The organism is Clostridium tertium, from assembly GCF_017873245.1.
In the GTDB taxonomy this organism is placed as follows: domain Bacteria; phylum Bacillota; class Clostridia; order Clostridiales; family Clostridiaceae; genus Clostridium; species Clostridium tertium.
This window is the reverse complement of record NZ_JAGGJY010000001.1, coordinates 173,014-288,356: the sequence shown is the minus strand read 5'-3', so window position 1 is coordinate 288,356 and position 115,343 is coordinate 173,014. Positions and strand designations below refer to the sequence as shown.

The following is a 115,343-nucleotide window of genomic DNA, read 5'->3' as shown; positions in this document are numbered from 1 at the left end:
TGTACATTTCTTTTAATTCACTCATTAGTGGGTATCTTGGGTTAGCACCTGTACATTGATCATCAAATGCTTGCTCAACCATTTCATCTAAAGTTTCATAGAACTTAGTTTCAGATACTCCTGCTTCCTTTATAGTTTTTGGCATATTAACTTTAGCTTGTAATTTTTCTATAGCATTTATTAATAATTCAACTTTTTCTGCTTCGCTATTTCCACCTAATCCAAGATGATCTGCTATTCTAGCATATCTCCATGCTGCATTTGGATACTTATATTGAGCAAAAGCTGCTTGTTTAGTCGGAGCATCAGTAGCATTGAATCTTATAACTTCATTCATTAATAATGAGTTAGCCATACCATGTGGTAAGTGATGGAATGCACCTAATTTATGAGCCATTGAGTGTGTAATTCCTAGGAATGCATTTGAAAATGCCATTCCAGCCATACATGAAGCATGTGCCATTTTTTCTCTTGCTTTAACGTTAGTTGTTCCTTCATTATAAGCATCTGGTAAATATTTAAATACTAATCTTATTGCTTCTAAAGCTAGACCATTAGTATATTCTGAAGCCATTATTGATACATATGCTTCTATTGAATGAACTAATACGTCTATACCAGCACAAGCTGTTAATCCTTTAGGTGAAGTCATCATAAGTTCAGCATCAACTATTGCCATATCTGGAGTTAGTTCATAATCTGCAAGTGGATATTTAACTCCTGTATTTTCATCAGTAATAACAGCAAATGGCGTAACTTCTGAACCTGTTCCTGCTGAAGTAGCTATTGATACCATCATAGCCTTTTCACCCATAGTTGGGAATTTATAAACTCTCTTTCTTATATCCATAAATCTCATTGCTAAGTCTTCAAATCTAACTTCTGGATGTTCATACATTACCCACATAATCTTAGCGGCATCCATTGCTGATCCACCACCAAGTGCAATTATAACGTCTGGATTAAAATCTAGCATTTCTTTAGCACCAGCTTTTGCACATCTAAGCGTTGGATCTGGTTCAACATCTGAGAATATTTTAAATTGTATTCCATTTCTTTCTAAAACATCAGTAACTTTATTTGTATATCCCATTTCAAATAATACCTTATCAGTTACTATAAGAGCCTTCTTCTTACCCATGTCTCTTAACTCTTCTAAAGCTACTGGTAAACAACCATATTTGAAGTAAACTTTTTCTGGAACTCTAAACCAAAGCATATTTTCTCTCCTTTCAGCTATGCTCTTAACGTTAATTAAGTGCTTTGGACCAACGTTTTCTGAAACTGAGTTTCCTCCCCATGATCCACATCCAAGAGTTAATGATGGAGCTAGTTTAAAGTTAAATATGTCTCCAATAGCACCTTGAGATGCTGGCATATTTATTAATGTTCTAGCTGTTTTCATCTTTTCTCCAAATTGTAATATTCTGTCTCTTGACTTAAGTTGATCAGTGTAAAGTATTGAAGTATGACCCATACCACCTAATTCTATTAATCTATTAGCTTTTTCTAAAGCTTCTTCGTATGATTTTACTCTATACATTGCTAAAATTGGTGATAATTTTTCATGTGAGAATGGTTCTTCTAATTCTACAGATTCAACTTCTCCAACTAAAACTTTAGCTGTTGTTGGAACATTTACTCCTGCCATTTCAGCAATTTTATATGCAGATTGACCAACTATATTTGCATTTAATCCGCCTTTTTCATTTAATATAATTTTTCTAACTTTATCTACTTCTTCTCCCTTAAGAATATAAGCACCTCTATCGCTTAATTCATTCTTAACTTCATCATAAACTTTATCTAAAACAACTAAAGATTGTTCTGATGCACAAATAACTCCGTTATCAAATGTCTTTGAAAGCAATATTGAGTTTACAGCCATCTTTATATGAGCTGTTTCATCTATTATTGCTGGAGTATTACCTGCTCCAACACCTAAAGCTGGTCTTCCTGATGAATAAGCAGCTTTTACCATTGCTGGTCCACCTGTTGCAAGAATTATATCAGATTCTCTCATAACATTTTGTGATAATTCTACTGATGGCTCATCTATCCATCCTATGATTCCTTCTGGAGCACCAGCTTTAACTGCTGCTTCTAATACTATTCTAGCTGCTTCAATTGTAGCTTTTTTAGCTCTTGGGTGTGGTGATATAATTATTGCATTTCTAGTTTTTAATGCTATTAAAGTTTTAAATATAGCTGTTGAAGTTGGATTTGTTGTTGGAACTATAGCTGATATAACTCCTATAGGTTCTGCAACCTTTGTTATACCAAAAGTTTTATCTTCTTCTAAAACTCCACAAGTTTTCATATCTTTATATTGATTATATATATATTCAGCTGCGAAATGATTCTTAATAACTTTATCTTCTACTATTCCCATTCCAGTTTCAGCAACTGCCATCTTTGCTAATTTAATTCTGTTATCATTTGCTGCCATAGCTGCTTGTCTAAAAATCTCATCTACTTGCTCTTGAGTATAAGTAGCAAATACCCTTTGCGCCTCTCTTAATTCTTTAATTCTTTGAGTTAATTCTTTTGCATTTGTTACAGCCATTTTTTTATTCCTCCTAAATATCTATAAGATAATTTTTACATTTAAAATTATTTTCTTTTTTAGTATTTTGTTTTTTCTTAACTTGATTACAATATTATTCTATTTCATTGTTATATTTTTGTCAATATATTTTGTTAAAAATTTATCATTTTTTTATTCTTTATATTTTTGTATTATTTTAATACAATTTATTTAATTTGTTTTTTCCTTTTTGCTACCTGTTTTGTATTTAATTCTAATATTTTTTCTTTTATTCGACTTACCCTCCTTAATATTATCTGATTATCTATTAAATTCTGAAAATAATATAATTCAAAATGATTTTTTAGAAAAACAACTTAAAATTCATTTTATAACTCTCTGTGTTTAATTGTTATATTTATAACAATTAATGATTAATTATAACAACTTTTAAAACTAGTATTTTTGAAATAAAAAAATATTAGCTTTATTATAAAAACTAAAGCTAATATTAATTTTCCAAAAAAAACTTTAAATATTCATATTCAATAAGCTTTTTTTGTTATATATACTTACTATATTACTATTTTAATAAATAAGCATTATTATTATTTTCTTACTTAAATTTTTATAAATTGTTTTATAAAAATAAAGGTAATATATTTATGAATATATTACCTTTATTTTTAATAATTATTCAGGAATGGCTCTATGACCTATTCCAATCACTACTTCGTCTAAATGTAAAAGTCCAACACTTAGAAAAATACATACCGTTAAGTGCTCTCCACTTCTTGCAATCCCTACTTTTCCACCAACATTTTGCCCACTTGCTCTATTCCAAACCTGCATCAATGCATCTCTAGTTGCTCCTATTACTCCACCTTCATGTAAATGCTCTTCTCTTATTACTCCATTTCTCTTAGAAGCTACTAATGCTCTTTCTAATATTTTAGATGTTGAATCATTTATATTCCCACCTATATTTACAGCAGTTACTAACACACCTTTTTTCTTAAATTCAACCTTGAGTTCTTCCTCTTCCTCTCTAGATGAAATTGCCATCCTAGTTGCATACTTAGCAACTTCCAAACTAGTGTTTCCCATAATATCCTCCCATACTTCTTAATATACTAATAATATCATAAATTTTAAATTCATTATAGTAAATTTAATAAGATTACTTTATTATAGCATATGGGACTTTTTTATTTTATAGAATCATACTTAGCTTTAAAATATTCATTTAATTTATCTAAAGATCCTATTAATATGTCCTTTTCTTCTTCTGAAAGATCATCCATCATACTTCTTACCATTTCATTATGAAATCTTTCATGTAATCTATGTGCAATCTTCCCCTTCTTAGTTAATTCAACTAAAACTACTCTTCTATCTTCTTCTATTCTCTTTCTATCTACATATCCCTTTTTAATTAATCTATTTATTGATGTAGTTAACGTTCCAACAGTTATACCTAAGTCCTGTGCTACTTCACTCATCATTCTTTGTTCTTTTCTTCCTATTTTTTCTATAGTATGCATTTCTCTAACAGATAAGTCTGAAAAATACCCACTTTTCAATGTTTTTTCTTCAATTTGCAATATTTCATTAAATATTTTTACAAGTAATTCATTAACTATACTTTCACTTCTTTGCATAATAACTTTATCCCATCCTTTTTCTATAGTTCCTAATTTAAATAATAATCTAATAATCATCAAATTTCAATTGTATAATTAATATTTTTCCATAAAGTATTTTGATTATCAAAATTATTTTTATTAGCTTAACATTTTTATATAAATTATATTTTCATTTTTTCTTAATCCCTCTATTAATTTATCTAATTTAACATACCCAGGCTTTATAACTGTATATATAGCATGAACTTCTTCTTGCTCATATTGAGTTTTTTCTTTTTCTAAAATGTATTCAATTATTTTCACCTTTAAATTTTCATTTTCAAACCATTTTTGTATTTCTATATTTAAATTTTCTTTTTTACGATATTTAATTTCAACCTTTTTAATTATATTTTTTGATATAAATTTATTTTCTATTCTTTTTAAAAAAACTAATGTTATTACTATTATAATAGCTCCAAATATACTTATATAATATTCTCCCATTCCTATAGATAATCCTAAGCAAGCAACCACCCACAAAGTTGCAGCTGTTGTTAGTCCTTTAATATTTCCTTTAGTGTGAATTATAGCTCCTGCCCCTATAAATCCTACTCCAGTAATTACTTGGGCTCCCAATCTTCCATAATCAATTTTTATAACTTCACTTAACTCTTTATTTACTTCAATCATAGCAATGGCTTTATTTCCAATATCAATTTGTAATAAAGATATTATTGTTGCTCCTAAGCAAACTAATATATGTGTTCTAAAACCTGCTGCCCTATGTTGCCTTTCCCTTTCATATCCAATTATACCTCCAACTATAACAGCAAGAACTAATCTAATTACTATTTCTCGAATGTTTAGTATCATCTTATCCTCCTTTAAAATTACTATATTGAAATAAAGGATTTATTCTTTATATTATGATTAAAAGTAAGATATATTGATTATATTTATAACAAACATATATTATTTTCTATAGTTATAATAAAAAACACTAGCACTTTAATATTATGCTAGCGTTTAGTTCTATATCTTAAACCTATCTATAGATTTTAAAACTTCAATACTTCTATATGCTAAATCCTGAGAATCTTCAGCTACATTTTCACTAAATTTATTTAAATCATTTGATGATGCTGTTATTTCTTCAGATGCACTTGATATGTCTTTTGATGCTTTTGCTACATTTATAATTTTTTCTAATATATTCTTCTTCTTTTCGTCTATTTCAGTAAATGAAGTGTTTATATTACTTATTCTAGGTGTTATGCTCTTCACTTCTTTTGCTATATCATTAAAGGAACTAATTGCATTGTTTATAGTACTTCTTTGTAATTGTAGCTTTTTATTAATTTCTACAGTATCTTCTGCTATTCTCTTTGTATTCTTAAATACATTATTTAATATATTATGAATATTATTTGATGCATTATTTGAATTTTCTGCAAGCTTCCTTATTTCATCAGCTACTACAGCAAACCCTTTTCCAGCTTGTCCAACTCTTGCAGCTTCAATAGCTGCATTTAAAGCTAATAAGTTTGTTTGCTCTGAAATATCATTTATTAAAATTAGTATTTCTTTTACTGTACTTATATCATTAAGCATGTTATCCATATTATCACTAAACTTACTAAATCTATTATCAAAATCTTCAGCTGAAGCTATTAAAGTATTCATCTCGCTACTATTCTTTACTGATTTCATTTCAATATCTTTTGCCATATCATCTATCTTTATAATATTCTTAGAAATTTCATCTACTTCTTCACTAAAGACATTTATTACATCTATTGTATTTTCTAATTCATCTTTTTGATTACCACTAAAGGCTGCAACTTCAAAAATAGAAGTAGATATATCACTTGCTAGTTTATTTAACTCTTTAGAAACAACAGCAAGAGAAGTTGATTTCTCAGTGACATCTTTTGAAGATATTTTTATTTTAGATATAATATCCTTTACTGAAATTCTAGTAGTTTCTATAGACTTACATATATCCCCTATTTCATCTTTCCTATTCAAATGATTTTCCTCAAAACTAACTGTTAAATCTCCATCAGAAATATGTATCATATTAGTTTTTATGTTTTCTAAGACTTTTGTTATTCCCCTAGTAGCAATATATATTAATAAAATACTTAAAATTAATATTGAAGAAACTATTAAAAATGTAGTATTTTTAAATTCCTTTAATGATTTAAGCAAGTCATTGCTATCTACAGTTATTCCTATAGACCACCCAGTACTTGCTATAGGTGAATAAGCAATATAAGATTTATTACCGTTTAGATTATACTCTGAAGAACCACTTTTTCCAGAAATCATGTCTTTTTGTACATTTATAACATCCTTATAGTTCTCATTACTTCCATACTGATTAATTAAATTGCTTTTTTCCATAACAAAATAAAAATCATCATGAGCTATAACTGTTCCTTCAGAATTTAAAATAAAAGCTGATCCAGTATCTAAAAATTCAATCTCATTTGATAACTTACTAAAATCTTCTGCTGATTTTAATCCTATTATAGCTCCAATTATTTTATTATCCATCTTTAGTGGTACAGTATATGCAGTAACCCTACTTTTATCAATGGTTGATATAAATGGATCTGATATAACCTCACTACCCTTTATTGTCTTCTCAAAATAATCCTTATCTTTTATTTGCTCCATTCCATCATTATAATAAACGACTCCATCTACCCCACATATTCCTATATTGTCAAAGTTCCCCTTTTCAAGCTCTTTTTTCAATATATCTCTTTTTTCTTTAATTGATATTTCATCACTTGAAAGTCTTTTATCCATAGCTATTTCTTCTAAGTTTTTAATACTTCCTAAAAACTTATCATTAATTCTCATGGATGCTTGTTTTGATATTTCTTCCATTATAGTCAAACTATTTTTTATTAATGTACTTTTTGCTGTATAATATGATATAGTTGAATTGCTAATAGTTCCTATAGCTATTACTGGTATAAAAAATAGTAGCATCTTTACTAATAGCTTTTTAAAATTCATTATAATCCCACCCTATACTTTTTCATTCGGTAACGTTTCCAAATCTTCTTATTATAAATTTATTTATTTGATATAAGATAAGTAAACATTTACTTTTATATTTCAATTATATATCCTAAATTTATACAGACACAATTGTATACTTGCATAAGCATTTTGTAATATTTTGGTTTTTTATACAATTATTAAATTAATAAAGGGCTAGAAATTAGCCCCTTTTAAATTATTGCCATTGATAACAAAGTAATTGCTATCCCTATTATAATTGTTAAATAATAAAAGTTATATATATCTTCATTACTGTATATCTTAAGCTTTTCTACTTTTCCTTTTGGATATATTACTTGAATTTCATCGCCTCTTTCCAAATCAAACTTTTCATATAAATATGGAATAGCAACTTTTACTTTCTTATTATTATCCTCAATTTCTAAAATAGGATAGACATTTGCATTATAAACTGTATGATATTCAGCTCCCGGCATTAAATAAGTGTAGCTTTCAAAGCCTATTACTTTAGCTTTTTTTATTATAGCTTTTTTCTTTAGTTCTATGCTTCTTATTAAGTTAAAAGAAGTGTAAATAGTTAATATAATACCAATAATCGTAAATAAAACTCCCATTTTAAAATCCCCCCAACCAAATTTTATTTTCTTCATTAATATAGTATGCTATATCTCTTTAAAAGATATATAATATACCATTTTTCATACTTTTCCAGTTTTTTCTTTGTTTATATGCTATTTTCTTTCATAAGTTTTAATATTAATAATAATTTATTAGTTTTTTTAGGTATTTTATGAGATTTTTTAAATTTAACTTTTGTTTGTAATAGACATTTATTTCGTTTACTATTTTGCTATAATGAGCTATTATTTAATTATAGCTATTAATAGGGGGTCTATTAAATATATGAATTATACCAAAGTTAAATTTGAAATATATGTTCCTTTAGAATATGTAGACAAATTAAGAGAGGCAATAAATAGAACTGGTGCTTTAACTATAGGTAATTATGATAATTGTATGTCTATAAGCGAAGTTAATGGTTACTTTAGGCCTTTAAAAGGAGCGATTCCTCACCTTGGGAAAGAAGGTAACTTATCTATTGAAAAAGAGGCTAAAATGGAGTTTAGATGCGATAAAGATTTAGCCTTTGAAGTTATTAACGTTATAAAAAACCTTCATCCATATGAAGAACCTGTTTATAACATATTTCCTGTAATAAATTAATTTATAAAAATAATTATGGCGACTTTATTTTAAAGTCGCCATTACCGTTTTAATAACTATGTAATAAAACTTATATTTATAGTAGCATTTTAATGACCATAGAATAATTTATTATTAACATTAATATTTGAGGTATAAAATAATGAAAATCATTATAATAGGTGGTGGTTTTGCTGGTTGCCAAGCCGCCATACAAGCAAGAAAAATGGGTGCAGAAGTTCATATAATTGAAAGAACTGATATGCTTTTAGGTGTTGGTAATGTAGGCGGCATAATGAGAAATAATGGTAGATTTACAGCTGCAGAAGAACTATTATTTTTAGGTGCTAATGAACTAATAGACATTATGGATTCTCTTGCTCTTCATCAAAATATAGAGTTTTCTGGTCATAAACATGCTAATTTAACTGACATAGCTAAAGCAGAGCCAGAAATAAGAAGATACATTTTATCTTTGGGAATTAATATTCATTTTAAGAGTAGAGCAATTAACGTTTCTTTAGAAAACAATTCTATAACTAGAATCAAATTAGCTGATGGATCTTTTATAGATGGTGATGTATTTATTGAAACAACAGGTTCTACTGGATCTATGACAAATTGTAATAGATACGGTAATGGTTGCTCTATGTGTATACTTAGATGCCCATCTTTTGGTAGCAGAGAAAGTTTAAGTGCCAAAGCCGGAATAAAGGATATTATAGGAGAAAGATCAAATGGAACCCCTGGCGCAATGAGTGGATCCTGTGAACTTCCCCGTGAATCATTCTCTGAAGATATTATAGAAAAACTTGATAAATATGGAGTTGTTACTTTACCAGTTCCTAAAGAAGATGTAAATTTAGATAAGCTAAGCCAAAAGGTCTGTCAACAATATGCTTTGAAAGAATTTGCTGAAAATGTTATTTTATTAGATACTGGACATATTAAACTTATGACTTCTTATTATCCTTTAGATAAACTTAGAAAAATACCTGGACTTGAAAATGCAAGATATATCGATCCATTATCTGGTGGTAATTCAAACTCAATTAGATATTTAGCTTCAAGTCCTAGAGATAATTCTATGAAAATACTTGGATTAAATAATATGTTCTGCGCTGGTGAAAAATCTGGATTTTTTGTAGGCCATACAGAAGTTATGGCTACAGGTGCACTAGCAGGATATAATGCTGTTAAATATGCATTAAATGAGCCATTATTAATTCTACCTAGAAATTTAGCAATAGGAGATATAATTGCTTTTGCAAACGATGCTTTAGATATGGAAAATGGTAAAAGCTTAAGACATACATTTTCTGGTGGAAAATACTTTGAAAGAATGAAGAAACTTAATTTATATACAACAGATAAAAATCTTATTTATGAAAGAGTTAAATCTTTATCATTATTAAATATATTTAATAAGTAATATAAGTAAGAGATATAAGTTTTAATTTATAAATAAAACATAAATAAATTTAAATAAGTATATTTTTATAACAAATTTAATATTGATTCATGTTCATTGTTTTAATATTAGCTTAATAATATAAAAAGAGTGGCTTCTTAACGAATCCACTCTTCATAACATATATTTTTTTATTAATCTTAATTTAAGAATATGTTTTTTATAGCACCTGTTGGGCATTTTTTAGTACACAATTGACAATTTACGCACTTATCATAATCAACCTTTGCTAAATTATTAGTTACATGAACAGCATCCTTAGGACAGTTTCTTTCACATAATTTACAGCCTATACATGCAGCTGAACAATTTTCTTTAACATGTCTTCCTATTTCTATATTGTTACATTCTACTCTTACTTTCTTTGAAACAGGAACTGATTCAATAAGTCCTTTAGGACATATATTTATACAAGCTCCACAGTTTGTACATTTATCCACATTAACTTTAGCAATTCCATTTACTATATCTAATGCTCCAAATTCACAAACGCTAACGCAACTTCCAAGCCCTAAACAGCCATATGAACATGATTTTGATCCACCATCAATCATTAATGATGCTGTAAGGCAATCACTTACACCTTCTAACTCATATTTTGACTTAGCTGAATCACAATTTCCATTACATTTTACAAAGGCAGTCATCTTTTCATTTGCATCTACCTTAATTCCTAATATACTACCGATATCTTCTGCTGTTTTTGCTCCACCTACAGAGCATAAATTTGGTTTTGCTCCAGCTGTCACAACAGCTTCTGCATAAGCATCACATCCAGCAAAACCGCATCCCCCACAGTTTGCTCCTGGTAAACACTCTCTTAACATAGGTATCTTAGGATCAACTTTAACTTCAAAAGCCTTTGATGCAAAGCCTAAAAGTACTCCAAAAATTAATCCTAGAATTCCTAAGCTTAACGCTGCAAATAAAATATTCATTTTAAATCTCCTCCTAGTGAATTAATCCTTGGAATCCTAAAAAGGCAATTGACATTAATGCTGCTGTGAATAATGTTATTGGCAACCCTCTTAGAACAACTGGTATATTTTCATTATTATCTATTCTCTCTCTTATGAAAGCTAATAGTACTATTGATAGCATATATCCTGATGCCGCACCTAATCCATTTACTATAGCTTCTATAAAGTTATATCCTTCTTGAATATTTAATGTAGCCATACCTAAAACTGCACAGTTTGTTGTTATAAGCGGTAAATATATCCCTAATGCTTTATGAAGAGCTGGAGATAATTTTTTCATTGCCATTTCAACAAATTGAACTAAAGCTGCAATTACTAATACATTAGCTATTGTTTTTAAATATTCTAATTCTAACGGAACTAATATTCCATTATATACAAGCCATGACATTATTGAAGCTAACGTCATAACAAATGTTACTGCAAGTCCCATACCTACTGCAGCATCTTTTTTCTTTGAAACTCCAAGGAATGAACATATCCCTAGGAATTTTGAAAGTACAAAGTTATTTACAAGCATTGCTGCTATGAAAATCATAAATAATTCCATTTGTTACACCCCTCTTAGTTTTTCTTATTTTCTTTTATTTCTATTCCACTATTACTGCTACCACAGCTTCCTGTTCCACATCCTGAACAACTTCCACAACTATGTTCTAACGTTTTAACTGCTTCACCAGTTTTTGATGCTTTTCTTATGTTATAAGCATTTAAGGCTACCATAAGTCCACCTAAAGTAAAGAATGCACCAGGTGCTAATATCATTATAGAAGCTGGTTTAATGCTTTCAGGTATTATTTGTATCCCTAAAATTTGCCCTGCTCCTAATATTTCTCTAAATGTTCCTATTAAGAATAGTGCAATAGTAAATCCAAGTCCCATTCCAATTGCATCAAATATAGATGGTAAAATTGGATTTTTTGAAGCATAAGCTTCTGCTCTACCTAATATTATACAGTTAACAACTATTAATGGTATAAAGATTCCTAAAGATGAATATAAGCTTGGAATATATCCTTGCATTAACATATCAACTACTGTAACAAATGATGCAATAACTACTATATATGCTGGTATTCTAATCTTATCTGGAACTAATTTTCTTATTGCTGAAATCATCATATTAGAAAATATTAAAACTACAGTTGAAGCTAGTCCCATACCTAATGCATTTTTAGCGCTTGTTGTAACTGCTAAAGTAGGACACATAGCTAAAACTTGAACAAAAATCGGATTTTCAGTAATTATCCCATTTTTTAATCTTTCAATTAACTTATTCATTGTCTTCCTCCTAATTTATTATTAATTTGCACTAGCTCCTGTATCTGCATCAGTATCTTCTTGTGGCGCTACTTCTTCTCCCTTTATATTTTCTAAGTAGAAAGTTATAGCTTCATTTACCGCGCTAACAGATGCTTTACTTGAAGTTGTAGCTCCTGATATAGCTTCTACTTCATTATCCTTATTAGGAGTTACTTTAACTACCTCTAAATATTCTGTTGCAGGCTTATCCTTAAATCTAGAAGTAAACTTCTCTTCTGCAATTTTAGCCCCAAGACCTGGTGTTTCACTATGTGCTAATACCTTTATTCCTGAAACCTTATCATCTTTTGATATTCCTACTACAAAGTCTACTGCTCCATGGAATCCCTTACTAGTAACCTTTAAAACATATCCTATTACGTCATTCCCACTCACAGCTTCATATATTTCCTTTACATTTCCTTCAACATCAAGCTCCATATCCATATCTTGAATCCCTTGTGCTTCAGGCATTATATAACTTAAATCTTCTTTACTTACTTTTGAGTTTTCTATAATTGCTTCTTTAGTTAAATCATTTGCTAACCCAAGTACAATCCCTGCAATCATAGTTATTATTAGAAGGATTCCTCCTAGCTTAAAATTCTCTTTCATAACTTTATTAAGCCTCCTTCTTAATTTTTATTTTTTTAGTTGTAAAATACTCTATAAGAGGAGTAAATAAATTAGTAATTATTATTGCATAATAAGGTCCTTCTGGATTAAATCCCTTAACAGCTATAATTGCTGCACAAACCCCTGCTATTATCCCGAATATGTATTGTCCTATCTTTGTCATTGGTGTTGTTCCATAATCTGTAGTCATAAATATAGCTGATACAAAGAATGCTCCAGGAAGTAATAAATCTTTTTCAAAAATATTATACATAATCATTGCTGAAACTATAAACGCAATTGGCCCTCTTAGGCTAATTCTTCCTCTTAATACTAAGTATAATCCACCTATACATAGCGCTAATATAGAAACTTCCCCTATACTTCCATTCGCTTGTCCTATAATTTTATCAATTAATGGAACTACTACTTCTGCTGAACCAGACGCTGCTGATGTTGCATCTGTTGCTGGCTTTGCCATAACTCCAGCCCATGAAGCAATTAAAAATGCTTTTGTAGCTGCTGCTGGATTCATGAAGTTTTGACCAAGTCCACCAAAGAACTGTTTAACAACTATTGTTGCAAATATTGATCCTATGATCGGTATCCATAATGGAACATAAGTTGGCATAATAAGTGCTAAAATAATACCTAAAACTATTGGACTTAAATCAGTTAAAAAAGAAGTCTTCTTTACAAACTTATTCCAAAGTCCTTCTGCTATAATACTAGTTACAACAGTTGCAACTATTACTTTAACAGCATCAATCTTATAAAAATATACTCCTGCAAATACTGCTGGAATTAATGCTATAATAAAATCAAGCATTATCTTATTAATCCCAAGACCTTTTTTCACATGAGGTGCTGGTGATATTTTAAGATTTTTAATTTCCACTCTCTTCACTCCTATTCAGATTTTTATTACTATTTAAATGTTTTTGCAGTTTTAATAGTTTGTGCTATTTCTATATTAGAAGGACAAGCAAAACTACATAAGCCACAATCAATACATTTTTCTCCACCAAACTTTATAAACTCTTCTTTTTCTCCCATTTTATAAAGTTCAACTAACTTTATTGGATTTAACCCCTCTGGACAGACTCTTAAACATCTACCACATCTTATACAGCTATAACTTTCTTCAGATGGTGAATCTTTTTCTGTTAAGAATAAAATTCCTTTAGTTGTATCATCTACGACTGAATCTAAATTATATACAGGTGTTCCATTTAAACTACCACCATTGATAACTTTTTTAAGTTCCTGAGCATTACCATTCAAGCTTTCAAAAACTTCTTTATATGTTGTTCCTTTTTTTAGCGCAACAACTTTTCTACCATTTATGGCACTTCCATAAACAGCAGTTAATATTTCTGTATTTTTTCTATTTAAAGCTTGTCCTAATTGTATAATTTCAATAACATCATATATAACTACATTCTTTTCTTCGTTATATACCTTCGAAATTAATTTACTTTCATATAAATCTGTTATAGACGCTACTTTTATAACCTCTCCATATTCTTTTAGAGATTCTTGTAGATTTTTATCCTTTCCATCTACAGCAAATTTGATTTCTGAAATTGATTTGATTTTTTCTAATCCTTTTTTTAAATCTTCTTTTCTTTCTCTTACTATTGTTCCATATCCATTTAAATTAGGCTGAAAACTAAAAGCTTTTATTACCACTTTTTTACCTTTATTATTTTCATAAGGTAAAACTAAGCTTTCTTCGATTTCTTTAGCATTTAATTCTTTAGAATTTTCAATTGATAATTCTAATATGCTAGAATCATTTAATGTAAATAATTTATTAGAAACATTTACATTACTAAAAAGATTACTTAACACTATAAAAAACCTCCTACTTTTATTTAAAGTATTTACCGTTAAAATATACTATATAATCCGTATATTTTAACGGTTATACTCTCATCTTACCATAAATACTAGCTTCCCACAACTTTTGTAATTTATTTAACAAAGTTTTTAATATAAATTTTAAAATTTTTATAATAAACATTATAAGCGCCAAAACTTTACCTAAAATTACTAACATTTTTCTATTTTTTTTTATCTTTTTGTTACTTTTTTAACAACTTTTTTTCAAATTAAAAAGCAAGCTACTATAGCTTACTTTTTAAATAGTCATTATATTCATTTAAATTTCTCAATTTATCTAATTCTTTATCTTTTATCATATATTCAAAAAATAAATCATTTAGTTCTATACTTTTAATTAAATCATTAAAAGCTTTATGTAGTTCTCCTATATTAACATAAAAACAACTTCTATTATAATATAAAAAGCTCGAATCATTATTATTTTTGATTCCTTCTGTAATAACTTCTATCGCTTTATAAAAATCATTTTTTTCTCTATATAAAACTGCTAAGTTTAAATAACTATATGGATAATATAAGTTTTTTCCTATAGATTTTTTATAATATTCTTTTGCTTCCTCTTCTCTTCCTAAATCTTTAAGTAATACTCCCATATTAAATAAAACTCTAAAATTATTCGGTTCAATTTCTAAAGCGTTATTCATGTATTTTAAAGCTTTAAAATACTCTCCTAGTTCTTCATAAATACATCCTAAATTTGCATTTGCCCATAAATCATTTGGTATTAATTCTAAGGTCTTATTATAATATTTTATAGCATTTTCCTTATCACTTAATTCATCATATGCATTAGCTAAATAAAAATATGCTCTATCATAATTATTATCTAAATTAATAGCTATTTTATAATATTCTATAGCATCTTCTAAAAATCCATCTTCATCATAAAGAACACCTAGTCCATAATATGCTCTTGCATCTTTTTCTTCTATTAAAATAGCTTCCCTATATTTTTCCTCTGATAAATCTTTATAACCTAATTTGTCATATAAAAGTGCTATATCTAATATAAGTTCTATATCTTTTCTTCCCTGCTCAAACCTATATGCTTTTTTATAAAACTTTAGTGCTTTTACATATTCTTTTTCTATTACAAAATTTCTAGCAATATTAATATAATTGTCAAAAAGATATCTATTATCTTGCATCTTTTTACCTCATTTATATTTATTCAATAAAGTTTCTGATTCCTTTGCTTATTACATTAAAGAAAAATATTTCAATAAGAATTATAAATACTATAATAATTACTACACTCATTTCGAAAAATATAGATGCAGATGCTAGGAATATATATAATGAACCTTCTAACACTACAACTTCCCCAATCCATCTCGAAAAAGTTTTTATATCTTTTATATTTGAAACATTAAATTCATTATTTAAAATCGAAAAACTTTCAACTATAAATCCTAGTAAAAATAATTTTTTCTTTAATAACACAGTTATTCCAAGTATAAACTCTATAACTCCCCATCCTAATATTAAATATTTAAAAATCATATTTAAACTCCCCTTTTATTTACCACAGCACTTTTTATATTTTTTATTACTTCCACATGGGCATGGATCATTTCTTCCTATTTTCTCTTCATTTACGATAGTTTTTTTCTTATTATCAATTTCCCCTTGCGTAAATCCCTTTAATGTCCATCTTTTAACCCCTAATGATAATTTCTTTAACTCTTCTTTAAGAATTTCATTTTCTTCTTCACTTTCTATTTCATAGGCTTCTAAGAAAGTATCTATTGCTTCATCTAATGGTGCTTCATTTTTTGTAGCTATAGAAAAACTATCTATTTCTTCTCTTAAGATATTTTTATCTATAACAAATAACTCATTTAATACTTTTTCAAGTTTATTTGCTTGCTTATTTTCTTCTATATAATCAGGTTTTGCAGCTTTTAATAAAGTTTTCCTATCAAACTTTGCAAAATTTATATCTGTATTCTTATTTCTTTCTTCAATTATAAAAAAAGGATCCTCAACATCTATATGGTAAACAAAATCTTCCTCTATTTGATAATCAAAGCCTACTTCTTCTCCAATTAAAAGTAACTTTTTGAATTTCTCATATTCAAAATCAAAGTTACATTCTTCTTTTAATATCTTACTTAATTCTTCAATTGTTAAAACTCCATAAAAATATATAAGTCCTGCAGAAAGTTTTATAATATCAGAATTATTATTTGCAATAGATTTTAAATTGTCATTTAACTTATCTTTTATTATATCACATAATTCTTTAGGTGTTATAACATATAACTTTCCCTGATCTATTCCAGTAAACATTATCCCTCTATTTCTAAAGTAATTTGCATTGATAAGCTCTGATCCAAAGTATTCTTTTTTACCATCTAATTTCACTATTTCTTCTAAGTATAAAAATGCATCTAAATCAAGTAATTCTAATACATAATCAATATTATTTATTATTCCATCTTTTACTTTATTTACTGCATCTGCTTTTTTTAATGATGTAATCCCTCTTACAGAATAATTACTGGCAACCTTAACCAGTTCATCTTTTGTCATTCTATCTAAATGATACTCTAGGGTGTTATTTTCTTCTACATCCTTCCACAGCTTTTCAACTTTTCTTATATCCTTTTTTATTATATCTTCCTGTATTTTGCTTATATCCTTATCCATCTGTGTCACCTCTTATATTCATTTAAAAACAAATACCATTATATATGTTTTTCTTATTTGTGTACATAATAAGATTTTAAACTAATAAAACAGATGCTATAAATCATTAATAATTTATAGCATCTACTCTTACTTAGATATTAATTTATCTTTTCTATACTAAATTTATTGTTTTTTATAACTACCTTACATCTTCCACCATTTGATAATTCTCCAAACAATAACTCATCTACTAACAATGGTTTTATCTCTGAATTAATAACCCTTAGAATTTCTCTTGCTCCAAATTCTCTAGATAATCCTTTTTCAGTTATAAAATCTATACATTCATCACTAAATTCCAAGTTAACATTTTTATTTGTAAGCTTTTCTTTAAATTTATTTAACTCTTTTTGTGCTATATCCTTAGCCATTTCTTTATTTATTTGATTAAATACTACAACCTTATCTAATCTATTTCTAAACTCAGGAGTAAACACTCTTTTAACTTCATCTCTTATTGCTTCCATTTTTATTGTGTCCCTAGCAAATCCAACAAGATTTTTACCAATATCTCTAGCACCAGCATTAGATGTCATTATTATTATTACATTTCTAAAATCCGCTTTTCGTCCTTTATTATCTGTAAGTGTTGCATAATCCATGACTTGAAGCAATACTCCTAAAATATCTGAATGAGCCTTTTCTATTTCATCTAGAAGTAAAACACAATTAGGTTTCTTCCTTATAATATCTGTTAAAAGCCCTCCCTCTTCATATCCTACATATCCAGGAGGAGACCCTATAAGTTTTGATGCAGCATGCTTTTCTCCATATTCACTCATATCAAACCTTACTAAATCAACTCCTAACGTTTTAGCTAAAACTCTTGCAATTTCAGTTTTACCTACCCCTGTTGGCCCAACGAACAACATAGATGCAACTGGTTTATTATCATCATTTAATCCTGCTCTAGACATTTTTATGCATCTAGTAACTTCTTCTATTGCCTGGTTTTGACCAAAGATATTTTTCTTAAGTTCACTTTCTAGAATTTTAAGCGATTCTATTTCTGTATTTTCAATTGTTTGCTTAGGAATATGACAAATTTTAGATATTATTTCTTCAATTACTCCTTCATCTACTATTCCTTCTTTATAATTTTCTCTATTAATATCTACATATGCTCCAGCCTCATCTATTATATCAATTGCCTTATCTGGTAAAAACCTATCATTTATATACTTAGCACTTAAATCAACAGCCGCCTTTAAAGATTCATTTGTAAACTTTACTTTATGGTAGTCTTCAAAATTTTCTTTAATACCTTCTAGTATTTTAACAGTTTCTTTTATACTTGTTTCTTTTACTTCAATTACTTGAAATCTTCTTATAAGTGCTTTATCCTTTTCAAAGTATTTCTTATAATCATCAAAAGTAGTTGCTCCAATAAATCTTATTTTACCTTCTAGTAAATAACCTTTAATTAAACTTCCACCATCTAATGAACTTCCATTTAGTGCTCCTGCTCCAACTATATTATGAATTTCATCAATATAAACTATAGGTTTTTCATAAGTTTTTATTTCATCTAATATTTGCTTTATTCTTTCTTCAAAATCTCCCCTATACTTTGTCCCTGCAAGTATAGCACCTATATCCAATGAAAATATTTGTGCATTTTTAAGCTTATCTGGAACATTTCCTTCTTTTATCAATTTTGCAAGTCCTAATGTTATAGCAGTTTTCCCAACTCCTGGCTCTCCTATATGAACAGGATTATTTTTAGTTCTTCTACAAAGTATTTGTATTGTCCTATCTATTATATCTTTTCTACCTATTAAAGGATCACTTTCTTCTTGTGAAACTGAATCTATTAAATTTGTACAATAACTATTTATTATACTTTTATTTGACTTTTCATGAGTTTTGTCTGCTCTTATTATCCTTATAGCATCTTTAGATACATTTTCGTCTTCTGATTTATTATGTGAAAGTTCAAATAATAATTCTTGCTTATTTATTCCCTGCTTTTCTAGAAAGAATACTGCATAACTATCTTTAAGAGCATAAATAGCTGCAATTATGTGCTCTAATGCAACAATATTTCTCTCACTAAAAGCTGCCTGCTGAGTTGCAACAATTAATATATTTCTTATACCAAAGCTTTCTTCCGGCTCTCCATCTTCTATTTTATCAACATACTCATCTATATAACTTGCTAAATCGCTTTTTAATTCTTCAACATCACCATTTAACTTTTTTATTACTTCAATAAAATACTCTTCTTCTAGCGCACTAAATAATAGATGCTCTGGTGTTACGTATTCATTTTTATTTTCTTTTGCATTATTATAAGATCTAAGCAAAATATCTCTAACTACTTTACTAATATCCATTTTACTCCTCCTCTACTGTAAGCTTAAATGGAAATCCTTCTTCCTTAGCAAGGGTCATTGCCTTAGTTGCTTTTGATATAGCTATATCATACGGATATATTCCAGCTACACCCTTACCATTTTTATGAACTTCCATCATTATTTTATTAGCTTCTTCTACACTTCTATTAAAAATATCACTTAAAATTGCAACTACAAATTCCATAGTTGTAAAATCATCATTATGCATAATAACTATAAACTTTTTAGGCTTTTTTATCTTTAAATCTATCTTTTCTAATATATTAGCATTAGTTTCCAAATTGATTCCTCCATAAATACAGTTATATCAAAAATCATATACTTTTTTTCTTATGATATTATTTTTTAGACCTATATACTATTATACAATAAATTAAGTTCTATTTTAATAGAATTGATTAATTAAGCACTAAACTTACTTATCATATGTATTATTTATATTATTGAAGTTCGAAAAATATAAATAATTACAAACCAGTAATTAATACATATTTAAACCATCATTTTGACTTTTTTTATTTTATATGTACCTAATATATTTATAAGCATATATTATAAAGAGGTGATAAATGTTGGAAGATCAAGTTTTAAATTTAGGAAATATAGCATCTAACATAAAAGACAATGGCGATCTCACATTACAAGAGACAAATGAAATGCTTAAACAATTGCCTAAAATATTAAATCAAATGAAGAATATTATCTTAAGCACTAGCCACAGCTTAGCCTTGCTTCAAACCGAAGTTCAAGTTATGAAATCTGATCAAGATAAATTTAAAAATGATATTACTCACGTATTAAATATAATATCTGAGAAATTTACTTTAATTGATAAAATCCAAGACGATTTATCTGTGTTAGATCAAGTTCTAGGAAAAAGGATGACTGAACTTGAAGATGAGCTAGTGTTAACTCAACAAATGTCTACTAAAAGTTTAAATGAAGTTCTTAAATTTAAAGAACACTGGAAAATCTAGTAGGACTGTATCTTTATATACAGTCCTACTAGATTTATATAAAAAAAAGGATAAGTGATAATACACTTATCCTTAAAATATTTATTTAACTTCCATAGTTCCTGCTACTTTTGATTTTTCATCCATATGGAATGTATTTTTTGCTTCTTCATTTTTAAAGTAAATATTTCCATCAATTGTTGCATCTTCCAATGTTACTCCATTAGCTTCAACATATACATCTCCTTTAACAACTCCACCTTCTATTTTTGCATTTTCATCTTTAATTGTTAGTTTAGGTGTAGTTAAAGTATATGATGCTTCTTTTACTTTATTTTCTCCATTTTTATATAACGCTAATACACGTGATGCTGGCACCATCTTACTTGAATCATCTTTATCAGCCTTTTTAAAACCTGTATCTAATACTACATCTTTTGTAGTATTAACATCATTTTCTAATATAACAATCCAACTGTCTCCAAGTGCTCTAAATAAATTTGCTTCATCAGTAACTCGTGATGGAGATGTTACCATATCTGCTTTGTTTTCACCTGTACCACTATTATTGGTTGTACCACCATTGTTATCACTTACAGGTGGCGTATTTTCGTTAGCATTATTTTTATTTTCATCGGTTTTACTACATCCTACTGATAATAATGCTACCATAGTTAAAGGAATTATTAATGATTTAAACTTCATAGCAATTACCTCCTTAAGTTTTCTCAATAATAACTTTCCCTTATTTAAATAAATTATTTATATTATTAAATTCAATAATTATTAATTTAACCCTGTTAATAAATATAAGAATAATAAAATACTTATTACTGCACAAATATTTGTAACTGCTTGTGATTTTCTTTTTTTAACGCTTTCATCATTTTTATCTTCTGTTACATAAGTAAATAAATGTGTAAATTTATACAAAACTTCTCTCATAATACCAACTCCTAAAATTTATGCAAAAAGGATAGTAATAAAACTATCCCTTTTGCTTTTTATTTTATATTATTATTTATAGGGCGCTTGATTGATCACAAGCAAGCTCTGCTTGTTCATTTTCTAAATTTTTCTTATCAGCATAAGCAACGAATGGTAAGTAAATTAATACAGAAACTGCAATATTAATTAATGCTACAACCGCTCCTTGCCATTGACCAGTTGCTAAGAAAGCTGAAATTACCGGTGGACAAGTCCATGGAACTACTGCTGATGCTGGAGCAACGAATCCAATTACACTAAATACGTAAGCTATAACTGCTGAAACCATTGGAGCTAAAATAAATGGTATAATATATATTGGATTTAACACTATTGGTAAACCAAAGATAACTGGTTCATTTATATTAAAGAATGCTGGACCTGTTGCAACATTTCTAATTGATTTGTTTATTGCACTCTTCGATTTAATTATCATAGCTATCATTAATGCTGCTGTTAATCCTGAACCTCCAAGGTTAACATATGAATCTAAGAATTGGCTATTTATAATATTAATTCCTTCTGTATTACCAGCTGCTATAGCTGCCATATTTTCAGCTGTTAAAGCAAGGAATATAGAATTTATAACTGGTGCTAATATATTTGATCCATGTAATCCAAAGAACCATAAAAGTTGTTGTATTAATATTAATCCTAATAATACTGGTAAAGAATTTGCAAGGCCCATTAATGGCTTTGAAATTAAGTTATATACATGTAGATAAACTTCTGCATATCCAAATGCTTCACAAATAGCAAATACTATTCCTACTAAAGTTAAAGTTATCATAGTTGGTAATAAAGCTGAGAATGATCTTGATACTGCAGGTGGTACTCCATCTGGTAATTTAATAACTAATTTTTTATTTTGAGATAACTTGGCAAAAATTGTACCTGTAATTAAAGTAACAATTAATATAGTAATTAGCCCCGATGGTCCAAGCCATTTTGTAAATATACCTGGCTCCCATCCAAGTGTTCCTGCATCAAATCCACCCCAAGTAACTGGAGCTTTATAAGCAAACATATTTGTAAATACTAAACTTGATGCTAATGTAACTAATCCTGTTGCAAACCCATCAACATCATATGATTTACCTAATGCATATCCGATAGATATTGCAGCAAACAGTCCCATTAAGAACATTGATCCACCATATACATTCAGTGCAATTACATCTAACCAATGTAAAGGCTGTCCTTCTGCAAATAAATCTTTAACTGATTGAATCGGAAAATTGTGAATTAAAAGTCCGAAAGAACCAATAATCATAAGTGGCATTATTGTAGCAAAACCATCACGTATAGCTACTAAGTGTCTTTGAGCACCTATTTTAGATGCTATTGGAACCATATAACGTTCCATCCAGTTCATGAATTTTTCCATTTAAATTCCCCCTTAAAATTTTTGTTTATATTTACTGATCTCCTCTTAGAATATTTTTTAAACATAATTTCATTATATAGAGTAAATCAGTTAATAACATTGTCTAAAATCCTTTACATTTAATTTTATTTGATATTGTTTTCTTGTCTATATATAAAGCAATTTGTGTGCCAAGTTTTTAAAATCCTTATTTTTCTTAAAAGCCTTGATATATCTAGCTTTCAAGCTCTACTTTTTTACACACTTATTTTTCTCAGTCTGTGTAATTCTATTACACAAATTTATAAAAAATTCATTTGTGTAATAATATGTTAATATTATTATTTTTTTTTAATTTTAATTTTAAATATTTATATAAAAAAAATTCTGGTTGCGCCAGAATTCTTTTTAATCACTAGAATAACATTTTAATCTCTTAGTTTAAATGAGAATTTACTCCATGGCTTTATATAATCTAATAGGAAGATTTCATCTTCAACTATCTTTGCCACAACATTAGTTTTTCCTGTGTTTTTCATATTTTTTAAAGCTACTTGTAACTCTCCTGCATATCTAGTGTATAAATCCGTATCAATTAAAATGTCCCCTCTTTTTATATCTACCAAATTGTATGGTGGGAAGCTTTCTCCCTTGTATTTAACTCTACTTTGAGTGCTTCTTGCCATATATTCTGAAGAATCTCCTCTATTAAAATGGAATTCTTCTAAAACTATTTTTTTATCTAAATCCCTTATACCCTCTACTAATTCAACATTAAATTCTAGCATTTCCTTATTTAATTCACTTAATGCTTTAAGCTCATCCTCGCATGCAAAAGCATTTGCTATTATTACATCGTCAATTAAGCCTGTTGCAAATAAATGTTTAGCTTGTACCTCTATCGGTAAATCTCTATGCATTTCTAAAGTGCATAACCCTTCTGATACCGGCCAAGGTCCATGTTCTGCTGAAGGTGAATTCACAAAAGCAGCAGTTCTTATACCTAACTCTTTAAATTGCTTACTTGAATTTATAAAATTTTCATAAGATAAACCTGTATAAATATGTGGATAGAAATTGTGACAACCATAAAGGTTATTTAAATTTGCTTTATAAGAAAGTATGTTGTCAACATACTTTGTTCCATTACTAATATTTAATTCTATTTTTAACCCATACTCGTTAAATGTCATAACAGATTCTTCATATCCACTAAACCCCATGTCAAGCCTTATACCTGATAGCCCCATTTCTTTAAATACTCTTAAATCAAATATAGATGCCTTTAACTTATTAAATACAGTTGGATCTATATCTGCAATAACTTCGATATCATTTTCATTAGCTACACTTAATATATCTTTAAATTCATTTAAAACAACATCAATGTCTTTATCACTTGCAGATATTAAACATGTAAATATTCTCTTAAAGCCATATTTTGCTGCAAGTCTTATATAATCCTTTATTTCGTTAACTGAGGCATTGCTAGGATATATTGAAATTCCTAACTTATTCATTTTTATATTCCACCTTACTTAACTTTTCATGAAGATCTATAATTTCTTCTGCTAAATCCTTTACAACTATTGATGTCATTAAGTGATCTTGTGCATGTACTAATAATAGTGATACTTCACATTTATCTCCTGCTGCTTCTCCTTGAATTAAACTAGTTTGTGTTGCATGGGCATTACCTAGAGTTTCCTTTGATTTTTCTAGTAATTCTCTTGCTTCATCTATTTGTCCATTTTTCGCTAATTGCATTGCTTCCATTGCATAGCTTCTAGCTTCACCACTAAAGATTATTAGATCCATTATAATTTTTTCCATTGGTTACACCCCTTTTACGATTATTGCTACTTACTGCTCATTGATAGCGCTTGTTTTAAAACTTTTTCCCCATTCATTGTTCCATAATCTACTGTGTTGATTACCTCTACTGGAACTCCTATTGGCTCGAATTTAGCTTTCATTTTGCTTAATAAAAATCTAACTTGTGGTCCTAATAATAATACATCTATTTCATTTTCGTGTTTCTTTAATTCTGCTTCACCAACAGCATTTATTGTACAATCGATTCCTTGAGCTTTAGCTGCTGCTTGCATCTTACTAACTAATAGAGATGTTGACATCCCTGCTGAACAAACAAGTAATATTCTTTTCATTTAAATTACCTCCTCATATATATAATTCCTTACACTATATCTAATAGCAATTTTAATGCCAAATTTAATCTCATAAAAATTCCACTTATTATCTATCTTGAAACCGCATATTTACTTACTTCCAAAATTACAAATAAAATTCTTCAGTGTGTAACAATTCATTACACACATAATAATAACAATATATATTCATCTTTGTTTTTACACAGATGTCTTATTATTAACTACCATTTTAACTATATGAGCCAATTCATTTTCTCCAATATTTACACTATAGTTCTCTTCAAGCAGTTTTAAACATTGTTTTATAAGTATAAACTCTCTATTATTTGAATGCCTAAATTCATTTAACATTACGAAAGGTGTTTCTTTTCCGCCTTTATTTAGCTTATCCATTAAGAAACAAATATGAATTAATATACCTATCTTCACTTCATGTATTAATTTAATATTTAAATGTTCTTCTATATTAATCAAAGTTTTCCTTATATCTCTTATAAGCTTGTATGAATCAATATTATTTATTTGTTTCTCCATACTCTCTACTATCTTATAGTACTCTTCTTCTTGTGATATAAGCTTTTCTAAATCATCTATCCCTTCTCCAGATAAAATATCTGCTGCTGATATAAATGGTATATTAGGGACATAAGTATTCAAAACACCAACAATAGCAAGTATATTATATTTTTGACTTAGTGACTCTATATTGCTATAAAAATCATCTTTATCCAATATATTAAGCGCATGAATTTTAATATTAGTTTTGCTATTTATATTGTTTTCTATTATTTCTTTTAATCTTTGTGCTGAACCATCTCCAGTAAAGCACGAAGTAATTATTATACTTTCCTTTTGATCTATTTTTGATGCAGCACCTTGGATTCCATATCTCTTAATTTCAAGGCAAGATTCATATATCTCTTTTAAACCTCTTCCATTTAATGCTTTTCTTCCTGCTTCTATAACTAGCAAGGTTGTAACCATATCAATAGTTTTTACTTTAATATCAGTTTCATCTTTTATCATATCTCCAAAGTTAGTTAAAGATCCCATATCTACTAAAAGAAAAACTCCCTTTCCAGTGTGAATTTCTTTTACCTTTTCCATAGCAATCTTATACATATCCTCAGCCTTCATACTTAAAGGCATATCTAAAGCTTGCACGTATTCTTCACCTATTAAAGAATTTGCAACTTCTACCATAGATGAAGCAGTAGAATGTCCATGCATTATGACTAGCACAGCTACCTTTTCATCTTTTGCTTTATCTTGTTCATATGGATTAGTTGCTAAAAACATTGTTATATATCCTATTTCATCTAATGGTACTTCTATATTAAATTTTTTATCTATAATGCTAGCAACTTCCATTGATACAATAAACTCCCTAGCATATTCCCCTCTAATAAAGTTTAATTTAGGATGAAATATTTTTATGCCTTGTCTTATTCTCTCTAAACTTCCTTGAATATGCAGAGCTAATCCAAAGTAAACTTTTTCATCATAGTCTCTATTTAACTTTTTAGACGCAAATAAAAGAATTTCTTCTACTAAATCTACTATCTCAACATCAACAACTTTTGATATTTCATCTTTTCTAAATTTTTCTGGTAAGTCTCTTATATATTTTCTAAAATATTTTTCTATATCTATATTTAAAATCTCATCAATTTCTTTTTCTTCTATTCCATCATTTTTTAACTCTTCTATTTTTTGTTCAATTCTATCATAAAACATAGCTCCTTCTTTAAATTCTTCTAAGTTTTGGCTATCTTCTATTAATGCAATTTTATCTCTATACGAAAATTTAAGAACATCTCCCATATTATTTAATATCTCATCAACTTCATCTCTATATTCTTGCAATTTCATAAGTCCCATTTTTACTCTTTGATGTAGATCTTCCTGATCAACTAATATATAGTCCTTATTTTTAGCTTTATATTTTAAAAATGCTCTTGCACAAGAAAGTTGAAGATCACTTTTTAATTGACCTATATTATTAGGACAATCATATAATAAAAATGATATTAATGCATTTTTATTAAAATAAATACTCTTTGAAACTCTTTGAGATTCATTTTCTATAAATTCTCTAAGTAGATAATATCTTTCTTTTATATTTTTTTCCTTTAATGATGGTAAAGTTATAACCATAGGTATTCTTCTACTAAAAGTTTTAAGCAAAAATGATTGAGGGTCTTCTGTAGTTGCTGCAATAATTTGTGCTTCGACATGAACAAGCTTTTCAGTATCTCCTAATACCCTAAAATGTCCTTTATCTATATATGTAAATAACATTTCTTGACCTTGTGGAGATAGCCTATGAATTTCATCTAAAAACAATATCCCACCATGAGCCTTTTTTAGTAAGCCATCTCTATCAGAATCAGCTCCTGTATAAGCTCCCTTCTTTACTCCAAATATTTGAGCCATAACTAGTTGTGGGTTATCTGCATAATCTGCACAATTGAATCTAACAAAAGGAGCTTCTTCTACTATAACCTTTGACTCTATTGCAAAGTTATACATAGCTTCTGCAAACATAGATTTACCGACACCAGTTTCACCTAAAATTAAAGTGTGCAATCCTCTCGGAGGATATAATATTGCAGCTTTTGCTTGTTGAATTGGCATTTGTAAACTTAATTTAGCCCCAACTAATGTATCAAGAGTATTTCGCTTTATCTCTTTATAAGCTTTCTTAATTTCTTTTGACTTTTTTTCTTCATTCCTAGTTACACAGCTGTACTTAACTGGATGGCCTTCTATTTTGTTAACAACTCCGTCTTTATAAAGCTGATTTAAATATCTACTTACATTAGCCCTGTCCAACTTCATAAAAATACTAAGTTCACTTGCTGTTATTCCTTCATCACTTTTTACTTCTAACTCTTTTAAAGCATTATAAATCTCATCTATTTTGCTCATATTTACCTCCCATCCCCTTTATGTAAACTTTTATATCTTATTAATTCTAACATATAATTATTTTTTTTACAGCAGCAAAATTTTTTAAAGATAAAAATAAAGCTTATCTTTAATTTCTATAAAGATAAGCTTTATTTTTACTATTTTTATAATTTTATTTATAATGTTTTTTTATTTTTATGATAGTTATATATATAAAACGGAACTCCAAGTAACATAAGTATAAATCCCCACATTACAATTTCGGCACCCGAGCCATATATAGTCCATATTGTATATATGAATGCTAATAAAGAAACAAAAGATTTCTTAAAGAAAATTTTTAAAGTTATTTCTTTTTCTCCTTTAAACATAAGCATAATTTCTGCACATGCAGTTAAAAGATATACTGGTAAAAATGCTAATGTTGCAAGTATAGTTATAAAAGTAAATGCTGAAACCATACTTTTTTGATAATTCATTATTAATAATATATTTACAAGTATTGATCCTATTACCAAAGCATGTGAAGGCGTTGAGTATTTAGGATGTAACTTTCCAAACACTTTTGGGAAAACACCATCTTCTCCTGCTGCATATGCAACTCTTGCTGTGGATAATAACCAACCAATAGTTGTACCTAAAATACATATAACTACTGATATTGCTAAAGGCTTTCCTATGGCAGACCCTAAAATATTAGTTAGTATATCAGTGAGAGGTGCAGAGCTTGTTGCTAATTCTCCATTTGGCATTGCTCCCATACTAGCTGCACTTATTAAAATATATATTATTGCTGAAATTATCATTCCATAAATGGTGCTCTTTCTTACATTCTTTTCTGGGTTACTAATTTCACCTGCAGTTACTGTTGCACTTTCTAATCCAACAAAAGCCCACAAAGTAGAAGTAGCAGCAAGAGGAATTGATTCAATACCTTTTCCATCGGGCATCAATGGCAAGAAATTAGCACTATCAAAATTTAAAAAAGCTACTACTACAAATAATCCAAAGAATACAATTTTAAATACTGTTACAAATGATTGTATCTTTCCAGCTTTCTTAACTCCAACAATATTTATAATTGTAAATATCCATAATATTGAACTAGTATATATTATTGATACTAATGGATTATTAAGTGCTGGGATTATTGCTGCGCTATAGCTAGCTAATGCTACTATTATAGCTGCATTACCAATCCATGAACCATTCCAATATAACCAAGCACTTAAAAAACCTGCAAATTCTCCAAAAGCTTCTTTTGTATATTGATAAGCTCCACCTGTAGATGGGTATTTAGATCCTAAATTAGCAAATGATATAGCTATCAAAATTGATCCTATTGTAGTTATTATCCAAGCAATCATTGTTGCTAGTGGTCCAGATACATCTGCTAATGTTGCTGGTAACATAAATACACCTGAGCCTATCATATTGCCACACACAAGCATAGTAGCCATAAATAAAGTAATTTCCTTTTTCATATGCTTCTTTTCCATATTTTTCTCCTAAAAAAATAAGCCCAAAGATTACTCTTTGGGCTTGTATTTATTGCAAACTTTAAACAAACACAAAGATAGCTCCCCACAAATTATTGTGACAGCTTTGTATATATTTTATACAAAACCAGCTTATAATCCTTAAGCAAAATTATAAACTTCGGCAATAATTCCTTTCATATTAAATCATCGTGCTTACCTCATCAATACTAATATTAATTATTGCAACCTCTATCTACACTATTAAATTTACTTCTTAATTTTATCAAAAATTCTACACATGTCAAGAAATTTCGACATTAACTAAATATCAGCTTTAAATTTTCTAAGTCTTAATGCATTTAATAACACTGATACAGAACTTAAACTCATAGCTCCAGCTGCTATCATAGGGTTTAGTAATGGTCCACCAAAAATATGAAGTATTCCCATAGCTACTGGTATTCCTAATACGTTATATGCAAATGCCCAGAATAAATTTTGTTTTATATTATTTATAGTTGCTTTACTTAATTGAATTGCTTTTATAACGTCTACTAAATCACTCTTCATTAATACAATATCCGCAGATTCTATAGCTACATCTGTTCCTGATCCTATTGCTATTCCTACATCAGCTTGAACTAGTGCTGGAGCATCATTTATTCCATCTCCAACCATTGCAACTTTTTTATTTTTACCTTGTAACTTTTTAACTTCATTTGCTTTATCTTCTGGCAAGACTTCTGCTAATACAATATCTATTCCTACCTCTTTTGCAATAGCCTTTGCTGTTTTTTCATTATCACCAGTTATCATTGCTACTTTTATCCCCATATTATGAATGGCTTCTATAGCCTTTTTACTATTTTCTTTAACTGTATCTGCAACTGCTACAATACCTTTTATTTGATTATCTATAGCTAAGAACATAGGAGTTTTTCCTTCTTCTGCTAACTTATTAGATTTATCTTGTAAATCTCCTAACTTTATTTCTCTTTCCGTCATTAGCTTTTTATTTCCTAAAGCAATAATATTACCTTCTATTTTTACCTCTATCCCATGACCTGGTATAGCTTTAAAATCTTCTATCTTCTTTAACGCAATATTTTTTTCTTCTGCTGCTCTTACTATAGCTTCTCCTAATGGGTGTTCTGATCCTTTTTCAGCACTAGCTGCTAATGCCAATATTTCAGTTTCACTTATATCTTTACTTATTATATTTGTTACCTTTGGCTTTCCTTCTGTTATAGTTCCAGTTTTATCAAAAACTATAGTTTCTATTTTATATGCAGTTTCTAATGCTTCTCCACCTTTTATAAGAACTCCATTTTCGGCGCCCTTACCTGTTCCTACCATGATTGCTGTAGGTGTTGCTAATCCTAAAGCACATGGGCATGCTATAACTAAAACTGCTATAAATATAGTTAGAGAAAATACTGCTGACTCTCCTGATATATACCAACCTAAAGCTGCTATAATTGCTAACCCTATTACAGTTGGTACAAAATAAGCTGCTATTATATCTGCAAGTTTTGCTATTGGTGCTTTTGTTCCTTGAGCATCTTCAACTAATTTAATTATTTGAGCAAGTGCTGTATCATCTCCAACTTTAGTAGCTTTATATTTTATAAATCCTGTTTTATTAATACTTGCTCCAATTACCTTACTTCCTATGCTCTTTTCAACCGGAATACTTTCTCCTGTAAGCATTGATTCATCTATTGATGTATTTCCTTCTATAACTTCTCCATCAACAGGTAGCTTCTCTCCGGGTTTTACAATTACAATATCAGAAACTTTTACTTCTTCAATAGGAATAATAAGTTCTTTACCATCTCTAATAATATTTGCAGTCTTAGGTGCTAATCCCATAAGCTTTTTAATAGCTTCTGAAGTTTTTCCCTTTGATACTGCTTCTAGATATTTTCCTAAAGTTATTAATGCAAGTATTACTGCAGCTGACTCAAAATATAAATGCATTGCATATTCGTGGTCTCCAATATTTATTTTATATATAGCAAATAAACCATAAATAACTGCAGCTGATGTTCCTATAGCTATTAATGAATCCATATTAGGACTCAATTTAAATAAATTTTTAAAACCTATTAGGTAGAATTTATATCCTACTATCATAACTGGTAAAGTTAATACTAGTTGTGTTATTGCAAAATTTAATGGATTCATCATAGGATCTATAATATCTGGTAAATGCATTCCCACCATATGTCCCATTGATATTATTAATAAAGGAACTGTAAACACTATTGATAAAATAAATCTATACCAAAGCTTTTTATGCTCAGGAATTTTTTTAGTTTCACTATCTTTCTTTTCTTCTACTATTAATTTATACCCTGCTTTTTCTACTACATTTTTTAAATCATTAACAGATATTTTATTTTCATCAAAAGTTATATTTAATTTTTCTGTTGCAAAATTTACTGATGAATTTATAACTCCATCTGCCTTTTTAGTCACTCTTTCAACTCTATTTGCGCAAGCAGAACAAGTCATTCCCTCGACCTTAAAACTATAATTTTTAGTGTTCTTTTCAACTCCATAACCTGCTTTTTCAACAGCCTTCTCAATATCCAAGCTATTTACTTTCTCATTGTCATATTTAACACTCAAAGTTTCAGTAGCAAAGTTTACATTTGCTTTATCTACTCCTTCAAGTTTATTTATTACTCGCTCAACTCTGCTTGCACATGCAGTACATGTCATGCCTGATATCTTAATTTTTTCTTCTTTCATACTAATACCTCCTCCAACCACCCCCCAGGGGTGTGGTATAATTTTATTATACTATTTTTATATGCAATGTCAATAATAATTCTCATTCAAAATGCAAATTTATATTATTTTGTAAATAATCAAATATTAGCTATGTATCATACAGTAAAACATCAATATTTATTGCTTTAACTATTTATTACTAAAATAAAAAGACATACATATACCTTTTAGTATACATATGTCTATTATTTAACTTCCTGCACTTTCATATACGCTAATTCCTTTTAACCATATTTTATACGATGCCGTTATAGATAGCAGGCTTATAATGAAAGGTAAAAAAACTCCAATTAATGAATTTCCTTTTCCTATAAAATATGCACCTGGATAATATCCTGTAAATGCAAATGGTATAAGAAAAGTTAATATAAATTTTATAGCACTTGGATAAATACTTATTGGATATTTTGCAAAAGTACTTATTTGATATGCCATAAACATATGCGATTGTGAAAATTTAACCCAAAAGGCTATGGATGCTGTTGCAAGTTTTATTGAAGTATATATTAAAGTTGCACAAATAGTCACAAATATAAATTCTAATATTTTTATTGGATTATAGGAAATATTTAAATTCACTGATGCTGTTATTAGCAAAATAAATCCTATTATAACTTCTCCCAAACCATCTGGTTGAAAGCTTTCTGATATAACTTGAAATAATGGATTTATTGGTCTTAATAAATATTTATCGAATTCTCCTTTAACTATTGTCTTCCAACTAAATATCCATAAGTAATCAGTAAATATATTATCTATTCCCCTAGGAATTTGAGCAAACCCATAAATAAATAAAATTTCATAAAAACTCCATCCATCTAAAGTTGGGATAACATTGAAGATTAATTTTATAAATACAACACCAGCTAGTTGAACTAAAACAAACCCAATTAACCCCAATATAAAATCAATCCTATATTCCATTAATGTTTTTATATATTGCTTAAGAAACTTTACGTATAATTTTATATATTTAGCCATTTTATCCTCCTAATATAGTTAATTCTTTTATTAAAGCCTTCCACATTTGCTTCCCAATAATCATAAGTATAATTACCCATGAAAATTGAATTGTTATTGCTTTAATAATTTCAATATTATTTAGTTTTCCTAGATATATCATACTAGGTGTATATATCATAGAACTAAAAGGAAGGAAATTAAAAATTCCTTGCATCCAGCTTGGGAAAAACACTATTGGTATTAAGGCTCCAGATAAAAGCTGTGAAATAGCATTCATAATTTGAGTTAGCCCCCACATATTTGTTATTTTAAAAGATAATAATCCAAAAATATAACTATAATAAAAGTTAATAAGAAACCCTGCAAAAATGCTAATAAAATATAATATTATATTTACTATAGAAAATTGTCCGCTATAGCTAATTTGTAATATAGTTACTACTACAAAGCCTATAAAAAATACAATTATAAAGTTATACGCTAAATTCCCTAATGATTCAAAAAACATTCTTTTTTGGTAGTTTATTGGTCTGATTAAATTTATAGCTATTGAACCATCCCTAACTTCTCTACTTATTATATAAGCTATATCAGCATTTACAATTACAGATGTTATAAATGATATAAGCACATAAACTATAATTTCATTTAGGTTAAATCCTTTTATAATCATACTATTAGAGCTTCTATATATAGCCTTCTATATATAGCCTTCCATAAATAAAACGTTACCAATAATAGCATTAAATCTCCTAAAAAGAATATTATAGCATTTGCTCTATATGAAAGACTTTTTTGAAATGTATTTTTTGTAAAGGTTAAATATGATTTTATGTCAAAAAAAGACTTCAATATTTACACCTCTTTTCTATATATCTTCTTTATAATCTCTTCAATGCTTGTCTCAAGAATTGAGAAGTCCAAAACATCAAAATTAGATATTATTTTAGATATTATTTCTGCTTGGTTTGTAAAAATTCTATTAAATCTAACAATAATCTTATTTTCCAAGACTTTCATTTCTAAATTTTCCTTACTAATATTCATTTCATTATTAATATCAAAGTTTTCATTTCCTTTTAAACTTTTAACTTGAACTTCTATAGTTGTTATATATCCATAGATATCCTTAATATCTGATAAACTCCCATCATATATCTTAATTCCATTATCTATTATAATTATTCTATTACATAATTCTTCTATATCATTTAAATCGTGAGTAGTAAGAATAACTGTAGTTCCATATTTCTTATTTATTTCTTTTATTGCACTTCTAACTTTTTCTTTTACAACTACATCTAACCCTATTGTTGGCTCATCTAAATATATAATTTTAGGATTATGTAATAAAGCCGCTGCCAAATCAGCCCTCATTCTTTGACCAAGAGATAAAGTTCTTACCGGACTTAAGATAAACTCGTTTATTTCTAAAACTTCATTTAAGAATTCCATCCGTTCTTTATAGTCTTTATCATTTACATCATAAATATCTTTTAATAAAGAAAAGGTTTCAGAAAGAGGCAAGTCCCACCACAATTGTGTCCTTTGTCCAAAAACAACTCCTATATCCTTAGCATTTTTTTCTCTATCTTCATATGGAATTAATCCATTTATCGAAATAGTACCCGATGACGGAGTTAAAATCCCTGTCATCATTTTAATAGTAGTAGACTTACCTGCACCATTTGCCCCTATATATCCAACAATTTCTCCATCTTCTATTTCAAAGCTAATATTATCAACAGCTTTTTTAATTATATATTTCCTAGAAAAAAATGACTTTATTGCACCTTTAAATCCTGGATACTTTTTATTACTTTTAAACTCCTTACTTAAATTTTCGACTTTTATCATGCACCCACCTACCTTTACACCAAACAAAATATTTCCAGTTCATTCTACTCCCTCTATACTATTCAGTCAATAAATGATATATATAACTTGCACATATAATATTTTTTTGTTTTTTGATACAATTTTAATATAAATTCTCTGTACTATTAACTAGTATTTTTTATATAAATATTAAATATTCATTTATATATTTGAAAAAATATGTGATCCAACCTCAATATAAAAATATAATTATTTCGTACTTTTAAATAAACTCAACATTTTATTAAATGGTAAATAAAATTTCTACTATAAAACAAAAAGCCACCTATAAATAGGTGACTAATACATTTTTTACTTAACTGAATCTAGAACATCTTGTACAGCTTTCACATAAGTTCCAACTTTAATTGAAACTCCTGATACTGCATCTGTATTTCCATCATCGTTAGTTAATTTTATTTTTGAAAGATCGAAATTATTTTCAACCATGAACTTTTCTAATAATTCCATTTGTTCATGCCAATGTTTAGCTTCGCCTTCCTTCATTACATATTTACCTTCTTCTGAAGCTTTTTTCTTCATAGATCCATCTTCTTGTTTAACATCTATATTTACTCCAACTGGTTTTCCATGATTAAATACAACTTTTGTAACTACCATATCTTTTTTCTCTCCAGTTGAATCATATGGAGTTTCAGCTATTTTAGCTCCAGTGAATCCATCTTCTAACTCTTTACCTTCTTTAACTGCATCTACAACTTCTTTAACTGCATTTACATATGCACCAACCTTAATTGATACTCCTGATACTGCATCTGTATTTCCAGCATCATTAGTTAATTTTACTTTAGATACATCAACTTTGTTTTCGTTTAAGAAAGCTTCTAATAACTCGATTTGTTCTCCCCAGTTTTTAGCTTCGCCTTCCTTCATTACATAATTACCTTTTTTAGCTTCTTCTTTTTTCATTGTTCCATCTTCTTGACGAACATCTAGTGAAACCTTTACTGCTTCTCCATCCTTAAATTCAATTTCTGTTACTATAACGTCACCTTTTGCACCAGTTTCATCATATAAAGTTTCATATTTCTTTGTTCCTGTGAATTTCTCACTTTGTTCTGTTGAACTTGAGCTATTATTATTTGAAGTTGAAGGCTCCTTGCTTCCACATCCAACTAATAATGCAGTTGATAATAAACATACAGCAATTAATTTCTTTGATATCATAAAATTTATCCCCCTAAAATGATATTTACAAGCTAATTCTATACTGACTTTGTTTTTTTTTCAACAATATTGTTAAATTATTATCCTATACTCATATGATAAATTCATTTATTTATATAACATAAATTAACGTTTTATTACATATTGTCATATTTCTTTACACATTCATTTTATAATTCACTACTTTATTAATGAAATAATATATTTCTCTTATTTAATCCTATTATTTATAATATTTACCTATTTTGCACAAACATTTGAAAACGAACATCAAACTTCATTTTTAGTCACTTTTTTAACATATTATGTCTCTTATACTTTATATACAAAACTTGGTATATTATTTTAATTTATTATGATAAAACTCTTCTATATTATTCCTTATAGCATAGATTGTAGCTTGAACTCTATCTTCTACTTCAATCTTCTTGAATATGCTTGTAATATAATTTTTCACTGTTTTTTCTGATAAAAATAATTTTTCTGCAATTTCCTTATTTTTTAATCCTTTTGAAATTTCATATAATATATTTAACTCTCTATTAGTTAATAATTTCAAAGACTCTATTTCTTTATTTTTGCAAGCAACATCACTTTTAATATCTAAAAACATTGCCTTTATTAAAGACTTGTCTATATATTTCTCGCCTAAATACACATTTCTAATCGCATTTACAATTTCACTTCCAGCTGATTCTTTTAATATATATGCATCTGCACCTATGTCTATAGATTCCATTATAGTCTTTTTATCATTTTCTACTGTTAGCATAACTACTTTAATATCAGGATATAATATCTTTAAAGTTTTTAAAGTTTCTATTCCATTTTTTCCAGGCATATTTATGTCCAAAAGTATAACATCTGGATTATAATTTTTCATATTATTGAGAAGCTCTTCTCCACTTCTAAACTGTCCACATATTATCAAATCTTCTTCAAAACTTATTATTCTATTTAATCCTTCTCTTATTAAAGCATGATCATCTACTACTATAGTTCTAATTTTATTATCAATCATTTCTTATTACCTTTCTATTTATTGGAAGCCTTATTTTATATATAGTTCCTTCCCCTTTTGAAGATTTCACTTCTATTTTTCCCCTTAATTGTTTTACTCTTTCAAATATCCCAATCAACCCATACCTATTTCCTTTTTGTTTAGTATTTATTAAAGTTTCTTGTACATTAAAACCTATGCCATCATCTTGAATATAAATATATATATAATCCTTAATGTAATTAATCTTTATATCAACATATTTTGCTTTAGAATGTTTTTTTATATTATTCAATATTTCCTGCATAATCCTGTATATAGCAATTTGCATTATTTTTTCTACTTCATAACTTGATTCATCAACAATCATATCTATTTTTACATCGTTTTCTACTGATATAATATTTATCATATCTTTTATTGCATCCATTAATCCAAGTTCTTCTAAGTGCAATGGTCTTAAATCATAAATTATGCCTCTTACTTCTTTTAATGCCATTCTTATATTTGATTTTAAATCATCTAATTCATTTATTCCTTTTTCAAGGTCTTTTTTTACTACTACTTTACAAAAATCCACCCGCATCATTGCATTTGCAATATATTGGGCTGGCCCATCATGTATTTCTCTTGCTATTCTTTGCCTTTCTAACTCTTGATTTTCCAATATCTTTATTCCAACTATCATTTGCGACTTCTCATCTTGGTCATTTATTATATCTAAAATATTACCTTCTAAATATCCTAATGCTATATTTATTTGGTTAACCGCTCCTTGAGCTTCTTCTATGTTTAAATTATAATTTTTTAGGGTTCTTTCTAAATTATCTCTTTTTAAAATTAATTCTTTTTCTTCATTTTGTTTTGTTATATATCTCACTCTTATATCTAACGCTTCTTCATATACCTCTTTAAACAAATCCGAATCCACCTGAGATAATTTTTTTGATTCTTCTACTAACTTATATCTCATTGCTTTATCAGCTTTTTCTAAATAATCTACCTCATTAATAACTTTAGAAAGTCTACTTTTAATATCATAAAGTTCTTTCTTTTTTATTTCTAATTCATCTCTCATAGCATCTGCTATATGAAAAATTTTAGTTTTTCCTACATTAATTTCTTCTATTACGCCATCAATAATTTCTTTTATATCCTCAGAAGAATATTTCTCATTTACCATTGTACCCCACCAACTTTTCCTTAGATAAAATTATAAACATACTTTTAAAATACCATAATTTTATTAATTAGTAAAATACTTATATAAAAAGCTACCCTAGATAAATTCCAGGGTAGCTTTTTATATAGCCCATTTTTTATTTTTAGTAAATGATACATTCATCCACTTTTTTAAATCAAAATGGTTTGTATTTTTATCTATTATTTCTCTTACTTTATCCATATCGTCTATAGACTTTATTTTTGAATCCTTAGATACTATAAAATCAATTTCTATTCTAAGTTCTCTTCCTACTTTTGCTACTCTTGCTATAGATTCTTCTAAATTATATTCTTCTTCAATTTCTTTTACTAACAAATTTATATCATAATTGATTTGATCATCAGCTGTAGAGTTTGTTATTTCTTTGAAAGCTTCCATTATAGAAGTTATAGGCATTTTCAAGAATATTGTTGAGCTTAAGATAACCATTCCTGGATCAACATAACTTGCTAAGTTTTCTAATCCAATATATTTTAAAATAATTGAAATTAAAAATCCTACTAAAACTCCTACACTTAACATAGAATCCATAAGCCATTGACTACTTTCAACTTTAACTATCTCAGAATTAAGATTCTTTGATGCTCTTCTCATATATAAATAAACTGCAGTACATCCAACAGATGAAATTAATGCATATCCTAATGCAAAACCTGCCTCAACATCATTTCCTCCATTTAAAACTTGCTTTATTGAAGAAAGCATAGTTATTACACACATTATCAAAAGTACTAATGATTTAATAATAACTAGCATTGGTTCTAATGTTGCCTTTCCAAAAGGATAATTTTTAAAATCACTCTTATTAATAAAATTTGTAGTAATAATTGCAAACACTGCTAGTCCTAGACTTATAAATGAGTATAATCCATCAAAAGCTATCATTTCTGAATGTATAGCTCATCCCCATGCAATACCTAAGACAGCGAAGAACAATCCACCAATTGCTGAAAACTTAAGAATTTTGTTTTCCGCCTTCATAATATCACTCCTTCAACCTGAAATCTTCTAACATTATTTTATTCTTTTATATTGCATCTTTCAATTCATTAAAACGTTCTATATTTTTTATTAATATGACTATCTTTCATTTTTTACTTTCTAATAAAAAGCATAAAAGTACATCATATAGATTGTATCTATACCTAAAACTAATTTACTTTATCCTAAATTTATTAATTTCAATATTTTTCTCACTAGCATTATTATTTAACTCTTCACCAACTTCTGCAACTCCTTGAGCCATAATGCTTAATTCGCTTGAAAAAGTTTTTATTTCTTCTGAAGAACGTGATATTTCACCTAATAACACTCGTGATTTTTCTATTGAATCTATAATAGTATTTTTTTCAGATGATACTTTATCCATTTTATTATTTACATCTGTCATTTTAGGAACTATTTCAATTATTTTATTTACTATATCTTTAAATGATACTATTGAATTATCTATTACACCATATTGCTTTTCCAACTTAAAATTCATAATATTTGAAGTTTCTTTTACATCATTACCTTCTTTAATTACATCTGTTAATAGCTTATCAATATCAAGAGATGAACTTTTAACCTCTTCTGCAAGTTTTCTTATTTCATTTGCTACAACTGCAAATCCCTTTCCAGCTTCACCAACCCTTGCTGCTTCAATAGATGCATTTAATGCTAATAAATTAGTTTGATCTGCTATTGAATCTATGAAAATAGCTATATTCTTTATTTTTTCTAATGAATAATATAAATTTTTTAATTCATCATTCATATATAATGAAGAGTTTTGTATATCAACCTTTGAATTTTGTAGCATTATTAAATCTTCTTTATTCCTGCTTAATTGATTATTTACATTACTTAGTAAATAGTTAGTTTCATTAATTAATTCTTTAATTTCTTGAATTGACACTCCAAATCCATTAAGCAAATTGCTTATTTCTTTTGTATCTTCATTTTGAATATAAATATTTGAATCAACTTCTTGAATTGTAGCTGTCACTTCTTCTGAAGCCGCTGCCATTTCTTTGCTTGAGTTAGATAATTTTTCTATATTGATAGTTTCCTTATTTGATGAAATTATTATTTGATTTATCATTTTAGAAATTTTTTCTTGCAATACATTTATATAATCAGCTATTAACTTAATTTCGTCATTACTATTAACATCTACTACTTTAGTTAAATTACCTTCTGAAATTGTAACAAGTCCATCTATAACTTTTTTCACACCTCTATTAATACTCTTTGATAAGGCATATGATACTATACTGTACACAATAATTAAAATAATTGCTAATATCCCTAGCTGAATAAGTATTACTTCTTTTACATTTATAATTTCTGTAATATCCTCTCTAACCTCTAATATAGCATCAATTCTTCCACTTACCCCTATAATTGGATAGTATGATTTTATTAAGGTATTCTTTTTCTCCTTAACTTCTGTAGATATAACCTCTCCAGCAAAAACTTTATGTAATTCATCATTTAATACTATTTTCTTACCAAAATTCAATAAATTACTTTCTGTGTCTACTATTATTTCAGCATTTTCATTATTAGTTTTAGTCAATATAGCCGCATATATAACATTTTCATTGCTTTTTGCATTTGATAAATCATTTTTTAATTTCTTATAATCATAACTTCCTGTTGTCTTATCTTGCATTATGGCACTTATATCTCCTGTAGATATACTTCCTTTAATATTCTTACCTCTAGCTAATACATCTTTTTCAATTGAGTTTAGCAATCTATTAAACATTAGTATATTAATGCTTAATAATATTATCATTGCTATTACTGTTACTGTTACTGTGATACTAAAAATCTTTTTTCCTATTGTACTTGCCCTTTTCTTTGACCTTTTCTTCGAACTCTTATTTTCTTTTACTTTCTTATGTTCCTTATTATTTTTTCTTAACCCTCTTTTTTTCATTATTTGCCCCCTAATTATTATTTAATATTTACTATGTTATAATTTTAATCACTTAGTAACTTTTTTGTAAATATACGTGATTTTGTAATAATTAAAAAATTTATACTACTATTAATAACTATTCTTTATTATTATTTTTTTATAAGTCAATAGAATATAAACTTTATTTGCATAATATTATAAATCACTCAAGAATTCTATTAATCCTAAAATAGCTTACGGCACTTTTTCAAAATTTTATCCTTACTATTTCATATTATTGAATATTAATTTACTTATATTTAATTTAATATTCGAGTAATTTAGTTAAATCTTTATTTGTATTATTAAATAATATAAAAAGTGTATATATTTAGTAATTTCTTCCACAAATTCTTGAAATTATTATCACTTCGAGGTAAACTATATATGTCATGAAAATGATAAAGTAAATATATAGAAAGTTGGTATTTATGAGCAATAATAATCTTAATACTGAAACATCCAAGGAAGTGGTACAAGCCGATAAAAAAAGTATAGTTTCTATTTTAAAATCATGGAAATTCATACTTTTAGTATTTTTAATTCTAATTTCTATTCTTGGTTATTGGCTTATCTCAAATACTAATTTAATAAATAACTATGCAGATAAAGTTTATCCTGGTGCTTATATACTAAATAAAGATTTAACAGGGTTAAATAATAATGATTTACACTCTACACTTATTTCTTTGGTTGAAGATATAAGTAACAAAAAAGTAAATGTTGAAGCAAAGGAACAAAATTTTGAGATTTCTTATAAGGATCTAGAAGCAACTATTAATTATGAAAAACTTGAAGATGAAATTTTAAGTTTTGGGAAAAATGAAGGTTTCTTTAAAAAAATAAACTTATTAAAGAAACCAGAAAATAGGGAATATGAATTTGAAGTTCTTTTTAATGATGAAAAATTAACTTCATTTGTATCTAGTATATCTACTGCAGTAGACGTTAGCCCTACAAATGCTTCTATAGATATCTCTGGAGGATCAATTAATATATCAAATGATTCCACTGGACTTAAATTAAATTCTACTGACTTAATAGATAAAATTAAATCTCAAATAAAAGACATGAAAGCTCCAAATGTAGTATCGGTAACTGGAAATGTTGATGTTGTTGAAGCTAATATTAAAGCTAGTGCTTTAAGTAATGTAAATAATAAAATTTCATCTTTTTCAACAAGTTATCCAGCTGGCCCTAGTGGTACAAACCTTCAACTTGCTGCAAGAAATATTGATAATATTATAGTAATGCCAGGTGAAACTTTTTCTACTGAAAAAGCTATAGGTCCAACTACTATTGAAAATGGGTTCGTAGCCGCTAATACTTATGTTGATGGTCAAGTAGTTCCTGGTGTAGGTGGCGGTGTCTGTCAAGTTGCTTCAACTCTTTATAACACTATGTTAAGGGCTGGAATAATACCTAGTGAAAGACTTAACCATATGATGAAAGTTTCTTATGTTCCTATAGGACTTGATGCTACTTTAGCTGATAATCTTATTGACTTAAAGTTTGTTAATGATTTTGAATATCCAGTAGTAGTAAACACTTACGCTGGAAATGGAAATTTAACTATTGAATTTTGGTCAAATGAAACAGTAAAAGGTGGTATAACATATGAGCCAGTATCAGTACCTCTAGGCCCACTAAGTGCTGACGCTTATCTATATGGATATGATGCAAATGGTGAATTAGTTGTTAATCAATACCTAGATAGAAGTACCTATCAACCACTTCCAAACTAAAAAAAGCTGAGTTTTCTCAGCTTTTTTTAGTTTAATTTATAATTAATAATTTGTTATAAATCGAAATTTTTAATTTAATTGATGATTTTTAATTTTCTATGCTTGATCCTGCTAAATATCCAGTCGAAAATGCCATTTGAAGATTATATCCTCCTGTTTCCGCATCTATATCAATAACTTCTCCGGCAAAAAATAGATTTTTTATCTTTTTTGATTCCATAGTAGATGAATTTATTTCTTTAACGCTAACTCCTCCACTAGTAACCATTGCTGCTTTTATTGTAATAGTATCTTCTACAGTTAAAGGCATTTCTTTTATATATTCTATGAGCTTTAATTCGTCTTCTTTTTTCAATTCTGCAATCTTTACTTCACTTAAGCTTAAAATATTAAGTATTTCTTTTACAAAGTTTTGAGGTAAATAAGCTTTTAAATTGTTTAATAAACTTTTATTTGAATTAGATCTAATTATTTCAGATAACTCATTCTTAGAAATTTCTGGTAAAAAATCTAATTTTATTTCTACTTCTTTTTCTTTTAAGATTTTATTTATGTAAGATGAGAATTTTAATACTCCAGGCCCTGATATCCCAAAATGAGTAAATATCATATCTCCTTGACGCTGAATCTTTTTCTTTTTTATAGTGGTGCTTATTATTACTTCTTTCATTGATATGCCCTGAAGATTTTTAATAAATCCTTCTTTTGTCACAAGTGGAATTAATGCTGGATATAAAGTATTTATTGTATGCCCATGTTTTTGTAATATATCATACATGCTACCATCAGAACCTGTAGTAGGATAACTTTTTCCACCAGTAGTTACAATAACACTATCAGCATATATCTTTTTTCCATCTTCTGTTATGATACCTTTAATAATTTCATCTTCAATAATAAAATCATTTACCTTTGTATTGTATAAAACTTTAACATCATTTTTCATAAGATCTCTCTTAAATATTTCTATAACTTCATCAGCTTTATCACTTTTTGTAAATACTTTTTGATCATATTCAACCTTATACTCTAAATTATTATTAGAAAAATATTCTAATAAAGTAGTATTTGAAAAAGTATAAAGTGCACTATATAAAAATTTCTTATTTGTCACTATTTTATCGAAAAATTCTTCTATATCCCTATTATTTGTTATATTACATCTTCCACCACCAGTAAGTTTTAGCTTCTTACCTATTTCACTGTTTCTTTCAATTAAAGTAACTTCATTGTTTTTTGAAGCCGATAATGATGCCATTATACCAGCAGGCCCAGCTCCAACAACTATAACTTTTGCCATAATTTATCTCCTTAAAATAATTTCATATAATCTTTGAAATATATTATATACTAAAAATAAAATAAAATCACTTAGAGTTAACCTAAATGATTTTATTTATATATTTATTCTCTTAATTTCTTTTTTGAAATATTAAATGAAACTTTCCATAATAAAATATCTAACACAAGTAATATTGCTCCATAAATATATATTCCTATACTAAAAAAGCTTGTTGCAAAATGTATTCCTATACCAATAAGTATAAACATAAATGATATCATGAATGAAACTATACTATCTCCAGTATTATTAGTGCCTTCAAATTTTTTTGAAAATGGATACACTTTAGAGCTAACTGAAAAATCAACCATAGTAATTAATATTAAAGCCAAAAAGGCTACTATAATATGTTTTATTACACTTGGAGAAAAAATTGCTATAAATATTATAGATATAATAATATATGGAGGTATTATAAGCTTAAATAAAGCTCCTTTTATAACCCCCTTATATATTGATGATATCTTTTTTATTGGTGCTACTTCATATATCCATGCTCCATTATATCTTTCTGAATATCTAAGCATTATAAGTATATTAGGAATCATTAAAGCAAAAGAATATATAGAAAGATAAAACTTTGAATTAATTAAACTATTTCTTATATCACTAATACCTTCTCCCTGAAGACCAATTGTCATAAATATAAATGGAAAAATCATTCCAAGAGCCATATTAGGATAAACTTTAAGTTTAAACTCTCTTTCTGAGTTAATAATTCCCAATGATAAATTATAAAATGCTCTTTCAACTTTATCTTTACATATTATTTTACCAATTCTAAGTAAAGTTTTACTTTTTTCATTAGACTTTTCATTATTATTATTTAATTTTTGTAAATACTTTTCAAATGTAGGCGTTAACTTTAAATAAGCTAATAATGCTATTATAGGTATCAATACTGCTAATACTGTCATAATTATTTTATAGGTAGTTATTCCCTCTCCAGCAACCATAGATAATGGAGCTGCAAACCATATAGGCGGTATTAATATATGCCAAATCTTTTCTGTATAAGCAATATTACCTACATCAATAAATTGAAAGATTCTTGGTATTATTTGATAAATTACTACCATGAATATACTTAATCCAATTTGAACAAAATTTATCATATCTTTTAACTTTTCACCATCAAAAATTTTAAGTACTAAAAGATAAGATAATGCAGTTATTATAATCATAAAAATATCTATAAGAATTATTTCAATTAAAAATATTAAAAAGTACCCTATTCCTTGTTTAAATGAAATTATAAGTGAAATTCCTGCTAATGCTAATGTTAAATAAATTATATAAATACAAATATGAGTAATTTTTGCAGCATTTATAGTTTTACTACTTACTCCTTTTGTTGCTAAAATATTTTTATCTCTGACATCTAATATCACATAAGAAAAATCAGAAATGAAAATTGTTAGTATCATAAACATAATTGCAGAAAAATAAGCTGCCATTTGATACATTAAATTCATTTTAAATATAAGCATTAATCCAAAAAACAATCCTATAAAAGCGTATAGTATTAAGGCTTTATAAAATTCGTTTGATTCTCTATTTTTCTTTTTACTTTCATTATTAAAAACTGTGGCTTTTCTTCTTCCATCCATTGTAAGTTTAGCTTGAAGTATTATTCTAAAAATATCATAATCTACCCCAACTTTTTCATATAAACCTCTAAACTTATCTAAAAATCTTATAACTTTAAATTCCTTCATACTTCTTATACCTCTTTAACTACAGATATGAAGTTTTCAGCTAATTCTTTATATTGGTGGAATCCTGTGACCTCATTAAATATGCTTTCAAGTGAACTTTCCTTATAATTACTCTTTAGTTCTTCAAAATTACCATCTGCAACTATTTCACCATTATTTATCAATATTATTCTATCACTTATTTTTTCAACAACTTCCATTATATGAGATGAATAAAAAATTGTTTTTCCTTCTTTTGCAATATAAGAAAGTATCTCTTTAATAATCATTACACTATTAGCATCTAATCCACTTAAAGGTTCATCTAAAAATAATATTTCAGGATCATGTATTAAACTTGATATTAATATTAACTTTTGCTTCATACCCTTTGAATATGATGAAATCCTCTTTTCATAGACATCTGCTATTCCGAGTATGTTCATTAATTTTCTTGCTTTATTATCAGCTTTGTCATAATCTATATCATATAATTGGGCTATGAAAGTTAAATATTCTTTTCCTGTTAAGCTATCATATATTTCAGGTACTTCTGGAACATATCCTATTTTCTTTTTATAGCTTCCATCATCTTTAGAAATATCTTCTCCAAATATTCTTATTTCCCCAGTATATCCAGTAACTAGTCCCATAATTATCTTTACTGTAGTACTTTTCCCCGCGCCATTTGGTCCTATATATCCTATTATACTTCCCTTATTTATTTTAAGATTTATCCCTTTTAATACTTGTTTTTCTCCAAAACTCTTTTTTAAATCTATTATTTCTAATATTTGATTCGTTTCCATAAATATCATCTCCCAAAAATATTTTACAATAACTTTTATTATTTGTAAAATATTTACTTAATATGAAGTTTTCATTTAATGTTATTGAATAAATTATAATTTAAAACAAAATTTCTTTTCATAGTTAATAAATCTTCCATATCATTCAAAAATTGTAGAAGTTGTGCTCTATTTTCAAATTCTTCCCTAGTTTTTGGCAAAGCCATTTTTTTAAAGTCATTTTTTAATACTTCTAGTTCTTCTAATAGCTCCTTACAATCATTTGTATCTTTTATTTGATCAGCAACACTTTTTGTAAATTTTGATATCATATGTGTTTGCTCAAAAGACATATAAAACTTTTCAAAATGAGATCTGAGCTTTTTTATTATATTAAATTGATTTTTTCTCATATTCATATAATCAGTATAATAAGAATCACTTTTTAAAAAGCTATTATTTACTATTTTATAAGCCCTTTCACAACTTTCATTTATCCTTTTTTCTAAATCCCTCATTAAAAATTCCTCATCGATATCTACAGTATAAGTTACAAGTGATTTAGACATTTTAGATAAAATTACTCTATAATTTTTCTCTATATACTCCTTATCTTCATTAAATTTATACTGAAGAGATGGCATAAATAAATTAGCTATGGAGGCTATTCCAACTCCTATTATCATAATTAATGTTTCATTAATAACCCAATAAAGATTAATGGGATTTGCTATAAGTAAATGAGTTGATAATACAACAGCAGGTACCATACCTTCTGATATATTTAATTTTGATGTAATAGGTATAAATATTAAAAGAAATATTGCAAAAGTAATAGGATTTTGTCCTAGAAAACCATATATTAAAACCGATAACAAAATTGCTATTACACATGCAACAACTCTATTTTTACCAACCATTAGTGCCTTTTTTCTAGTATCTTGAATACTTAAAATTGCTATTACAGCTGCAACAGCTGAAAATTGTAAATTTAATAAATTAGCAAGTATTAATGATATAGCTGCTGAAACAGACATTTTGACAGCTAAATTATACACATACTTCACATTACCCCTCCCAGCATATATTATTTAAAATTTCTTTTTGCGTATCCACATCTTTTACATAAATCTTCTACTGCACGTCTTCTTGAAAATCCATCATATATATTTCTTGCTCTTTCAGAAGTAATTATTTGTTCTAAGCTTTTCTCAAAAATATTACCTAGTGGTATTTTTCCCTCACTATCTAGACAGCATGGAACAACAGTACCATCAAGTAATATTCCAATTTGGTCTCTAAGTCCATAACAAAATACATCTTCACTTATTAACGATAAATTTGCATCTGGCCAACTGAACTTTTCTGCCATATTTAAATATACTTTATCCTTTAATTTTAATCTCTTTTTTTCCTTTAATTCTTCTATTAAGTTAATTTCAAGATTTAATTTATCTTGTATTAAATTTATTATTTGTAAGTTTAAATTATTGTTGGCTTTTAATTCTTCTGTATCTATATTCCAAAGTCTAAGAGCACAAATGGTTTCACTTTTTTCAGTAGACTCATTAATAAAATCTAAAATATTATTTATATATTTATTAAACTCTATATCATTATCATTTGCTTCAAAACTATGTAATGATATATTTATTTGCCTCACTGCTTTTGAATTTATTATTACATCTTTAACTCTATTTATTAATGTTCCATTTGTTGTTATATTTACTTTTAAATCAGCTTCTTTTGCTATCTTTAGAAATGTTTCTAAATTCTTATTTAAAAATGGTTCACCCATTAAATGTAGATAAATATGATTAGTATAACCCTTAATCTTATTGATTATTTCATTAAAGCTTTCTATACCCATAAAGCCTAATTTTCTACTTGTTTTAGGACAAAAATTACAACTTAAATTACAAATGTTAGTTGTTTCTATATATATTTTTTTAAATCTCGTCATTTGTTATCTCCTTTTCATTTATATTTATAAAATTAATTTATCACATTATTGTCTTCTTTCCAAATATATTTAAAATATATGACGAACTTAATTTGTAACATAATTTAATGGTTATCTATATATTTATAATAAGTATATAAATATGAAGGATGTGAAACTATTTTGGACCCATATAAAATTTTAGGGGTTACTCCAGAGTCTTCAAAAGATGAAATTAAACAAGCCTATAAAAACATATTAGATGAATATGCTACTAACAACACAGATCTTCAATCTCGTCCACTTGCTGAAGAAGTTCTTTCCGAAGCTAATATGGCTTACGATGTATTAATTAATGGTGCTATTTATAAAGAAATTCGAACACTTATTGATAATAATAATATTCCAATTGCTGAAAGTAAATTAAATCTTCTAGATTTAAACGACTCTGCTGAATGGAATTACTTAAAAGGCTTTGTTTATTTTAAAAAAGGCTGGTTTGACCTAGGAGTTCAGCATATAGTAACTGCTACAGAAATTGATCCTGAAAATGATGAATATGCAAAGACTTTAAATACTTTAAGAATGCGCTCTAATGAAATAATTAATTACTACAAACAAAATAGTTCTCAAGGAACTACCCAAAATACTATGAATGCTTGTGGTGGCGGCAACATGGGCGGAGGCAGTGGCGGAATGTGTTAATTCTCTGCTACTTAATATAAAATTAAATAAGGAGTAGTACCTTATAAGTTTACTGCTCCTTATTTTCTATTTATCTTAACTATTTCAAGTATTAACTTTGATAATTTCTCTAAATCATCTATCACAATATACTCATCTAATATATGATATTTTCTTTTATCACTTGAAATATTAATATTTTTAGTTACATTTCCATTCAGTATATTTGTGTCACTTCCCACACCTTACAATGAAGTTTTACCTTTTACACCTTCAAACTTTAATAAGCTTGAAATTTATCTAGTAAGTCATTCATATCAGCAGTTTTATTTGCTAAATTATGAGAACTTATAGCTACCATTGTTGTATTTTTCTTTAACTCTTCAGATGATGCTGTAATTTCCTCTGATGATGCAGCTATTTCTTCTGATAATGCTGAAACCTCTTGAACTGTTTCTAAAAGACAACTTCTATCTTCTTCAACCTTTATAAAAGATTCATTTATATCCTTTATTTTTGGACTAACACTTTTAATTGAATTAGATATATTATTAAAAGAATTTATAGTTTCTTCAACTACGATTTTTTGTTCTTCTAATCCTTGACTCATTTCCTCTGTTTCATTTGATATTGCTTTTGCATTATTAAATATATTATTTAATATTTTATAAATATTATTTGAAGCTTCTTTAGATGTTTCTGCTAAAGATCTAACTTCATCTGCTACCACTGCAAATCCTTTACCTGCTTCACCTACTCTAGCTGCTTCAATAGCTGCATTTAAAGCTAATAAATTTGTTTGATCTGATATATCATCAATTAAAACAGATATATTCTTTACAGTTTCTATATCAGAATTCATATTTTTTATGCTTTTTATAAATATGGAAAACTTTTTATCAAATGAATTTATGGATTCAATTAAATTTATCATATCCTCATTACTTTTTTCAGAATTATTATCTATTTCTTCTGAAACTTTTTTTATTCTCTTTATATTTAATTCTGCCTCCTTCATGCTGTCCCCTAATTTATTTACTATATTAACTATATTTAATAATTCATTAGATTGTTTACTTGTGCCTTTAGCAACTTCATTTATTGATAAATATATATTTTCAGTTGACTGACTAAGTTCTTCTGAGATATATGCTAAATTAGCTGAATCCTCAAGAGTATCATTTGATAGATTTTGTACTCCTCTTATCATGCTTCCAACTTCTGATTTAGTACCTTCAATAGCTCTACATATATTTCCTATTTCATCTTTTCTCTTTAAATATTTTTCATGAAAACTGACTTGAAGGTTTCCTTTTGAAAAATCATTCATATTAGTTTTTATTGCTTCAAATATCTTACTTATGGCTTTAGTTAAAAATATAATTATTACTATACTTAATAGCAGTACTGTAATGGAAGAAAGTAATAACCAAGTTATTAATCCCTTTAATTCTTTTAAAAGTTCTCTGTTGCTAATCGTTATTCCTATAGACCAATCTGTACTATCAATAGGAGTATAAGTAATATACATCTTTTCAACACCAAATTTATATTTTTCTATTCCTTCATTTTTTGATATCATATTTTTTTGAACTGTTATAAATTCTGAATACTTTTTATCATCTATATTATTTTTTATATAATTAGTATTATTTTTTACAACATTGTAATCGTTATCCAAAATTACGTTTCCTTCTTTATCTAATATAAATGTATTAGAATTTTCTAGTAAATTAGTATCATTAACTATTTCATTAAACTCTATGGCTTTTCTTACAGCAACTAATATGTAATTTTCTCCACCATCATTAAATGGAACTAAATATGACATCAAATATTCTGAATCACTTTTGTACGGATTAGATACTACTTTTTTCCCATTAATTGAATCCTTAAAGAAATTACTACTGCTTATATCATCAGTTTTTCCATTGCTATAAATTACTTTTCCATCCTTAGAGGCGATACCATAATTATAAAAACCTTTATCACTAAGATTTTGATCTAGAATTTCAACTTTTTCTTCTATTTTAATATCCTTATTTTTTATTTTTTCATCATTTGTAATATCCTCTAAAAACCTCAAATGCTCTTGTACTTCATCACTTATTAGCTTTGCTGAGATCTTTGTCATTCCATACATTAACGTAGTATTACTTTTTGCTAATGTATCGTTAGCAAAATAATAAGCAATAAATGATATTATAGTAAGCGCTATTATAACCACTCCTATACAGTATGCAACTATCTTGTTAGTAAATTTGTTGAGTCTCATAGCTTATCCCCCTAATTAATATACTTTTTATATATCCATTTTAATTATACTATATTTTGGTATAATTTCTAATATCTTTAATAAATTTCTAGTCTATTCTACAAGATAAAATAATATTATTAATTATATTATTATTTAGGAGAATAAAATGAGTAAGTCAAATCAAAACAAAAAGAACGACTCTAAAGACAAAAAAAATAGTAAAAAAGACTCAGCTAAAAAAAACTCAAAAAAGAAAAAATAAATTATAATGAAGATATTCTTATATTTAAAAATTATAACTTAAATCTAAAAAGTCACCATAGCTTAAATATGGTGACTTTTTATTATTCTAATTGAGTTATTAATCTTCTCATTACATCTTTAAGTTTACCTTCTCCAGTATCTTCATGTGTTGCTGCTATTATCAGCTTTATATCATTATCAGACGGATCCCATTTATAAGCCTTTATGTCCATAATAGCTTCATCTGGTAAAATATCTTCCATATCTGTAGCTAATTCTTCTGATAAACTCATATATTCATCAAAAAGCTCATCTTCATTTAACTCATCTATATTATAATCATCTTCTATAATTCCATTTAATATACCTACATCTATGCTTAAGTTAAAAGCTAATGTATCTTCTCTTTTAGTTCCCTTGCTCATATCTTTAATTACTTTAAATTCTGAATTATTTTCAATTTCATTTTTTACTTCCTCTGTATCAACCACTTTTCTTCCAAATGCGATGTACATAATTTCACCTCCGTAATAATAAATCTTTACAAATAATAATAAAGTTATACCTTCTTATTATTCTTCATAGATTCTTTAATTAATTCCTTAAGCTTTTTTAACTCTTTCATATACTTTTTATGCTCCAATTGTGGAAAGGCCTCAATAAATCTTTTATGATTTTTTAATTTCAATTCTTTTTTAATTTCTTCTAAAATATTCATATTTTTTAAAGTTATATTTAAGTTAATTACTTCTCTAACAGTTAATACTAAATCTATAAAAAATAATATTACACATAAGCTTGATATTATTATTATAGTAATTGAGCTTAGCCTAACTACTATATCTAATACAAAAGGATGTACTATTTTAATTAATATAACAGATAAAACTGCAAATAAAGTAGAATTTAGCAAACAAACTCTACCTTTAATATTAAATTTTCTATCTGAATAATTCCATAGTCTTGTATGAAATACATATTCTAATAAAATATCAGCAATAAACTCTATTATCGAAGCAATTAATCCTCCAAAAATAAATACTAAAATTGTAGATTTAATATTAATCCATTTCATTATATAAATAACAAACATTGCGCCAAAACCATAAACTGGACATACTGGTCCTTTCAAAAAACCACGATTTATAAATTTCTTAGCTGGTATTGAGCAATAAATAACTTCACAAATCCAACCAAAAAAACTATATATACTAAAATATAATATTATATTTAAAAACCACATAAGAATCCCCCCATAACGCTATATAATAGTTAATTATAATATTTAATTATAATTTCTAAGCTTAAGTTTTCCTTAAAATGCGGTTGTAATTTATTTTTTTATCTTTATGGTTTCCATTACTTCATTAAATAATTGATTATAGAAATTATCAAATCCATCATCATCCAATTCAATTTCTTCAGAATCATTTATATAAAACTTGTCCATTGTAGAAATAATTAAATCAAACTTCTTTAAATCATTTTCTTCTAATAGAACATTATATAAATATGCTAAATGATTTTGCATGTATTTTTGCATTTCTCTAATATCTGAATCTTCTAGTTTACCCTCGTCATACAATTTCTTAACTGGTCCATTTCTAAAAATAAAATAAGTTGATGCTTTTGTTATTCTAACTAGATAATCTTTTGGTATTCTTTCTTTCATATATTCTCACCTCATGATATATTACTATGTATATTTAACTATATATGCACCTACAATTCAAGCCTAATAATATATATTGTCATTATGATATAAATTGAAGAAGTATACTCTTTGTATTATAATATAAATATTACATTATGATAGAGGTGTTGAAATGGGATTCTTAAAAGGTACATACGGAGTAGATATACTAACTTTAGTTTTATTATTTTTAAGCTCATTGCTTAATTTTTCTCGTTTTACAAGGATCATTGGTTATGCAGTACTTTTAATTGCTATCTTCAGAGTATTTTCTAAAGATATCTATAGAAGAAGAAGAGAACTTAACTCTTTTGTTACATTTATAAATAAACCATTATCTAAGCTTGGATTTACAATTCCAAGTAATATGCCACCACTTGATTTAAATAATCTTACTTATCTTTTTAAAATTCTTGAAAATAAGATAAATGAAAATAAAAATTATAAAATAACAAAGTGTCCAAGCTGCGGACAAAAATTAAGATTACCTAGAAAAAAAGGTAAAATAGTTGTAACTTGTAAAAGATGCTCTAATAAATTTGATTTTAAAACTTAATTTTAAGATGGTAGGATATAAGCTTAATTAAGTAATCTTATATCCTATTTTAATTTGTAAATTCTTTAGCTTAAGGAATATCTACTCCTCTTCCTGCTACATATATTTCAAACCATTGATCTCTTGTAAGGTTTAAATCAGTTGCTCTAACAGCTGATTTAATTCTATCTAAATTTCCAGAACCAACTATAGGCATAATTTTGCTTGGATGCATTAATATCCATGCATATACAACTTCATCAATGTCCTTTGCTGAAACTTCTTCTTTTATTTTATTTAAAACTTTTCTAACTCTTATAGATGCTTCATCTTCACCCTTAAATATTCTTCCTCCAGCAAGAGGAGACCACGCCATTGGCTTTACTCTTTTTTCAAGCATTAAATCAAGTGTTCCATTTTCGAAATGCTCTAAATTTAAAGGAGATACTTCAATTTGATTTGTTACTAATTTTTCATCTAAATAAGAATTTAGCATATTAAATTGAGCTGGTAAAAAGTTAGATACTCCAAAATTTCTTACCTTACCTTCATTTTTTAATTTTGAAAATGCCTCTGCTACTTCCTCTGGATTTAATAAAGCATCAACTCTATGAATTAATAATAAATCTAAATAATCTGTTTTAAAGTTTTTTAAAGATCTTTCAGCTGATTTTATTATATGTTCTTTACTTGTATCATAACAATGTGATTTATTTTCTGGTCTATTAACTGATGGAAACTTAATACCACACTTCGTTACTATTTGTAATTTTTCCCTCAAACCTTTTTTTAAGTTTAATGCCTCACCAAATTTTTCTTCACAACAAAAGTTACCATAAATATCAGCATGATCTATTGTTGTTATACCTAATTCATTAACTTCTTCAACTAATTTTAATAATTCTTCATTACTTAAATTCCAATCCATAAGTCTCCAATGTCCATGAACTATTCTAGACATTTCTAAACTATTACTTAACTTAACCTTTTCCATTTTCTTCACCTTTCTATTTGTATTTATCGTAGATATCTTTACTATATAATAATCATCACCAGTGAATATATTAAATTTTCTTTTAGTATTTTATATACTTATAAATGTATAACTTACTATTTAATTATATCATATCTCCTTAAGACTTATTAATAATTAAGCTATTAAAAATGGGTAAACTTCCCTTAATATATTACTTTAATATTGAACAAAATAATTTTAATAATAGTTTAAGGAGGTCTAATCGTGGGAAATAAAAAATTAGATAGTGGTAAGTTAACCTTATCTGCACTTATTTTAATGATTTTTACATCAGTTTATGGATTTAATAATATTCCTAGAGCATTTTATTTAATGGGTTACTCAGCAATTCCTTGGTATTTATTTGCTGCAATTTTTTTCTTTTTACCATATGCTTTTATGATGGCGGAATATGGGGCAGCTTTTAGAGATGAAAGTGGAGGAATATATACCTGGATGGATAAATCTATTGGACCTAAATATGCTTTTGTTGGTACATTTATGTGGTATAGTTCTTACTTGATATGGATGGTTAATATATCATCTTCAATTTGGGTACCTTTATCTAATTTAATTTTTGGATCAGATAATACATCCACTTGGTCTTTATTGGGATTAAATGCGCCAAGAACACTTGCTATACTAGGCTCAATATTCATTATATTAATTACATTTATATCATCAAAGGGACTTAAGGGAATTGCTAAAATAGCTTCTATTGGTGGAATATTTGTAACTAGTGCTAACTTAGTTTTAATAATTGGAGGATTAATAGTTCTAATTGGAAATAAATTTAAATTAGCTGAACCTATTGATATTCATGCTTTTTTAGCATCACCTAATCCGGCTTATCAATCACCTTTAGGAATTTTAGGTTTTTTAGTTTTTGCTTTATTTGCATACGGTGGCCTTGAAGTAGTTGGTGGTTTAGCTGATGCAACTGAAAATCCTAAAGTAACCTTTCCAAGAGGAATTAAAATTTCAGCAATAGTTATTGCTATAGGATATTCTTTAGCAATATTATTTGCAGGATTTTTTATAAATTGGAATAATATTTTAAAAGGCCCTGAAATTAATATGGCAAATGTTTCATACATAGTTATAAAAAACTTAGGAATTGAAATTGGAAAAGTTTTTGGCTTATCTCAAAATACAATAAACATGCTTGGTTCCTTGTTTGCTAGATATATAGGACTTGCAATGTTTTTAGCGTTACTTGGTGCATTTTTCACATTAGCATATTCACCTTTAAAACAATTAATAGAAGGAACTCCTTCCGGCATTTGGCCTAAATCTTGGAGTAAAAAAGATGAAAATAATATGCATAAGAATGCAATGTGGGTTCAATGTGCCATAGTCGTTGCAATAATACTTGTAACATCTTTTGGCGGTAAAAGCGCAAGTGTCTTTTTAAATTATTTAGTTTTAATGGGCAATGTAGCTATGACAATTCCATATATGTTTTTATCTTTTGCATTTATATATTTTAAAAAGAAAAAGGAAATTGAAAAACCTTTTGAAATATATAAAAAAGATTCTTTCGCTACTGCAGCTGCAATCATAGTAACTTTGACTGTTGGCTTTGCCAATGTATTTACCGTGTTGCAACCTGCTTTAGAAACTAAAGATTATATTTCTACTATCTTTCAAATTGCAGGACCTATAATTTTTGCAATTATAGCTTTAATCTTATATTCTTTATATGAAAAGAATATTAGTAAAAATAAATAAAAAAAGTTATATACTGCATATTTTAAAAGTCGAAAGTTATTATAATTAGTAAATCTAATAATAAATAGAAGGATATAACATTTCGTTATACCCTTCTATTTATTAATTGAAAGAATAAAAAATTACACGAAATTGCCTATTTTCTTTTCAAGTCTGAACTTGCTTCTTAAATATCCTTTCTTTTATTTTCTTGTATAGATTTAACCTTTTCTAGTTCTCTAACAAATATATCTGCATTTGTATTATCTATATAAAATACACACATTATGTAGTCATTTAATTCAGTAACAGTTGTAGTAATTCTTGTATAATTCATTAATTTATCTACTTCAAATCTTTTATTTAAATTTAAATATTTCTTCTTTCCATTAATTCTGACGTCTTTACAATTATCTAAAAATTCAAACATGACATCTTCTTTTGTTTTAATACCTAAAATCATTCCATTTTTAGTATATCTAAAACAATATCCATCTTGATCAAAATCACCCATTTCATCAATTCCATTTATAATTTCCTCATAATTATCCCATTCTCTTTCAATATCTTCTTTATCATAGTAATAATATCGTATATATGAATCTATGCAAAAAGCATTATATTCTCTATCTTCTATATTTAAACATTCATTTTTATCTTTATGATAATTTTCTTTTAACTTACTATTTATTTTAAATATATTTTCTTTTATTTCTTCACAATTTTCCTTAACTTTATCTATTGCTTCTTTAAAGTCATCAGCATCTATAGGATTATTTAGCTGTATGTCCATCAATATCTTTTTGGAATTATACCTTATTAAATCTATATTAAACTTAATTTCATTATTTTCGTTTTCTATAAAATTTAAATTTTTCATAATATCGTTTTTGTTTTCTATTGAATTTTTATTTTTTATAACATTTATAACTATTTCTATAAACTCTACTCTTTTACTAAGCTTTTTTAATACCATAGATACATTTTCTATCTTCCTTTCACCAACTAAAGTTACCATTTGCGATAAGTCTGATAGTATCCCACTATTACATTTATCTAGTTTTAATATTAATCCGTTAACACTGTTATCAACTTTAATATTATATTCATTTCTTAATTTAATTTCTATTTCTTCTTGTAATTTTCCCTCCCTATCTGTTATATATCTACTTACAGAATCCTTATCAAGCAATATTTTTTTTGCTTTATTTAAATACTTTAAGCAATTATTATATCCTTCTATTAATCTTTTTTGAGTTTGCTTATCACAATTTTTATATAATTTCTTATAATTTTTTATTAATAAATTAATTGCAGATAAAGCTTCAATAATTGATGTTTCCATTTCACTTTTTACTGTTGATAATTTATATTTATGCTCATAACATAATTCTTCATAATCTTCACCTCTGCTTAAATTATTTCTAAGCAAAGATTTTTCTAGCTCTAATCTTGCTAAATTTATATTATAAATATCCTTTCTTAAATAATGATAACTTTCAAGTAAATCATCTTCCTTACTATAGTCTTTTATTGCCTTGCAAATATCACTTAATATATCTATTGCTTCATCTAATCTTCCTTCATATTTTGAAGGTTTTCTAAATACGTCCAATATGCTCATAGCTTTGTCCCTCCTAAATAATATTGCATTTTCCATTAAATACATTATATTTATTTAGGTTTTCCCATTTGAAAATATTAATACATTTATAGATATCATTAATATTTTTTCTTGACTTTAAGTCATTCAAGTTGTATTATGTAGTTAATTCATATACAGATGTACTTCATAGAGATACATTTATTAAAGGGGGCTTTACCGTGAAAAATACATCTTTAATTTTAAAAATATTTATAGCACTAGTACTTGGTATAACTTTGGGGATAATATGCAAAAGTCTTAATTTAGATTTTCCAATTAGGCTTTTAGCAACATTTAGTGAATTATTTGGAAGCTTTTTATCTTTTATTATTCCATTAATTATGATTGGATTCATTGTTCCTGGAATTGCATCACTTGGAAATAAATCAGGAAAAGGCTTATTAATTACAACCATAGTAGCGTATATTTCTACTCTTTGCTCTGGTTTTTTAGCATTTTCCGCAGGCTCATATTTATTGCCTAAATTTTTAAAATCAAATTCTTTAGTTATAGAATCAAGTAATCAAATAACTACATTTTTTAGTATTGATATTCCACCTATAATGACTGTAATGTCAGCACTAGTTTTTTCTTTTATTATGGGAATAAGCTTATCAAAAATAAAAAATAGTAGCATATTAAATATATTTAATGAATTTAGTTCAATAGTAACTAAGATTATTTCTAAAGTGCTTATACCTATAGTTCCTATTTATGTTGGTGCAATATTTTCTAAGCTTAGTTTTAGTGGTGAAATTTTTAGTACATTAAAAAGCTTTGCTTTAGTTTATATAATTTTATTTGCTCTTCAAGCAATTTATATTCTAATTCAATATTCATTTGCTAGTAGTATAAAAAAAGAAAATCCATTAAAGCTTCTTAAAAATATGCTACCTGCTTATTTAACAGCAGCTGGAACTCAATCATCTTCTGCTACGATTCCTGTAACAATAGACTGTGTAAATAATAATGATGTTAGTGAGGAAGTAGCTGATTTCGTTATTCCTCTAGCTGCTACTATACATTTAGCAGGAGATACTATAACTCTTGTATTAACATCTATGGCTGTAATGTATATGACTGGTAGAGTACCTACATTTTCATTAATGCTACCATTTATATTTATGCTTGGAGTGACTATGGTTGCAGCTCCTGGTGTTCCTGGTGGTGGAGTTATGGCTGCATTAGGAATTTTAGAATCAATGCTTGGCTTTGGAACACTTGAAAAGCCAATTATGATTGCACTTCATGCTGCTCAAGATAGCTTCGGAACTGCAACTAATGTTACTGGTGATGGAGCAATAGCTATATTAGTTGACAAGCTTTTAAAGTATAAGGAAACTTCAAATGAAAATTTAAGCGATTTTACTGTTACAGAATAAAAAAAGAGATATGAATTAATTTAATTCATATCTCTTTGTGCTATTTTTCAGTTCTTATACTAATAGTGTTTCCATCAGACATAATTGTTATTTGCCCTTGCTTATCTGTTCTATAAGCTTTTATTCCTTGAGTATCTATAGTTTGTAATGTTTCTCTATGTGGATGTCCATATTTATTATCTACACCGCAACTAATTACTCCATACTCTGGTGAAACTGCCTTGACAAATTCCTTAGTTGATGATGTACTGGAGCCATGGTGACCAAATTTTAATACATCAGCATCTAAATTTTTAGGATATTTAGCTACAACTTCTTGCTCTGCATGAGCTTCTGCATCACCTGTGAACATATAACTAGTATTTCCAAAGGTTAATTTCATTATAGGTGAATAATCATTAAATTCTTCATATGATTCATAAATTGGAGAATAAACTTCTATCTTTGCTCCATTTCCTAAGTCAAAACTTGTACCTTCTTTTATTACTTTAGCTTTTAAGCCTTCTTTACTCACTGCATTTATCATATTTTCAAAAGTTTTTGTTGTATGTGTAACTTTTGGCATATAAAAACTTTCAACATCATACTTTTCAAAAACTTTCACCATTCCACCAATATGATCTTCATGTGGATGAGTCGCAATAACAATTTCAAAATCATCTATATTTTTTTCTTCTAATTGTTTCATTAATTTATCTGCATCACTTCTTGGACCAGCATCTACTAAAATATCAAAATCATTTACCTTAATATAAGCTGAATCACCTTGTCCAACATCTAAATATGATATTTCTAATTTACCACTTGGAGTTCCTATATTGGAATCTTTTAAATCTTTTCCAAAATATAAAGATATTACAGCAATTATACCAAATACAATAATAGTTATAAATTGTGCTTTTTTATTGCCTTTATGTTTTTTCATAGTTTTCTCAAAAGATTTCTTTAGGTCTTTTTCTTTAGTCAAATTTTTATTCCTCCCTACAAACATACATTCTTGCTAATAATTATTATATGTTTTTATTGAGAAAAAGTCAAAAGGCGTTACATTTTGTCCTGCAACGCCCCATAGTCATAGTCAAATTAAAAATATAACTTCTGACTATGATAATATTATCTGTATTTTTCTAGGTTTTATTCATTAACTATTCAAAGAGTTACATTTGCTTTCACTTTTTATTTTTTTACTTGAATTATATTTTATTAAAGTCTTAGTTATTGTTGAAACTAATATTATGCCAAGTGCTAGTACCCCTGCAGAAGCTAATGTATTTATTCCTATTTCTAATGACTTCATAACATCTCCTGTAATTGCTTCAACCATTGTATAATACATTCCTCCACCTGGAACTAAAGGTATTAAAGCAGTTATTACAAATGTAGTTACTGGAGTTTTTAATATCCTTGCAAAAACTTCTGAATATACGCTTAAACCAACAGAAGCAAGAAATAAAGCTGTTGTGTCAGAGCTTCCAATCCTTAACGAAAATTTATATATAAACCATCCTAATGCACCACATAAAGCTGAAAAAAATAAGTTTTTACCTTTAATATTAAAAACTATTCCAAATGCAAATGATGCTATAAATGCTGATAGAACTTCAATAATCATATTTATATTCCTCCAAATGATCCAATCCAAAAACTTAAAACTACACCTGTTCCAACAGCAACTGCTATAGCTGTTAAAAATGCTTCTGCTCCCCTTGCAAGCCCAGATACTAAATCACCTGCAACTGTATCTCTTATTGCATTTGTAATTGCAAGACCTGGAACTAAAAGCATTATTGAACCAATTATAACTTTATCCATATCAAAAGCTAGTCCAATCTTTATAGATATAATTGCTAAAAAGGCTAAAATCCCTGCACAAATACTAGTATTAAAAAATGAATTTAATCCTATATTCTCGCCTTTTATTGAAAAATACTTAACTACTATTCCTATTAAAAATGCTGCAATTGCGTCTCTTAAAGATCCTCCAAATAAAAAAACAAATCCAAAGGCACCTACTGCTGAAAAAAATATAGTTATTGTATTTGAATATCTTCTTTCTTCTTCTATTTCTTTTAAATTATCGTTTAACTCTTCTACTGTTAATTTATTTTTCACTATATTTCTAGCTAAATCATTTACCTTATGAATTCTTTGCAAATCTACTGATCTACTTGAAATTCTTACTACAAGTGATTTTATTTCACCTTGATATGAAGCAGATGCTATAATTACAGTTGGAGTGGCATAGCTATTTGCTACTTCTATTCCTAATGAATTGCAAATTCTATTCATAGTTTCCTCTACTCTATAAGCTTCTGCTCCACTTTCTAACATTATTTTGCCTGCATAAGCTGCTACTTGAAGTATATTATTTATTTCCATTTAAATTACCTTCTTCTATATTTAACTTTATATATTATACAATTCTCATAATGGCATGTCCATATAGTTTATTTCCTTTTTAAATTTTTATTTTTAATGTCAATAATCAATAGTCAATTAAACGTAACAAAATAATTATCTATAAAATAAAAAAGGAAAAACCATATAGATTTTCCCTTAAAATTTACATATTATCGATTATATTTGATATATTTTTAACTGAAGCATTTCTAATAGTGAAAATCATATCCTCACCAATTCTAAGCTTACATTCATTTTCGTTTATTTTCACTTTATTTAAATTTAATCCAGTAGCTCCAAATTCCTTATATTTAGTTGGTGCTATATCAATATTGAATTTACTATCTTTAGCTCCTGTAATTTTTATTAAGCTTCCTTCACATTCATTATCTTTTATATTTAGCGTTATTATATTGTTTCCTTTTAAAACTACTTTATCTTCTGGTACTGATACTACTGATACTTTACCCGTCATAGTCATCCATCCACCACTTAATTTTATTTTAGAAAGCAATTCTGTATCATATTCCTTTGTAATATTACTTAATAATTGCCCTAATTCATATACATTTAAATCATACTTCATATTTTTATCCCTCACAGCTATCACTATATTTGCTTCAAATAATAATCTAATCAATTAAACTATTAATCTATAAAATAGTTTATATCTTACTTGAAAGCTTTTTTCTTCATTGTAACTTATATAATATTTTTTATTATACTATAACTTAATTAAAATGACTATAAGTATCTTTTAATAATTATTATCTAGTTCTATATGCTCTTTATCTATATATCCTAAAAATCTACTCACTTCATTTTTTCTATTATAATCATCATGTAAATGAGTTAATAAATATAAATGCTTCCTAGCTCTAGTTAATGCAACATAAAATGTTCTTTTTTCTTCTTCTAGGTTATTTGATTTTATCGACATATATGATGGAAATGTATTTTCTTGGAGCCCTACTATAAATACACTATCAAATTCTAACCCTTTAGATTGATGTACTGTTATTATTGGAATTCTTTTTTTATTAGTTCTATTTATAATTAGATTTTCAAGTTCTCCATTTGAAAGTCCAGTTAATTTAATTATATCTAATAAAAAATCTCTATTGCTTTTTTTATTATCATCTAAATCTCTTACAAGCACATAAAAATCCCTAAGTCTTTCTATTTTTTCTCTTCCTTCTTTAATAGCTTCAATACCTCTTCCCGAATATAATGTTTTTATATTAAATTTATTTATAATATCAACTATTATATCTTGAGGTCTTTTAAGTTCAGCTTCCTTAAATAACTCATTAAGTTTATCACTAATATATGAAAATGCTTTTAAGTGCTTAGACATATAATTTATTCTCTGCATTGATGTAGGAATTAAATTTTCATTTATTGCTCTTACTAATAAATCACTGGTAGCTAATATATCATCCATAGCATCATGACTTGGTTTATTTTTTGTTTCAAATATCTTACTAAGTGTCTCTAATTTATAATTAGGTAAGCTAGTATAAAATCTCCTATATATATCTAATGTATCATAAAAAGCTTTAAATTTAGGTCCATCTAAGTTATTTCTATATAATTCACTATTTAAAATATTTATATCATATTGCACATTATGGCCTACTATAACTGCACCTTTTGAAAAATCTATAAACTCTTTTAATACTTTTTTCTTATCTTCACCTTTTTCATTTAAAAATTCATCACTAAATCCATGTACTTTAAATGATGATTCTACAGACTTCTTATTTTTCAAAAACTTTTCAAAGCTATCGATAACTTCTCCATATTTATTTATCTTTATTGCTGCTATTTGTATTATTTCATCTTCTGTTACATCTGTTCCTGTACTTTCAACATCAAACACTATTATATTATCTTGCGCAAATTCATTTATTAATAGCGAGTATTTTTCTCCATAATTTCTTGCATTTAAATCTATAAAATCACATAAGGAAATTCCAACTTCTTTATATTCTTTTGATTCAATAACTTGAAATGTCTTCTCTCCAATTCCTGTTGGAAGTCTTTTGACTATTCTCTTTAAGCTTACATTATCATACTTATTTGAAATAAGCTTCATAAAAGCTATAATATCCTTTATTTCTTGCCTTCTAAAAAATTTAAATTGATCTACTAAAATAAACTCAAAATCAGAACCTTCATATCCAATTATGCTTCCAAGTTCTCTACTCAACTTAATATTATAATTATTATCTCTACTTAAAATACAAAGCTTTGATATATCTTCCCCCTTTTCTTTTAATAATTTTACCTCATTAAATATAAATCTAGCTTCATCTCTTAAATTATTGCACATCTTTAACTTTATTTTTTCACCATTATCTTTTGTTTCTGAAGATATCTCATTTTTATATAATGATTTATATTGCAATTCAAAAGCATTCTTTAAAAAGCTTAAAGCCCCATTAGTTATAAACTTAGTTGATCTGTAATTCTTAGAAAATACTATTTCACTTGGATTATACTCTTTCTTATAAAATTCTAGTATTTTTTGTGGCTCTGAACCTCTCCAACCATAAATAGTTTGAAACATATCTCCACATAGTAAAATATTATTTTCTTTAAATATCTTTTCAATTATAAAATACTCTAGCGTACTTGTATCTTGAACTTCATCTATATTTATATACTTATAAGTTTCTGTTAATCTTAAAACTAACTTATCATCCTTTAATATTTCTTTTGCCTTTGAAGTTAAATCTGCAAAATCTAACCCATGATTACTATAAAGTAATGAGTTATATAAATTAACTAGGAAATGCCCCTTTTCTAATAAAAAGTTCTTCATTTCATTATTTAATATCCCTTTATCACTACAAATTGAATTTATCTTAGCTTCATTATACTTAAATATATTTGCTATAGTTTTACTATAATCATCTAAAATATTATTACTATAAAAATCAAGTTTTGCTCTTTCTATTTTAGTCAGCTCTATAAACTGTTGTAATTTAAAAACAGAATAATTGTAATAATTACATTCTTTTATTATTTCTCTAGAGTCTTCTTCATCAAAAACAATAAAATCAGTAAATATATCTGTCCTTTTCTTTGCATCACTTTTTATTAAATCATAACAAAAGCTATGAAAGGTTCTTATAGTAATGTCTTTAGCCTCTTCCCCTACAACTTTTTCAATTCTCTCTCTCATTTCTGCACAAGCCTTATTAGTAAAGGTTATACATAATATTTCTGAAGCTTTTGCTTTATTACTTTTTATAATATTAGAAATTCTACTTGATAAAGTATTAGTTTTTCCAGTGCCAGCTGAAGCAAGAAGCAAAATGTTATTTTCTAATTCATTTACAACTAAAGCTTGTTCTTGATTTAAAGTCATACTTACCACTCCCAGCTTTATTACTTTTATCTCATTTTATCACAATTTATAAATTGGTCCACTACTTAACTAATTAATTTTTCTGGTTATTTATAGTTTAATAATTATTGTTTATATTAACTGTTTCCTCTTATTATAAAAACCCTTATATGCTAAATATGTTGCCATCATAGTTGATATAGAAACTGATGAAAGAATCATAAAAGTAACCATAATTTGAAATTTTATAGCCATAAGTGGTGATTCACCTGCTAGTATTAAACCTGTCATCATACCAGGAAGAGATACAATCCCTAATGTCTTTGCTGAATCAATAGTAGGTATGATTGAAATTTTAATGCTTTCCTTAATTACATCACTAGATGCATCTTTCATATCAGCACCTAATGATAATTTCACTTCAATTTCAGTTCTTCTAGCTTTAAATGAATTGTTCAAATTTCTATAACTCAATCCAATAGCCACCATGGAATTACTAACTACCATTCCAGCTACTGGTATAACTTCATTTGCTGTAAACTTTATAGCTCCCGATAATATGAGAACCATCATAGTAATAGTTGTACCAACCAAAATTGATAAAAATGATATTATTAAAGCATATTTAACATTCTCTCCTCTTTTCTTTATATTAACAGCTGCATTTATTATCATAATTAACACTAATATCACTATAAAAATAGACTTTTCTAGCCCAAAAATAATTTCTAAAATATAACCTACTATTATTAACTGAATAATCGCTCGTAAAATACTTACTATTATCTCTTTTTCTAAACCTAAATCTTCTTTATATGATATAAAAATAGGTATTAGTATTAAAGCTGAAGCTATTATTAATGATATAGTATTCATTATCTAAGAACCTCCATACATTTTATCTTGCCTTCAGATATAGTTATTCTTTTATTAAATATTTTTTCACTTTGCTCCATACTATGAGTAATCCACAGCACAGTTACTCCTAAATTATTTAACTCCTGTACATATTCCTCAACAATCTTTGCATTTTCTAAATCTAATGATGATGTTGCCTCATCTAGTAAAATAATATCTGGTGTATATAATAGATTTCTTATTATTGAAATTCTCTGTTTTTCCCCACCTGATAATGAAATAATATCCTTTTCTAAAAAACTTTCATCAATATTGAATCTTTCTAATAATTTTACAATTCTTTGTTTATTCACTTTTTCTTTTCTTATTTTGAATGGGAATTCTAGATTTTCACAAACACTTTTCCCAAACAATTCTGGTGTCTGTAAGCAATAACTTATTTTTTTTCTTAATTCTATTGGATTATATCTTGTATAGCATTTCCCATTAAAATAAATATTTCCACTTGTTATAGGAATCATATCTGCACATAATTTTAACAATGTGCTTTTACCACTTCCTGACTGACCTACTATAGATATACAATCTCCCTTTTCTATATCAAATGATATACCTTTTAAAATTTCTAAATCACCCACATTGTAAAAAACATCTTTTATACTAAGTATATTCATAATAAATCTCCTTTTTAATTACCATTTATTGAAGTGTATCTTACTTTTGTCAAATCTAATATAACAAATCTCCATGGCTGCTTATTTTTTGATGATGGAGCTAACATTCCTGCTTCAATTATCTTATTTATTTTTTCAACTTCAACTTCTTTTTCATTAAATCTTCTTATACTCTGTCTCTTGTTTATTATACTCATAATATTTCACCCCCATTATCGCATTTCGATATCGTAATGCGATAATATCATTTTTCACAGTTTATTGCAACAAAAAAGTTAAGTAAAATCAAATTTACTTAACTTACTGCAATTCTATATCATTAAATAATTCTTTCAAATTATTTTTTAATTCTAATAAAAGTTTATTTCCTTTTTGTGTAGTTTTATAATACTTTCTTATTTTCCCATTAACATTTCTATCCTCTTTTTCTATTAAATTTTCTTCTACCATTGATTTTAATAAAGGATATAAAGTACCAGGACTAATATTATAACCGTGTTCTTTCAATTCTTCTATCATCCACGACCCATAAAATTCACCTATATTTCCATGATGAAGTATATGCACATATATTAACCCATTGAATATCCTTCTTGTAATTTGCTCTTTCAAAATGTTCACCTCAACATATCATTTCTTTATCTGCATTATAACATTAACCTATAATCTAATACAATAATACTCTGCACTACAAAAATTTATTTGTTCAAGAAATTCTTATATCACTCACAATTTATAAGGATCATATAATACATTTATTTTCTAATTTCATCTTTGTTAATACTTTTCTTAATATAAAAACTTAATAATCATTCAATTTTAATAATTCAACGTAAGTGAATTATCTCCTTAACTCTTTGACTCTTCACTATTTCATTTTTTGTTTGGTTCAAAAATACTGTTATGTTATAATAATCTAAAATTTATTTTTGGAGTTGATTAAATTGAAGGTTAAATATATACTTATTTTTCTTATATTTTCACTTTTATATTTTTTAATAAATTATTATATAGGTCGAAAAATGCTCAATGGCTTTAACTATATTTTCAAAATTTCTCCATTAATTTTTTGGGTTATTTTTTGGGCTTTAGCTTTATCATATGTAATTTCAATGTTACTTAATAAATTTATATCTCCTAATTTAACTAACTTTCTTTATTTAGCTGGTTCCTATTGGATGGGATTATTAATGTACGCTTTATTAACTTTTCCTATTATAGGAATCATAAATATAATAGTTAGTAAATCACACTTATCAAATAACTTAACTGATAAATATTACATTTATCAAACTCTATTAATTACTATAATTTTTATTATAATAACTATAATTGGAAGCTTTAATGCTAAAAGTTCTTATGTAAAATCTTTTGATATAGATATAGATAAACAAGCTTTGAAAGAGCCTATAAATGTAGTTATGGTATCTGACATACATTTAGGAAATATAATTAAAAACAAAAGACTTTCTAATATGATAAAAGAAATTAATGATTTAAATCCTGATATAGTAATAATTGCTGGAGATATTATAGATAGCGATATAAAGCCATTTTTAGCTAATAATATGGGAATTGAATTTTCAAAGATTAAATCTACATATGGTACTTATGCAGTACTTGGCAATCATGATTTAATGACTAAAGCTGAAAACCAAATAGTAAATATTCTTGAAGAAAACTCTGTCAAAGTTTTAAGAGATGAATCTATTTTAATAAATGATAGCCTTTATATAATAGGTAGAGATGATATTACAATAAATAGATTTTCAGAAAATGATAGAGCTTCATTATTAGATTTAACACATAATCTTGATAACTCTAAAGCTATGATTGTTATAGATCATAATCCTAAATATATAGACGAAAGCTTAAATGCCAATATTGATTTACAACTTTCTGGTCATACTCATAAAGGACAAATTACCCCTGGAAATTTAGTTACAAATAAAATGTTTGAAATTGATTATGGTTATTTAAAGAAAGACAACTTAAATGTTGTAGTTTCTTCTGGTTATGGAACTTGGGGACCTCCTATAAGAATAGGTAGTAGGAGTGAAATAGTTCAAATGAACTTACATTAATATATTGTACTAATAAAAACTAATTCTAATAAAATTACTATATATTTATTAGTTTTATATTCTTATTAAATATATATTTAATATTAAACTGAAATTAAGGGATATTTAAAAAATTTTAAATATCCCTTAAAATTTAAATTTATTTTATTTCGTAACTTAAACAAATAAATCTTTCTATATCTTCTTCAATAAGCTTTAAAGAATTTCTCCAGAAATTCACATCATGAACATCTATATTCATTATTTTTGTTACATCTGCTACTTTTTCTTTTCCTGTAACAGCTAATAATTCTTCATATTCCTTGCAGAAGCTTTCGCCTCTCTTTAAATATTCAGCATATAAACCCTTTGCAAATAGGTTTCCAAAGGCGTAAGGGAAGTTATAGAAGTTAGCTGTTGCATAATAATAATGAGGCTTCCAAGTCCACATATATTTATGCAAGAAGTTATTATCAAGACCATCTCCATAAGCTTCTTTTTGTGCATTTAACATGACATTATTAATTTCTTCTACTGAAAGAGAGCTTTCTTTTCTCTTTTCAAAAACTTCACTTTCAAATAAAAATCTTGAATATATATCAACTATTACTTGATTACAATCAGATATTTCTGCTTCTAAAATAGCAAAGGCTTCTTCTTTAGTTGCGCTTTTAACAGCTCCCCTTTTTACTAATATTTCACAGAAATTAGATGCTGTTTCAGCTAATGTCATTGGGTATTCTGAATTTAATGCAGTTTCACTGCTTAAGCAATGGCTATGAAATCCGTGTCCAAGCTCATGAGCCATAGTTACAACATCACTAAAGCTATTACCATAATTTAATAATATTCTACTTTCATTTATAGCTTTTATACTTTCACAGAAAGCACCGCCAACTTTACCTTCTTTAGGCATAACATCTATCCAATTGTTATTAAATGCGTTTATAACAAAGTCAGCTAAATTATTGCTAAAACTTCTAAAATTCTTTTCAACAAAGGCCTTTCCTTCTTCATAAGAAAACTTCATTTCTTTATTTATAACAGGTGCATATAAATCATAAAATGGTAATCCATTTTTATGACCTAGAAGTTCTGCTTTCCTTCTTAAATATTTTCTAAAAGCAGGTAAGCTTTCTTTTATAGCAGTAAGCATTGCATTTAAAATATCTTCATCCATCCTAGATTCTTCTAATGTCATATGAAGAGGTGATTTATATCCCTTAAGCTCAGAAGTAGTTAAAACTTCTCCTTTAATTCCATTTAAAGCTGCTGCAACTCCCTCTTCTATTTTTTCATAGGATTTAATTTCTGCTTCATATGCCTTTTTTCTTAATTCTGAATCTAGGCTATAAGCCATATTTAGTACTACCGTTAATGGTAATGACTTATCTTCATTATCAATATTAATATCAACTTTATGTGTTGATATTAAATAATCCTTATAATTTGACCATGCATCTGAACCGGTATTTCTCATTTTAGCAATTATAGCTTCTTCTTTTTCACTTAGCATGTATTTATTTTTTTCTTTAATTTCATTTATAAAAAATTTATGTTTACTTAATAAATTTGATGAATTTACTAAAGTATCTATATCTTTTATATTTGCTATCCATTTATAAATTTTTGTTAGCGGCTCTGCTAAAAGACTATATTTAGAATTTATAACATCTAAATACTTTCTTCCTTCTGCATCTTTTGAATCTGTACTTAAAGTTAAATTTGCATAAGCACCTATTCTATTTATAAGTAAATTTATGCTCTCTAACTTATTTATTAATTCCTCTAATTTTACTACATCATTTGATTTTTCATCAGTAGATTTTGCAAAATTTTTAAGATCTTCTATTCCCTCATCAACTTTCTTTAAATCTGTAACAAACTCTTTAGAATTAAATGATGGATATATTTCTTTTAAACTCCATTCTAACGACATTTTTATGCCCCCTTTTTAATATTATTTTTAAATGCTTATTTTAAATTATATTATTAAACTAAATTGAATTCAATTAATTGTAATTATATTGAATAATTTTTATTTCTAAATTCTGATGGTGACATACCTACAATTTTTTTAAAGGTATTAGTGAAATGACTTTGATCATGAAATCCTAATAATATACTTATTTCTAATATGCTCTTTTCAGTACTTAAAAGTAAAGTTTTAGCTCTTTCAACTTTTATTTCTCTTAAATATTTCATTATAGATATTCCTTTATGCTTTTTAAAACATGTTGATGCATATCCTACTGATATATTTAAGTTATTACATATTGTTTCTAATGAAGTATGATTTTCTATATTTAAATGAAGAGCTTGCAAAAGCTTATTAACAGTAAAGCTATCAGTAACTTCTGTATCATTTATTAGTAAATCTATATATTCATTTATCATATTTATCTCAATAACTTGCAATGAACTTATATTACTTGCTTCCTTAATTTGCCTATAAAATCTATTATAAATAGGATGTAGATACTTCTTAGAAATTCCACTCTTTATAATTTCCCTAGTATATACAGCATTCCAAATTATTAAATCATCCCTTTTATGCTCTTTGTCAACATCATCACTAACTTCTGATTTATGCTTTTCTTTAACTATCCTTATAATTTCTTCTTTATTTCTAGATTCTATTAAAAAAGATATCTTGTTACTAAAAATATTAAAATCTGATTCAAAGGTTTCATATCCATCATTCATAATTTCTCTCCCAATTACATTTCATAATAGTTATATACATATTATATTGTAAATATACAAATCTAATCAATATCCTTTGATATAATTTCATTAAAGTACACAATAAGAAGGAGTAATATATATGAATAAGTTTGCTGTTTATCATATAACAGATGTACCATATGCTTATGCTAAAAATACAAATACCTTAACTATAAGAATCCGTACTGCTAAAAATGATTTAAATAGTTGTTATATTTATTATAAAGATAGATTTGGAAATTATCCTTTTATTAAAAAAGAAATGTCTTTAATATCTGAAGGAGAACTTTATTCATACTATGAAGCTGATTTATCAGTTAGTAAAAATAGATATAAATATATTTTTGAGCTTATAGACAAAGATAATAATATTTATATTTTAGATGAAAGAGGTTTTAGAAAATCAATTTATGAATGTGTTGATGCAAATTCATTTCAATTTCCTTATATCTCACCTGATGATGTATATGATGAAGTTAAAAATCTACAAGAATCTATTGTATATCAAATTTTCCCTGATAGGTTTTGTAAAGGACTTAATATAAATAATCCTAATACTACAACTTCATGGGGAGATGAAAATATAAATTCTAAATCTGTATTAGGCGGAAATTTACAAGGGATAATAGATAAATTAGATTATATTGAATCTTTAGGAATAAATCTACTATACCTTACTCCAGTATTTAAATCTAGCTCTAATCATAAATATAATACTTGCAATTACTATGAAATCGACGAAGCATTTGGTGATACTGTAATAGCCAAATCTTTAATAGATAAATGCCATGAAAAGGGTATTAAAGTTATTTTTGATGCTGTATTTAATCATTCAGGAGATGACTTTTTTGCTTTTCAAGATGTTATAAAAAATGGTGAAAATTCAAAATATAAGGATTGGTATATTATAAATAGCTTTCCTATTGATCAAGAAAAAATTAATTACTATACTTTTGCAAATAATATACGAGAAATGCCAAAATTAAATACTTCAAATGAAGAGGTTCAAGATTATTTTATTAATGTTGGTAAGTACTGGATAAATGAAATTGGAATAGATGGCTGGAGATTAGATGTAAGTGATGAAGTTAGTCATAATTTTTGGAAAAACTTTAGAAAAGGAATTAAATCACTAAACAAAGATTTAATAATAATCGGTGAAATATTCCATAATGGATTTAATTTTTTAAGAGGTGATGAATTTGATTGTATTATGAATTACACTTTTAAAAATGCATGTGTAGATTTTTTTGCTAAAGGAATAATAGATTCAGAAGATTTTTTGAATATCTTATCTGAAAATAGAATGTTATATATGAATAGTATATCACGTCAAATGTGGAACTTATTAGGTAGTCATGACACTAAGAGATTCATTAATGAATGTCAATTTGATAGTTCATCTATGAAACTTGCCTTAGTTTTTCAATTTTCCTATATAGGTGTACCTTATATTTACTATGGTGATGAAATTGGATTAACTGGAGAAGATGATCCACTTAATAGAAAATGTATGATTTGGGACACTTCTAAACAAAATAATGATTTACTAGACTTATATAAATTATTAATAAATCTTAGAAAAAAATATAAATCTTTAATTTATGGTACATTTACTCCTATTTATTATAAAGATAATCTTTTAATTTTTAAAAGAGAGTTACCTAATGAATCAATTTTAATATGTTTAAATAAAAATACTAAAGATATAGATGCTAAATTAAATTTTGATATAAATGGTTTTGATTTAATAAATAAATCTTTAATTAATATAAACAAACATAATTCTATAAACTTTAAGTCCATGGAATATAAGATAATTAAACTTCAATAAAAAAATAGGTAGATTTTGCTTGTTAAAATCTACCTATTGTCTATTTATAAATTTTAAGGGATAATTTTTATTTTACTGCTGATTCTAAAGCTTTATTAACAGCTTCTATTACACCTTTTGATGAATTAGTTGCTCCTGATATAGCTTCAATACCTTCAGTACTTTGCTTTTCAATTATTTCTGGAACTAAATTATCTTTAACACCATCAACTAAAGTCTTAGTTTCGTTATGTTCAACTAAATTTACTTCAGATATCTTTCCTTTTTCAACTTTAACCTCTACCTTTATTGCTCCAGAAGCTCCTTGACCTTCACCTGTATATGTTCCATCAGTGTATTTTCCACCACCACAGCCAACTAACAAAGTTGCTGATAATGCTATTGTGCTTAATATTGCAGTTATTTTCTTCATTTTTATTCCTCCTACAATTAAATCCTATTTAATAAATGTTGCTGCATTCTTTCCTGCTGTTCTACCAAAAGTAACTATATCAGCTAATGCATTTCCACCTAATCTATTTCCACCATGAACTCCACCAGTTACTTCTCCTGCTGCAAATAAACCAGGAATTACATTTCCATCTTTATTTAAAACTTCAGCATTTGTATTTATCTTTAATCCACCCATTGTATGGTGCACAGCTGGAGTTACAGGTATAGCATATACTTTCCCTTCATTTAATTGTCTTGGAAGGTCTTCCCTATTAAATTCTGAATCTTTTTTAGCTGCAACTGCTTCATTGTACTTATTAATTGTTTCAGCCATTGTATTCTTATCTATTGATAATTTTTCTGCTAGTTCTTCTACTGAATCCGCTTCTGTAACTAATCCCATATTGAAGTATTCCTCAGTTGCTTTTAAGCTCTTTCTTAATCCTTCATCAAAGAAAAGATAAGCTACTCCATCTTTTTGATCTAATATAGCCTTTGAAACTACATCTCTTGTAAATAATTCATTTGTAAATCTTTTACCATCCTTATTAATAAGAATTGCTCCATTACCTCTTACAGCTTCTGTTACCATTACAGCCTTTTCTGGAACAACTGTTGGATGAGTTTGAATTTCCTTCATATCTACTAAATCAGCACCAACATTTTCTCCAAGAACTATACCATCACCAGTAGCTCCGTTATGGTTAGTTGTTGCAAATCCTTTTAAATCTTCTTTATAACTAACTACCATTTCTTGATTAGCTGAGAATCCACCTGCTGCAATAACTACAGCTTTTGTATTTATAGTATATTCTTTTCCTTCTTTATCAGTAACCTTTACTCCTGAAACATTACCATCTTTATCTAAAACTATTTCTTTTGCTTCATTCCATAATCTTAAATCAACTTTTTCTTTTTCAGCTGATGCCTTTAATGTATCAACTAAATGAGCTCCTACAGCTGCTCCCCCTGTTGGTCTATGAGTTCTATAATTTGTAGCTCCTGCCATTCTACCAACATCTGATAAATCAGCACCTAAATCAGTTAACCATGCAACTGACTCTTTAGCTTCATTTGATAACTTTTCAACTAATTCAGGATTGTTTTTTTCATATCCACCTTTCATAGTATCATCATACATAGTTTGTATTGAATCTTCTATGCCTTTTGCTTTTTGTTGTTCAGTTTCAGCTGCATTTAATCCACCTGTAGCTCTATTTGTATTTCCACCTACCATTGGCATCTTTTCTAAAACAACAACATTTTGTACTCCATCTTGTTTAGCTTGTACAGCAGCAGATAATCCTGCACCACCAGCTCCTATTACAACTATATCAGCAGTTTCTTTTTTTCCACCACAACCAACTAAAGCTGTTGGAACTAAAATTAAAGCTGACATTACTAATGCTAAAACCTTCTTTTTCATTTAACATTCTCCCCTTAATCTTTAAGTTATTTTCAGCATTAGTATATTTGTTAATTAATAAACAATCAATATTGTGGTCATATTGTTTATTTTGGTCTTTTTGGTCTTATTTTTTAAGTATATAATAATTTGTTGGTCTACCTATTTTTCCATACTCCTGATTTATTTCAACTTTACCTTCTTCAACCATCTTTTCTAAATATCTTCTTGCCGTTACTCTAGCTAGTCCACTTCCTTTTGCAATTTCTTCTGCAGTCAAATCTTGTCCATTCTTTTGGATCATATAATTGATTATTTTATTGTATGTTTTTAAACTCAAACCTTTGCACAATTCTTTTTCTTGTATTTCTTCATCTAGAAAATTAGCATTAATATTTAATATATATTGGTCTATATAATCTTGATTTATATTATCTATATTATTTAATTCAACAAATCTATTCCTATAATTAGATAAAGCTTCCTTAAATCTCTCAAATTTAAATGGTTTTATTAAATAATCAATCGCACCATACTTAAATGCCTCATCTACTGAAGATTTACATTTATCAGCGGTAATTAAAATAGTATCTATATTTATTTCTTTGCTTCTTATCCATTTTAATAAATCTATACCTTTTCCATCTGGCAAAAAAATATCTAATAAAACTAAATCAGCCTTTTCTTTAGTAATTTTAATTTTTGCTTCTTCTATGCTACTTGCATCTCCTACAACTATAAAACCTTCAAGCTTTTCTAGAAACCTTGTATTTATTTCCTTTACCATTGGGTCATCTTCAACAATAAAAACTTTAATTTTATTCATTGCTATATTTCTACCTCCCATGTTGTAATCTTATCTGAAGTTAATTTTAAACTGCCATTTAATGATTCTATAATGTTCTTTATATTATATAGGCCAAGGCCTCTAAAATTTCCTTTTGTACTAAATCCCCTTTTAAATATTTCTTCTTTTGTATCATCAGCGATTTTATTTCCATTATTTTTAACTATTATTTTTATTTTTTCTTCTTGAAAGATTCCAATATATATATATCCATTTTCTCTTGATTTAAGTTCTTCAATTGAGTTTTCTAAGAGATTTCCTATAATAGTCAATATCTCTTGTACTTTTATATTATTAGGAATAAACTTTAAGTATGATTTTTCATCAACTTCAAATTTTATTTTCATTTCATCCGCCTTATTATATTTAGAAAATAACAATCCTTGTATTGATGGCTCTTTTATTTTACTTAAATTATCTGTTATTATTCCTCTAGTTTCTGTTGTATGGAAAATGTACTCCAAAGCCTTATCAGTTTCATCTAATTGTATTAGTCCTGCTATTGTATGTAATTTATTCATAAATTCATGATTTTGAGCTCTTAAATTCCAAGTTAGCTCCTTTACTCCTGTTAACTCTTCTGCCATATTATGAACCTTTGTAAAATCTTGAAAGCTCGCAATTGCTCCTACAACCTTGCCATACTCACCAATAATGCTGTAGAAATTTCCCATTATTATTATATTATTTTCTAATCGTATTTCCTTATTGAATATTCTACTTCTTCTATACATAACTTCAAATAATAAATTTATTATTTTACTATCTATTTCATCATTTGAATTTATATTAAGTATTTCAAAGGCTTTGTTATTTATTACTGTAATACATCCAGAATTATTTATTGCTATTAATCCTTCTTCTATATTATTGATAATAGATTCTTTTTCTCTTAATTGAATAGCTATTTCTTCTGGCTCTAATCCATAAATATCTTCTTTTATGTTAATAGCTAACTTCTTTGCTAAAAAAATTATAACAACAAAAACTCCTATAAATACAGGTATTAATCCTTTTATATATTCCTTGACCTCCCCTCGTAAATCTCTTTTTAGCATTCCTACAGCTACAGCCCCAACTTGTACACCATCTTTATGTACTGGTACAAAGCCTCTTATAGATCTGCCTAAATGCCCCTCTCCTTCAGATACATAGGTTTCTCCTTCTCTTAAAACTAACTTTTCATCTCCACCTAAAAATCTTCTTCCAATATTATCGGGAATTGGATGCGAATATCTAATTCCTTCATTATTCATAACTGTTATAAATAATAATCCTGTTTTAAGTCTTACTCTTTCAGCAAAGTTTTGGACTTTTAAATGTGTTGGATCTCCATTATCAGCTAATTCTTTTTGAATCATAGGATTGGCTGCCACCACAAAAGCAGTATCAATAAGACTCTTTCCTATTGCTTCAGTTACTTTATTATTTATAACTACTAAAGAAAAAATACTTATAATTAATATTACTGCAATAAAAATACTAATTGTAAGTCTTGTAATTTTCTTTTCTAAAGTCATTTTTATACTCCTATACTATAATCATTATTTTTTTCACACAATAATTATACATTAATATATATAATGTAACAAATAAAAAGGATGAGATAACTCTCACCCTTTACATTGGTTTTATTATATCTAAAACATAATTTTTAAATTCTTCAAAACTTCCACTTATTATTGAAGCTCCTTTATTTATTTTTCCACTATTAAAATTATATTCTGCTGAACCATAATTAAAGCTTGCACTAGAAACTATTATACTTGCTTCTGTAACTCTATAATTTACTTTTGCTAACATTACGTCCTTGCAGAATTCCACAAAATTATTAGCCTTTTCTATATTTCCATTACATACTACAGTTAAAGCAAACTTAAATAATTCATATCCTCCAATAAGTGGTATCATAGAACCATTTGCCATGTAAAATACTTTACCCATGTTATAGAAATACTTCATATTACCATAACTCATTGTTCTAAATTCATAATTTATTTCTAAATCTTTATTATTTAATGCTTGAAATTTTTCTACTATATCATTCCATGCTCTTGCTTCAGCAGTTTTATTATTATTTATAACACTTTTAAATTGTGAAAAAGCATTTTCTAAATCTTTATCCCTATTTACTACTGATCCATTAACAGCAACGCTATACTCATTATTTTCATATATTAATTCCACTCTATTATTCATCTTAAACTCCCCTTACTAATAAATATAAATTTATTATCTAATAATAATTATTATATCATAATAGTTTATAATTTCAAGGACTATATTGTTTTATTTAACAATCTCGTATGGCCAATCTTTTATGCCACCAAAATCATATACGTTAGTGTATCCCTTTTCTAATAATATATTCGATGCTTTTTTACTTCTATTTCCACTTCTGCAATACACAAGAATCTTTTTATTCTTATCATTTAATATATTTTCTGCTTCTTCTTCTAATTTATCTATAGGTATTAAAATGCTATTTTCTATATGTCCACTATTATATTCTTCTTCAGATCGTACATCTAAAATAATAACCTCATTTTTTTCTATTTCCTTTTTTGCTTCTTGTGCATCTATATTTATTACTTTAATATCTTCAGTAACACTTTCAGAAACTTCATTTTTTTCTCCTATATCTTTTTTATTTGTGCACCCAGTAAAAATTATAAAATTAAAAATGAATATTAATGATATTGTCAATATAACTTTTTTCAATTAAATCACCTCATATAAATTATAAAATAAAATAATAAGTAAGTTTGTGATAAAATCACAAACTTACTTATTATTTATCATATATACTTACACCTGGCAATATAACCTTAAAATAATCATCTTTAATTGAATTTATTAGCTGGACTTTTCCAACGCCATAAAAAGCTTTTTTCATTCTTGAAAACCCTCTTCCGTTATTTAAAAATCTTTTATTATTATCTAAAGTTATTAATTTTTCATATATCCAAATATTTCTTTTACTATGGCTTATTTCCTTACCTAAATTGCTTTTTTCTATCAAGGCCCCCGGGCTATTTATAGATACAGATTTATATCCAATACTTATTTCTATAACTCTATTTACTGATGAGTATTTTCTATACAATACTGCATTTTTAACTCCCTCTATTATTGCAGATGATGGGTAATCATTTGGCATTAAATCATAAATTACTCTTTCTGATTTATCTACCATTTCTAATATACTACCTTGAATTACAATAACTTCATCTTTATTTTTATTTATTCTATTTATAATTTTTATCATATTCTGAGGTATCCATAAGCTATTATAATTTGAGAATATTAACAATCCACCTAAAGTACAATTCATCTTTCCACTTTCTTTTTCCCTATATGCTATTCTAGAACTTTCTAAAAGAAATTCTTTATTTTCTTCATTTAACTCTATTCCTTTATTTTTAAAATACTGTTTAAGCAAATCTTCATCTAAAAATGAAATATCGCTTTTCATCACTGTAGATGTTTCCATAAAAAAATCTAAATTTTCTTCAAAGGCTTCAATTAATTCTTGTTTTCTCATTGTATCTGTAGTCGATCCTCTTCTTATGTAAAATGCTCCACTTTCCCTTATTTGGTATGGCTTTTGATCTCCTGAATATATAGTTATTACACATATCCTCTTCCCCTGTATCTTGCATGTATCAACAGATATTGGTATAGGAGGCTCACATCTTGATGATACTATTTGCTGCACTTGCTCTTCTTTTATAATTTCTGATTCATTTACACCGATAATTTCTTTACTTTTATCTTCTACACCTATTATTATATAACCTCTTCCACCTCTAGAGTTAGCAATAGCACAAACATCCTTCGCAAGCTCTTTTTTATTACCTTCTGATTGTAAGGATAGCTTTAATTTAAAATCTAGTTTTACCCCTTCTTCCTTTTTAATTAAAGAAAGTAACCTCTTGCTATCCATCTAAATATCCCCCTAACTAAAAATCATTATATTTTATACTACTATAAAAATATAAGATCAGACACATAAACTTTTGCCTGACCTTACATTTTCTAAATCTTTACTTTATAAGCTTCTTAATATAATCATTTAATATTTTTTCATCAATTAATCCCTTATTGTCTTTAACTATATTCCCATCTCTATCTATAAATATAGTTCTTGGTATTGCTTGAACAGCATAGGCATTTGCAGCACTAAATTTTGTATCAAATACTATTTTCATATTTAAGTTATTTTCTTTTAAATAATTTAATGCCTTTTCTTTAGTTTCTCTTTGACCGTCTGTAAGGTTTACCATAAGTATTTCAACATCATCACCATACTTTTCCATAGCCTTTTCAAAATATGGCATTTCTGCTTTACATGGTCCACACCAACTTGCCCATATATTTACTACAACTGGTTTTTCCCCTTTAAAATCAGATAATTTTATGGCATTTCCATCTTCATCATAAACTTCAAAATCTGGAGCCGATTTATAATCTGTTGAGCTATTTCCATTTGTTGCATCTATGGGCATATATTCTCCTGATAAATATCCATATCCAAACTTTACTATTACAATTAATAAAATTAAAGATATAATTATTGTTATTAATTTTTTCTTATTATTCAAACTTTTTACCTCCCTAATTAAATGTAAGTAATGATAATAATAAGTTTAAGTATCCTGTTATCATTAAAATACCTATTATAATTAATAATATCCCTGAAATTGTATTAATAATCTTGTAATTTTTCTTAATAAAAGTAAAAGCACCCTTTAATGTATCAATTAATAATGCTGATATTATAAATGGAATTCCAAGACCTAAGCTATAAGTAAGTAACATAAATATCCCTTGCATTGAATCCTGGCTATTTGCTGCTAGCATTAAAGCAGATCCCAAAAATGTTCCAACACATGGTGTCCATCCTATTGCAAAAACAACTCCAAATAATACTGATGAAATTAAATTAAGATTATTTAAATTACTTTTATTTTTTAATTTAAAGCTTCTATCTAAGATTGATATTTTTAACACTCCAATGTAATTTAATCCAAATAAAATTAATAATGCTCCTGCTACAACATTAAAAGTTTTCATATATCTTTGTATAAATACTCCAAAGGTTCCAGCCGCTCCACCTAGAATTGTAAAGACAATTGAAAATCCAATTACAAATCCAATAGAGTTTATCAAAGCCTTATTACTCTTTCCCTCATCATTACCTCCCATAAAATATGAGACATATATAGGAATCATAGGTAATATACATGGGGAAATAAATGTTATTATTCCCTCTAAAAATAGAATAAAATAATTCACAACATCACTCCTCTTCTTTTTTGATAGTATATCATAATATTTGGAATAATTGAATAAGTTACTTTTTTGATACCTGAATTATCAAAAACACCTAATCTAGTTTTAAAAACTATATATTGACTTTATATCATTTTACAATGTATTATTTATATAACGATATGCGAAAGGAATGTTTATATGAATAAAATTGCTTTGATAACTGATAGTACATGTGGTTTACCTAAAGAATATATTAATGAATACTATGTTAAGGTTGTTCCTTTAAAAATATTATATAAAGATAAAGAGTTTATAGATGGAATAAATATTACACCTGAAGAAGTTTATTCTAAATTACCAAAAGAGCTACCAACCACTTCTATGCCATCTGTAGATGATATAACATCTTTATATAATGAATTAATTAAAGAAGGTTATACTCAGGCTATAGTTTTACCTGTATCATCTGGATTATCTGGTACAATAAATAGCTTTAAACTGGCTAGTGAAGAATTTAAAGATAAAATAAATACATTTATATTTGATACTAAAATTTTGTCAATGGCAGTTGGATTAATCGTAATAGAAGTTGGTAAGATAATTAAGAAAAAAATAAATTTTGAAGATATATGTAATACAATCCCTAAGCTTAGAGAAAATTTATGGATGTATTTTACTGTAGACACTTTAGAATACTTAATAAAAGGTGGTAGAATTGGCAAAGTCACTGGAGGAATAGGTGAAATACTAAACTTAAAGCCTATTATAACTATGGACGATAATGGTTCATATACAAATTATACAAAAGTAAGAGGATCTAAACAAGCATTTAAAAAACTTCTAGACTTATCTACAGATATTTTAAATAAAGGTAAAGGAAAAGTTATAATAATGACTGGCACTATGCATGAAGAAGCTGAAAAACTTAAAGAAATTTTATCTTCCCATGAAAATACTACTTTTATTTATAAGGGTACTATAACTCCAGCAGTTGGAATTCACTCTGGACCTAGATTATTAGCTGTTGCTGTTATGTCTGAAATATAAAAAAATAGATATTGTAAACTTATGATGTTTACAATATCTATTTTTCTAAAAATTCTAAAGTTATCTTTATCATCTCTTTTTGCTGTTCTTCCCAAGATATCTCTGGCTCATTGTCACCACTTTGGTATCCATACACTCCAAATTGTGCATGATTCCCACCATCTATTTCTTTAAAGACTGCTTCTGTTGGTAAATTTTCTTTGCTTTCTTCTATGTTATCTATAGTTGTTAATCCATCATTTTCGGCATATATACTAAGAACTTCTATATCATTATCTGATAAATCACTACTGCTTGCAGGATAGGAACCTAAAAATATTACCCCTTTAACTATGTCTTGATTATTTTCTGCAAACATAGCCGCACTTACTCCTCCCATAGAATGCCCACCAACATACCATTTCTCTATATCTGTCTTCATTTTTATAAATTTGCTTGCTTTATTATTATCTAAAATTGACAAATTAAAATTAACATCTGCAATTGCTACTAAATATCCCTCCTTTGATAACTCATTAGCATAATAAGAATAACTTAAAGGTTCAACCAAAGCACCAGGATATAAGACTATTCCTACATTTTTATTATTTTGTTTTGGATAAAATACATAAAAGCCTTCTTCCTTAGAATATTCATCTACGCTTATGGTATTAAATAATTCATTTAATGGTTTATATGTGTTGCTTGTCCAAATTATAAATCCTAAAAATGTTAATATAATAATACTTAAAATAATATTTAATATATATTTAGTTTTTTTATTTAATTTCATTTTGCACCTATTAAAATTAAGATAAGACCTTAAGTCTTATCTTAATTATTTTTCTAAATTTAATTTTATAACTTCTAAATCTTCCTCATTTATTTCAAGTAACTTTATAATTGTTTCTTCATCTAATCCTAAACTTTTGAGATTTAAAAATCTAGTTGTTATTGTTTGTAACTCAACTTCTCTTTTAACACCCATTTATAATCTCCTCTTTTAACTAATAACTAAATTATAAAATGTATTATTCTTCATCATGTTCAAAATCTTTACCTGTTTTCATTGCTATTCTTTCAGCAACTAAATTTTTCAACAATACATTTACAGTCCATTCTCTTGATGTTTCTGTAACTGTTGCTTTTAAAACATTATTAACTCTAAACTTCTTTAAGTTTTCAATGAATATACCCATTTTAGCACCAGGAATATTATTAAATATAATTGCTTTATTCTTTATCCCATCTTCTAAATCATTTAATATATTACCTTCTAGTACATCTTTTACAATTGAGTTTCCATTTTTATAACTTAAGATAATTTTATCTCTAATGCCGATCATTCCAGCAAGATTGCTTACTGTTTTAATTTCTTTTGCATTAAAGTTACATAAAATTACACAACTCCTACCATCTTTAACTTCTGTATCTTTTACATCTAATTTTTCAAATGACATAATCTTCTCCTTCTTAACTAATTTTATTTATATAACTATATCATATAAAAATACTAAGAATTAAGCAACCTTGAATTTATGTAATAAATCTATTTAATATTAATTTTGAATTATAGGATTTCTATGAAGTATTTTTACAGTTATTATTAAATCAAATAACATTATAAAAAAAAGAATAAAATTTGTTACTCTAAATAATTTTTCTAAACTTAAATATATATTATTTATGGTAGGTTGAACTAAATTAATCCCTACATAACATAATATCATCCAATACAAGGAAAATCTTAATGTTATTAACCCTTTATAGTTATATTTTAATTTAGAATAATCCCAGTATTGTTTATTAAATATTTCTTTTAATAGATATCCACTTATAAACTCCACACTTGTTGGAACTATTAAAAATAATATAAGAGTTGTTATAATATTAAAATCAAAATATTTATCACACAATACTAAAATAGTAAAGGCAATACCATACATTGGCTTATATGGCCCTTTCATAAAACCTTCTTTTTTAAAATTTCCAGTTATTATATAACTATAGACACCTTCAATTATCCAACCTACTATTGAATATAATATAAAATTAAATAAAGTAAAATTTATTATAGTCACAAGAATACACCGACCTTCACTAATTTTAATTTTAGTTTAACCAAAATATATTTATAAATACCTTCTCAATAATTAAATCTTTCCCCTTACCCCTAAATTTTGAAACTAACATTTATTTACACCAATTTCTTCTATTTTACATTTCTTATTTCATTGTAACTTTTATATTTTGTAGGAATAAAATGAAATTATAGATTATTTGTAAAGGAGAGAACTAAAATAGAATCTAATTATAAAAAAGTTAAAATTATATTATTAGTAATATTAATTGCCAATATAGTTGTTGCAGTATCAAAAATAGTAGTTGGATTAATTATTAATAGTGCTAGTGTGATGGCTGATGGCTTTCATTCCATTTCAGATGGTGCATCGAATATTGTAGGAATGATTGGAATCGTTATGGCTTCAAAACCTAAAGATATCGATCATCCATATGGTCATAAAAAATTCGAAACAATTGCAAGTATGTTTATAGGCACAATGCTTCTATTTATATCTTTTAATGTTATTAAATCTTCTATTAGTAAATTATTTAATCCTTCAACATTAGAAGTTAGTCTAGAAAGTTTAATTATTATATTAATAACTTTATTTATTAATATATTTGTTGCCTCTTATGAAAATAGGCAAGGTCAAAAGCTTAATAGTCAATTATTAATAGCTGATTCTCTTCATACTAAGAGTGATATTTTTGTCTCCATTGGAGTACTTATAGCTTTATTTTCTGTAAAACTTGGACTTCCACCTGTAATAGATACAATTACATCTTTTGTTGTTGCTTTATTTATTCTTCATGCATCTTACGAAATATTTAAAGATAATCTTTCTTCTTTAACAGATAAGGTGATGTTAGATCAGGAAGTTGTTGTTGATATTTTAGATGAATTTGATGATATTAAAAATGTTCATAATATTAGATCTAGAGGATATAAGGATTATGTATTCTTAGATATGCACATAAAAGTAGACTCAAAATTAAGCGTTGATGAAGCACATAGCCTTGTTCATAAAGTTGAAAATACTTTATCTGATAGACTAGGAAAAAAAATAGATATCATTATTCATGTTGAACCTGAATGATTATAAATAAAGTGACTAGTTATAAAAGATATAACTAGTCACTTTTTGTTAAAAATATTGGTTATCTGGTGGTTTCACCTTAATATATTCCTCTATGTTAAAGTAATATTCTCCATCATATTCTATTTTACCTAAAGCTTTAATCCATTGCCCTTCATTTAAAGTATCTTGACATATTGAATTCAATCCTATTATTACTGAATCTGCTACACAGCAGTTCATTTCTTCTCTTGCTAAAATAAATTTTTCTTCTCCATTATGCTTGTGTACAAATCCAGTGAATATTATATATTTCCCTAAATACTCTTGTCCACTTTCATTAATTTCTTCAATTATATGATGATTTTCATAAGATATTTCTATTGCTTGATTCCCATAACTATTTTTAAATTTATGGTCATTTTTACTAAATTGCTCTTGAGAAACAAAGTCATTTAATAATATAAAAACTCCAATTGCTAAAGTAAATATTATAGGTATATAACTAATTGAATTATCTTTTCTAGTATTGAAGCTTATAACTTTAAATATTTGAACTATAATCAAAACAGATAATATTACTAAAGCTATATATAAATTTTTAGCAGTTTTAGGACTTAAAAAATTATATATATAACCTGACATCATTAAATAACCAATAAATGCTGTTAAAAGAATTAATATTAATAGCCATATAAATTCATCTATATTAAATTTCTTCATATTACCTCCTATATGATTATTGTTAAACTTACTGAAAACGCTAGTACAACTAAAACAATTAAGGTAATAAGTTTAATTGTAAATCCTTTTTTAAAATACGAGCCAACTATTATAGCATTTTTTAAATCTATCATTGGTCCAAGTATCAAAAATCCTGATATAGCTGGTAGTCCAAAATGCTCTAAAAATCCTTTTGCTATAAATGCATCAGCTTCTGAACATAAAGAAAGTAAGAAGGAAAGTAACATCATTACAATTATAGCTAAATACTTTCCATTGGCCATATTATTTAGCATAGTTTCATCAACCATAGTTATAAATATACTAGATAGAAAAGACCCAAATATGTAGTACTTTAATATATTTGAAAACTCCTTATTAGCATGCTCTAAACATAACCTTATTTTTGATTTATTATAAAAATAATCTGTTACTACACAACCACAGTCACATAAATTTTCATAATCAAAAGTATTTTTTATAACTTCTTTTCTTCTATTAGTTAATAAATCTATTAAAATTCCTATAATTATAGCACATAATATTCCACCAAATACTCTTACTAAAACAACTCTTATGTCATTAAATGCATAAAAAGTTGATGCCATAACTACAGGATTAACAATAGGAACACAAAGCATAAATACTATTGAAACTCCTACAGGTACTCCTTTTTTAATTAAGCTTTTTGCAATAGGTACTATAGCACATTCGCATATTGGAATAAAAACTCCAGCAAATGCTGCAAATATTATTGAAATAAACTTATTTTTAGGAAGTATTTTTTTTACTAATTCCTCTGAAATGTACATTTGTATTACTGCTGAAACAATGGATCCAATTAATATAAAAGGTAATGCTTCTAAAATCATGCTTATAAATGTGTTAGCCCATTTTTCTAAACCAATACCCACCCTTTATCTTCCCTCCTTATTAAGAAGAGTTTTAATTCTCCTAGTCAATATACTTTCTTTAAAATAACTACTTGATTTCAAATCTTCTTCTAAATTATTTATGCTTAAAGAACATATAATTGGTGCAGTAAGATTAATACTTTCAAGTATATTTACTAAGCTTTCTCTTTTTTCTTCATTTATAGAATTTAAATTATTTAAAACAATAATTTTACTTGATTGTACAAATGGTATTATAAGCTCTCCCATATTTTTTAAATAAACTTCTAAGTTACTTGATTCTCCTATATAATAATTTCCATAGAAATTTATTTTTTCTTTAATTTTTTTATTCTTAATAAGATTGGCAATTACATCTAAACTATAAGTTCCATTAAATTCTATTATTATCCTATTGTAATTTTTATATTTTATTTCGTCTAACAAAACACTTTCTATATTATTGCAATTATTTAAATAAATTATTTTTACATTCCTAAAACCTTTTTCAATATTAGTAGATCCTCTTTCTAGAAGAACTACTAATATTTCTTGTTTACTGCACACTTCTGTTTTCAAATACGAATTTATAAAAGATGTTTTACCTGAGCCTAAAAATCCGCTTACAACTTCTAGCTTACACTTCATTTTCTTATCCTCATTTAAAAAGCCCTTTTAGCTCTTCTTTGTTTAATTTAATACCAATAAAAGATATTACACTACTGTTATTATCTTTTATTTCTCTAATATCAAATTCATCTTTTACAAAATCAAACTGCCCATAGCTTCCATCTATAAGCTTAATAATTCCCTTAGCTCTTAACACATCCCCATAGCTTTTTGATGAAGATATAAATTTAAACTTTGATATTAATTCTAATTTAGATATCTTAGAATTAGGATATATTGCAAAAGTTTCAAAAACTTCATCAGCTTTCTTGAACTCTTCTAACTTTTTACTTAATCTAGGCTTAAATAAGTTACTGCTCTTTAAATTTAAACTTTCATAGTCATTTTGATTTAATATTTCCTTTCCCTTTATCTTTCTCCAATCTTCACTAATAATAACTGCTCGTTTATTTAATTTTCTTATTTTTGAAACTACATCTTGTACTTTTTCATAATCTAACTTTTGAACTCTACTTAAAACTATTTTCTTAGTATTTAATATTTGATCTTCATAAAAATTTTTAAAATTATTAATATACATATCAAATTTTTCAGGATCAATAACAGTAATTATATTATCAACTTCTGATTTTTCTTTTAATTTTCCTTCCCTAAATACTTTTATTATATCTGTTAACTTTGCAACCCCTGAAGGTTCAACAATTATTCTATCTGGATTATATTTTTCTATTACTTCTAATACTGCTTCCTTAAAATCACCATTAACTTGGCAGCAAATACAGCCTGAATTTATTTCCTTAACTTCTATACTAGATTGTCTAAGTATAGCTGCATCAATACTTACCTCTCCAAACTCATTTTCTATAATTGCTATGTTTTTTTCATATGCTCCTTCAGTAATAAGTTTTTTCATAAGAAAGGTTTTTCCTGCTCCTAAAAATCCTGAATATATATCTATTTTTATCTTCATTTAACACCTCTATATAAAACTTGCTCTTATAATGTTCTAAACATTTTATGTGTTAAATTTAAATTATATTACTACTTTTATTAACAAAATAATTATTAAATATAAATCATTTTATTCTTTGCTCCAAAATTAAAAGGGGATATCAGCGATATCCCCTTTTAGTTACAATGTAAATTTGTAATAATATTTCATATATTAAACTAACTAAATATTTTTAACTTAATTTTACATTTAAATTTTTAATTTTGTGACAGCATATTTAATTTTATTAATTTTGTATTCCCTTTAAACTAATATTTTCAAATGAATTTGTTAATATAAATTTTCCATCTCCAACTTTTATAAATTTAACTACTATCTTATCACCAACAGAACTTAATGCTACTTCTCTTGATGTTTCTGTTGAAACTGAAAATATATTATCATTTCCTTTTATTCTTATATCATAAATACTAGTTCCATCCTTAACAACTAATCCAATTCTTTCGATTTCACCTTCTAATGTTTCTTCACTATTACTTCCTTCAAGTGAAATATTAGTATTTGTTAATCCTTCTAAATATTTATTAAGAGTTGACTGTAATGAATCTCCAACTCCCACTATATTGTAGTTTCTGACATTTACCATAGCATATTGTTTAACTAATCCATTAGAATCTTTTAAAGTCATAAAATAAGTTGGTTCATTTTGTATATTTATTAAATACGGCAGGGTTGCTGTATATCCATATTGTTGAACCTTACCTTGTGCAGATTTCATACTTGCAGTTTCTGTTGCTCCTGATGTTTTATATAAGTTTGTTTCACCTGTTCTTGTATTAGTTAAAGTAAACCCTACTAACCCTTCATCATTTCCCACTGATGTTACTCCAGTAAAATAATAACATTCATCATTATTAAATATTAAATTCATTCCATCTGTAGACTTTAACTTATCTTTATCACTAAAGTTAAATACCCCATGAACAAGTTCTCCCCATTTATCTATATAATTTTTTATATATCTATCTGGTTGAATTCTATCTATCCACTTTGGTGCATCTTCTATTCCATAAATATTAGATTCTCCAGTCTCAGCATCTAACACTAATACTCCTGTTGCTTTTGCTTCTGTTATTCCAATAGCATTGTCATATCTAGTAACAACCCAATATGGATTTCCCTCATCATCTAATTCAAATGTAAAATCAGTATGCCCTGCTTTCATATCTTTAATATAAGCTGCTCTGTGCAAATCACTAAAAAGATACGCTGATTCTAAATATTTAATTTTAATATCTTTTCCATTCACTTCTGTTACTAATTGAACGTCACTTTCATTTGTTGCACTTACCTTTATATATCCTGTTGTTCCTTCTCTGTTAGTAAACCATTTAAATAATGATGAATGCTCTAAAGGGGCAACATAGTAAAGTTGTCCACCCACGCTTTGTAATGTTAAATCTCCAATAGTTACTTGGCTTCCTAAACTAGGTATTTCCCCTAATTTTTTATCTGCCAACTTATATGCTACTTCTTTATCTATTGTTGGTAATTGCTTTAAATCTATATGCTCAATTTCATTACTAAATTCAACACCTTCAATATTACCAATTAATTCTCTATGAGCTTTATAGCTAACTATAGGACTAAATACCACTAATGATAAAATATAAATTACAGCTACTATAACTGCTGCTAGTCCATACTTCTTATTAAATGTAAAAAAAGCATAAACTGCTGTTACTACAACAAATATTCCTACAATATAAAATGAACTTAATGTAAAATCTAATATCAACTTACTATTAAAAGCTAAAAATATTCCTGCTACTATGTAAGCTGTAATTAGCCATCCTAGATATTTTAAAAATGATCCTTTTTTTGGTGTAATGTTTCTAATATTATCCATATTCATCCCCCAGATATTTTTTACCGTTTTATATAGTATATATTACAGTATAATGTAATGTTTGTAAATATATTTTTTTAAAATCTTTACCTCTCATTAAAAACTATAAAACTATAAAATTATACTATGTATTTTTATTTACTTTTTATTTGTAAGGATATTAGCTATTTAATATTAAAATATAATTTCTTATTAAGTTCATAATTTAATAAGAAATTATATCTTCTGAAAATTAAAAATTTTAATTAAAAACTATTAGATATAAAATATTATATAATAATATTAAAATAAGTTTTAGAGGTGTATAATGAATAGAGCTGAATTAAAATCTAAAGCAAAAGAACAATTAAGAGGTCATTGGGGCTTAGCAATAATTACTGTTCTTGTATCAAATTTAATTATTAACTCCTATAATATGTCTAAGGGTGTAGATTTCGTAATAGAAATTTCAGAAAACTTAACTCTTACATTAAACTTAATCTCTTTGATATTTGGTGGTGTTGTATCTACTGGTTTAAGTAAATTTCTTTTAAACTTTACAACTAATAGAGAAGAACCTAAATTTGCAGATTTATTTTCACAATTCAAAATATTTTTTAAGGCACTTGGATTATTTATTATAATGGGAATTGCTATAATATTAGGAACATTATTTTTCATCATTCCTGGAATTATAGTAGCTTTAATGTTTTCACAAGCATTTTATATTTTAGCTGAAAATCCTGATAAAGGAATAATACAATGTTTACAAGAAAGTTCAAATCTTATGTACGGCTATAAATGGGAGTTATTTATACTACAGCTTTCATTTATTGGATGGTGGTTGTTATCAGGATTAACATTAGGTATCGGTAGTTTATGGGTTGATCCTTATCAAAAAGTTACAGAAACAAACTTTTATTTAAAATTAAAATATGATATATAAAAATAGGAGTTTTAATTAACTCCTATTTTTATATTCCTTTAAATAGGGAATAATATCTACTATTGCAAGAATTATGGCAACAGCTTCAGTTACAAATACTAGTAAAAACTTCACTTATATCATATCCTTAATCTTTCTATTAATATAATATGATTTAAAGTGCCTTAATGATAAAATAGTCTGTAATAAACATTTGCTTATTACAGACTATTTTATTTAATTACTATTTACCCCATTGATTATTTGTAGCTGTCTTTTTTGCTCCATGACATCCACATTCATCAGTATGTTTCTTTTCTTCTGCTTTTTTATTTTTACAACCACATCCATTAGTCATCTTAAACACCTCCTATAACTTACATCCTTATTATTTGTTTCTTGTACAAATTTAATGTTATAAAAAATGTTGTATATATGGATTAATAACTAATATAAAGCTTTATTTTTCCAAAGTAAATATTAATTTCTCGATATTATGTAAATCATATATATAATATATAAAAGTACTAAAATTAAACCTTCAAGCTTATCAAGCTTTAATTTATCTTTCTTTCCTTTGAACATAAAAATTCCAAGTATTATAGAAATCACTATTAAAAATAATATATCTATTAATAGTGATGAAGAAATTGGAATTGCATTAATTGAAGATGAAACTCCTAGTATTAATAAAATATTGAATATATTTGAACCTAATACATTTCCTATAGCAATATCATTTTCTCCTTTAATTGATGCTATCATCGTAGTTACTAATTCTGGCAATGAAGTACCTACAGCCACTATAGTTAATCCGACTAGTTTGTCACTTAATCCAAAAGAATATGCTATATCTGATGCTGAACTAACAACTAAATTACCACCAGCTATAATTCCTATAATTCCTAATATTATTTTTATTATACAACTTAAAATTTTTATATCTTCTTCCTCTTCTGAATCTTCTTCTTTTCTACTTTTAGCAGATTTAATTAAATACAATGTATAAATTGTACATAAAATTAATAATATTATTCCTGATATTCTTGTTAAAGCAGCTTCTTTATTTAATAATACTCTTCCAAAAGTCAAAATTAATAAAACAATTGAAACGACAATATTTATTATATAATCTTTAATTACTGAATTTTTCTTAATTACTATAGGCATTATAATTGCTGTTACTCCCAATACCATAAGGGTATTAAATATATTAGATCCTAACACATTTCCAATTGTTATTCCATTATTACCTTCAAAGGAAGCTATTAAGCTAACTGATAGTTCTGGAGCACTCGTTCCTAAAGATACTATTGTTAACCCTACTATTATTGATGGTATTCCAAACTTTTTAGCTATTTTTGCAGCTCCATCTACAAAAATATCAGCACCTTTTATTAGTAGTATAAAACCTATTATTAATATTAAATAACTCATTACTTCTCCTTTTTTATTTAATTTTATTGAAATGAAAAATTTAAATACATAAGTAAAATTTCTATACTTTATTTACATTAAAATAAGGCAATCCATATTTATAGATTACCTTAAATCAACAGCTTTATAATTAGTAAGTTGAATTAGATTTAGTTCCTTCACAAATTGCTATTGAAGCTGAAGCTCCTATTCTTGTAGCTCCATTTTCAATCATAGCCATTGCATCTTCTAAGCTTCTAACACCACCTGAAGCCTTAACTCCAAGATCTGGTCCTACTGTTTCTCTCATAAGTTTTATATCACTTGCTGTAGCTCCTCCAGTGCTGAATCCTGTAGATGTCTTAACAAAATCTGCTCCTGCTTCCTTTGATAATTTACAAGCTGTTACCTTTTCTTCATCAGTTAAAAGGCAAGTTTCTATAATAACTTTTGTTAAAGCCTTTCCTTTTGCAGCATTAACTACAGCTTCTATATCTTTCTTAACATATTCTATGTTTCCTTCTTTAAGCTTTCCTATATTTATAACCATATCAACTTCTGTTGCACCTTTTTTAATAACATCTTCTGTTTCAAAAGCTTTTACTTCTGTTGTTGTTGCTCCTAAAGGAAATCCAATAACTGTGCAAACCTTCACATCACTACCCTTCAACATATTTGCAGCTTTTTTTACCATAGATGGATTAATACAAACTGATGCAAAATTATACTCTAATGCTTCAGTACAAAGTTTTTCAACTTCCATTTCTGTAGCGTCTGCTTTTAATATAGTATGATCTATCATTCTTGCTAAATCTTTTTTATTCATAAGATCTCCTCCTGTATGTTAAACTATTTTTTTCTCTCAGAAATTTATTATAAATGAAAAGCTTTAGTAATTAAAGGGAGTTTTTAAACAAAACCTATTTTTTATAAAATTTAATTTAGAATAAACGTAATTGTTCCACCTTGTTTTCTTTAAATGATGAAACTGTAACTCCTATTAATCTAACTTCTTCATTTATTTCTTCATTATCTAGTATTTCCTCACAAGTCCTATATATATCCTCAAAATTATTAGTATAATAATTTAATGTTTTGCTTCTTGTATGATTTTGGAAGTCACTTGTTTTATATTTTACTGTAATTGTTTTTCCTTCTAAATTACCCCTTATAAGGTATCCACTTATTTCATTAGAAAAATCATTTAAATAAAGCATTAATTCTTCTTTATCATGAGTATCACTTTTTAAGGTTCTTTCTTTTCCATAGGATTTCCGATCTCTTTCAACTTCCACTTCCCTATTGTCAATCCCACGTATTCTATCATAAATTTCTAAGCCATACTTTCCCAGGTATTCTATATAAAAACTCTTTGGCATTTCATATAAATCCTTAACAGTAAATATCCCTATATTATTTAGTTTTTCAACTGATTTTTTTCCAACTCCATGTATTCTTGATACTGGAAATGGTAATAAAATATGTGGAATCATTTCTTTTGTAATTATTTTTATTCCATTAGGTTTATTCCAATCTGAAGCTAATTTTGCTAAAAATTTATTATAAGATATACCTACTGAAATAGTTAATCCAATTTCTTTAAGAACTCTATTTTTTATATACCTTGCTGCTTCCATCCCACTTTTAAAGTTGCTATGCGTTATGTCTAAATAAGCCTCATCTATTGAAATAGGCTGTATAATTGAAGTAACGTCCTTTAAAATATCAAAAACTTGATTTGAAACCTCTTTGTATCTAAACATCCTAGTTCTTAAATATATTCCATGTGGACATAACTTTTGTGCCATAAAAATTGGCATTGCAGAATGTACTCCATATTTCCTAGCTTCATATGAACATGTTGATACTACTCCTCTTTCACTAACGCCTCCAACTATAACTGGCTTTCCCCTTAAATTTTTATTATCTAGTTGTTCAACTGATGCAAAAAAAGCATCCATATCGACATGCAAAATTACCCTTTCCATAATTTCTCCTTTTAAGCTAAGGCTTCTGCAAACATTCCTTTATTTTTTGATTTAATAAAACAATATACTCCTTGTGCTAATAATTCATCTACATAATTTCTTTTTTCAGATATAGTTGTAAATGAAATTATTGATATTGCAATAATAGTTCTAAATCCCTTATCCATATAATATTCATATTCACTTTCTTCATCACAAAGCATATCTACTACATCTTCAATTAAATCAACACTTTTTCTCATATCATTATTAGACAGTACTCCTAATAAAGGTAAAAATTGCTGTGCTAATTTTATACCTCTTTTTTCTAATTGTAGCATAAATTCTATTGTTTTATACATATGCCCGGAAGATCCATTTAACATAATGGCATTTGTTAATCCTTGAATACTATTTTTTGACTTGATATTTAAATCTGTCATATGAGTATAAATAGTTTCTATAAACTCATCAATTGTATCAATGTCTATATCATTTAAAGCCCATAAAGCACAAACTAAATAATCATCTTCGCCTGTTATATTATAATATTTTTCTTTTAATAATATATATACGTCTTTCATTTTATTAGCTATTTTATGCTTATCTTTATTATGTCCATATTTAGCTATAACAAATGAAGTTAACACTAAATAATCGCATTCATTAAACCCTTGAAATTTTAAAACATCCATTATTTCATATATATCATCAATTATTTTATTTTCATTTCCTTCTTCTATTGCAATCAATAAAGATAAAATATAAAGCATGTCCCCTCTAAAAGGTGAAACCCTTGATGACGTTGCTTTTATATATTTTCTAATTTCTTTTACTTTTTCAAATGGAATTTCTTTTTCATAATGGGTAAAAACTAAAGATGCAAAATGGTTTATTAAATCTCCATCATTTCTAAGATCTTCTTTTGCATTTCTATAGTTCTCAATGGTCAGATTAATTCTGTCTTTGAGAAGTTTCTCCATATCCAATACTCCCTCACTTTACTTTAAGCATATTAATTTCCCCAATAATATTATACTATAAAAACTGTGTCAGTTTCATAACAAAATTATAACAATTTATAAAACTTACAATAAAGAAGCCAAGGTAAGACTTCATCTTATCTTGGCTCTTAACATTTGTCATTTGTTTATTTTATAAATTAACAACAACAGAATAGTAATGCAAGAGCTGTTAATCCAAACCAGCAGTCACATCCGCAACCACCACAACCGAATCCGCCACAGCCGAATCCACCACAACCAAAACCGCCACAACCTCCAAAGCCACCGCAGCCTCCGCAACAATTATTACAGCATTGCTCTTGAAGCACACTACCCTTTCTATCAAATATGATAGTTAATTTTATAGTATTTTCACAATCCTTTAAAAACATTTGTGGAAATTTACAGAAGAATTTTGATAACCATGGCTTGAAAGATCTTACTATAATTACAAATTCTTGAGGTTCAGAAGATTCTCTAAAGCAACAATTTTTATTTACATTTTCTAATCCTAAAGTAAAATCGTTATTAATCAATCTATTATCACAACTTGTACTACCTATTTCATTAATATTAAGGTCATCTATATTAAAATCGTTAATTTTAAAATTGTTGATACTTGAATCCCTACCGTTTAAGCCTTCTAAATTAAAATTATTACTAAAATCATTTAGATTATTATTAAAATTATTAATAGAATTATTATTACAGCACGGATTTCTTCTTATTACTCTAATTGGAGTAGAAATTGCTAATAAATCATTACATGGAAGAGCTGGAGCTGGTAAAATTCTATCACAATTAATAATGATAATATTTATCTTTATTCCATCCCCACAGATGCATCTTGGTAAATTTCGCCTAAGCTCTCTTCCTATACATTCATCTGCGCAAATTGTTAGATTATACTCATTGCCTATACAGCCATTGTTTTGTACTCTTGTTAAACATATTTTCATTTGTATTTTCTCCTTTTATCACAAAGTTAGATAATACATAATATGTTTAACTTCTAGTATTGTTTACCCAATATAGATTTATTATTTTACTCATTTAGTTATATATTGGCTATACCTATTAATATAATTCTATGTAACAATAAATTTGAAAGGAATAAATATGGCTAGCAAGAAATTTTCACTATTAAAATCATCAACTGATGAGGTTATTGAAGAAACTACTGTTCCCCAAAAAAAAGATGATTACCCAATAATAGATACAGAAGTAATAGAGTTTATATCCAAAGAATTTCCTGATACATCTAAGGAAATAGGTAATTCTCTTACAAACTTAAAAAATACATTAGAGAAATCCATAGATTATATTGAAGATGTCTCTAGTGCAATAATAAAAAGTGAAAGAAACTTCACATTAAGTAGAAAATATAGAGAAACCTCAATAAGACTTCATGAAATCAGTATTGGTATAGAAAAATATATACAATGGATGAATAACTTAAATAATAGTCAAAAGTTTGACTCTACACCTGATAATGAAAATGAAAGCGAGGATTCTCTCCCCTTAGATGATGAAATTAGTAATTATTTTTTAGAAATATGTAGCGATTTCACTGATAAAAATCCTTTATACTTTAAATTAGATAACTCAAAAGTAAAAGTAGACGATTGGAATGATATGGTTATAAAAACTGCAGACATACTTATAAAAAATTATAAGGACTCAAAGCTACTATATTCAAACATAACAGTTCCAAATCTTAATACTAAAAAATCACCTCAAAATGATTTTAGGGATACAATAATTGAAATGCTATTAGAATATAAAATAGATTTATCTAGATATTTTATATCAATAAACTAAATAATTCGTATAATAATTGTGTTATTGTCAATACTAATAATGGATGCATTAATTAGTGTCCTCTTAGTATTATGAAAAAAGATGAATGAATTTTTTAAATTCATTCATCTTTCTTTTTATAAGTAAATTCTATTTTATAATTATCAATTATTGTTCATAAAGTAATGTGTAATATTAGTTTAGTATTGCATAAAACTTTATAAACTTCTAACATAAAATCCTTTATTATAAATTTCTTTATCATATTTTATTTCAATATCATTACATAATTTTTCATCTTTCTTAGCTATAGTAAATTTCACTGCATTTATAATTACTTCAAAATCTTCATCTGAAATAAAATCTGCAAATAAATCATAAGCTGGTTTTCCACACCCAACACCCACTACCTTTACTCTTATATGATTATAGCTACTTTTTTCTATTTCATCTAATAATGCCTTTTTTGTACTTTCACTAAATATTATATTCATATTTCTCCTCCTATATATTTTTGTAAAGATAATTATTATTTTATTATATACATGTTTTGATCAATATTCTAGATATTTAAAACTAGAAATAATATTGAATACATAATATATATTTTATTGTATTATCAAAATTTCATCCTAATATTTACGCTTAAAGGATTTAGTTCTTTTAATATCACCATACAAATTATTTTCGTATACTATAATAAATAATAATTTAAAGGAGATATTATGAAAAGTGACTTTAGAGACTTACATGAAAATTGCTCATTAAGATTGCCTTACCCTAAAATAGAAATTGCAGAAAAGAATCCTACTTATGCTAATTTAATAAAAAAAAGTTATGCTGGAACTATTTCTGAATTAACAGCTGTATCACAATATACTTATCAAGGGCTAGTTGCCAAGAATGCAATAGGAAATATCTTGAAGGAAATAGCAGAGGTTGAAATGCATCACTTAGAAATTCTAGGAGAACTCATTGTAGCTCTAGGTGAAAATCCAGACTTTTCTATAAATAAAAAAGATAAAAAATTAAACTGGACTTCTAAATTTATATGTACTTGCAATTCAATAAAAGAAATGCTTTTAGAGGATATAAAAAATGAAGAAGAAGCTATAAGGCAATATAGGAAAACAGCTAATTTAATCGACGATGAAAACATAATTGCAATCCTTAATAGAATAATATTAGATGAAGAACTTCATATAAAAATTTTAACTAACTTATATGAAAGGGAAATGAGTAAATAATTAATTTAATTTTTTATTTAATTAATAATAAAACTATGTTATAATGACTTTGTTATTATAATTATTTGATTATGACAATATTTCTTAAATATAAAGGAGTTTTAATTATGGGTTTCAAAGATAAAATGAGTAAATATTTTACAGATGCATATATGGAAAAATACGGTGATAGAATGACTAGCACTGCTGGTACCGTTTTATCTGTAAAAATTGAAGAAAAAAACATACTAGGTATAATAAGAAAATTAACAGCTCATATTTTAATTAAACCAGATATGGGTAAAGGTGTAGTTAAAACTCAATATAAGGCTAGAAAATGGTTTAAAAAGCCAACTTTTATTGATGTTAAACAAGGTCATAAAGTAATCGTTATGGGAATTGAAGGTGAAAAAGGTAAGGCTGACTCAGAAGTTATTACTATTTCAAATATAGCTAATCTAACTACTAAAAAAGACTTACATCCATTTGATCACAATCAAATTAAAAAAGCAAGACAACAAGCAACAAGAATGAGAGCAAGATAATAAAAACAGCCTAAAAATTTAGGCTGTTTTTATTATCTATTTTTCTTCTATTAATCTTAAAAATTCTCTAGTTCTATCTTTTTTAGGCTTTGTAAATATGTCTTCCGGAGTTCCTTCTTCTACGATAACTCCATTTTCCATAAATACTATTCTATCTCCAACATCTTTTGCAAATCTCATTTCATGAGTTACTATTATCATAGTCATATGCTCTTTTGCTAGATCTTTAATTACTGCTAAAACCTCTGAAACTAATTCTGGATCTAAAGCTGAAGTTGGTTCATCAAATAATATTACTTCTGGATTAATTGCTATTGCTCTTGCTATACTAACTCTTTGCTTTTGTCCTCCAGATAGAGTTTTAGGATAAACATCTTTTTTTTCTAATAGTCCAACTTTTTTTAGTGCTTTACTTGCTATATCATTTGCTTCTTTTTTATCTATTTTCTTAACTACAATTAATGCTTCTGTTACATTTTCAATAACAGTTTTATTATTAAATAAATTATAATTTTGAAAAACCATTGCTGATTTAGATCTTAAATTATGAATATCCTTTTTGGAAACTTTATCAACTTCTACCTTTAAATCTCCAATTTGAATTTGTCCTGAAGTAGGTACTTCTAAATAATTTAAACATCTTAAAAAAGTTGATTTTCCTGACCCAGACGGTCCAATCATTACTACTACTTCACCTTTTTTCAGTTCTAAATTTATTCCTTTTAGTATCTCATCATTTCCAAATTTCTTTTTTAAATTATTTATTTTAATCATCTTTGACACCTCTTAGTAAACAGATAGCTTATTTTCTATTGATTTTTGTATAACATTATAAACACTAATTGTTGCCCAATAAACTATTGCAACAGCTATATAACTTTCAAAAAATCTATAGCTTGCTGCTGCACTCATTTGTGCTCTAGCTAATGCTTCTGTTACTCCTAATGTAAATGCTAAAGAAGACCCTTTGATATTATCTACAAATACATTTCCAAGGGAAGGTACTGCAACTCTAAACATTTGCGGCATAACTATACGATTCATTCCTTGCATCTTAGTCATCCCTACTGATAAAGCAGCTTCCATTTGTCCTTTATCTATAGCATCAAATGCACCTCTTAATGATTCTGCAATATAAGCTGAAGCATTTAATGCTAATCCTATAATTGCAGCTGTATAAGCTGTAATCCCCTTCAATTGTGATATTATTTGGGGTAATCCAAAGTAAAGTAAAAATAACTGAACTAAAAGTGGTGTTCCCCTTAAAAATGATATATAAACTTCTACTAATTGCTTTAATATCTTTATATTATTAATTCTAATTAGAGCTATTATCACTCCAATTACTAAAGCAATTATCATAGATATTATTGATAAACTTAATGTAGTTTTTAAACCACTTATTATACTTATAAATAATGATTTTATATAATTAGTATTTGATCCTGTTACATCTGTTTTAAGCCATTTATTAGATATTTCAGCAAATGTTCCATCTTCTTTCATATCATTTAAAGCTTTATTTACTTCTGCTACTAGTGTTTCATTTTCTGAACCCTTTATAAATGGGAATGCATTTTCAACAGGTTCTATTGGCTCCCCTGCTAACTCTAATTCTAAGTTCTTTTCATTTATTGTAACTATTGCAGAAATCTTATCTATAACTACTCCATCAATTCTACCAAGTAATAAATCTGTAAAGGCAGCATCTGTATTTTGATATGTTACAACAGAAACTTCATTATTTACATCCTTATCTCTTATTATTTGCTCGTAATTACTACCAAGATCAACCCCTACTTTTTTTCCTTTTAAATCTTCAAAACTATTAATTGATTTTGTATTTCCTTCTTGTACAATTATTTGCGCTCCACTATAAACATATGGATCACTAAATAAATATTTCTCTTTTCTCTCTTCTGTAACAGTAATTTGATTTGAAATAGTATTAGCTTTATTAGTATCTAATAGTCCAAATAGTCCACTAAAAGATGCAGTTGTAAACTCTATATTATATCCTAATCTATTACCTATTTCCCTCCATACATCAACATCAAATCCTTCTATCTTATCACCATTTAAAAATGTAAAAGGATAATAAGTTCCAGACATTGCAACAACTAATCTTTTCTCACTATTTAAGGCTTCTTTATTATTAGTGCATCCTACCATAACTAATATTGATAGTAATACACTTATAACTAAAGATACTTTTCTCTTCACCCTTATCTTCACTTCCTTATCTTCTGTTCAAAAGCTATATTAGTTAAATACTACAAGCTCTGTTTCTTCAATAGCTTTATTTACTAATTCGTCAATATTTAAAACTTCTTCTGATTTTCTTATTAAATCTACTCTTGGTTTTGTTTTTGGATGTTTTGGAACAAATATAGTACAACAATCTTCATATGGTAATATTGATGTTTCATATGTTCCAATTTCTCTTGCTATATCCATTATATCTGTTTTGTCCATAGCTATTAATGGTCTAAATACTGGTCTATCAGCACAATCATTACTTACCATTAATCCTTCCATAGTTTGGCTTGCTACTTGCCCAATGCTTTCCCCTGATGATACTGATTGAATACCGTATTTTTCAGATAAGCTACAAGCAACTCTCATCATAAATCTTCTCATTATTATTGTTAATTCATCTTCCCTACAGCCATTTATTATTGCCATTTGTATTTCTGTGAATGGTACTATATGAAGGTTTACTCTTTCTGTATATGTAGCTAATATTTTAGCTAAATCTTTTACCTTATCTTTAGCTCTTTCTGATGTATATGGATGGCTATGATAATATACACAATGTAATTCTACACCCCTTCTAGCCATTAAGTATCCAGCAACTGGAGAATCTATACCACCTGATAACATAAGCATAGTGCTACCATTAATTCCATATGGTAATCCACCTACACCTTTTATTTTATCTTTAGTTGTATATATATATGCATTTTCTCTAATTTCTACATTTACTAAGCATTCTGGATTTTTAACTTTAACTTCTAATCCATTCATATGATAAACTACATAAGCTCCAACTTCTTTTGATGTTTCTAATGAGTTTTTTGGAAATAATTTATTTGCTCTATTAGTTTCAATCTTAAAGTTTTTAGGATTAGCTTCTTTAACTTTTCTTAATGCTTCTTCTTTAATAGCTTCCATGTCTCTTGGAACTTCTGTTACTATACAAACCTCAGCAACTCCAAAAACTTTTCTTACTCTTTCAGTAGCTTCTTCTATATCATCTGCCTTAATAAAATATCTACCTTGATCAGATATTAATGTATGCTCAATTCCTTTTAGCTTTTTCTTTATATTGTCTCTTAATCTTTTTTCAAACTTATTTCTATTTAAGCCCTTTAAAAAAATCTCTGATGCATATTTTACTAATATTAATTTATTCATTTTCTTACTCTCCTTAAAAATGTTAATGAACTTTTTAAAACATCTATAACTTTATCTATTTCCTCTTTAGTATTAAACTTTGAAAATGAAAATCTTATGGCACTTTCTATTTCTTTATTACTTAACCCTAAAGCTTTTATTACATAGCTTCCTGCTACTGCACTAGTTTTTGATGTGCAAGCAGATCCAGTAGCTACAAAAATATCTTTATCTTCTAATAAATGAAGTAAAACTTCAGCTCTTACTCCAATAAAAGAAACATTTAATATATATGGTGTAAAATCTTCACTTAAAGGACTATTTATTCGTATATTATCTATTTCTTCTAGCCTTTTTACCATATATTCCTTTAACCCACTTACATATTTAAAATTTTCTTCTTTGTGGTTAAAAGTTATCTCTGCTGCCTTATGTAAACCAACTATAGCAGGTACATTTTGAGTACCACCTCTAAAGCCACCCTCTTGACTTCCACCATTTATTAATGAATTTAAAACTATTCCCTTTTTAATGTAACAAAATCCTATTCCTTTTGGTCCATGAATTTTATGCGCAGATACTGATAACATATCTATATTCATTTTTTTTACATCTATGTCTAACTTTCCATAAGATTGAACTGCATCAACGTGAAGCCTTGCTCTAGAACTTCTTTCTTTTATAATCTCTCCTATGCTCTTTATATCTTGTATTGCTCCCATTTCATTATTGACATGCATTATAGAAACTAATACTGTATCTTTACATATTGCCTCTTTTAAATCATCTAGAGATATCTTTCCCTCTTTATCTACATCTAAATATGTAACTTTAACTCCATTTTTTTCAAGCTCTTTATATGTCATTAAAACTGAGTGATGCTCAAAAATAGTTGTGATAATATGATGCCCAGGCTTTACTAAGCCTTTTATTATTAAATTATTTGATTCACTTCCACCTGATGTAAAATAAATCTCGTCCTTTGATGCATTTATGCTCTTTCCTAAAAATTCTCTTGCTTCAACAAGCTTCTTTTCAGATTTTATACCTATCCTATGGAGAGATGATGGGTTTCCGAAATATTCCTCCATTGCATTGACTACTTCATCTATAACTTCTTTATATGGCTTTGTTGTTGAACTGTTGTCAAAATAAATCTCCAAACTTTATCCCTCCTTCTAATAATATTATTATCTTTTATTATTTCTTAAATTCACAATATAAAACTTAAGCATCCCCTTATTTTTTACGCAAAGAAATATAAACTTTATTATAAATACATTATAAACTAAAGTTTCCTATCTTTTCTTCATGTTTAAAATTACTATATCAAATTTCCCAAAATAAATAAAGGTTTAATTTTTTATCATTAATTTATAAAAAACAAGTAAAAAGACTATCTCTTAAAATATTAATATATCTTAGAGATAATCCTTTCTTTCACTTATTATTACTTTTCATCTTTTTATATTCTATAATAAGTATTGCTGTTGTTGTTAAAAGTACCATTGAAATTGATAAAAGTATTTCTAACAAGATTTATTCTCCTAATAAACTGCTATATAATATATTGTATATATAGTGTTTATAAATATTACATATTTACCCAATAAATTTGAATAATTAAAAAAAGGCTTTGTAATTGTATAAGATAACATATTACAATAGCCCTTTGCAAGATATCAAAACTTCTCTAAAGAAGCTTTAAGCTTAATTTAAATTATTCCATAGCCACAAACTCTACCTTTTCAACATCATTTAACTTTGATAAATCTTCAAGTAAAGTTTTTAAATCACCACCAAGTGATGATATATCAATTGTTAAACTTAAGTTTGCACTTTTATTCATAGGTATTCCTTGATTGATTGTTATTATACTTCCTCCCTCTTCAGAAATATAATTTAAAATACCTGAAAGTACTCCTTTATTATCTCTTATCATCATATTAATTGTTACCTTTTGCCCCTGCCCAGTTTCTGCAAGTTCAAAAACAGCTTCTTTATATTTGTAATATACACTTCTACTAATATTAACGGTTTTAGCTGCTTCAGTAACATCTTTAACTTTTCCTTCTTTTAGTAGTCTTTTTGCATCAACTACCTTTTCATAAACCTCTGGCAAAACCCTTTTATCTACAACTAGAAAATTTCCTTTCATTAGTACCACCTTCAATTATAGTTGCCCCATTACTATCTACACAAAGCTTCCTTACATCCCAACTAATATTCTCATTTTTTAAGAAATCCTTTATATCCGAAAATATCTTGGTATCATCACTTTTTATTATAGACATAATTGTTGGCCCTGAACCACTTAAAAAGCACCCCAATGCTCCTAGTGATCTACATTTATTATAAACTAAATTATAATCTTTTATCAATGGACTTCTATATTTTTCATGAATTGCATCTTTACAACAATATTTTAACAACTCATATTTCCCACTTGTAAAACTAGAAATCATTAATGATACTCTACTAATATTATATACAGCATCATCAAATTTAACTTCTACAGGTAAAACCTTTCTAGCTACAGAAGTTGATAATTCAAATTTTGGAATTAATGCTATAAAACTAATCCCTTCTTTTATATCTATTTTATTGTAAATAACTTCTTTTCCTTCCATAACAGAAACAACCATACCACCAAAAAAGGCTGGAGCTATATTATCGGGATGTCCCTCAATATCAACTCCTATTTTAAAAAGTTCTTCTATACTTAATATATTTCCCATAACATAATTAGCACCTAATAAGCCTGCAACAATGCAGCTAGAACTTGACCCTAATCCCCTTGAAATAGGTATATCATCTTTAATTAATTTTATATTTAATCCCTTAGGTTTAAAATTATATTTCTCAAAACATGTGTTCATAGCCTTATATACTATATTATCTTTATTGCAAAACTCATTCTTGAATCCATAAAAGCGGATTCCTTTTTCACATTCAGAAAACTCATATTCATTATATAAGTTAAAAGCTATTCCTAAAGAATCAAATCCAGGTCCTATATTAGCAGATGTTGCAGGCACTCTAACTCTTACCATATATTTTCTCCCACAAATTCCTCAAGAACTTGCCTCATATCATTAACACTACAAATATTATTGTGAAGAACTTTTTTCTTATCTAGATTTTTTAAATTAGTAGGAATATTTATTCCACAAAATTTATTTAACCTTTTTATTACTTCAAAATCATTATCTTCATTAGTATCTATTTCTAAAGCATTTGTTATGCTTCTTGGAAATTTGTATGGACTCGCCGTTGAAGAAATCAAATATGGTGTTGTATCTCCTGTAGACTTAATGTACTTCTTTAAAACTACATAAGCCACTGCTGTATGAGTATCAATTAAATAGCCCTCTTTTTCATATAAATCCTTTATTGCTTTATATACTTCTTTTGTATTAGCGTAATTTCCATAAAAGTTATTTAAAAATTCCTTACTTTTTTCACTAATACTATATACACCCTTATGCTTTAATTCATTCATTAATTTTTTTGTTTCGTTTGAATCTCGTCCACTAGCTTCGAATAAAAGCCTTTCTAAATTTGATGAAACTAATATATCCATAGATGGAGATTCTGTTAATATAAGCTCTCTCCTTTTATCATATATTCCTTCATCGAAAAAATCAGCTAAGACTTTATTTTCATTTGATGCGCATATAAACTTTGCAATAGGAAGCCCCATTTCCTTTGCATAATATGCAGCTAATATATTTCCGAAATTCCCCGTTGGAACTGAAACATTTATCTTATCCCCTAATTTTATTTTTTGCTTATTTACTAATTGAAAGTATCCATAATAATAATATATTATTTGCGGAATTAACCTTCCGATATTAATTGAGTTTGCAGAAGAAATCCTAACACCTTTGCTTAGCATCCTTTTTTTTAACTCGTTATCCTCAAACATCTCTTTTACACCACTTTGAGCTTCATCAAAGTTACCTTTAATACCAACAACTTTTACGTTACTACCTTTTTGAGTTAACATCTGCATTTTTTGTACTTGACTTACCCCATCATTTGGATAATATACAAGTACTTTAAATCCATCTACATCACAAAACCCTTCTAATGCTGCTTTTCCGGTATCCCCCGAAGTAGCTGCTAAAATAATAATTTCATCACTTATATTTTCTTTTTCTTTTGCTAACTTCATTATTTGAGGGAGAAATAATAACGCTGCATCTTTAAAAGCAGCTGTTGGCCCATGATATAGTTCTAAAAATCCATTTTCCTCTATGACTTTAAATCGATTTTTATATGCTTTATCTACTGCAAATTTGATTTCTTCAAAAGTAAAATCTGTAAAAAACTCTTTAATAATTTCAAAAGAAATTTCTTCATATTTAAGATTATTTTTGTTTTTTATCTTTTCATATAAATTAGGAAATTCTTCTGGAACATATAACCCACCATCACTAGAAATTCCATTTATAATTGCTTTTGAAGAAGATATGTCAAATTCTCCTCCTCTGGTACTAATAAACCTCATAAAATCACCCCAAACTTTGGTTTATCACCCTTTATCAATATATTATCATGTTCTTAAATCAAATACAAGTGTTTTCGTATGATAAACATATTTTTTCACAAAAAAATATAGGAGTTTTTAACCACCCCTATATTTTAATTCATATTTTTCTATATACATACTTTAATTAGTATTCTAGCTAATTAATAATAGCATAATAATAAATACCTATTTACTTATTCAATCAAAATAATAAATTAAAATCATATCTATTTACTATTTTTTTGATCTTATAAATAAATATACACTATTTATTAAGAAAATTATTCCTGAGTAGAATAACACTATTGCCCATTGTCCAAGCTTTAAAGGAACAGTGTTAAATATACCTGATAAAAATGGCACATATAGTATTGCACATACCATAAGCATTGAAACAGCTACAGCTCCAACTAAATATGGATTACTAAATACCTTAATTTCAAAAATAGAATGTCTTTCTGATCTACATTCAAAAACATGTAATAATTGTGACATAACAAGTGTTATTAATGCAAGTGTTCTACATGTAGCTAAATCCATTCCATATAATCTTCCTGTCATAAATGAAAGTAAAGTACATATTCCAATTAAGCATCCTCTTACTACAATCTTTGACCATAATCCTCTTGCAAAAATTCCTTCGCTTTTTTCTCTAGGTTGTTGCATCATTATATCTTTATCTGCTGGATCCACACCAAGAGCAATTGCAGGTAAACCATCTGTTGCTAAGTTAACGAATAATATTTGTATTGGAGTAAGTGGATTAGGTAAGTAAAATAATGATGCTAAGAACATAGTCAATACTTCACCTAAGTTACAAGATAATAAATATCTTATAAATTTTCTTATATTATCATATATTATTCTTCCTTCTTCCACAGCAGATACTATAGTTGCAAAATTATCATCCATTAACACCATTGAAGCTGCTTCTTTGGTTACATCTGTACCAGATATCCCCATAGCAATTCCTATATCTGCTTCCTTTATTGCTGGCGCATCATTAACACCATCACCAGTCATTGCAACAATATTATTTTGCTTTTTAAAGGCTTTTACTATTCTAAGCTTATGATGTGGAGATACTCTTGCAAATACTCTTACATTTTTAACTTTCTTCATAAGCTCTTCATCACTAGTCTTTTCAATTTCTTCACCAGTCATAGCTTGATCGTCTGTATTACAAATATTTATTGACTTTGCTATTGCAAGTGCTGTATTTTTATGGTCTCCTGTTATCATTACAGGTTGTATTCCTGCAAGTTTACATTTAAGAACAGCATCTCTAACTTCTAGCCTTGGTGGATCAATACTTCCCGCAACGCCCAAGAATATCAAGTCTTTTTCTAAGCTTTCATTTTTTACTAATCCAGTTTCTTTATATGCAGCAGCTATACATCTTAAAGCTCTATTTGACATTGCTTCTATATAAGATGCAACTTGCTTTTTCTTTTGAGCTGTTAAAGGCTTTATAGTTCCATTTTCTAATATGTGGGTACACCTTTCAATAACTCTTTCTGGAGCTCCCTTCATATAACAAACTTCCTTTGTTCCTTCTCTAACTATAACACTCATCATCTTTCTTGAAGAATCAAATGGAATATCATAAACTCTTTTTGCATTAGATACAAAAGCTTTAAGTAAATTTACATCTTTAAAGAAAGCTTTTATTAATGCCGTTTCAGTTGGATCTCCATGTAGGGCCTTTTCTATGTTTTTAACATTAAAATCATAATTACAATCATTACAATAAACTAAAGCTTTCATCATAGTTGAATGGTTAGTTAATTGTTCCTTATCTAAATCGCAGATTTTCCCATTCATATATATTTCTTTTACTGTCATTTTATTTTGAGTTAATGTTCCTGTTTTATCTGAACATATTACAGACGTACATCCTAAAGTTTCTACTGCAGGTAATTTCCTTACTAGAGCATTTTTCTTTAACATTCTAGATACCCCTAGTGCTAATGCAACAGTTACAATAGCTGCTAACCCTTCTGGTATTGCAGCAACAGCTAATGAAACTCCAAGTAAGAACATTTCAGCTATTTCATTACCTCTAAGTATTCCAAGCACTGTTACAACTGCACAAATTGTTAAACATAATACTACTAATATTTTGCCTAGTGAATCTAATCTCTCTCTTAATGGAGATTTTTCTTCTTCAATATTATCTAGAAGATTAGCTATTTTCCCCATTTCAGTATTCATTCCAATACCATCAACAAGCAAAATACCCCTCCCTTTTAATACTGTAGTTCCCATAAATCCTTGGTTTTTTCCTCTTTTTGAATCTTTAGATACTCCAACTGATTCTCCAGTTAGAAGTGATTCATCAATCATTATTCCTGATGCCTCAACAAATGTACCATCTGCTGGAATTCTATCACCAGCTTCTAAAATTACTAAATCACCTATAGTAACCTCTATTGAATTTAATACTTTCAATACTCCATCTCTAATAACTTTACAAGTTGGTGCTGCTAATTCTTTTAATGCTTCTAAGGATTTTTCTGTTCTATATTCTTGAACAAACCCCATTACTGCATTTACAACAACTATAATAAGTATTGTTATAGCATCTGCAGTATCACCCATTAATCCAGATATTATAGTTGCAGCTATTAATACCCAAACAATGAAATCATTAAATTGAGATAAAAATATTATTACAGGCGATGTTTTCTTCTTGTGTGATAATTCATTTAACCCATACGTGCTTTGTCTCTTTTCTGCCTCCTTTGTAGATAGCCCCCTAGACATTTCTCGTTCTTGTATCACCGGTTGTCCTCCTTAAATTAGTTTCTATATATTATATTTAGTAAAATCAAAGATATGATTTTTTTTAATAATTGCTATGTTAATCCAATTATTTTTTAATTTTTTATTTTTATAAGCATGAATTATCAAGTTTAAATGTACAAATTTCTACACATACTTTAAATAGATAGCTTTACAAATTTAAAATATAAATATAGAATATGTATATAAGTTACAATAAAGATTTAACATTTTAATAAAAACATTTAAGTTATTGATAGTATGATAATAAGATTTATTATTTCAGTAACTTATAAAAAATTTAATACTATATATGAGTTCAATTTTGCTATTTATTCTAATATGTATATTAATTTATATATACTGATACTTTTTATTATGTAGATTATAATTGAAACATATATATGTAAATTAACTAAGGAGGGTAATAATTTGAAAGATGTAATTTATGTAACTGGACATAAGAATCCAGATTCTGATTCAATATGTGCAGCTTTTTCATATGCTGAATTTAAAAATAAGACAGGCAAACTACCTGCAATACCAGTAAGACTAGGAAATGTTAGTCAAGAAACTCAATATATTCTTGATTATTTTGGAGTTGAGGCTCCTCAGTTATTAAAAACTGTAAAATTAAAAGTAGAAGATTTAGAGTTTGATAAAATAACTCCTGTGTCACCTGAAATTTCATTAAAAACTGCATGGACTATAATGAGAGATAAAAATATAAAAACTCTTCCTGTAGCTGATGAAAATGATCATTTACTTGGGGTTTTAGCTGTATCTAACTTAACTTCATGTTATATGGATATATGGGATAATAGAATTTTAGCTAAGAGTAATACCTCTTTTGAAAATATAGTAGATACACTATCTGCAAAAGAAATTTATGTTAATACTGAAAGAAAAACTTTCCCTGGAAAAATAGTTGTTTCAGCAATGAAGCCAGAAAGCATGAAAGATCATATAGAAGCTGGAGATATAGCTATAGTTGGAGATAGAGAAGAAGTTCAAGATGCTTTACTTGATCTTAATATATCTCTATTAATAATAACTGGATCTCATACTCCAACTAATAAAGTAATTGAAAAAGCTACAAAATCTAATATAAGTGTTATAACTACACCACATGATTCATTTACAGCTTCAAGACTTATAGTTCAAAGTATTCCTGTTGGATATGTTATGATTAAAGATAAATTAGTAACATTCTCAACTGATGAATTAGTTGAAGATGTAAAGAAGGTTATGATAGATACTAGATATAGAAGTTACCCTGTTATTTCTGAAAATGGTAAAGTTCTTGGTACAGTATCAAGATATCATTTAATTTCTAATTATAAAAAGAAAATTATTCAAGTTGACCATAATGAAAGAAGTCAATCTGTTGATGGACTTGAAGAAGCAGAAATTCTAGAAATAATAGATCACCACAGAGTAGCAGATATTCAAACTAGTGGTCCATTATACTTTAGAAGTGAACCTATAGGAAGTACTTCTACTATTGTTGGTAAATGCTTCTTTGAAAACGGAATAAGACCTTCAAAACAAGCTGCTGGACTTTTATGTGGGGCAATAATTTCAGATACATTACTATTTAGAAGCCCAACTTGTACTCCTCAAGACAAGAGTATTTGCTTAAAGCTTGCAGAAATAGCTGGAATAAATGTAGAAGAATTTGCTAAAGAAATGTTTAAAGCTGGTACTTCATTAAAAGGAAAAACAGTAGAACAAATCTTTAACCAAGACTTCAAACCATTTGGAATTGAAGATACAAGGGTTGGTATAGCTCAAGTAAATACAATGGATATCGAAGGATTTATGCCACTTAAAGATGAAATGTTAGCCTATATGAATACTAAAGCAAAAGAAGCTAACTTAGATATGGTATTGTTATTACTTACAGACATACTCAACGAAGGATCACAAATACTAGTTGCTGGAGATAGACCAGAAATAGTAGAAAAAGCATTCAACGTTAAATTAGAAGATAGCACTGCATTCTTAGATGGAGTACTATCAAGAAAGAAACAAGTAGTTCCACCAATAACTGCTGCAGTATCATCCCTATAATTTAGCTAGCTAAATTATTAATGAAAGAATGAAAAAATGAAATAATTATAGTTATAATTCAGATAAAGTGAATTATTGAATAAAATAAAGGCTGAGATTTTCTCAGCCTTTTTAATTCTATTTAGAAATTCCATAGGAATTTCATCCATAACTTTTTCATTTTTTCATTCTTTATTTATTTAATTAATTATGTATTATCCACTAATTACCTATTACTACTTTTCAATTGTAATTCAACTTTGCTGAATTACTTTCTTAACTCTTTCACTATTTCCCATTCTTTAACTCTTCATTAATTATTTACCTAATTCTTTCATTTTTTCACTTTTTCATTCTTCTCATTTCTATCTAGCTCTCATATTATTAATCATTCCCCACATCTCATCTGCGGTTTTTACTCCTCTTGAGCTAAGTTCGAAAGCTCTTTGTGTTAATATCATTTCTGAGAATTCAGTTGCAATATCAACATTTGATCCCTCTAATGAGCCTTGATATATATCAAAATCTGTTGTTCTTTGAACTTCTACTCCTGGTGATGGAGTAAATAAATTATCTCCTATTGATAAGAAAGCTCTATCTCCTACTGCTGTATATACTGGAATTTCAGCTACTTGTATAAAGTTTCCTTTATCTTTTATGTATACTTGTCCTTTTTTATCTACTAAAAAGTTATCTTTATTAAACACTACATTATCTTCTGAATATCCATTTAAATAATTTAATTCTAATTTATTCCCTCTGTTATCTACAAGCCTACCTCTAGAATCAATAGCTAAAGCTCCATCTCTCGTGTATGCTTCTTGTCCATTATCAGAAATAATTTTAAAATATCCTAATCCATCTATTGATAAATCAGTACTTCTTAAAGTTTCTTGAATCATACCTTGTGAGTTATCTCTAAACCACTCTGAAGTTCTTGTACCAGTACCAATTACCGAGTCTTTATCATTAAGTGGAATTCCATTTCTATCTAAAGACTCTGTAAGTAAATCTTTAAAACCAACATCTATCTTCTTATAACCCATAGTAGTTGAGTTTGCTATATTATTTGATATTGCATCTAACTTGTCTTGATTTGCATTCATTCCTGTTTTACCAGTCCATAATGTTCTTAACATAAATTCTCCTCCTACTATTTAACTGCTCCTATTTCATTTGCAGCCTTTCCTAAAGTTTCATCAATAGTTTGTACTATTTTCTGATTAGTTTCAAAATTTCTCATTGTAGTTATCATATTAACCATTTCATTTGAAATATTTACATTAGATCCTTCTAATGCTCCTTGTGTAACCCATACTTGTGCATTATATATAGGATTTTCTCCTTTAAAATAGTTATCTCCTATCTTTTCTAAACTTCCATAATCATTAAAATCTGCAGTTGCCAAAGTATGAGTAGCTCTATTTCCTATGTAAAGATTATTATTTTGATCTAAAATAAACTTATCTCCACCAACAAATATAGGCTCAAGTGCACCTGTATTTTTATTCATTCCAAGTACCCTATCACTATTAGTATTTATTAAATATCCATCGTTTCCAACTTTAAAATTACCATCTCTTGTATATATTACTTCATTACCATTATTAGTTTGTCTTTGTATCGCAAAAAAGCCTCTTCCTTCTATTGCAAAATCAGTTTGCTTATCTGTATTTTTTATAAGACCTTGAGTAAATGCAGTATCAACGCTATCTATTTCTGCCCCTAAGCTTATGCTTCCTAATTTTTGTACTACATTATTGCCATTAACTACTTTATCTCTATTTTGTATCATAACTTCATCAAAACTTTTTATTGATAAATTATATCCTTTAAAACCTGTTGTATTGGCATTACTCATGTTATTTGTAATATTATTTTGCCTATTTTCTAGTGATATTAATCCTGATACAGCTGTATATAGACTTCTAATCATTGCTCTCATCCCCTTTAAATAGTACTTTACATTCATCATCATAGTGCATTCCAAGACCTCTAGCCTTTTCTTCTATCTTGTCACTAGAAATCTCTTTATTATAGCTATATCCAAACATAAGAATCGAAGTTAATACCATACCTATTCCTATTCCCATAAGTATTTTTCTATCTGTTAAGAAATCAAATATTATAGTTAATTTTTTAATAAACTTTTTACTAATAGTACTTCCCCCTTACCTATGGATAGCTCTTCACATATTTTATCATCAGTTAATCCATTTTCTAAAAGTAATTTTACTTTCTCTAACTTATCACTTTTTAAATTGTTATTTGAAATACTTGAATTATTCGAG

At 26.9% G+C, this 115,343-nt stretch carries 110 protein-coding genes and 1 riboswitch (2 of these 111 only partly in view); of the genes, 17 read left to right on the top strand and 93 right to left on the bottom strand.

Annotation, left to right across the window (positions count from 1 at the left end):
* The 6 genes from adhE to J2Z25_RS01385 all read right to left on the bottom strand — a co-directional run.
* A protein-coding gene (adhE, locus tag J2Z25_RS01410) for a bifunctional acetaldehyde-CoA/alcohol dehydrogenase (RefSeq protein WP_209737787.1) crosses the window boundary here: on the bottom strand, positions 1–2,566 show its 5' portion. It extends 59 nt beyond the left edge of the window; the window shows 2,566 of its 2,625 coding nt (coding positions 1–2,566); its start codon is at positions 2,564–2,566; the stop codon falls past the left edge of the window.
* A 654-nt stretch (positions 2,567–3,220) separates the two neighbouring features.
* Complete coding sequence (locus J2Z25_RS01405) at positions 3,221–3,634, bottom strand: HutP family protein (protein WP_209737785.1); 414 nt, start codon at positions 3,632–3,634, stop codon at positions 3,221–3,223.
* A gap of 101 nt (positions 3,635–3,735) precedes the next feature.
* On the bottom strand, positions 3,736–4,188 hold the full coding sequence (locus J2Z25_RS01400) for a MarR family winged helix-turn-helix transcriptional regulator (RefSeq protein WP_035285721.1): 453 nt from the start codon (positions 4,186–4,188) through the stop codon (positions 3,736–3,738).
* Between the two features lie 123 nt (positions 4,189–4,311).
* Complete coding sequence (locus J2Z25_RS01395; RefSeq protein WP_209737784.1) at positions 4,312–5,028, bottom strand: MgtC/SapB family protein; 717 nt, start codon at positions 5,026–5,028, stop codon at positions 4,312–4,314.
* Between the two features lie 159 nt (positions 5,029–5,187).
* Complete coding sequence (locus J2Z25_RS01390) at positions 5,188–7,185, bottom strand: methyl-accepting chemotaxis protein (RefSeq protein ID WP_209737776.1); 1,998 nt, start codon at positions 7,183–7,185, stop codon at positions 5,188–5,190.
* Positions 7,186–7,403: 218 nt separating this feature from the next.
* Positions 7,404–7,808: a hypothetical protein gene (locus tag J2Z25_RS01385; protein ID WP_008678250.1), complete on the bottom strand. Its 405-nt coding sequence runs from the start codon at positions 7,806–7,808 to the stop codon at positions 7,404–7,406.
* Positions 7,809–8,097: 289 nt separating this feature from the next.
* On the opposite strand from J2Z25_RS01385, the gene J2Z25_RS01380 reads away from it, so the two are divergent.
* Complete coding sequence (locus J2Z25_RS01380) at positions 8,098–8,418, top strand: YqfO family protein (protein ID WP_209737774.1); 321 nt, start codon at positions 8,098–8,100, stop codon at positions 8,416–8,418.
* A gap of 142 nt (positions 8,419–8,560) precedes the next feature.
* Positions 8,561–9,829, top strand: coding sequence for an FAD-dependent oxidoreductase (locus tag J2Z25_RS01375; protein ID WP_209737772.1), 1,269 nt, complete (start codon positions 8,561–8,563; stop codon positions 9,827–9,829).
* 179 nt (positions 9,830–10,008) lie between these two features.
* Here J2Z25_RS01375 and J2Z25_RS01370 read toward each other — a convergent pair whose 3' ends face one another.
* The 11 genes from J2Z25_RS01370 to J2Z25_RS01320 all read right to left on the bottom strand — a co-directional run bounded on the left by J2Z25_RS01370 (position 10,009) and on the right by J2Z25_RS01320 (position 20,004).
* On the bottom strand, positions 10,009–10,806 hold the full coding sequence (locus J2Z25_RS01370; protein ID WP_008678245.1) for an RnfABCDGE type electron transport complex subunit B: 798 nt from the start codon (positions 10,804–10,806) through the stop codon (positions 10,009–10,011).
* Positions 10,807–10,819: 13 nt separating this feature from the next.
* Positions 10,820–11,398 (bottom strand): electron transport complex subunit RsxA, encoded by a 579-nt coding sequence (gene rsxA, locus J2Z25_RS01365; protein WP_008678244.1) that lies wholly within the window; start codon positions 11,396–11,398, stop codon positions 10,820–10,822.
* A gap of 14 nt (positions 11,399–11,412) precedes the next feature.
* The gene (locus tag J2Z25_RS01360; protein WP_209737770.1) at positions 11,413–12,129 is read right to left on the bottom strand and encodes an RnfABCDGE type electron transport complex subunit E; all 717 of its coding nucleotides are present in this window, start codon (positions 12,127–12,129) and stop codon (positions 11,413–11,415) included.
* A 21-nt stretch (positions 12,130–12,150) separates the two neighbouring features.
* Positions 12,151–12,765, bottom strand: a complete 615-nt coding sequence (locus J2Z25_RS01355; protein ID WP_209737768.1) for an RnfABCDGE type electron transport complex subunit G — start codon at positions 12,763–12,765, stop codon at positions 12,151–12,153.
* A 7-nt stretch (positions 12,766–12,772) separates the two neighbouring features.
* Positions 12,773–13,663 carry an RnfABCDGE type electron transport complex subunit D gene (locus J2Z25_RS01350; protein ID WP_209737766.1) on the bottom strand — a complete coding sequence of 297 codons (891 nt, stop codon included), beginning with the start codon at positions 13,661–13,663 and terminating at the stop codon, positions 12,773–12,775.
* A 29-nt stretch (positions 13,664–13,692) separates the two neighbouring features.
* Positions 13,693–14,619, bottom strand: coding sequence for a 4Fe-4S dicluster domain-containing protein (locus tag J2Z25_RS18870; protein ID WP_209737764.1), 927 nt, complete (start codon positions 14,617–14,619; stop codon positions 13,693–13,695).
* A 275-nt stretch (positions 14,620–14,894) separates the two neighbouring features.
* On the bottom strand, positions 14,895–15,821 hold the full coding sequence (locus J2Z25_RS01340; protein WP_209737762.1) for a tetratricopeptide repeat protein: 927 nt from the start codon (positions 15,819–15,821) through the stop codon (positions 14,895–14,897).
* A 19-nt stretch (positions 15,822–15,840) separates the two neighbouring features.
* Positions 15,841–16,176: a hypothetical protein gene (locus J2Z25_RS01335; protein ID WP_008678237.1), complete on the bottom strand. Its 336-nt coding sequence runs from the start codon at positions 16,174–16,176 to the stop codon at positions 15,841–15,843.
* A gap of 15 nt (positions 16,177–16,191) precedes the next feature.
* A complete protein-coding gene (locus tag J2Z25_RS01330; RefSeq protein WP_209737760.1) occupies positions 16,192–17,325 on the bottom strand; it encodes an SEC-C metal-binding domain-containing protein in 1,134 nt (377 codons plus the stop codon).
* A 140-nt stretch (positions 17,326–17,465) separates the two neighbouring features.
* On the bottom strand, positions 17,466–19,703 hold the full coding sequence (gene clpA, locus J2Z25_RS01325; protein WP_209737758.1) for an ATP-dependent Clp protease ATP-binding subunit ClpA: 2,238 nt from the start codon (positions 19,701–19,703) through the stop codon (positions 17,466–17,468).
* Between the two features lies 1 nt (position 19,704).
* Positions 19,705–20,004 (bottom strand): ATP-dependent Clp protease adaptor ClpS, encoded by a 300-nt coding sequence (locus J2Z25_RS01320; protein ID WP_209737756.1) that lies wholly within the window; start codon positions 20,002–20,004, stop codon positions 19,705–19,707.
* A 289-nt stretch (positions 20,005–20,293) separates the two neighbouring features.
* On the opposite strand from J2Z25_RS01320, the gene J2Z25_RS01315 reads away from it, so the two are divergent.
* Positions 20,294–20,701, top strand: coding sequence for a hypothetical protein (locus J2Z25_RS01315; protein WP_209737754.1), 408 nt, complete (start codon positions 20,294–20,296; stop codon positions 20,699–20,701).
* Between the two features lie 81 nt (positions 20,702–20,782).
* Here the strand turns inward: J2Z25_RS01315 and J2Z25_RS01310 are convergent, their stop codons facing one another.
* The 17 genes from J2Z25_RS01310 to J2Z25_RS01230 all read right to left on the bottom strand — a co-directional run bounded on the left by J2Z25_RS01310 (position 20,783) and on the right by J2Z25_RS01230 (position 41,580).
* On the bottom strand, positions 20,783–21,385 hold the full coding sequence (locus J2Z25_RS01310; RefSeq protein WP_209737752.1) for a hypothetical protein: 603 nt from the start codon (positions 21,383–21,385) through the stop codon (positions 20,783–20,785).
* Positions 21,386–21,466: 81 nt separating this feature from the next.
* On the bottom strand, positions 21,467–21,625 hold the full coding sequence (locus tag J2Z25_RS01305) for a hypothetical protein (RefSeq protein WP_209737749.1): 159 nt from the start codon (positions 21,623–21,625) through the stop codon (positions 21,467–21,469).
* A gap of 76 nt (positions 21,626–21,701) precedes the next feature.
* Entirely contained in the window at positions 21,702–23,054 is a 1,353-nt protein-coding gene (locus J2Z25_RS01300; protein ID WP_008678229.1) for a PTS sugar transporter subunit IIC, read from the bottom strand.
* A 407-nt stretch (positions 23,055–23,461) separates the two neighbouring features.
* Positions 23,462–24,553 carry a DUF871 domain-containing protein gene (locus J2Z25_RS01295; RefSeq protein ID WP_209737747.1) on the bottom strand — a complete coding sequence of 364 codons (1,092 nt, stop codon included), beginning with the start codon at positions 24,551–24,553 and terminating at the stop codon, positions 23,462–23,464.
* The gene (locus J2Z25_RS01290) at positions 24,546–24,866 is read right to left on the bottom strand and encodes a PTS lactose/cellobiose transporter subunit IIA (RefSeq protein ID WP_008678227.1); all 321 of its coding nucleotides are present in this window, start codon (positions 24,864–24,866) and stop codon (positions 24,546–24,548) included. Before J2Z25_RS01290 ends, J2Z25_RS01295 begins: the two co-directional genes overlap by 8 nt.
* A gap of 26 nt (positions 24,867–24,892) precedes the next feature.
* A complete protein-coding gene (locus J2Z25_RS01285) occupies positions 24,893–25,201 on the bottom strand; it encodes a PTS sugar transporter subunit IIB (protein ID WP_008678226.1) in 309 nt (102 codons plus the stop codon).
* 201 nt (positions 25,202–25,402) lie between these two features.
* Entirely contained in the window at positions 25,403–28,135 is a 2,733-nt protein-coding gene (locus tag J2Z25_RS01280; RefSeq protein ID WP_209737745.1) for a sigma-54-dependent transcriptional regulator, read from the bottom strand.
* Positions 28,136–28,293: 158 nt separating this feature from the next.
* On the bottom strand, positions 28,294–29,616 hold the full coding sequence (locus J2Z25_RS01275) for an APC family permease (protein ID WP_209737743.1): 1,323 nt from the start codon (positions 29,614–29,616) through the stop codon (positions 28,294–28,296).
* A 70-nt stretch (positions 29,617–29,686) separates the two neighbouring features.
* A riboswitch (Lysine riboswitch) is annotated at positions 29,687–29,858 on the bottom strand.
* A 61-nt stretch (positions 29,859–29,919) separates the two neighbouring features.
* A complete protein-coding gene (locus J2Z25_RS01270) occupies positions 29,920–32,355 on the bottom strand; it encodes a heavy metal translocating P-type ATPase (RefSeq protein WP_209737740.1) in 2,436 nt (811 codons plus the stop codon).
* 231 nt (positions 32,356–32,586) lie between these two features.
* Positions 32,587–33,378 (bottom strand): ABC transporter permease, encoded by a 792-nt coding sequence (locus J2Z25_RS01265; protein WP_209737738.1) that lies wholly within the window; start codon positions 33,376–33,378, stop codon positions 32,587–32,589.
* A 1-nt stretch (position 33,379) separates the two neighbouring features.
* Positions 33,380–34,033 (bottom strand): ABC transporter permease, encoded by a 654-nt coding sequence (locus tag J2Z25_RS01260; RefSeq protein WP_245173025.1) that lies wholly within the window; start codon positions 34,031–34,033, stop codon positions 33,380–33,382.
* A gap of 182 nt (positions 34,034–34,215) precedes the next feature.
* Positions 34,216–35,217 carry an ABC transporter ATP-binding protein gene (locus J2Z25_RS01255; protein ID WP_209737737.1) on the bottom strand — a complete coding sequence of 334 codons (1,002 nt, stop codon included), beginning with the start codon at positions 35,215–35,217 and terminating at the stop codon, positions 34,216–34,218.
* 333 nt (positions 35,218–35,550) lie between these two features.
* Positions 35,551–36,426, bottom strand: a complete 876-nt coding sequence (locus tag J2Z25_RS01250; RefSeq protein ID WP_209737735.1) for a hypothetical protein — start codon at positions 36,424–36,426, stop codon at positions 35,551–35,553.
* Positions 36,427–36,766: 340 nt separating this feature from the next.
* The gene (locus J2Z25_RS01245) at positions 36,767–37,447 is read right to left on the bottom strand and encodes a response regulator (RefSeq protein ID WP_209737733.1); all 681 of its coding nucleotides are present in this window, start codon (positions 37,445–37,447) and stop codon (positions 36,767–36,769) included.
* A complete protein-coding gene (locus J2Z25_RS01240; RefSeq protein WP_209737731.1) occupies positions 37,440–38,609 on the bottom strand; it encodes a sensor histidine kinase in 1,170 nt (389 codons plus the stop codon). Before J2Z25_RS01240 ends, J2Z25_RS01245 begins: the two co-directional genes overlap by 8 nt.
* A 120-nt stretch (positions 38,610–38,729) precedes the next feature.
* Complete coding sequence (locus J2Z25_RS01235; protein ID WP_097032711.1) at positions 38,730–39,536, bottom strand: cation diffusion facilitator family transporter; 807 nt, start codon at positions 39,534–39,536, stop codon at positions 38,730–38,732.
* 271 nt (positions 39,537–39,807) lie between these two features.
* Positions 39,808–41,580: a methyl-accepting chemotaxis protein gene (locus J2Z25_RS01230; protein ID WP_209737729.1), complete on the bottom strand. Its 1,773-nt coding sequence runs from the start codon at positions 41,578–41,580 to the stop codon at positions 39,808–39,810.
* Between the two features lie 452 nt (positions 41,581–42,032).
* Here J2Z25_RS01230 and J2Z25_RS01225 point away from each other — a divergent pair, with 452 nt between their 5' ends.
* Positions 42,033–43,346, top strand: coding sequence for a VanW family protein (locus J2Z25_RS01225; protein ID WP_111930289.1), 1,314 nt, complete (start codon positions 42,033–42,035; stop codon positions 43,344–43,346).
* 88 nt (positions 43,347–43,434) lie between these two features.
* Here the strand turns inward: J2Z25_RS01225 and J2Z25_RS01220 are convergent, their stop codons facing one another.
* The 5 genes from J2Z25_RS01220 to J2Z25_RS01200 form a co-directional block, all read right to left on the bottom strand.
* Entirely contained in the window at positions 43,435–44,646 is a 1,212-nt protein-coding gene (locus J2Z25_RS01220) for a BaiN/RdsA family NAD(P)/FAD-dependent oxidoreductase (protein ID WP_008678211.1), read from the bottom strand.
* 104 nt (positions 44,647–44,750) lie between these two features.
* A complete protein-coding gene (locus J2Z25_RS01215; protein WP_209737727.1) occupies positions 44,751–46,406 on the bottom strand; it encodes a hypothetical protein in 1,656 nt (551 codons plus the stop codon).
* Positions 46,407–46,411: 5 nt separating this feature from the next.
* A complete protein-coding gene (locus tag J2Z25_RS01210; protein WP_209737725.1) occupies positions 46,412–47,194 on the bottom strand; it encodes an ABC transporter ATP-binding protein in 783 nt (260 codons plus the stop codon).
* Between the two features lie 71 nt (positions 47,195–47,265).
* Positions 47,266–48,240 carry an aromatic acid exporter family protein gene (locus J2Z25_RS01205; protein WP_209737723.1) on the bottom strand — a complete coding sequence of 325 codons (975 nt, stop codon included), beginning with the start codon at positions 48,238–48,240 and terminating at the stop codon, positions 47,266–47,268.
* Positions 48,241–48,260: 20 nt separating this feature from the next.
* A complete protein-coding gene (locus J2Z25_RS01200; protein ID WP_209737720.1) occupies positions 48,261–49,136 on the bottom strand; it encodes a radical SAM/SPASM domain-containing protein in 876 nt (291 codons plus the stop codon).
* A gap of 162 nt (positions 49,137–49,298) precedes the next feature.
* On the opposite strand from J2Z25_RS01200, the gene J2Z25_RS01195 reads away from it, so the two are divergent.
* Entirely contained in the window at positions 49,299–49,820 is a 522-nt protein-coding gene (locus tag J2Z25_RS01195) for a J domain-containing protein (RefSeq protein ID WP_209737717.1), read from the top strand.
* A 59-nt stretch (positions 49,821–49,879) separates the two neighbouring features.
* Here the strand turns inward: J2Z25_RS01195 and J2Z25_RS01190 are convergent, their stop codons facing one another.
* From J2Z25_RS01190 to J2Z25_RS01170, 5 genes are all read right to left on the bottom strand, one after another.
* On the bottom strand, positions 49,880–50,041 hold the full coding sequence (locus J2Z25_RS01190) for a hypothetical protein (protein WP_209737716.1): 162 nt from the start codon (positions 50,039–50,041) through the stop codon (positions 49,880–49,882).
* Positions 50,042–50,079: 38 nt separating this feature from the next.
* Positions 50,080–52,074, bottom strand: coding sequence for a methyl-accepting chemotaxis protein (locus J2Z25_RS01185; protein ID WP_209737714.1), 1,995 nt, complete (start codon positions 52,072–52,074; stop codon positions 50,080–50,082).
* 326 nt (positions 52,075–52,400) lie between these two features.
* Entirely contained in the window at positions 52,401–52,814 is a 414-nt protein-coding gene (locus tag J2Z25_RS01180; RefSeq protein ID WP_008678196.1) for a hypothetical protein, read from the bottom strand.
* Positions 52,815–52,858: 44 nt separating this feature from the next.
* On the bottom strand, positions 52,859–53,542 hold the full coding sequence (locus tag J2Z25_RS01175; protein WP_209737712.1) for a putative ABC transporter permease: 684 nt from the start codon (positions 53,540–53,542) through the stop codon (positions 52,859–52,861).
* Between the two features lie 90 nt (positions 53,543–53,632).
* A complete protein-coding gene (locus J2Z25_RS01170; RefSeq protein ID WP_008678194.1) occupies positions 53,633–53,971 on the bottom strand; it encodes a hypothetical protein in 339 nt (112 codons plus the stop codon).
* Positions 53,972–54,125: 154 nt separating this feature from the next.
* Here J2Z25_RS01170 and J2Z25_RS01165 point away from each other — a divergent pair, with 154 nt between their 5' ends.
* On the top strand, positions 54,126–54,548 hold the full coding sequence (locus tag J2Z25_RS01165) for a hypothetical protein (RefSeq protein WP_209737710.1): 423 nt from the start codon (positions 54,126–54,128) through the stop codon (positions 54,546–54,548).
* A gap of 70 nt (positions 54,549–54,618) precedes the next feature.
* Here J2Z25_RS01165 and J2Z25_RS01160 read toward each other — a convergent pair whose 3' ends face one another.
* Entirely contained in the window at positions 54,619–55,521 is a 903-nt protein-coding gene (locus J2Z25_RS01160) for an aldo/keto reductase (RefSeq protein ID WP_209737707.1), read from the bottom strand.
* A gap of 246 nt (positions 55,522–55,767) precedes the next feature.
* Here J2Z25_RS01160 and yjeM point away from each other — a divergent pair, with 246 nt between their 5' ends.
* Positions 55,768–57,273: a glutamate/gamma-aminobutyrate family transporter YjeM gene (gene yjeM, locus J2Z25_RS01155; RefSeq protein WP_209737706.1), complete on the top strand. Its 1,506-nt coding sequence runs from the start codon at positions 55,768–55,770 to the stop codon at positions 57,271–57,273.
* 166 nt (positions 57,274–57,439) lie between these two features.
* Here the strand turns inward: yjeM and J2Z25_RS01150 are convergent, their stop codons facing one another.
* The gene (locus J2Z25_RS01150) at positions 57,440–58,876 is read right to left on the bottom strand and encodes a hypothetical protein (protein ID WP_209737704.1); all 1,437 of its coding nucleotides are present in this window, start codon (positions 58,874–58,876) and stop codon (positions 57,440–57,442) included.
* 200 nt (positions 58,877–59,076) lie between these two features.
* On the opposite strand from J2Z25_RS01150, the gene J2Z25_RS01145 reads away from it, so the two are divergent.
* Positions 59,077–60,279 (top strand): dicarboxylate/amino acid:cation symporter, encoded by a 1,203-nt coding sequence (locus J2Z25_RS01145; RefSeq protein WP_209737702.1) that lies wholly within the window; start codon positions 59,077–59,079, stop codon positions 60,277–60,279.
* Between the two features lie 40 nt (positions 60,280–60,319).
* Here J2Z25_RS01145 and J2Z25_RS01140 read toward each other — a convergent pair whose 3' ends face one another.
* From J2Z25_RS01140 to J2Z25_RS01100, 9 genes are all read right to left on the bottom strand, one after another.
* Positions 60,320–61,204, bottom strand: coding sequence for a ComEC/Rec2 family competence protein (locus J2Z25_RS01140; RefSeq protein WP_209738249.1), 885 nt, complete (start codon positions 61,202–61,204; stop codon positions 60,320–60,322).
* Positions 61,205–61,420: 216 nt separating this feature from the next.
* Positions 61,421–61,891, bottom strand: a complete 471-nt coding sequence (locus tag J2Z25_RS01135; RefSeq protein WP_008678184.1) for a threonine/serine exporter family protein — start codon at positions 61,889–61,891, stop codon at positions 61,421–61,423.
* A gap of 2 nt (positions 61,892–61,893) precedes the next feature.
* Positions 61,894–62,658: a threonine/serine exporter family protein gene (locus J2Z25_RS01130; protein ID WP_008678183.1), complete on the bottom strand. Its 765-nt coding sequence runs from the start codon at positions 62,656–62,658 to the stop codon at positions 61,894–61,896.
* A gap of 184 nt (positions 62,659–62,842) precedes the next feature.
* Positions 62,843–63,265, bottom strand: a complete 423-nt coding sequence (locus tag J2Z25_RS01125; RefSeq protein ID WP_209737700.1) for a UDP-N-acetylglucosamine pyrophosphorylase — start codon at positions 63,263–63,265, stop codon at positions 62,843–62,845.
* Positions 63,266–63,436: 171 nt separating this feature from the next.
* On the bottom strand, positions 63,437–66,055 hold the full coding sequence (locus J2Z25_RS01120; RefSeq protein WP_209737698.1) for a 3'-5' exonuclease: 2,619 nt from the start codon (positions 66,053–66,055) through the stop codon (positions 63,437–63,439).
* A 111-nt stretch (positions 66,056–66,166) separates the two neighbouring features.
* Complete coding sequence (locus J2Z25_RS01115) at positions 66,167–66,910, bottom strand: ABC transporter permease (RefSeq protein WP_209737696.1); 744 nt, start codon at positions 66,908–66,910, stop codon at positions 66,167–66,169.
* Entirely contained in the window at positions 66,910–67,566 is a 657-nt protein-coding gene (locus J2Z25_RS01110; protein ID WP_209737694.1) for an ABC transporter ATP-binding protein, read from the bottom strand. The genes J2Z25_RS01115 and J2Z25_RS01110 overlap by 1 nt, the downstream gene beginning before the upstream one ends.
* A gap of 14 nt (positions 67,567–67,580) precedes the next feature.
* Positions 67,581–67,763 (bottom strand): nitroreductase family protein, encoded by a 183-nt coding sequence (locus J2Z25_RS01105; protein ID WP_097032701.1) that lies wholly within the window; start codon positions 67,761–67,763, stop codon positions 67,581–67,583.
* 103 nt (positions 67,764–67,866) lie between these two features.
* The gene (locus tag J2Z25_RS01100) at positions 67,867–68,178 is read right to left on the bottom strand and encodes a PadR family transcriptional regulator (protein ID WP_209737691.1); all 312 of its coding nucleotides are present in this window, start codon (positions 68,176–68,178) and stop codon (positions 67,867–67,869) included.
* Positions 68,179–68,678: 500 nt separating this feature from the next.
* Between J2Z25_RS01100 and J2Z25_RS01095 the strand changes: the two genes are divergently transcribed.
* Positions 68,679–69,650, top strand: coding sequence for a metallophosphoesterase (locus J2Z25_RS01095; RefSeq protein ID WP_245173024.1), 972 nt, complete (start codon positions 68,679–68,681; stop codon positions 69,648–69,650).
* 139 nt (positions 69,651–69,789) lie between these two features.
* Here the strand turns inward: J2Z25_RS01095 and J2Z25_RS01090 are convergent, their stop codons facing one another.
* Positions 69,790–71,568, bottom strand: coding sequence for a M3 family oligoendopeptidase (locus tag J2Z25_RS01090; RefSeq protein WP_209737688.1), 1,779 nt, complete (start codon positions 71,566–71,568; stop codon positions 69,790–69,792).
* 83 nt (positions 71,569–71,651) lie between these two features.
* Positions 71,652–72,335, bottom strand: a complete 684-nt coding sequence (locus tag J2Z25_RS01085; protein ID WP_209737686.1) for a helix-turn-helix domain-containing protein — start codon at positions 72,333–72,335, stop codon at positions 71,652–71,654.
* Positions 72,336–72,456: 121 nt separating this feature from the next.
* Here J2Z25_RS01085 and J2Z25_RS01080 point away from each other — a divergent pair, with 121 nt between their 5' ends.
* On the top strand, positions 72,457–74,190 hold the full coding sequence (locus tag J2Z25_RS01080; protein ID WP_209737684.1) for a glycoside hydrolase family 13 protein: 1,734 nt from the start codon (positions 72,457–72,459) through the stop codon (positions 74,188–74,190).
* A gap of 67 nt (positions 74,191–74,257) precedes the next feature.
* Here the strand turns inward: J2Z25_RS01080 and J2Z25_RS01075 are convergent, their stop codons facing one another.
* From J2Z25_RS01075 to J2Z25_RS01035, 9 genes are all read right to left on the bottom strand, one after another.
* Entirely contained in the window at positions 74,258–74,602 is a 345-nt protein-coding gene (locus tag J2Z25_RS01075; protein ID WP_209737682.1) for an FMN-binding protein, read from the bottom strand.
* A 24-nt stretch (positions 74,603–74,626) separates the two neighbouring features.
* On the bottom strand, positions 74,627–76,048 hold the full coding sequence (locus J2Z25_RS01070; RefSeq protein WP_035285119.1) for a flavocytochrome c: 1,422 nt from the start codon (positions 76,046–76,048) through the stop codon (positions 74,627–74,629).
* A gap of 106 nt (positions 76,049–76,154) precedes the next feature.
* Entirely contained in the window at positions 76,155–76,853 is a 699-nt protein-coding gene (locus tag J2Z25_RS01065) for a response regulator (RefSeq protein ID WP_099346620.1), read from the bottom strand.
* A gap of 2 nt (positions 76,854–76,855) precedes the next feature.
* Positions 76,856–78,394, bottom strand: a complete 1,539-nt coding sequence (locus tag J2Z25_RS01060; protein WP_008678160.1) for an ATP-binding protein — start codon at positions 78,392–78,394, stop codon at positions 76,856–76,858.
* A 100-nt stretch (positions 78,395–78,494) separates the two neighbouring features.
* Entirely contained in the window at positions 78,495–79,073 is a 579-nt protein-coding gene (locus J2Z25_RS01055; protein ID WP_142418889.1) for a hypothetical protein, read from the bottom strand.
* Positions 79,074–79,163: 90 nt separating this feature from the next.
* Positions 79,164–79,595 (bottom strand): rhodanese-like domain-containing protein, encoded by a 432-nt coding sequence (locus tag J2Z25_RS01050; RefSeq protein WP_209737680.1) that lies wholly within the window; start codon positions 79,593–79,595, stop codon positions 79,164–79,166.
* Positions 79,596–79,665: 70 nt separating this feature from the next.
* Positions 79,666–80,820 (bottom strand): AlbA family DNA-binding domain-containing protein, encoded by a 1,155-nt coding sequence (locus tag J2Z25_RS01045; RefSeq protein ID WP_209737679.1) that lies wholly within the window; start codon positions 80,818–80,820, stop codon positions 79,666–79,668.
* A gap of 100 nt (positions 80,821–80,920) precedes the next feature.
* Entirely contained in the window at positions 80,921–81,478 is a 558-nt protein-coding gene (locus J2Z25_RS01040) for a TlpA family protein disulfide reductase (RefSeq protein WP_195954190.1), read from the bottom strand.
* 13 nt (positions 81,479–81,491) lie between these two features.
* Positions 81,492–82,172: a cytochrome c biogenesis CcdA family protein gene (locus tag J2Z25_RS01035; protein ID WP_008678149.1), complete on the bottom strand. Its 681-nt coding sequence runs from the start codon at positions 82,170–82,172 to the stop codon at positions 81,492–81,494.
* 177 nt (positions 82,173–82,349) lie between these two features.
* Between J2Z25_RS01035 and J2Z25_RS01030 the strand changes: the two genes are divergently transcribed.
* A complete protein-coding gene (locus J2Z25_RS01030; protein ID WP_209737676.1) occupies positions 82,350–83,198 on the top strand; it encodes a DegV family protein in 849 nt (282 codons plus the stop codon).
* A 37-nt stretch (positions 83,199–83,235) separates the two neighbouring features.
* On the opposite strand, the gene J2Z25_RS01025 is transcribed toward J2Z25_RS01030, so the two are convergent.
* The 4 genes from J2Z25_RS01025 to J2Z25_RS01010 form a co-directional block, all read right to left on the bottom strand.
* Positions 83,236–83,970, bottom strand: a complete 735-nt coding sequence (locus J2Z25_RS01025) for an alpha/beta fold hydrolase (RefSeq protein ID WP_209737675.1) — start codon at positions 83,968–83,970, stop codon at positions 83,236–83,238.
* Between the two features lie 45 nt (positions 83,971–84,015).
* Positions 84,016–84,165, bottom strand: coding sequence for a hypothetical protein (locus J2Z25_RS01020; RefSeq protein ID WP_008678143.1), 150 nt, complete (start codon positions 84,163–84,165; stop codon positions 84,016–84,018).
* Positions 84,166–84,208: 43 nt separating this feature from the next.
* A complete protein-coding gene (locus tag J2Z25_RS01015; protein ID WP_099346625.1) occupies positions 84,209–84,637 on the bottom strand; it encodes a DUF3783 domain-containing protein in 429 nt (142 codons plus the stop codon).
* 99 nt (positions 84,638–84,736) lie between these two features.
* Positions 84,737–85,258: a putative ABC transporter permease gene (locus J2Z25_RS01010; RefSeq protein ID WP_209737673.1), complete on the bottom strand. Its 522-nt coding sequence runs from the start codon at positions 85,256–85,258 to the stop codon at positions 84,737–84,739.
* Between the two features lie 219 nt (positions 85,259–85,477).
* On the opposite strand from J2Z25_RS01010, the gene J2Z25_RS01005 reads away from it, so the two are divergent.
* Positions 85,478–86,338, top strand: a complete 861-nt coding sequence (locus J2Z25_RS01005) for a cation diffusion facilitator family transporter (RefSeq protein WP_209738248.1) — start codon at positions 85,478–85,480, stop codon at positions 86,336–86,338.
* 48 nt (positions 86,339–86,386) lie between these two features.
* Here the strand turns inward: J2Z25_RS01005 and J2Z25_RS01000 are convergent, their stop codons facing one another.
* The 5 genes from J2Z25_RS01000 to J2Z25_RS00980 form a co-directional block, all read right to left on the bottom strand.
* Positions 86,387–87,040: a TIGR03943 family putative permease subunit gene (locus tag J2Z25_RS01000; protein ID WP_209737671.1), complete on the bottom strand. Its 654-nt coding sequence runs from the start codon at positions 87,038–87,040 to the stop codon at positions 86,387–86,389.
* Positions 87,041–87,048: 8 nt separating this feature from the next.
* Positions 87,049–87,954: a permease gene (locus J2Z25_RS00995; RefSeq protein WP_342451329.1), complete on the bottom strand. Its 906-nt coding sequence runs from the start codon at positions 87,952–87,954 to the stop codon at positions 87,049–87,051.
* Between the two features lie 3 nt (positions 87,955–87,957).
* Positions 87,958–88,581 (bottom strand): GTP-binding protein, encoded by a 624-nt coding sequence (locus tag J2Z25_RS00990; protein WP_209737669.1) that lies wholly within the window; start codon positions 88,579–88,581, stop codon positions 87,958–87,960.
* Positions 88,582–88,591: 10 nt separating this feature from the next.
* Positions 88,592–89,533, bottom strand: coding sequence for a CobW family GTP-binding protein (locus J2Z25_RS00985; RefSeq protein ID WP_209737667.1), 942 nt, complete (start codon positions 89,531–89,533; stop codon positions 88,592–88,594).
* 268 nt (positions 89,534–89,801) lie between these two features.
* On the bottom strand, positions 89,802–91,424 hold the full coding sequence (locus J2Z25_RS00980; protein ID WP_209737665.1) for a cell shape-determining protein: 1,623 nt from the start codon (positions 91,422–91,424) through the stop codon (positions 89,802–89,804).
* Positions 91,425–91,731: 307 nt separating this feature from the next.
* Between J2Z25_RS00980 and J2Z25_RS00975 the strand changes: the two genes are divergently transcribed.
* On the top strand, positions 91,732–92,349 hold the full coding sequence (locus J2Z25_RS00975; RefSeq protein ID WP_209737663.1) for a DUF975 family protein: 618 nt from the start codon (positions 91,732–91,734) through the stop codon (positions 92,347–92,349).
* 459 nt (positions 92,350–92,808) lie between these two features.
* Here J2Z25_RS00975 and J2Z25_RS00970 read toward each other — a convergent pair whose 3' ends face one another.
* The 5 genes from J2Z25_RS00970 to J2Z25_RS00950 form a co-directional block, all read right to left on the bottom strand.
* A complete protein-coding gene (locus J2Z25_RS00970) occupies positions 92,809–93,765 on the bottom strand; it encodes a calcium/sodium antiporter (RefSeq protein ID WP_209737661.1) in 957 nt (318 codons plus the stop codon).
* Between the two features lie 130 nt (positions 93,766–93,895).
* Positions 93,896–94,570 carry a deoxyribose-phosphate aldolase gene (gene deoC, locus J2Z25_RS00965; RefSeq protein WP_209737659.1) on the bottom strand — a complete coding sequence of 225 codons (675 nt, stop codon included), beginning with the start codon at positions 94,568–94,570 and terminating at the stop codon, positions 93,896–93,898.
* A gap of 115 nt (positions 94,571–94,685) precedes the next feature.
* A complete protein-coding gene (locus tag J2Z25_RS00960) occupies positions 94,686–95,732 on the bottom strand; it encodes a DNA polymerase IV (protein ID WP_209737657.1) in 1,047 nt (348 codons plus the stop codon).
* An 11-nt stretch (positions 95,733–95,743) separates the two neighbouring features.
* Positions 95,744–96,694: a DUF4003 family protein gene (locus J2Z25_RS00955; RefSeq protein ID WP_008678121.1), complete on the bottom strand. Its 951-nt coding sequence runs from the start codon at positions 96,692–96,694 to the stop codon at positions 95,744–95,746.
* A gap of 179 nt (positions 96,695–96,873) precedes the next feature.
* The gene (locus tag J2Z25_RS00950) at positions 96,874–97,674 is read right to left on the bottom strand and encodes a hypothetical protein (RefSeq protein WP_209737655.1); all 801 of its coding nucleotides are present in this window, start codon (positions 97,672–97,674) and stop codon (positions 96,874–96,876) included.
* Between the two features lie 145 nt (positions 97,675–97,819).
* Between J2Z25_RS00950 and J2Z25_RS00945 the strand changes: the two genes are divergently transcribed.
* The gene (locus tag J2Z25_RS00945) at positions 97,820–98,536 is read left to right on the top strand and encodes a hypothetical protein (RefSeq protein WP_209737653.1); all 717 of its coding nucleotides are present in this window, start codon (positions 97,820–97,822) and stop codon (positions 98,534–98,536) included.
* Between the two features lie 197 nt (positions 98,537–98,733).
* On the opposite strand, the gene J2Z25_RS00940 is transcribed toward J2Z25_RS00945, so the two are convergent.
* Positions 98,734–99,009: a hypothetical protein gene (locus J2Z25_RS00940; protein WP_209737651.1), complete on the bottom strand. Its 276-nt coding sequence runs from the start codon at positions 99,007–99,009 to the stop codon at positions 98,734–98,736.
* 231 nt (positions 99,010–99,240) lie between these two features.
* Between J2Z25_RS00940 and J2Z25_RS00935 the strand changes: the two genes are divergently transcribed.
* A complete protein-coding gene (locus J2Z25_RS00935) occupies positions 99,241–99,762 on the top strand; it encodes a ferritin-like domain-containing protein (RefSeq protein WP_209737649.1) in 522 nt (173 codons plus the stop codon).
* Positions 99,763–99,869: 107 nt separating this feature from the next.
* Entirely contained in the window at positions 99,870–100,286 is a 417-nt protein-coding gene (locus tag J2Z25_RS00930; protein WP_008678112.1) for a hypothetical protein, read from the top strand.
* A 36-nt stretch (positions 100,287–100,322) separates the two neighbouring features.
* Here the strand turns inward: J2Z25_RS00930 and J2Z25_RS00925 are convergent, their stop codons facing one another.
* The 8 genes from J2Z25_RS00925 to J2Z25_RS00890 all read right to left on the bottom strand — a co-directional run bounded on the left by J2Z25_RS00925 (position 100,323) and on the right by J2Z25_RS00890 (position 111,000).
* Positions 100,323–101,060 carry an amino acid ABC transporter ATP-binding protein gene (locus tag J2Z25_RS00925; protein WP_008678110.1) on the bottom strand — a complete coding sequence of 246 codons (738 nt, stop codon included), beginning with the start codon at positions 101,058–101,060 and terminating at the stop codon, positions 100,323–100,325.
* Between the two features lie 12 nt (positions 101,061–101,072).
* The gene (locus tag J2Z25_RS00920) at positions 101,073–102,521 is read right to left on the bottom strand and encodes an ABC transporter permease subunit (RefSeq protein ID WP_342451328.1); all 1,449 of its coding nucleotides are present in this window, start codon (positions 102,519–102,521) and stop codon (positions 101,073–101,075) included.
* Positions 102,522–102,548: 27 nt separating this feature from the next.
* Positions 102,549–103,703: a tRNA uracil 4-sulfurtransferase ThiI gene (thiI, locus tag J2Z25_RS00915; RefSeq protein ID WP_209737647.1), complete on the bottom strand. Its 1,155-nt coding sequence runs from the start codon at positions 103,701–103,703 to the stop codon at positions 102,549–102,551.
* The gene (locus J2Z25_RS00910; protein WP_209737645.1) at positions 103,700–104,845 is read right to left on the bottom strand and encodes a cysteine desulfurase family protein; all 1,146 of its coding nucleotides are present in this window, start codon (positions 104,843–104,845) and stop codon (positions 103,700–103,702) included. The genes thiI and J2Z25_RS00910 overlap by 4 nt, the downstream gene beginning before the upstream one ends.
* Before the next feature lie 557 nt (positions 104,846–105,402).
* Complete coding sequence (locus J2Z25_RS00905; protein WP_008678102.1) at positions 105,403–105,840, bottom strand: ACT domain-containing protein; 438 nt, start codon at positions 105,838–105,840, stop codon at positions 105,403–105,405.
* The gene (thrB, locus tag J2Z25_RS00900; RefSeq protein WP_209737643.1) at positions 105,812–106,735 is read right to left on the bottom strand and encodes a homoserine kinase; all 924 of its coding nucleotides are present in this window, start codon (positions 106,733–106,735) and stop codon (positions 105,812–105,814) included. The genes J2Z25_RS00905 and thrB overlap by 29 nt, the downstream gene beginning before the upstream one ends.
* Positions 106,729–108,195, bottom strand: a complete 1,467-nt coding sequence (gene thrC / locus J2Z25_RS00895) for a threonine synthase (RefSeq protein WP_209737640.1) — start codon at positions 108,193–108,195, stop codon at positions 106,729–106,731. The genes thrB and thrC overlap by 7 nt, the downstream gene beginning before the upstream one ends.
* A gap of 255 nt (positions 108,196–108,450) precedes the next feature.
* On the bottom strand, positions 108,451–111,000 hold the full coding sequence (locus J2Z25_RS00890; protein WP_008678095.1) for a calcium-translocating P-type ATPase, SERCA-type: 2,550 nt from the start codon (positions 110,998–111,000) through the stop codon (positions 108,451–108,453).
* A gap of 432 nt (positions 111,001–111,432) precedes the next feature.
* Between J2Z25_RS00890 and J2Z25_RS00885 the strand changes: the two genes are divergently transcribed.
* Positions 111,433–113,073: a putative manganese-dependent inorganic diphosphatase gene (locus J2Z25_RS00885; protein ID WP_008678094.1), complete on the top strand. Its 1,641-nt coding sequence runs from the start codon at positions 111,433–111,435 to the stop codon at positions 113,071–113,073.
* 344 nt (positions 113,074–113,417) lie between these two features.
* Here the strand turns inward: J2Z25_RS00885 and J2Z25_RS00880 are convergent, their stop codons facing one another.
* The 4 genes in view from J2Z25_RS00880 to J2Z25_RS00865 are tightly spaced (at most 38 nt apart) and all read right to left on the bottom strand, a layout consistent with a single transcriptional unit that may run on beyond the window.
* The gene (locus tag J2Z25_RS00880) at positions 113,418–114,191 is read right to left on the bottom strand and encodes a flagellar hook-basal body complex protein (RefSeq protein ID WP_209737638.1); all 774 of its coding nucleotides are present in this window, start codon (positions 114,189–114,191) and stop codon (positions 113,418–113,420) included.
* A 14-nt stretch (positions 114,192–114,205) separates the two neighbouring features.
* Positions 114,206–114,988, bottom strand: coding sequence for a flagellar hook-basal body complex protein (locus tag J2Z25_RS00875; RefSeq protein ID WP_209737636.1), 783 nt, complete (start codon positions 114,986–114,988; stop codon positions 114,206–114,208).
* Positions 114,981–115,145, bottom strand: coding sequence for a hypothetical protein (locus J2Z25_RS00870; protein ID WP_185955534.1), 165 nt, complete (start codon positions 115,143–115,145; stop codon positions 114,981–114,983). The genes J2Z25_RS00875 and J2Z25_RS00870 overlap by 8 nt, the downstream gene beginning before the upstream one ends.
* A 38-nt stretch (positions 115,146–115,183) precedes the next feature.
* Positions 115,184–115,343: the final stretch of a hypothetical protein gene (locus J2Z25_RS00865; RefSeq protein ID WP_209737634.1), read on the bottom strand. 356 nt of this gene lie beyond the right edge of the window; the window shows 160 of its 516 coding nt (coding positions 357–516); its start codon lies off the right edge, out of view; the stop codon is at positions 115,184–115,186.

Bases quoted from the DNA above. Each gene is read 5' to 3' on its own strand.
- J2Z25_RS01000 (WP_209737671.1), bottom strand. From the start codon at position 87,040: ATGAAGAAATTTAATATAGATGAATTTATATGGCTATTAATATTAATT.
- J2Z25_RS00880 (WP_209737638.1), bottom strand. From the start codon at position 114,191: ATGTTAAGAACATTATGGACTGGTAAAACAGGAATGAATGCAAATCAA.
- J2Z25_RS01215 (WP_209737727.1), bottom strand. From the start codon at position 46,406: ATGAAGGAATTTAAAGTTATAAGATTTTTAGATAAGTTTAGAGGTTTA.
- J2Z25_RS01065 (WP_099346620.1), bottom strand. From the start codon at position 76,853: ATGAATAAAATTAAAGTTTTTATTGTTGAAGATGACCCAATGGTAAAG.
- J2Z25_RS01210 (WP_209737725.1), bottom strand. From the start codon at position 47,194: ATGGAAACGAATCAAATATTAGAAATAATAGATTTAAAAAAGAGTTTT.
- J2Z25_RS01200 (WP_209737720.1), bottom strand. From the start codon at position 49,136: ATGACGAGATTTAAAAAAATATATATAGAAACAACTAACATTTGTAAT.
- J2Z25_RS00950 (WP_209737655.1), bottom strand. From the start codon at position 97,674: ATGAAAATATGTTTAACAAGAGTACAAAACAATGGCTGTATAGGCAAT.
- J2Z25_RS00985 (WP_209737667.1), bottom strand. From the start codon at position 89,533: ATGAAGATAAAAATAGATATATATTCAGGATTTTTAGGAGCAGGAAAA.
- J2Z25_RS01405 (WP_209737785.1), bottom strand. From the start codon at position 3,634: ATGGGAAACACTAGTTTGGAAGTTGCTAAGTATGCAACTAGGATGGCA.
- J2Z25_RS01140 (WP_209738249.1), bottom strand. From the start codon at position 61,204: ATGAAAAAACATAAAGGCAATAAAAAAGCACAATTTATAACTATTATT.
- J2Z25_RS01235 (WP_097032711.1), bottom strand. From the start codon at position 39,536: ATGATAGCTTTTGATGGATTATACTCATTTATAAGTCTAGGACTAGCA.
- J2Z25_RS01015 (WP_099346625.1), bottom strand. From the start codon at position 84,637: ATGTCATTTGAAAAATTAGATGTAAAAGATACAGAAGTTAAAGATGGT.
- J2Z25_RS01305 (WP_209737749.1), bottom strand. From the start codon at position 21,625: ATGAGAGAAGTTTTGTATAAATTTACACATTTATTTACTTATGTAACA.
- J2Z25_RS00990 (WP_209737669.1), bottom strand. From the start codon at position 88,581: ATGAAGTGTAAGCTAGAAGTTGTAAGCGGATTTTTAGGCTCAGGTAAA.
- J2Z25_RS01230 (WP_209737729.1), bottom strand. From the start codon at position 41,580: ATGAAAAAAAGAGGGTTAAGAAAAAATAATAAGGAACATAAGAAAGTA.
- J2Z25_RS01290 (WP_008678227.1), bottom strand. From the start codon at position 24,866: ATGGAAAAAATTATAATGGATCTAATAATCTTTAGTGGTGAAGCTAGA.
- J2Z25_RS01080 (WP_209737684.1), top strand. From the start codon at position 72,457: ATGAATAAGTTTGCTGTTTATCATATAACAGATGTACCATATGCTTAT.
- J2Z25_RS01075 (WP_209737682.1), bottom strand. From the start codon at position 74,602: ATGAAGAAAATAACTGCAATATTAAGCACAATAGCATTATCAGCAACT.
- J2Z25_RS01030 (WP_209737676.1), top strand. From the start codon at position 82,350: ATGAATAAAATTGCTTTGATAACTGATAGTACATGTGGTTTACCTAAA.
- J2Z25_RS01160 (WP_209737707.1), bottom strand. From the start codon at position 55,521: ATGGAAAAGGTTAAGTTAAGTAATAGTTTAGAAATGTCTAGAATAGTT.
- thiI (WP_209737647.1), bottom strand. From the start codon at position 103,703: ATGAATAAATTAATATTAGTAAAATATGCATCAGAGATTTTTTTAAAG.
- J2Z25_RS01025 (WP_209737675.1), bottom strand. From the start codon at position 83,970: ATGAAATTAAATAAAAAAACTAAATATATATTAAATATTATTTTAAGT.
- J2Z25_RS01070 (WP_035285119.1), bottom strand. From the start codon at position 76,048: ATGAAAAAGAAGGTTTTAGCATTAGTAATGTCAGCTTTAATTTTAGTT.
- J2Z25_RS00955 (WP_008678121.1), bottom strand. From the start codon at position 96,694: ATGGAGAAACTTCTCAAAGACAGAATTAATCTGACCATTGAGAACTAT.
- J2Z25_RS01375 (WP_209737772.1), top strand. From the start codon at position 8,561: ATGAAAATCATTATAATAGGTGGTGGTTTTGCTGGTTGCCAAGCCGCC.
- J2Z25_RS01270 (WP_209737740.1), bottom strand. From the start codon at position 32,355: ATGAAAGAAGAAAAAATTAAGATATCAGGCATGACATGTACTGCATGT.
- J2Z25_RS01150 (WP_209737704.1), bottom strand. From the start codon at position 58,876: ATGAGCATATTGGACGTATTTAGAAAACCTTCAAAATATGAAGGAAGA.
- J2Z25_RS01220 (WP_008678211.1), bottom strand. From the start codon at position 44,646: ATGGCAAAAGTTATAGTTGTTGGAGCTGGGCCTGCTGGTATAATGGCA.
- J2Z25_RS01115 (WP_209737696.1), bottom strand. From the start codon at position 66,910: ATGAATACTATATCATTAATAATAGCTTCAGCTTTAATACTAATACCT.
- J2Z25_RS00975 (WP_209737663.1), top strand. From the start codon at position 91,732: ATGAATAGAGCTGAATTAAAATCTAAAGCAAAAGAACAATTAAGAGGT.
- J2Z25_RS01185 (WP_209737714.1), bottom strand. From the start codon at position 52,074: ATGAGACTCAACAAATTTACTAACAAGATAGTTGCATACTGTATAGGA.
- J2Z25_RS00980 (WP_209737665.1), bottom strand. From the start codon at position 91,424: ATGGATAATATTAGAAACATTACACCAAAAAAAGGATCATTTTTAAAA.
- J2Z25_RS01280 (WP_209737745.1), bottom strand. From the start codon at position 28,135: ATGAGCAAAATAGATGAGATTTATAATGCTTTAAAAGAGTTAGAAGTA.
- J2Z25_RS01255 (WP_209737737.1), bottom strand. From the start codon at position 35,217: ATGATAAAAGTCGAAAATTTAAGTAAGGAGTTTAAAAGTAATAAAAAG.
- J2Z25_RS01330 (WP_209737760.1), bottom strand. From the start codon at position 17,325: ATGGATAAGGATATAAGCAAAATACAGGAAGATATAATAAAAAAGGAT.
- J2Z25_RS01175 (WP_209737712.1), bottom strand. From the start codon at position 53,542: ATGTGGTTTTTAAATATAATATTATATTTTAGTATATATAGTTTTTTT.
- J2Z25_RS00875 (WP_209737636.1), bottom strand. From the start codon at position 114,988: ATGATTAGAAGTCTATATACAGCTGTATCAGGATTAATATCACTAGAA.
- J2Z25_RS01170 (WP_008678194.1), bottom strand. From the start codon at position 53,971: ATGAAAGAAAGAATACCAAAAGATTATCTAGTTAGAATAACAAAAGCA.
- J2Z25_RS01380 (WP_209737774.1), top strand. From the start codon at position 8,098: ATGAATTATACCAAAGTTAAATTTGAAATATATGTTCCTTTAGAATAT.
- J2Z25_RS01315 (WP_209737754.1), top strand. From the start codon at position 20,294: ATGTTGGAAGATCAAGTTTTAAATTTAGGAAATATAGCATCTAACATA.
- J2Z25_RS01245 (WP_209737733.1), bottom strand. From the start codon at position 37,447: ATGATTGATAATAAAATTAGAACTATAGTAGTAGATGATCATGCTTTA.
- clpA (WP_209737758.1), bottom strand. From the start codon at position 19,703: ATGGATATTAGTAAAGTAGTTAGAGATATTTTGCTTAGATCTTATAAT.
- J2Z25_RS01390 (WP_209737776.1), bottom strand. From the start codon at position 7,185: ATGAATTTTAAAAAGCTATTAGTAAAGATGCTACTATTTTTTATACCA.
- J2Z25_RS01130 (WP_008678183.1), bottom strand. From the start codon at position 62,658: ATGGAAATAAATAATATACTTCAAGTAGCAGCTTATGCAGGCAAAATA.
- J2Z25_RS01265 (WP_209737738.1), bottom strand. From the start codon at position 33,378: ATGGCTAAATATATAAAATTATACGTAAAGTTTCTTAAGCAATATATA.
- J2Z25_RS01335 (WP_008678237.1), bottom strand. From the start codon at position 16,176: ATGATTTTTAAATATTTAATATTAGGATGGGGAGTTATAGAGTTTATA.
- thrC (WP_209737640.1), bottom strand. From the start codon at position 108,195: ATGAGGTTTATTAGTACCAGAGGAGGAGAATTTGACATATCTTCTTCA.
- J2Z25_RS00925 (WP_008678110.1), bottom strand. From the start codon at position 101,060: ATGATTAAAATAAATAATTTAAAAAAGAAATTTGGAAATGATGAGATA.
- J2Z25_RS01120 (WP_209737698.1), bottom strand. From the start codon at position 66,055: ATGACTTTAAATCAAGAACAAGCTTTAGTTGTAAATGAATTAGAAAAT.
- J2Z25_RS00960 (WP_209737657.1), bottom strand. From the start codon at position 95,732: ATGGAAAGGGTAATTTTGCATGTCGATATGGATGCTTTTTTTGCATCA.
- J2Z25_RS00930 (WP_008678112.1), top strand. From the start codon at position 99,870: ATGGGTTTCAAAGATAAAATGAGTAAATATTTTACAGATGCATATATG.
- J2Z25_RS01020 (WP_008678143.1), bottom strand. From the start codon at position 84,165: ATGGGTGTTAAAAGAGAAGTTGAGTTACAAACAATAACAACTAGATTT.
- J2Z25_RS01105 (WP_097032701.1), bottom strand. From the start codon at position 67,763: ATGAGTATAATAAACAAGAGACAGAGTATAAGAAGATTTAATGAAAAA.
- J2Z25_RS01250 (WP_209737735.1), bottom strand. From the start codon at position 36,426: ATGATATCAAAGAAATTAATTGCTGTATGTTTATTATCAACTGCATTA.
- J2Z25_RS01285 (WP_008678226.1), bottom strand. From the start codon at position 25,201: ATGAAAAGAATATTACTTGTTTGTTCAGCAGGGATGTCAACATCTCTA.
- J2Z25_RS01260 (WP_245173025.1), bottom strand. From the start codon at position 34,033: ATGATTATAAAAGGATTTAACCTAAATGAAATTATAGTTTATGTGCTT.
- J2Z25_RS01225 (WP_111930289.1), top strand. From the start codon at position 42,033: ATGAGCAATAATAATCTTAATACTGAAACATCCAAGGAAGTGGTACAA.
- J2Z25_RS01110 (WP_209737694.1), bottom strand. From the start codon at position 67,566: ATGAATATACTTAGTATAAAAGATGTTTTTTACAATGTGGGTGATTTA.
- rsxA (WP_008678244.1), bottom strand. From the start codon at position 11,398: ATGGAATTATTTATGATTTTCATAGCAGCAATGCTTGTAAATAACTTT.
- J2Z25_RS01340 (WP_209737762.1), bottom strand. From the start codon at position 15,821: ATGCAAGATAATAGATATCTTTTTGACAATTATATTAATATTGCTAGA.
- J2Z25_RS01240 (WP_209737731.1), bottom strand. From the start codon at position 38,609: ATGGTAAATGAGAAATATTCTTCTGAGGATATAAAAGAAATTATTGAT.
- J2Z25_RS01125 (WP_209737700.1), bottom strand. From the start codon at position 63,265: ATGAAGTATGATTTAAATGTATATGAATTAGGGCAATTATTAAGTAAT.
- J2Z25_RS01310 (WP_209737752.1), bottom strand. From the start codon at position 21,385: ATGAAGTTTAAATCATTAATAATTCCTTTAACTATGGTAGCATTATTA.
- J2Z25_RS00970 (WP_209737661.1), bottom strand. From the start codon at position 93,765: ATGAGTTATTTAATATTAATAATAGGTTTTATACTACTAATAAAAGGT.
- J2Z25_RS01165 (WP_209737710.1), top strand. From the start codon at position 54,126: ATGGGATTCTTAAAAGGTACATACGGAGTAGATATACTAACTTTAGTT.
- J2Z25_RS01295 (WP_209737747.1), bottom strand. From the start codon at position 24,553: ATGAATAAGTTAGGAATTTCAATATATCCTAGCAATGCCTCAGTTAAC.
- J2Z25_RS00940 (WP_209737651.1), bottom strand. From the start codon at position 99,009: ATGAATATAATATTTAGTGAAAGTACAAAAAAGGCATTATTAGATGAA.
- deoC (WP_209737659.1), bottom strand. From the start codon at position 94,570: ATGAATAAAAAAGATTTAGCAAGAATGATAGATCATACTATATTAAAA.
- J2Z25_RS01275 (WP_209737743.1), bottom strand. From the start codon at position 29,616: ATGGAAAAGAAGCATATGAAAAAGGAAATTACTTTATTTATGGCTACT.
- J2Z25_RS01300 (WP_008678229.1), bottom strand. From the start codon at position 23,054: ATGGAAAAATTCATGAACTGGATGGAACGTTATATGGTTCCAATAGCA.
- J2Z25_RS01395 (WP_209737784.1), bottom strand. From the start codon at position 5,028: ATGATACTAAACATTCGAGAAATAGTAATTAGATTAGTTCTTGCTGTT.
- J2Z25_RS01180 (WP_008678196.1), bottom strand. From the start codon at position 52,814: ATGTACATCGCATTTGGAAGAAAAGTGGTTGATACAGAGGAAGTAAAA.
- J2Z25_RS01370 (WP_008678245.1), bottom strand. From the start codon at position 10,806: ATGAATATTTTATTTGCAGCGTTAAGCTTAGGAATTCTAGGATTAATT.
- J2Z25_RS01090 (WP_209737688.1), bottom strand. From the start codon at position 71,568: ATGTCGTTAGAATGGAGTTTAAAAGAAATATATCCATCATTTAATTCT.
- J2Z25_RS01095 (WP_245173024.1), top strand. From the start codon at position 68,679: ATGTTACTTAATAAATTTATATCTCCTAATTTAACTAACTTTCTTTAT.
- J2Z25_RS01385 (WP_008678250.1), bottom strand. From the start codon at position 7,808: ATGGGAGTTTTATTTACGATTATTGGTATTATATTAACTATTTACACT.
- J2Z25_RS01400 (WP_035285721.1), bottom strand. From the start codon at position 4,188: ATGCAAAGAAGTGAAAGTATAGTTAATGAATTACTTGTAAAAATATTT.
- J2Z25_RS01085 (WP_209737686.1), bottom strand. From the start codon at position 72,335: ATGAATGATGGATATGAAACCTTTGAATCAGATTTTAATATTTTTAGT.
- J2Z25_RS01360 (WP_209737770.1), bottom strand. From the start codon at position 12,129: ATGAATAAGTTAATTGAAAGATTAAAAAATGGGATAATTACTGAAAAT.
- J2Z25_RS01055 (WP_142418889.1), bottom strand. From the start codon at position 79,073: ATGAATAATAGAGTGGAATTAATATATGAAAATAATGAGTATAGCGTT.
- J2Z25_RS00935 (WP_209737649.1), top strand. From the start codon at position 99,241: ATGAAAAGTGACTTTAGAGACTTACATGAAAATTGCTCATTAAGATTG.
- J2Z25_RS01045 (WP_209737679.1), bottom strand. From the start codon at position 80,820: ATGGATAGCAAGAGGTTACTTTCTTTAATTAAAAAGGAAGAAGGGGTA.
- J2Z25_RS01355 (WP_209737768.1), bottom strand. From the start codon at position 12,765: ATGAAAGAGAATTTTAAGCTAGGAGGAATCCTTCTAATAATAACTATG.
- thrB (WP_209737643.1), bottom strand. From the start codon at position 106,735: ATGGTAAGAGTTAGAGTGCCTGCAACATCTGCTAATATAGGACCTGGA.
- J2Z25_RS01060 (WP_008678160.1), bottom strand. From the start codon at position 78,394: ATGACTTTAGAAAAGAAAATTACAAGACTTACAATTAGTATTTTTATT.
- J2Z25_RS00870 (WP_185955534.1), bottom strand. From the start codon at position 115,145: ATGGGAATAGGAATAGGTATGGTATTAACTTCGATTCTTATGTTTGGA.
- J2Z25_RS01135 (WP_008678184.1), bottom strand. From the start codon at position 61,891: ATGATTATTGAAGTTCTATCAGCATTTATAGCATCATTTGCATTTGGA.
- J2Z25_RS00905 (WP_008678102.1), bottom strand. From the start codon at position 105,840: ATGAAAGGAAATTTTCTAGTTGTAGATAAAAGGGTTTTGCCAGAGGTT.